General features: G+C 38.1%; 122 protein-coding genes and 14 pseudogenes (1 of these 136 only partly in view). 103 read left to right on the forward strand and 33 right to left on the reverse strand.

The features are described 5' to 3' along the window. The 6 genes in view from AACS92_RS11680 to AACS92_RS11705 are tightly spaced (at most 36 nt apart) and all read right to left on the reverse strand, a layout consistent with a single transcriptional unit that may run on beyond the window. Positions 1-298 carry the start of a hypothetical protein gene (locus tag AACS92_RS11680; RefSeq protein ID WP_153044727.1) on the reverse strand. 461 nt of this gene lie to the left of the window's left edge, so the window shows 298 of its 759 coding nt (coding positions 1-298); it begins with the start codon at positions 296-298; its stop codon lies beyond the left edge, outside the window. A 36-nt stretch (positions 299-334) separates the two neighbouring features. Beyond that, positions 335-829: a FlhC family transcriptional regulator gene (locus AACS92_RS11685; protein ID WP_099108531.1), complete on the reverse strand. Its 495-nt coding sequence runs from the start codon at positions 827-829 to the stop codon at positions 335-337. After that, complete coding sequence (locus AACS92_RS11690) at positions 826-1,347, reverse strand: hypothetical protein (protein ID WP_099108532.1); 522 nt, start codon at positions 1,345-1,347, stop codon at positions 826-828. The genes AACS92_RS11685 and AACS92_RS11690 overlap by 4 nt, the downstream gene beginning before the upstream one ends. Continuing rightward, positions 1,340-1,897 (reverse strand): transglycosylase SLT domain-containing protein, encoded by a 558-nt coding sequence (locus tag AACS92_RS11695; protein ID WP_099108533.1) that lies wholly within the window; start codon positions 1,895-1,897, stop codon positions 1,340-1,342. Before AACS92_RS11695 ends, AACS92_RS11690 begins: the two co-directional genes overlap by 8 nt. A 21-nt stretch (positions 1,898-1,918) precedes the next feature. Beyond that, positions 1,919-2,428: a hypothetical protein gene (locus AACS92_RS11700; protein WP_153044728.1), complete on the reverse strand. Its 510-nt coding sequence runs from the start codon at positions 2,426-2,428 to the stop codon at positions 1,919-1,921. 36 nt (positions 2,429-2,464) lie between these two features. Further along, positions 2,465-3,484 (reverse strand): ParM/StbA family protein, encoded by a 1,020-nt coding sequence (locus tag AACS92_RS11705; RefSeq protein ID WP_099108535.1) that lies wholly within the window; start codon positions 3,482-3,484, stop codon positions 2,465-2,467. A gap of 763 nt (positions 3,485-4,247) precedes the next feature. Here AACS92_RS11705 and mobI point away from each other — a divergent pair. From mobI to AACS92_RS11755, 10 genes are all read left to right on the forward strand, one after another. Beyond that, positions 4,248-4,676: a conjugative transfer protein MobI(A/C) gene (mobI, locus tag AACS92_RS11710; RefSeq protein ID WP_099108536.1), complete on the forward strand. Its 429-nt coding sequence runs from the start codon at positions 4,248-4,250 to the stop codon at positions 4,674-4,676. 57 nt (positions 4,677-4,733) lie between these two features. Beyond that, the gene (locus tag AACS92_RS11715) at positions 4,734-5,222 is read left to right on the forward strand and encodes a hypothetical protein (RefSeq protein ID WP_099108537.1); all 489 of its coding nucleotides are present in this window, start codon (positions 4,734-4,736) and stop codon (positions 5,220-5,222) included. A 552-nt stretch (positions 5,223-5,774) separates the two neighbouring features. Further along, entirely contained in the window at positions 5,775-6,683 is a 909-nt protein-coding gene (locus AACS92_RS11720) for an ATP-binding protein (protein WP_099108538.1), read from the forward strand. 594 nt (positions 6,684-7,277) lie between these two features. Further along, positions 7,278-7,658 (forward strand): hypothetical protein, encoded by a 381-nt coding sequence (locus AACS92_RS11725; RefSeq protein ID WP_099108540.1) that lies wholly within the window; start codon positions 7,278-7,280, stop codon positions 7,656-7,658. 687 nt (positions 7,659-8,345) lie between these two features. Then, the gene (locus AACS92_RS11730; RefSeq protein ID WP_153044729.1) at positions 8,346-8,588 is read left to right on the forward strand and encodes a hypothetical protein; all 243 of its coding nucleotides are present in this window, start codon (positions 8,346-8,348) and stop codon (positions 8,586-8,588) included. Between the two features lie 785 nt (positions 8,589-9,373). Beyond that, on the forward strand, positions 9,374-9,916 hold the full coding sequence (locus AACS92_RS11735) for a hypothetical protein (RefSeq protein ID WP_099108542.1): 543 nt from the start codon (positions 9,374-9,376) through the stop codon (positions 9,914-9,916). Positions 9,917-10,224: 308 nt separating this feature from the next. Continuing rightward, positions 10,225-10,488: a hypothetical protein gene (locus tag AACS92_RS11740; RefSeq protein WP_099108543.1), complete on the forward strand. Its 264-nt coding sequence runs from the start codon at positions 10,225-10,227 to the stop codon at positions 10,486-10,488. 102 nt (positions 10,489-10,590) lie between these two features. Continuing rightward, a complete protein-coding gene (locus tag AACS92_RS11745) occupies positions 10,591-10,866 on the forward strand; it encodes a transcriptional regulator (protein WP_099108544.1) in 276 nt (91 codons plus the stop codon). 264 nt (positions 10,867-11,130) lie between these two features. Then, complete coding sequence (locus AACS92_RS11750; protein WP_153044730.1) at positions 11,131-11,313, forward strand: hypothetical protein; 183 nt, start codon at positions 11,131-11,133, stop codon at positions 11,311-11,313. 80 nt (positions 11,314-11,393) lie between these two features. Continuing rightward, positions 11,394-12,017, forward strand: a complete 624-nt coding sequence (locus AACS92_RS11755) for a DNA-binding protein (protein WP_099108546.1) — start codon at positions 11,394-11,396, stop codon at positions 12,015-12,017. Positions 12,018-12,057: 40 nt separating this feature from the next. On the opposite strand, the gene AACS92_RS11760 is transcribed toward AACS92_RS11755, so the two are convergent. The 4 genes from AACS92_RS11760 to AACS92_RS11775 all read right to left on the reverse strand — a co-directional run bounded on the left by AACS92_RS11760 (position 12,058) and on the right by AACS92_RS11775 (position 14,324). After that, positions 12,058-12,741, reverse strand: a complete 684-nt coding sequence (locus AACS92_RS11760) for an RES family NAD+ phosphorylase (RefSeq protein WP_099108547.1) — start codon at positions 12,739-12,741, stop codon at positions 12,058-12,060. A 407-nt stretch (positions 12,742-13,148) separates the two neighbouring features. Continuing rightward, the gene (locus AACS92_RS11765) at positions 13,149-13,487 is read right to left on the reverse strand and encodes a hypothetical protein (protein ID WP_099108548.1); all 339 of its coding nucleotides are present in this window, start codon (positions 13,485-13,487) and stop codon (positions 13,149-13,151) included. Positions 13,488-13,761: 274 nt separating this feature from the next. Continuing rightward, positions 13,762-14,064 carry a type II toxin-antitoxin system RelE/ParE family toxin gene (locus AACS92_RS11770; RefSeq protein WP_099108549.1) on the reverse strand — a complete coding sequence of 101 codons (303 nt, stop codon included), beginning with the start codon at positions 14,062-14,064 and terminating at the stop codon, positions 13,762-13,764. Continuing rightward, on the reverse strand, positions 14,061-14,324 hold the full coding sequence (locus tag AACS92_RS11775) for a type II toxin-antitoxin system ParD family antitoxin (RefSeq protein ID WP_099108550.1): 264 nt from the start codon (positions 14,322-14,324) through the stop codon (positions 14,061-14,063). Before AACS92_RS11775 ends, AACS92_RS11770 begins: the two co-directional genes overlap by 4 nt. 346 nt (positions 14,325-14,670) lie before the next feature. On the opposite strand from AACS92_RS11775, the gene AACS92_RS11780 reads away from it, so the two are divergent. The 14 genes and pseudogenes from AACS92_RS11780 (at position 14,671) to AACS92_RS11845 (ending at position 24,238) form a co-directional block, all read left to right on the forward strand. Next, positions 14,671-14,916, forward strand: coding sequence for a hypothetical protein (locus AACS92_RS11780; protein WP_153044731.1), 246 nt, complete (start codon positions 14,671-14,673; stop codon positions 14,914-14,916). Between the two features lie 426 nt (positions 14,917-15,342). Next, positions 15,343-15,828 carry a hypothetical protein gene (locus AACS92_RS11785; protein WP_153044732.1) on the forward strand — a complete coding sequence of 162 codons (486 nt, stop codon included), beginning with the start codon at positions 15,343-15,345 and terminating at the stop codon, positions 15,826-15,828. Positions 15,829-16,103: 275 nt separating this feature from the next. After that, complete coding sequence (locus tag AACS92_RS11790) at positions 16,104-16,385, forward strand: hypothetical protein (RefSeq protein WP_099108553.1); 282 nt, start codon at positions 16,104-16,106, stop codon at positions 16,383-16,385. Positions 16,386-17,166: 781 nt separating this feature from the next. Next, on the forward strand, positions 17,167-17,463 hold the full coding sequence (locus AACS92_RS11795; RefSeq protein ID WP_099108555.1) for a hypothetical protein: 297 nt from the start codon (positions 17,167-17,169) through the stop codon (positions 17,461-17,463). Positions 17,464-17,516: 53 nt separating this feature from the next. Next, positions 17,517-18,080: a hypothetical protein gene (locus AACS92_RS11800; RefSeq protein WP_099108556.1), complete on the forward strand. Its 564-nt coding sequence runs from the start codon at positions 17,517-17,519 to the stop codon at positions 18,078-18,080. Positions 18,081-18,104: 24 nt separating this feature from the next. Beyond that, positions 18,105-18,317 carry a hypothetical protein gene (locus tag AACS92_RS11805; protein WP_099108557.1) on the forward strand — a complete coding sequence of 71 codons (213 nt, stop codon included), beginning with the start codon at positions 18,105-18,107 and terminating at the stop codon, positions 18,315-18,317. A gap of 136 nt (positions 18,318-18,453) precedes the next feature. Then, positions 18,454-19,014, forward strand: a complete 561-nt coding sequence (locus AACS92_RS11810) for a hypothetical protein (RefSeq protein ID WP_153044733.1) — start codon at positions 18,454-18,456, stop codon at positions 19,012-19,014. Positions 19,015-19,924: 910 nt separating this feature from the next. Then, positions 19,925-20,368 carry a competence protein CoiA family protein gene (locus AACS92_RS11815; RefSeq protein ID WP_099108559.1) on the forward strand — a complete coding sequence of 148 codons (444 nt, stop codon included), beginning with the start codon at positions 19,925-19,927 and terminating at the stop codon, positions 20,366-20,368. Positions 20,369-20,481: 113 nt separating this feature from the next. Continuing rightward, positions 20,482-20,685 (forward strand): annotated as a pseudogene (locus AACS92_RS11820) (hypothetical protein); the annotation flags it as partial. 189 nt (positions 20,686-20,874) lie between these two features. After that, positions 20,875-21,081 (forward strand): hypothetical protein, encoded by a 207-nt coding sequence (locus AACS92_RS11825; protein ID WP_099108560.1) that lies wholly within the window; start codon positions 20,875-20,877, stop codon positions 21,079-21,081. Between the two features lie 712 nt (positions 21,082-21,793). Next, entirely contained in the window at positions 21,794-22,168 is a 375-nt protein-coding gene (locus tag AACS92_RS11830; protein ID WP_099108561.1) for a hypothetical protein, read from the forward strand. A gap of 676 nt (positions 22,169-22,844) precedes the next feature. Continuing rightward, the gene (locus AACS92_RS11835) at positions 22,845-23,132 is read left to right on the forward strand and encodes a hypothetical protein (protein WP_099108562.1); all 288 of its coding nucleotides are present in this window, start codon (positions 22,845-22,847) and stop codon (positions 23,130-23,132) included. Beyond that, positions 23,133-23,786 (forward strand): hypothetical protein, encoded by a 654-nt coding sequence (locus AACS92_RS11840; RefSeq protein ID WP_206602232.1) that lies wholly within the window; start codon positions 23,133-23,135, stop codon positions 23,784-23,786. It begins immediately after the preceding gene. A gap of 92 nt (positions 23,787-23,878) precedes the next feature. After that, the gene (locus AACS92_RS11845) at positions 23,879-24,238 is read left to right on the forward strand and encodes a hypothetical protein (protein WP_099108563.1); all 360 of its coding nucleotides are present in this window, start codon (positions 23,879-23,881) and stop codon (positions 24,236-24,238) included. A gap of 874 nt (positions 24,239-25,112) precedes the next feature. Here the strand turns inward: AACS92_RS11845 and AACS92_RS11850 are convergent. Then, positions 25,113-25,367 (reverse strand): annotated as a pseudogene (locus tag AACS92_RS11850) (transposase); the annotation flags it as partial. Positions 25,368-25,622: 255 nt separating this feature from the next. Between AACS92_RS11850 and AACS92_RS11855 the strand changes: the two are divergent. The 3 genes from AACS92_RS11855 (at position 25,623) to AACS92_RS11865 (ending at position 29,379) form a co-directional block, all read left to right on the forward strand. Further along, a complete protein-coding gene (locus tag AACS92_RS11855; protein WP_099108564.1) occupies positions 25,623-26,828 on the forward strand; it encodes an AAA family ATPase in 1,206 nt (401 codons plus the stop codon). Next, positions 26,825-27,808 (forward strand): ParB family protein, encoded by a 984-nt coding sequence (locus AACS92_RS11860; RefSeq protein WP_099108565.1) that lies wholly within the window; start codon positions 26,825-26,827, stop codon positions 27,806-27,808. Before AACS92_RS11855 ends, AACS92_RS11860 begins: the two co-directional genes overlap by 4 nt. An 848-nt stretch (positions 27,809-28,656) precedes the next feature. Beyond that, complete coding sequence (locus AACS92_RS11865) at positions 28,657-29,379, forward strand: hypothetical protein (RefSeq protein ID WP_099108566.1); 723 nt, start codon at positions 28,657-28,659, stop codon at positions 29,377-29,379. Positions 29,380-29,439: 60 nt separating this feature from the next. On the opposite strand, the gene AACS92_RS11870 is transcribed toward AACS92_RS11865, so the two are convergent. Continuing rightward, entirely contained in the window at positions 29,440-30,678 is a 1,239-nt protein-coding gene (locus AACS92_RS11870; protein WP_099108567.1) for an RNA-guided endonuclease TnpB family protein, read from the reverse strand. Between the two features lie 62 nt (positions 30,679-30,740). Here AACS92_RS11870 and tnpA point away from each other — a divergent pair, with 62 nt between their 5' ends. The 6 genes from tnpA to AACS92_RS11900 all read left to right on the forward strand — a co-directional run bounded on the left by tnpA (position 30,741) and on the right by AACS92_RS11900 (position 34,221). Next, positions 30,741-31,160 carry an IS200/IS605 family transposase gene (tnpA, locus tag AACS92_RS11875; protein ID WP_369800368.1) on the forward strand — a complete coding sequence of 140 codons (420 nt, stop codon included), beginning with the start codon at positions 30,741-30,743 and terminating at the stop codon, positions 31,158-31,160. Positions 31,161-31,389: 229 nt separating this feature from the next. Continuing rightward, positions 31,390-31,758, forward strand: coding sequence for a hypothetical protein (locus tag AACS92_RS11880; RefSeq protein ID WP_099108569.1), 369 nt, complete (start codon positions 31,390-31,392; stop codon positions 31,756-31,758). 72 nt (positions 31,759-31,830) lie between these two features. Continuing rightward, positions 31,831-32,034 (forward strand): hypothetical protein, encoded by a 204-nt coding sequence (locus tag AACS92_RS11885; protein WP_099108570.1) that lies wholly within the window; start codon positions 31,831-31,833, stop codon positions 32,032-32,034. Between the two features lie 780 nt (positions 32,035-32,814). Further along, entirely contained in the window at positions 32,815-33,228 is a 414-nt protein-coding gene (locus tag AACS92_RS11890; RefSeq protein WP_099108571.1) for a hypothetical protein, read from the forward strand. Between the two features lie 350 nt (positions 33,229-33,578). Then, complete coding sequence (locus AACS92_RS11895; protein WP_153044734.1) at positions 33,579-33,950, forward strand: hypothetical protein; 372 nt, start codon at positions 33,579-33,581, stop codon at positions 33,948-33,950. Continuing rightward, positions 33,925-34,221: a lysis system i-spanin subunit Rz gene (locus tag AACS92_RS11900; protein WP_099108573.1), complete on the forward strand. Its 297-nt coding sequence runs from the start codon at positions 33,925-33,927 to the stop codon at positions 34,219-34,221. The genes AACS92_RS11895 and AACS92_RS11900 overlap by 26 nt, the downstream gene beginning before the upstream one ends. Before the next feature lie 26 nt (positions 34,222-34,247). On the opposite strand, the gene AACS92_RS11905 is transcribed toward AACS92_RS11900, so the two are convergent. Further along, entirely contained in the window at positions 34,248-34,664 is a 417-nt protein-coding gene (locus AACS92_RS11905; protein ID WP_099108574.1) for a type II toxin-antitoxin system HicB family antitoxin, read from the reverse strand. A 58-nt stretch (positions 34,665-34,722) separates the two neighbouring features. Beyond that, complete coding sequence (locus AACS92_RS11910; RefSeq protein ID WP_099108575.1) at positions 34,723-34,899, reverse strand: type II toxin-antitoxin system HicA family toxin; 177 nt, start codon at positions 34,897-34,899, stop codon at positions 34,723-34,725. 220 nt (positions 34,900-35,119) lie between these two features. Between AACS92_RS11910 and AACS92_RS21895 the strand changes: the two are divergent. The 5 genes and pseudogenes from AACS92_RS21895 to AACS92_RS11930 all read left to right on the forward strand — a co-directional run. After that, positions 35,120-35,397, forward strand: a pseudogene (locus tag AACS92_RS21895) (KilA-N domain-containing protein); the annotation flags it as partial. A 33-nt stretch (positions 35,398-35,430) separates the two neighbouring features. Further along, entirely contained in the window at positions 35,431-35,646 is a 216-nt protein-coding gene (locus AACS92_RS21900; RefSeq protein ID WP_099108577.1) for a hypothetical protein, read from the forward strand. Between the two features lie 54 nt (positions 35,647-35,700). Then, on the forward strand, positions 35,701-36,042 hold the full coding sequence (locus tag AACS92_RS11920; protein WP_241537872.1) for a hypothetical protein: 342 nt from the start codon (positions 35,701-35,703) through the stop codon (positions 36,040-36,042). Then, entirely contained in the window at positions 36,039-36,191 is a 153-nt protein-coding gene (locus AACS92_RS11925) for a hypothetical protein (protein ID WP_193756848.1), read from the forward strand. Before AACS92_RS11920 ends, AACS92_RS11925 begins: the two co-directional genes overlap by 4 nt. 37 nt (positions 36,192-36,228) lie before the next feature. Next, positions 36,229-36,441 (forward strand): hypothetical protein, encoded by a 213-nt coding sequence (locus AACS92_RS11930; RefSeq protein WP_099108578.1) that lies wholly within the window; start codon positions 36,229-36,231, stop codon positions 36,439-36,441. On the opposite strand, the gene AACS92_RS11935 is transcribed toward AACS92_RS11930, so the two are convergent. Then, complete coding sequence (locus AACS92_RS11935; RefSeq protein ID WP_193756849.1) at positions 36,438-36,581, reverse strand: hypothetical protein; 144 nt, start codon at positions 36,579-36,581, stop codon at positions 36,438-36,440. The genes AACS92_RS11930 and AACS92_RS11935 overlap by 4 nt on opposite strands. Before the next feature lie 127 nt (positions 36,582-36,708). Here AACS92_RS11935 and AACS92_RS11940 point away from each other — a divergent pair. Next, a pseudogene (locus tag AACS92_RS11940) lies at positions 36,709-37,072 on the forward strand (hypothetical protein); the annotation flags it as partial. A 20-nt stretch (positions 37,073-37,092) separates the two neighbouring features. After that, on the forward strand, positions 37,093-37,314 hold the full coding sequence (locus AACS92_RS11945; protein ID WP_099108579.1) for a hypothetical protein: 222 nt from the start codon (positions 37,093-37,095) through the stop codon (positions 37,312-37,314). Between the two features lie 104 nt (positions 37,315-37,418). Here the strand turns inward: AACS92_RS11945 and AACS92_RS11950 are convergent, their stop codons facing one another. The 3 genes from AACS92_RS11950 to AACS92_RS11955 all read right to left on the reverse strand — a co-directional run bounded on the left by AACS92_RS11950 (position 37,419) and on the right by AACS92_RS11955 (position 38,324). Then, a complete protein-coding gene (locus tag AACS92_RS11950; RefSeq protein WP_099108580.1) occupies positions 37,419-37,868 on the reverse strand; it encodes a hypothetical protein in 450 nt (149 codons plus the stop codon). A 118-nt stretch (positions 37,869-37,986) separates the two neighbouring features. Continuing rightward, positions 37,987-38,079, reverse strand: coding sequence for a hypothetical protein (locus AACS92_RS21905; RefSeq protein WP_099108713.1), 93 nt, complete (start codon positions 38,077-38,079; stop codon positions 37,987-37,989). Further along, entirely contained in the window at positions 38,076-38,324 is a 249-nt protein-coding gene (locus AACS92_RS11955) for a cell envelope integrity TolA C-terminal domain-containing protein (RefSeq protein WP_099108581.1), read from the reverse strand. Before AACS92_RS11955 ends, AACS92_RS21905 begins: the two co-directional genes overlap by 4 nt. Before the next feature lie 278 nt (positions 38,325-38,602). On the opposite strand from AACS92_RS11955, the gene AACS92_RS11960 reads away from it, so the two are divergent. Continuing rightward, positions 38,603-38,857 (forward strand): hypothetical protein, encoded by a 255-nt coding sequence (locus tag AACS92_RS11960; RefSeq protein WP_099108582.1) that lies wholly within the window; start codon positions 38,603-38,605, stop codon positions 38,855-38,857. A 65-nt stretch (positions 38,858-38,922) separates the two neighbouring features. Next, the gene (locus AACS92_RS11965) at positions 38,923-39,240 is read left to right on the forward strand and encodes a hypothetical protein (protein ID WP_099108583.1); all 318 of its coding nucleotides are present in this window, start codon (positions 38,923-38,925) and stop codon (positions 39,238-39,240) included. A gap of 132 nt (positions 39,241-39,372) precedes the next feature. Here AACS92_RS11965 and AACS92_RS11970 read toward each other — a convergent pair. Then, a pseudogene (locus AACS92_RS11970) lies at positions 39,373-39,575 on the reverse strand (transposase); the annotation flags it as partial. A 576-nt stretch (positions 39,576-40,151) separates the two neighbouring features. Between AACS92_RS11970 and AACS92_RS11975 the strand changes: the two are divergent. From AACS92_RS11975 to AACS92_RS11985, 3 genes are all read left to right on the forward strand, one after another. After that, on the forward strand, positions 40,152-40,754 hold the full coding sequence (locus AACS92_RS11975) for a hypothetical protein (protein ID WP_099108585.1): 603 nt from the start codon (positions 40,152-40,154) through the stop codon (positions 40,752-40,754). 97 nt (positions 40,755-40,851) lie between these two features. Next, complete coding sequence (locus tag AACS92_RS11980; RefSeq protein WP_153044735.1) at positions 40,852-41,034, forward strand: hypothetical protein; 183 nt, start codon at positions 40,852-40,854, stop codon at positions 41,032-41,034. A 1,560-nt stretch (positions 41,035-42,594) separates the two neighbouring features. Then, entirely contained in the window at positions 42,595-43,476 is an 882-nt protein-coding gene (locus AACS92_RS11985) for a RepB family plasmid replication initiator protein (protein WP_099108714.1), read from the forward strand. A gap of 926 nt (positions 43,477-44,402) precedes the next feature. Here AACS92_RS11985 and AACS92_RS11990 read toward each other — a convergent pair. After that, a protein-coding gene (locus AACS92_RS11990) for an IS3 family transposase (RefSeq protein WP_099108586.1) occupies positions 44,403-45,490 on the reverse strand; the annotation gives its coding sequence in 2 pieces (ribosomal slippage) (positions 44,403-45,238 and positions 45,238-45,490; 1,089 coding nt in all). A gap of 869 nt (positions 45,491-46,359) precedes the next feature. On the opposite strand from AACS92_RS11990, the gene AACS92_RS11995 reads away from it, so the two are divergent. The 4 genes and pseudogenes from AACS92_RS11995 to AACS92_RS12010 all read left to right on the forward strand — a co-directional run. Further along, the gene (locus AACS92_RS11995) at positions 46,360-46,872 is read left to right on the forward strand and encodes a hypothetical protein (protein ID WP_099108587.1); all 513 of its coding nucleotides are present in this window, start codon (positions 46,360-46,362) and stop codon (positions 46,870-46,872) included. Positions 46,873-46,930: 58 nt separating this feature from the next. Further along, complete coding sequence (locus AACS92_RS12000) at positions 46,931-47,203, forward strand: type II toxin-antitoxin system TacA family antitoxin (protein ID WP_099108588.1); 273 nt, start codon at positions 46,931-46,933, stop codon at positions 47,201-47,203. Then, a complete protein-coding gene (locus tag AACS92_RS12005) occupies positions 47,194-47,682 on the forward strand; it encodes a GNAT family N-acetyltransferase (protein WP_099108589.1) in 489 nt (162 codons plus the stop codon). Before AACS92_RS12000 ends, AACS92_RS12005 begins: the two co-directional genes overlap by 10 nt. Before the next feature lie 78 nt (positions 47,683-47,760). Further along, a pseudogene (locus AACS92_RS12010) lies at positions 47,761-48,026 on the forward strand (transposase); the annotation flags it as partial. 14 nt (positions 48,027-48,040) lie between these two features. Here AACS92_RS12010 and AACS92_RS12015 read toward each other — a convergent pair. Next, positions 48,041-48,271, reverse strand: a complete 231-nt coding sequence (locus AACS92_RS12015) for a hypothetical protein (protein ID WP_099108590.1) — start codon at positions 48,269-48,271, stop codon at positions 48,041-48,043. Positions 48,272-49,561: 1,290 nt separating this feature from the next. On the opposite strand from AACS92_RS12015, the gene AACS92_RS12020 reads away from it, so the two are divergent. Then, entirely contained in the window at positions 49,562-49,732 is a 171-nt protein-coding gene (locus tag AACS92_RS12020; RefSeq protein WP_193756850.1) for a hypothetical protein, read from the forward strand. A gap of 260 nt (positions 49,733-49,992) precedes the next feature. Beyond that, positions 49,993-50,856, forward strand: coding sequence for a helix-turn-helix domain-containing protein (locus tag AACS92_RS12025; RefSeq protein WP_193756863.1), 864 nt, complete (start codon positions 49,993-49,995; stop codon positions 50,854-50,856). A 206-nt stretch (positions 50,857-51,062) separates the two neighbouring features. On the opposite strand, the gene AACS92_RS12030 is transcribed toward AACS92_RS12025, so the two are convergent. From AACS92_RS12030 to AACS92_RS12045, 4 genes and pseudogenes are all read right to left on the reverse strand, one after another. Next, complete coding sequence (locus AACS92_RS12030) at positions 51,063-51,413, reverse strand: IS1 family transposase (RefSeq protein ID WP_099108592.1); 351 nt, start codon at positions 51,411-51,413, stop codon at positions 51,063-51,065. A 357-nt stretch (positions 51,414-51,770) separates the two neighbouring features. Continuing rightward, positions 51,771-52,487 (reverse strand): sulfite exporter TauE/SafE family protein, encoded by a 717-nt coding sequence (locus AACS92_RS12035; protein ID WP_099108593.1) that lies wholly within the window; start codon positions 52,485-52,487, stop codon positions 51,771-51,773. Next, the gene (locus AACS92_RS12040) at positions 52,480-53,244 is read right to left on the reverse strand and encodes a TauD/TfdA family dioxygenase (protein WP_193756851.1); all 765 of its coding nucleotides are present in this window, start codon (positions 53,242-53,244) and stop codon (positions 52,480-52,482) included. Before AACS92_RS12040 ends, AACS92_RS12035 begins: the two co-directional genes overlap by 8 nt. 176 nt (positions 53,245-53,420) lie before the next feature. Then, positions 53,421-54,361: pseudogene (locus tag AACS92_RS12045) on the reverse strand (IS630 family transposase). A gap of 177 nt (positions 54,362-54,538) precedes the next feature. On the opposite strand from AACS92_RS12045, the pseudogene AACS92_RS12050 reads away from it, so the two are divergent. The 3 genes and pseudogenes from AACS92_RS12050 to AACS92_RS12060 form a co-directional block, all read left to right on the forward strand. Next, positions 54,539-54,965: pseudogene (locus AACS92_RS12050) on the forward strand (ISKra4 family transposase); the annotation flags it as partial. 238 nt (positions 54,966-55,203) lie between these two features. Continuing rightward, entirely contained in the window at positions 55,204-56,091 is an 888-nt protein-coding gene (locus tag AACS92_RS12055; RefSeq protein WP_099108595.1) for a DNA replication terminus site-binding protein, read from the forward strand. 259 nt (positions 56,092-56,350) lie between these two features. Next, positions 56,351-56,779 (forward strand): ProQ/FINO family protein, encoded by a 429-nt coding sequence (locus tag AACS92_RS12060; RefSeq protein ID WP_099108596.1) that lies wholly within the window; start codon positions 56,351-56,353, stop codon positions 56,777-56,779. A 363-nt stretch (positions 56,780-57,142) separates the two neighbouring features. Here AACS92_RS12060 and AACS92_RS21910 read toward each other — a convergent pair. Further along, positions 57,143-57,280, reverse strand: a pseudogene (locus tag AACS92_RS21910) (IS1 family transposase); the annotation flags it as partial. A 442-nt stretch (positions 57,281-57,722) separates the two neighbouring features. Between AACS92_RS21910 and AACS92_RS12065 the strand changes: the two are divergent. From AACS92_RS12065 to AACS92_RS12145, 17 genes are all read left to right on the forward strand, one after another. Beyond that, the gene (locus tag AACS92_RS12065; RefSeq protein WP_193756852.1) at positions 57,723-59,375 is read left to right on the forward strand and encodes a GH3 family domain-containing protein; all 1,653 of its coding nucleotides are present in this window, start codon (positions 57,723-57,725) and stop codon (positions 59,373-59,375) included. Next, entirely contained in the window at positions 59,368-60,219 is an 852-nt protein-coding gene (locus AACS92_RS12070; RefSeq protein ID WP_099108599.1) for an alpha/beta hydrolase, read from the forward strand. The genes AACS92_RS12065 and AACS92_RS12070 overlap by 8 nt, the downstream gene beginning before the upstream one ends. Then, entirely contained in the window at positions 60,216-61,292 is a 1,077-nt protein-coding gene (locus AACS92_RS12075; RefSeq protein WP_099108600.1) for an enolase C-terminal domain-like protein, read from the forward strand. The genes AACS92_RS12070 and AACS92_RS12075 overlap by 4 nt, the downstream gene beginning before the upstream one ends. After that, entirely contained in the window at positions 61,285-63,003 is a 1,719-nt protein-coding gene (locus tag AACS92_RS12080; RefSeq protein ID WP_099108601.1) for a thiamine pyrophosphate-binding protein, read from the forward strand. Before AACS92_RS12075 ends, AACS92_RS12080 begins: the two co-directional genes overlap by 8 nt. Before the next feature lie 8 nt (positions 63,004-63,011). Further along, on the forward strand, positions 63,012-63,677 hold the full coding sequence (locus AACS92_RS12085; RefSeq protein WP_099108602.1) for a hypothetical protein: 666 nt from the start codon (positions 63,012-63,014) through the stop codon (positions 63,675-63,677). Positions 63,678-63,862: 185 nt separating this feature from the next. Continuing rightward, positions 63,863-64,540, forward strand: coding sequence for an SDR family oxidoreductase (locus AACS92_RS12090; RefSeq protein WP_099108603.1), 678 nt, complete (start codon positions 63,863-63,865; stop codon positions 64,538-64,540). Positions 64,541-64,863: 323 nt separating this feature from the next. Continuing rightward, entirely contained in the window at positions 64,864-66,051 is a 1,188-nt protein-coding gene (locus AACS92_RS12095; RefSeq protein WP_206602233.1) for an MFS transporter, read from the forward strand. 764 nt (positions 66,052-66,815) lie between these two features. Further along, positions 66,816-67,253 carry a hypothetical protein gene (locus AACS92_RS12100; protein WP_099108605.1) on the forward strand — a complete coding sequence of 146 codons (438 nt, stop codon included), beginning with the start codon at positions 66,816-66,818 and terminating at the stop codon, positions 67,251-67,253. Between the two features lie 52 nt (positions 67,254-67,305). Then, complete coding sequence (locus tag AACS92_RS12105) at positions 67,306-68,364, forward strand: hypothetical protein (protein WP_099108606.1); 1,059 nt, start codon at positions 67,306-67,308, stop codon at positions 68,362-68,364. Positions 68,365-68,588: 224 nt separating this feature from the next. Then, positions 68,589-69,629, forward strand: coding sequence for an IS481 family transposase (locus AACS92_RS12110; protein WP_099108607.1), 1,041 nt, complete (start codon positions 68,589-68,591; stop codon positions 69,627-69,629). Between the two features lie 827 nt (positions 69,630-70,456). Continuing rightward, entirely contained in the window at positions 70,457-71,008 is a 552-nt protein-coding gene (locus AACS92_RS12115; RefSeq protein WP_099108609.1) for a hypothetical protein, read from the forward strand. 176 nt (positions 71,009-71,184) lie between these two features. Beyond that, positions 71,185-71,553, forward strand: a complete 369-nt coding sequence (locus AACS92_RS12120; RefSeq protein ID WP_099108610.1) for a hypothetical protein — start codon at positions 71,185-71,187, stop codon at positions 71,551-71,553. Between the two features lie 196 nt (positions 71,554-71,749). Beyond that, the gene (locus AACS92_RS12125) at positions 71,750-72,028 is read left to right on the forward strand and encodes a hypothetical protein (protein WP_099108611.1); all 279 of its coding nucleotides are present in this window, start codon (positions 71,750-71,752) and stop codon (positions 72,026-72,028) included. A gap of 23 nt (positions 72,029-72,051) precedes the next feature. Then, positions 72,052-72,807: a hypothetical protein gene (locus AACS92_RS12130; RefSeq protein ID WP_193756853.1), complete on the forward strand. Its 756-nt coding sequence runs from the start codon at positions 72,052-72,054 to the stop codon at positions 72,805-72,807. Between the two features lie 305 nt (positions 72,808-73,112). Then, positions 73,113-73,679, forward strand: coding sequence for a single-stranded DNA-binding protein (locus AACS92_RS12135; protein WP_099108612.1), 567 nt, complete (start codon positions 73,113-73,115; stop codon positions 73,677-73,679). 134 nt (positions 73,680-73,813) lie between these two features. Beyond that, positions 73,814-74,161, forward strand: coding sequence for a hypothetical protein (locus tag AACS92_RS12140; RefSeq protein ID WP_099108613.1), 348 nt, complete (start codon positions 73,814-73,816; stop codon positions 74,159-74,161). A gap of 256 nt (positions 74,162-74,417) precedes the next feature. Then, positions 74,418-75,065, forward strand: a complete 648-nt coding sequence (locus AACS92_RS12145) for a hypothetical protein (RefSeq protein WP_099108614.1) — start codon at positions 74,418-74,420, stop codon at positions 75,063-75,065. Positions 75,066-75,190: 125 nt separating this feature from the next. Here the strand turns inward: AACS92_RS12145 and AACS92_RS12150 are convergent, their stop codons facing one another. Then, complete coding sequence (locus tag AACS92_RS12150) at positions 75,191-75,418, reverse strand: hypothetical protein (protein WP_193756854.1); 228 nt, start codon at positions 75,416-75,418, stop codon at positions 75,191-75,193. Positions 75,419-75,668: 250 nt separating this feature from the next. Here AACS92_RS12150 and AACS92_RS12155 point away from each other — a divergent pair, with 250 nt between their 5' ends. From AACS92_RS12155 to AACS92_RS12170, 4 genes are all read left to right on the forward strand, one after another. Beyond that, positions 75,669-76,139 (forward strand): hypothetical protein, encoded by a 471-nt coding sequence (locus AACS92_RS12155; RefSeq protein ID WP_099108616.1) that lies wholly within the window; start codon positions 75,669-75,671, stop codon positions 76,137-76,139. 108 nt (positions 76,140-76,247) lie between these two features. Continuing rightward, positions 76,248-76,523 carry a hypothetical protein gene (locus AACS92_RS12160; protein WP_099108617.1) on the forward strand — a complete coding sequence of 92 codons (276 nt, stop codon included), beginning with the start codon at positions 76,248-76,250 and terminating at the stop codon, positions 76,521-76,523. Positions 76,524-76,619: 96 nt separating this feature from the next. Then, positions 76,620-76,808 carry a hypothetical protein gene (locus tag AACS92_RS12165; protein WP_153044736.1) on the forward strand — a complete coding sequence of 63 codons (189 nt, stop codon included), beginning with the start codon at positions 76,620-76,622 and terminating at the stop codon, positions 76,806-76,808. Continuing rightward, positions 76,777-77,160 carry a hypothetical protein gene (locus tag AACS92_RS12170; RefSeq protein ID WP_099108618.1) on the forward strand — a complete coding sequence of 128 codons (384 nt, stop codon included), beginning with the start codon at positions 76,777-76,779 and terminating at the stop codon, positions 77,158-77,160. The genes AACS92_RS12165 and AACS92_RS12170 overlap by 32 nt, the downstream gene beginning before the upstream one ends. Positions 77,161-77,283: 123 nt before the next feature. Here the strand turns inward: AACS92_RS12170 and AACS92_RS12175 are convergent, their stop codons facing one another. Both AACS92_RS12175 and AACS92_RS12180 read right to left on the reverse strand, forming a co-directional pair. After that, entirely contained in the window at positions 77,284-78,492 is a 1,209-nt protein-coding gene (locus AACS92_RS12175) for an IS256 family transposase (RefSeq protein ID WP_099108619.1), read from the reverse strand. Between the two features lie 135 nt (positions 78,493-78,627). Continuing rightward, positions 78,628-79,425: a hypothetical protein gene (locus AACS92_RS12180; RefSeq protein ID WP_099108620.1), complete on the reverse strand. Its 798-nt coding sequence runs from the start codon at positions 79,423-79,425 to the stop codon at positions 78,628-78,630. 469 nt (positions 79,426-79,894) lie between these two features. On the opposite strand from AACS92_RS12180, the gene AACS92_RS12185 reads away from it, so the two are divergent. Next, entirely contained in the window at positions 79,895-80,368 is a 474-nt protein-coding gene (locus AACS92_RS12185) for a DUF1643 domain-containing protein (protein WP_099108621.1), read from the forward strand. Positions 80,369-80,493: 125 nt separating this feature from the next. Further along, entirely contained in the window at positions 80,494-82,563 is a 2,070-nt protein-coding gene (dinG, locus tag AACS92_RS12190; RefSeq protein WP_099108622.1) for an ATP-dependent DNA helicase DinG, read from the forward strand. Positions 82,564-83,059: 496 nt separating this feature from the next. On the opposite strand, the gene AACS92_RS12195 is transcribed toward dinG, so the two are convergent. Next, positions 83,060-83,671, reverse strand: a complete 612-nt coding sequence (locus AACS92_RS12195; RefSeq protein ID WP_241537876.1) for a TetR/AcrR family transcriptional regulator — start codon at positions 83,669-83,671, stop codon at positions 83,060-83,062. Positions 83,672-83,837: 166 nt separating this feature from the next. Here AACS92_RS12195 and AACS92_RS12200 point away from each other — a divergent pair, with 166 nt between their 5' ends. The 13 genes from AACS92_RS12200 to AACS92_RS12260 all read left to right on the forward strand — a co-directional run bounded on the left by AACS92_RS12200 (position 83,838) and on the right by AACS92_RS12260 (position 94,751). Beyond that, positions 83,838-85,079 (forward strand): Tm-1-like ATP-binding domain-containing protein, encoded by a 1,242-nt coding sequence (locus tag AACS92_RS12200; RefSeq protein ID WP_099108624.1) that lies wholly within the window; start codon positions 83,838-83,840, stop codon positions 85,077-85,079. Beyond that, positions 85,066-85,926: a phosphoenolpyruvate hydrolase family protein gene (locus AACS92_RS12205; protein WP_099108625.1), complete on the forward strand. Its 861-nt coding sequence runs from the start codon at positions 85,066-85,068 to the stop codon at positions 85,924-85,926. The genes AACS92_RS12200 and AACS92_RS12205 overlap by 14 nt, the downstream gene beginning before the upstream one ends. A gap of 480 nt (positions 85,927-86,406) precedes the next feature. Next, on the forward strand, positions 86,407-86,811 hold the full coding sequence (locus AACS92_RS12210) for a phage protein NinX family protein (protein WP_099108626.1): 405 nt from the start codon (positions 86,407-86,409) through the stop codon (positions 86,809-86,811). Between the two features lie 277 nt (positions 86,812-87,088). Then, a complete protein-coding gene (locus tag AACS92_RS12215) occupies positions 87,089-87,739 on the forward strand; it encodes a hypothetical protein (protein WP_099108627.1) in 651 nt (216 codons plus the stop codon). Between the two features lie 128 nt (positions 87,740-87,867). Then, positions 87,868-88,059, forward strand: a complete 192-nt coding sequence (locus AACS92_RS12220; RefSeq protein WP_099108628.1) for a hypothetical protein — start codon at positions 87,868-87,870, stop codon at positions 88,057-88,059. Positions 88,060-88,284: 225 nt separating this feature from the next. Beyond that, entirely contained in the window at positions 88,285-88,623 is a 339-nt protein-coding gene (locus tag AACS92_RS12225) for a hypothetical protein (protein ID WP_153044737.1), read from the forward strand. A gap of 2 nt (positions 88,624-88,625) precedes the next feature. Then, on the forward strand, positions 88,626-89,582 hold the full coding sequence (gene rdgC, locus AACS92_RS12230) for a recombination-associated protein RdgC (RefSeq protein ID WP_099108630.1): 957 nt from the start codon (positions 88,626-88,628) through the stop codon (positions 89,580-89,582). A 279-nt stretch (positions 89,583-89,861) separates the two neighbouring features. Beyond that, positions 89,862-90,200 (forward strand): hypothetical protein, encoded by a 339-nt coding sequence (locus tag AACS92_RS12235; RefSeq protein ID WP_099108631.1) that lies wholly within the window; start codon positions 89,862-89,864, stop codon positions 90,198-90,200. A gap of 236 nt (positions 90,201-90,436) precedes the next feature. Continuing rightward, positions 90,437-90,880, forward strand: coding sequence for a DUF2726 domain-containing protein (locus AACS92_RS12240; RefSeq protein WP_099108632.1), 444 nt, complete (start codon positions 90,437-90,439; stop codon positions 90,878-90,880). After that, positions 90,873-91,712, forward strand: coding sequence for a hypothetical protein (locus AACS92_RS12245; RefSeq protein WP_153044738.1), 840 nt, complete (start codon positions 90,873-90,875; stop codon positions 91,710-91,712). Before AACS92_RS12240 ends, AACS92_RS12245 begins: the two co-directional genes overlap by 8 nt. Before the next feature lie 290 nt (positions 91,713-92,002). Beyond that, complete coding sequence (locus AACS92_RS12250) at positions 92,003-92,437, forward strand: hypothetical protein (RefSeq protein ID WP_099108634.1); 435 nt, start codon at positions 92,003-92,005, stop codon at positions 92,435-92,437. Between the two features lie 110 nt (positions 92,438-92,547). Continuing rightward, entirely contained in the window at positions 92,548-94,344 is a 1,797-nt protein-coding gene (locus tag AACS92_RS12255) for a DUF4942 domain-containing protein (protein ID WP_099108635.1), read from the forward strand. 71 nt (positions 94,345-94,415) lie between these two features. Then, complete coding sequence (locus AACS92_RS12260; RefSeq protein ID WP_099108636.1) at positions 94,416-94,751, forward strand: hypothetical protein; 336 nt, start codon at positions 94,416-94,418, stop codon at positions 94,749-94,751. Between the two features lie 929 nt (positions 94,752-95,680). On the opposite strand, the gene AACS92_RS12265 is transcribed toward AACS92_RS12260, so the two are convergent. Next, on the reverse strand, positions 95,681-96,088 hold the full coding sequence (locus tag AACS92_RS12265; protein ID WP_099108638.1) for a hypothetical protein: 408 nt from the start codon (positions 96,086-96,088) through the stop codon (positions 95,681-95,683). Positions 96,089-96,125: 37 nt separating this feature from the next. Continuing rightward, positions 96,126-96,389, reverse strand: a complete 264-nt coding sequence (locus AACS92_RS12270; RefSeq protein ID WP_099108639.1) for a helix-turn-helix domain-containing protein — start codon at positions 96,387-96,389, stop codon at positions 96,126-96,128. 310 nt (positions 96,390-96,699) lie between these two features. On the opposite strand from AACS92_RS12270, the pseudogene AACS92_RS12275 reads away from it, so the two are divergent. Then, positions 96,700-96,828, forward strand: a pseudogene (locus AACS92_RS12275) (Rpn family recombination-promoting nuclease/putative transposase); the annotation flags it as partial. Here the strand turns inward: AACS92_RS12275 and AACS92_RS12280 are convergent. Further along, positions 96,820-97,159: pseudogene (locus tag AACS92_RS12280) on the reverse strand (transposase); the annotation flags it as partial. The pseudogenes AACS92_RS12275 and AACS92_RS12280 overlap by 9 nt on opposite strands. 399 nt (positions 97,160-97,558) lie before the next feature. Here AACS92_RS12280 and AACS92_RS12285 point away from each other — a divergent pair. The 12 genes and pseudogenes from AACS92_RS12285 to AACS92_RS12330 all read left to right on the forward strand — a co-directional run bounded on the left by AACS92_RS12285 (position 97,559) and on the right by AACS92_RS12330 (position 115,110). Further along, on the forward strand, positions 97,559-99,244 hold the full coding sequence (locus AACS92_RS12285; RefSeq protein WP_099108640.1) for a ShlB/FhaC/HecB family hemolysin secretion/activation protein: 1,686 nt from the start codon (positions 97,559-97,561) through the stop codon (positions 99,242-99,244). A gap of 55 nt (positions 99,245-99,299) precedes the next feature. Continuing rightward, positions 99,300-106,238, forward strand: a pseudogene (locus AACS92_RS12290) (two-partner secretion domain-containing protein); the annotation flags it as partial. A 57-nt stretch (positions 106,239-106,295) separates the two neighbouring features. Further along, positions 106,296-107,759: pseudogene (locus AACS92_RS21915) on the forward strand (DUF637 domain-containing protein); the annotation flags it as partial. Positions 107,760-108,383: 624 nt separating this feature from the next. After that, positions 108,384-108,776, forward strand: a pseudogene (locus AACS92_RS21920) (endonuclease toxin domain-containing protein); the annotation flags it as partial. Continuing rightward, positions 108,773-109,285: a contact-dependent growth inhibition system immunity protein gene (locus AACS92_RS12295; RefSeq protein WP_099108642.1), complete on the forward strand. Its 513-nt coding sequence runs from the start codon at positions 108,773-108,775 to the stop codon at positions 109,283-109,285. The pseudogene AACS92_RS21920 and the gene AACS92_RS12295, both read left to right, overlap by 4 nt. Positions 109,286-109,695: 410 nt before the next feature. After that, positions 109,696-110,181, forward strand: a complete 486-nt coding sequence (locus AACS92_RS12300) for a hypothetical protein (RefSeq protein WP_099108643.1) — start codon at positions 109,696-109,698, stop codon at positions 110,179-110,181. 539 nt (positions 110,182-110,720) lie between these two features. Continuing rightward, positions 110,721-111,035 carry a hypothetical protein gene (locus AACS92_RS12305; RefSeq protein ID WP_099108644.1) on the forward strand — a complete coding sequence of 105 codons (315 nt, stop codon included), beginning with the start codon at positions 110,721-110,723 and terminating at the stop codon, positions 111,033-111,035. Positions 111,036-111,056: 21 nt separating this feature from the next. After that, positions 111,057-111,704, forward strand: coding sequence for a PIN domain-containing protein (locus AACS92_RS12310; RefSeq protein WP_099108645.1), 648 nt, complete (start codon positions 111,057-111,059; stop codon positions 111,702-111,704). Between the two features lie 225 nt (positions 111,705-111,929). Next, entirely contained in the window at positions 111,930-112,220 is a 291-nt protein-coding gene (locus AACS92_RS12315; RefSeq protein ID WP_099108646.1) for a hypothetical protein, read from the forward strand. Positions 112,221-112,364: 144 nt separating this feature from the next. Then, a complete protein-coding gene (locus AACS92_RS12320) occupies positions 112,365-112,775 on the forward strand; it encodes a hypothetical protein (protein ID WP_153044739.1) in 411 nt (136 codons plus the stop codon). Between the two features lie 131 nt (positions 112,776-112,906). Next, a complete protein-coding gene (locus tag AACS92_RS12325) occupies positions 112,907-113,941 on the forward strand; it encodes a hypothetical protein (protein ID WP_099108648.1) in 1,035 nt (344 codons plus the stop codon). Positions 113,942-114,339: 398 nt separating this feature from the next. Continuing rightward, on the forward strand, positions 114,340-115,110 hold the full coding sequence (locus AACS92_RS12330) for a hypothetical protein (RefSeq protein ID WP_099108649.1): 771 nt from the start codon (positions 114,340-114,342) through the stop codon (positions 115,108-115,110). Positions 115,111-115,343 lie beyond the last annotated feature (233 nt).

Genomic DNA, 115,343 nt, shown 5'->3' on the forward strand with positions numbered 1-115,343 from the left:
CAGCAATGACATCAGCTGTTCCATTTCCAGATGATTTAACTTCACCTCGTTTCCCTACAACCACAGGTTCTTTTAAGGGGCGAATAGACTTCCCTGTATCTTCATTGAAGATAACATACTGCCCATCAGGGTAGTCGGTAATCAGGCGAAGATTCATAGCTCGCGCAAATTTCAATGCAGTTGAAGGATTTACATCAACCGGCATGGGAGGTATATCATTTTTATTACCGTTTGCACAGCCATTGAGCAGGAACGTTGTAGCCAGCAAGCTAAGTGTTAATGCTTTAATTTTCATCATAATTACCCTATGGATATTTAGTCTTGTCACAAACCATTATTCGCAGAATGGACACTTATGTTTTGGTCTAGTTTCGTATGGTGAAATGAAATACTGACCACAGTAATTACATATCACCATTCTGATCTCTTCTATTCTATAGTCACGGGCCAAAATCCATGCTGCATTTGCATCTATTGTCAGACCAGATGAATTCGAATGTTTGGGCCGGAATTTGTGATGCATATCTAGATAGATTTCATACGCTGTAATTATTTCTCTGATATCAGCTACCTTTTCCGGGTCTTTGGCAATGCGCAAATAAATAGACATGAAGCTTGTAGCTTCACTTTTTTCCGAACGCGTCATTAACAAAGACACTGCTAGTTTTAGCCGTCCACGCCCAATATCTTCCTTCCCATAGCTTTTCTTTAATGAATCAACCAAACGTTCCGATACCTTAAGAGTAGAGCAGATAATCACCTTCCTAAACCCTAAAGCAACCATCTTCAAAACAAGGTCACCCTCTTCTTTTTTTGTTATAGGATTCATGCGACCCTCCAGTATTTATAACGTAACTGCAAATAATGACTCAATAGATGAGAATAATTATGCTTTATTTCCCATCTTCCCTTCAGAATGTCATGAAGCTCACAAACAGGGCGGATTGAAATTTCTCCTTTAATTAAACAATCAACAATTCCGTCATAATCCGTGTTTGAAAGAAATGAAAACGTCTCTTCTGAGCCGGTCCACAGAAAACGCTCAGAGTCACCTTCTTCATTTATTTTAAGTCTTACGCTATAAATAATTACCGCAATCTTTAAAAGATACGAATCCATTCTTGCGAAATTAAGAACAGGGTTTGAAGATTTATAAGTATCGTGCTCAATAATAAACATAGGTAATGTTATACCTTCGATAATATTGAACAGCTCGGTTCTCTGCTCCCGATCATTCAGAATAATCTTGTCCTCTTCTGAAAAATTGAACGGGCTGTTATAAAATCGGCTATCACGAGTTTCAATAGACCCAGCACACTTCAAAAATGAAATATTTTCTTTAATCATTTTCAATTAACCTCTTCCAAACACGTAGAACATTACGAGCATAATTTATTGATTTATCTCGAAGTTTTGGATTTGGCGTATTGTAACTACCAATGGCTAATTCGATGTCATCCGGGTTATTTTTGATAGCAGCACAAAGAATTTTTACCTGAACCTTTATATTTGTCTCAATATCCAGAAGATCTTCTGGTTTTGATACGTAGTGGCCATTCCACTTATAGTTAACCTGTGCAATACCAATATCAGTGACTGGAGATGCCTTCATGTAGCGGATTAATGCCTGTTTAGCATCAGCATAGCTGGTAGGATAATAAGCTCCATAAACTGAGTTATTCAACGCCCAAGGACTCGGAGCAACCCAGTCACCACCAGCTCTTTGTTTGCTTTCCCAAAGAGCTATCGCATACATCAGATAAGGGTCAACACCACATTCACCCTTACTGTGCTTTTCCCAAATTGTTCCACGAAGATCGACAATAGCCGCATTCGCAGAACGTTCCCCTGCAAAAAAACCTGTGACCACACACAAGGTTAAGAGCATTTTTTTCATAAAACCCCACCAAGACTTAGATTATTTCAGTAAGCGGCGCTTTTTCCTTACAGGCTCTTGCGCAACCTTCTCTCCACTTCCTTCCCCGGCAGCATCAATCTGCTGACCAGAAGTGGAACCTTTCCATGTCTTTTGTTCTAACATATCCACACTATCTGTTTTAACTAGCATGTCCGTGCTATTACTTTGTGAGTCATTGCCCGACGATTTATCCTCCATTTGTTTAGCATAATCGTTCGAATAGGTCTGATGTTCAGGCTGGTCATTAGTCCCATCATTTTGGTTAGTCACAGTTGAAGACTGTTGAATATAAGCCTCCGGCTCAGTTTTTTGTGACTTCTTCCGAACTTGTTTTTTTTTCCTACCGCTGGAAGAGCGCCCTATTGGGGGCGCAGTAATACCGGAATTCATTAGTGCTGCGTTACTTAATAGGCAAGCTTTATAAGCAAGATTAGCAAGCACGCGTGCTCTCTTACTCATCGGCGTTGCTTCCATCAGCTCGTGTAACTCCGGGTAAATACTCTCGTCCACAGTCACATGCACTTTCATATCAGGTTACCGTAGCCGTTACTCTGAATCGCTATTGAACGCTTCTGCTCCATAATGCCAATAGCCAATAGCATTACTTGCTACAGGGTTTGGACTTTGGATAACTCGGGCATTTTTGAACGCTTCCTTGATAAATGAATCGTAAAAACGGATGCCCCCACCAGCAGAAACAATGATGTGAATCGGACCAATAGATCTTGTTCTATTGAGCAATTCAGCCACAACCGTACCCACGATTCGTGGAGTGACTTCATCAATTAGTGGTTTGATTTCTACGTTGCGGAATCCATTATTGAATGTTTTATCACCACGACGAAAAGCTGTTTCTATCCGTTCAGCTTCTTGCATTCCTTCTTCTGGGTGATTTGTTTCCAGTGTCCTGACAATTTCCTCAATGATTACACTGGTGGCATTTAATGATGAGCCACTGAATTCCCGCTTTCGGTCACCTCGGGAAAAAGTTACATAATCCGTTGAGAAATAACCCGGATCGATGACAAGAATATTTGAAAATTCGACTTCATCATCAGAAATCAAACCGTCACGGTTCAGAACGTCATTCATAATGCCAACGCCCTGAGACAATACAGCGACTTCTTTTACAGTGATAACGTGCCCGGGAGCAACTTCATGTTTGCCGATTAAAAGCTCAGAAAGCGTCTTACGTTCAGATTCAGAGTTTGCGATTCTCACTGGCAGGCCAGTAACAAGCACATCAATTACGTTGCTACGACCAATTGTTGCTTTGATTAGCGCACCGTAAAATAACGCCATATACATTTCACTGGTATGATATTTGTCATGTAGTTCTCGGTGCCCGACTCGGTTGGTAAAAACTCTCCATTCGTTTTTATGCCGGTAAACCTTCAACTCATTTTCATTTTTTTTTCCGAGTGCAACATCAGTTTCCGGTTCTATTGTTGCATAAGCCGGGTAGATTGATATCGATGGTTCAATAGCCTGAGATATCCCGCAGGCTATTTTTACGTTGCTATACCCGATATCCAATCCAACGATGAACTTCGAAGCTTGTGTCATCCTTTCTCCTTTGTTTAAAAATAAATCAATGCATTTTGCCTCAGCTTAATAAGCCACCACTCAGTCTCCTCAATAATTAGAGAATTCACGGTTTTTTGTTACAAATTTTGTGTCACTCATATCTATTTATATTATGGATAATACCGAACAAATGATTAATTTCAATAATAATAGATGCGCATTTGAGCTTCTTTTGACTGTTATTTGATAACTTAACAACAATAGAAAAACATTCATTTGACTGTCATTCAAATGTCATTTGACGAGTATTTTTTCTCTATTATCGTAGTGTCAAAATAATAATCTAATGACCTATGGTAGGATCGAATAGAAAGATAGAATCTCTTTTGGTATTTTTGAGAAAATTAAAAACCAAAATAAAAAAATGATATAAGAATAAGAAATAAAAATTGGTTTTTATGTGGTTTGCTCTTGATGATGGAAGACTATTTTCGGAAAAACCACACGAAAACGTACCTAAAAAACTGGTTTTTTCCTTCCTTCTAGATATTCTTCACCAACATGTATAGGCATAAGCTCTATGTTATGTCTAATACATAGGCATAAGTAATAATGCTTTGGGACTATATAGGCAGACAACATATGTTCTGCCTATGTATTTAAAGGCATACCACCGATAAAGATATTAGAGTTTGCTTACAAAACGACAGATATTGGCATTTTCTTTTAATAGGCAGAACAAATCACTTCTGCCTATTAATAATATATATACATTTTTAAATTATTTTTCGAGAGGTATGTCGTGAGATATGCAGAATATATTGATGCTTTAAAAAAAGTAGTTGCTGAGCTGGATGATGCTGTTCTTGTTCTGGTACAAGATGCAAATACGCTACTTGAAGAATTCTGGATTGATGTGAAAGCTCGTAATGAATTTGCACCATTTACCTTTAACATCCAAAAACAACAATCCACATACCGGATTCGTTGGGGGGAACTTTATAAACCTAAAACTCTGCCCGGCGGAGAACCCCGACGAGTACAAATAAAACATATTAACAAGGGAAAAGGTGACCAATATTTTGTGTCTCAATTAAAGGGTTGCCCGGCATGGTTTGAAGTGCTTTTTCATAAGTACGAAACCAAGCTTACTGAGATACGAAAAGCTATCCGTTCAAACCGTGCTGTAAGAATGCGTTTGTCGAAAATGATTGTGTATTATGAAAAGTAACTTTACGAAAAAAGAACAAATAAAAAAGGCAATTTTGCCTAATTAAAAGGTGCAAATATGTCAGACATTATCGTTGATAAAGAATCATTGCGTGTAGTAAACCGCCTCATGAAAAATTTCATAAAAAAAATCGGAGCTAAAGATGAGCCTCTGTTTTGGGGAATTAAGGCAAACGAAGATATACAAGTCTGTATAGGGAAATATCTTTCTGTGTCGGTAGATGGCAAAAAAGTACAAGCTGTGAAAATTCTTCCTGAGCCAGCTCCTATAGTTGGAGATAAAACTCCTCTTTTGAATGGACTTGATAAGAGAACGGTTGTGTATATACCTAATGCAGAAAATTGGAATCAAGATTCACTTCTTCGTGTAGTGTTCCAATCGTCAGCGTCTGGCTCAAAAGCATTGGTCGGATTTAATGATCCATCCCGGTTATCTCTAGGTATTTATCAGTTCCTCGTATCACAACAAATTGACAATGACTGGAATTTGTCCAACTGGGCAATAAACATGTCAATCCCGATTGGTGATATTAACAAACAATCATAATCTATCTATGTTTTTTTTATTTTCACTAACACCTCGCAAATTAGCGGGGTTTTTTTATTGCACTGAAGTTTAAATCTGGATCATGTGAGCCTTCAGGCGACCCCGCGCTTACAGACAAAACTTAGGTTTTCCTCAAAGGGAATTCTCCAAATTCAGCTTACTGAAATACCGCAGTCATAACAGATGGCAAATAAGATAAATACTTAACAACGGATTGTTTTGAAAAGAGTGGATATGCATTTTGGTGGTCAGAATTAACAATGAGAACAAGAAAATATGTTTTCTTTTCGGTTTGATTATCTACGAATAAAAAACTATTTCAGTTTTCTTTTAATGGTTTTAAACCTCTGCCTCATCCGCAAGAGATGAGGTATTAACATATATGTTTCTTCCATGATTATTTTTTGATTAGGTGTATCTATGGTTTGTAGCTTTGAAGCACATTTGTGTGATTGCACGAGCTGATTTGATCCGTTAGATTAGCGCACGACTATGTTAACAACATGAAGAGAGATCATATAAAAAAAGTAAAACTAGGGGGATCTACTCGAAATGAATGTCATCACAAAAAATGTTCGTATACCGGATGATTTAATAATTAGGCTTGATGCAGAATCATTACGTTCAGGAAGGACACGAAATGCAGAATTGGTATCCTTACTCGAAGAAGCAATTATTGAGTCGAAGTATTCACAGGGTTATTCGCTTGCAGATTCAGATAAAATATTTGGTGATAAAACAATCTCTCTTACAGGCGGAGACTCATATCAAATACGGATGCCTGATTCACTGAAAAAGGCAATCATGCTGAATGTTCCAAAGCTGGTTAATTTCGAGGGAAAAAAGTTACTATCACAAGACAATTTCAGTGAAAAAGTACGTTATCTGTTACTTCGTGGATTATCTTCCCGTGATTCGGTCATCCCAGTAGAACTGGAGTCGATAGAAGGCCATGTTTATCATGACAAAGAAATTGAGACAAAGTTTAGTGGTCTGAAAATGGGGGATTCAGGTAAGCTTGATCTTTTGCTAGAGTTGGGGCGAAATTTTGAAAATGTGATGCATTCTACAGAAGGTCATGTTCTGGTTTATGGCGCACAAGGAACGGGCAAAAGTTTTGCGGCAAGTTATTATAAAACAACCAATCCAGATTTGTGTCATTATTTAGATTTGATGCCTAAAGGCATGAGAAATCTGCTACCACGCCGAGTTATCCTACTTTGGTCAAACGACAAGAAATATAATAAAGAAAAAATCTTAGTAATTGATGAAGCTCAGGTTATAGATAACGATTACCTTTTGTTTTTTTACAAAAAAGCAAAAAAGAAAAATGTGCGTCTAGTTTTAATCACACAATTTCCTGATAATTTTGAGAAAAGTATCTTAAATCTGATTAGTCACAAGTTTGATTTTAACTTGGAACCTAGTGGTAAATCTATTTGGATGAAAAAGTTAGAATAAAAAAATTTTCTTGGTATTAATTATCTTCCCTTCTCTTCGACCCCTCATTGCTGCATGGGATAATTGAATAAATTATCAAATCGCAGTGGGGGAATCATGTTAGTTCACAAAGACGGTATTACCTTCATTGATGTTGTTCTACGTAATTACGAACCGGGAGATGCGTTTCTTCACGCTCAGAAATTACGCGATAAATACGGCAGAAATGTACTTGTTAGTTATTGCATAAAAAATCGCGTTCCTGAGTTTAAGTTCAAACTTACTCTAAAGAAAAGACGACAATACCGGATTATATAATTACCTCATGTCTTATTGTGTGTCTTTCGAGAACATTAATTCAGCACATCTGAGCAAGTGTAAAATATTACGCAATTCATCAAATCTAACACAGTAGATTTGGTGATTTTTATACCTCTGTTCTTCATTTATTTTCGCAAAGTAAAATGTATGCGTTAGCGTCATGTATGGCGAGTTGATGTCCACAGTCAGTAATAGCAACCGAAGTATTAAACGCTGAGTGTTCAGGGTTAGGGGTTACTATTGGTATGTCCGCTTGTCAGTTAAGTATGAGACTGTTATGGATTGGAGTATGTTTTGTCTGGGGATAACACATTGTACTGGCTTAATGTGTCATTACTGATCCTGTTTGTAGTGTCATTCTACACACTCACCTTTGAAGCATTTGCGCTCGGTTCACTCGGATTGTTAAGCCTTTTGGATACACTTCAACCTTATACTAATGCACAGAAAATTCTCAAATCAACGTTGGTGTATTTGGTTTATTCATTAGGATTACTTTTAATGTGTAATATTCTCGATCATGTTTTTCATAAACCGATTACCCCCGGAGTGATGATTGTGGTGTTTGCAGGAGTTGTTGGTTTTCAGCTTGGAAGATACACAAGCATTGGTCTTTTGGATCTGAAAAATCAAACTCCGCTATTAATAACGGTTGGTATTGAGAAACTTAAGTAATCAAGTAATCAAGTAATCAAGTAATCAATAAACTGTACTTTTACTAAACCGGCATTGGCCGATTTTTATTATTCCCTCTTCTGGCTTTATCTGTTCAGAATATATCCTAATTTTGTCCTATTGTTTACCAGATACGAAAATTGATTTTATATTATCACTGATTATCATTCCATTTATGAGTAAGATAAAATTATTTTTATAGAATCAATCTGTAATCATTGATTAATTCTTTTTTGAATTAAAGGAATTCAATAAGTTATATCTCCGTGTTAATCTATTTTTTGTGTGGTTATTTTAACCACGCTCATACAGTTAAATTAATGTGGTGTGGTATTTATGCTACTGGGGGCAGTAGCTTTTATGAGAGGAATTGATCAGGTTTATACAGGCGATGTTTGTCACACTGCTAGTCTTCAGGCTTTTTGTTTCAGCTCTGGGGAGAACTGAAACAACATGTAGATTATCAGTGTGGTAATTTCTATTCTGCTTGAGCGGATATTATTAAACGTTTCACTGCAATAAAATCTGTATAAAAATCAATCAATAAATTACGTTACAAAACCGGCCAGTGCGCCGGTTTTTTTGTTGGTTCTGATTTTTCTCTCTCTTACTGCGGCTTTCTCTTTTGGTTCATGTACGCCATAATTTTCATGGTAATATTTTTCGTCACAAAATGGAGACTTGCGAATGCCGCAAGACATAATCAAAAAAGTTCGCGCAGCGCTTAGCGCAAGAAACCTTACCTTGATAGGAAGTCTTACCCGCATAGTAATGCTGCTGCCTGAACGTGGGCGTGTAAACGTCATGGTTCACGGTGCCGACGGTCAGGAAGATGCTGCAACATTAACGCTCAATGAACATGGTGAGGTGGATGTACAGCTTTCGGATGAAGGCCGGAACGTAGTTATTTTGACTCGTAGAAAGGATTGAATAATTCATTGAAAAAAATAAAATAATTATACAGATAAGACTATTTTATTGTTTTTCAGTTAACCCGGTGTTTTCCGGGTTTTCTTCCTCTGCACTACTTAATCTTAGTCAGAGTATGTATGAAAGAAAATACACATAGAAAATTAGCGATGGTTGTTGCTCGCTCTATCTTTACATTGAGTGACTGTATTTTCCTCACCGCAAAAAAATTTCTGAAACTGATGCCTCTAACTTTGTTCTGATTTACTATCAGTATCAGCCTATATCTTAACATGTCAGTGATCGATCTTCTTTCCTCTCAGTCATTCATCAAGACTGCACTGTTGCTAAACACAGTTCTGTCTCTCACATTGTCTGTAAACGCCATTAGTAATTGTATTGATAGTTACTACGGCCTGAAAAAGACTATGGTAAATTTTGCATTTACCTCAAGCCACTCAGTCATCTCAAATGGTAGTCACAAATAGTAGCTGGTGATAATGTCTATGAGACCACAATCGATTGTTCAAGATATAGAAAACCAGAGTAAAAACTTTTCAGAAGCCGTATTCTCCAACCTGAAAAGCGAAATTTTGACTGCTCAGGATGCAAGCGGGATCGCTACGATATACATGTCTATGCATAAGGAAAATTGAGTTCCTCCGGAAAAATGGTAATTATATAATCTATCAACGGATTAAATGCGTGACAAAATCAGAAAGCAATAAATTAAGTATGTCTGGTGTCATGTCCACATTTTTCACTGTGAGTCTAATTTCATAATTTATTATTAATGAGGCGGGTCAATGGGAACATATATATCAACTTGTGTTGAAATTAAAAAAAACGATGGTTGGACGCTCAACACGGATAATATTTTTCTATCAAATGAAGATAACAAACAGTACGTTGATAATCCATTTGATTGGCAATCGTATAGCATGTATGGTTTTTTCGTGGGAATTAGAAATTCTAGCGAGTGTGTAGCTCTTTCAGAACCACGAGGATTTCCCGAAGATACCTCAAATGAGGCTATGGATATTTTCGCGCCGTTAGAAGTACCCGACTGGTATAACTATGGACACGGTAGTAATTATGAACCTGAAAAAATGTCTGTAATTGAACGATTAGAGTCAACCTATCGAGAAAGTTACTGCTATTCATGGCTATCAGTCGCTGAATTGTTATCTTTTGATTACGACCAAGAGTTCATTGATAAATGTGAAAATCCGCCAAAGGCAAAAACCTATAGAAGATTTTTAGGTAATCTCTATTTTGAACACCTTTCAATTCTTAAATCACTAGGTGATCCAAGTAAAGTTCGTATTTTATTTTGCTTTGATGGGTAGCTATAGTGATCTAAAAAAACCTACAATAAATTGTCGTTTTCAACCCACATTAGATGATTTTATCCATGTAATCGTCTTTTTAAAATGACATATGTAATCTGTTGTATAGTGACTTGGAAAGCTGAAGATTTTTTTGATTCCGAATATACGTAATTAATTTGTAGCCCACCAGCATAAGAACCCGATTATTCGGGTTCTTTTTTTGTCCCCCCTAAATGTCTGTTTTGGCTGATTTCAATGGCTACTTCGGGGTGATCAGATCTGATGTTAATCTTAATCATATACTTTATGATTAAGAGGAAGATACAATGGCAGCACTTACCAATAAACAGGTTCATGAGATAGAACGTATTATTCGGAGTCTGACTCGGGGAATTACTTTTATTAAACGCGATAACATCGGTATTGCATATCTACAAGATAGGCCAGCTACAGCAACCTCGGATTATCATTCTAATGACGGTAGCCGCTCTGCTATAATGCTTGAAAAAAGCTACGGTTCAGATCTGTGTGGCCTGTATGATGCATTGGAAAAAATGAAAGGTTTTTTGATTACACATAAACGTAAGTGATTTTTGGTCCACCAGCATAAGAACCCGATTATCTGGGTTCTTTTTTTGTTCACTCTTAATATCTATTTATCTATTCAAGCCAATTTTAATGAATACTTCGATATGGATCAGACATTTCCTTTACCCTCATCTGAACTTCAAGCTGAAGAAATGTGGGTTCACTTGCCTGATAGCGTGTATGCCAAAATTTTGCTCAATAATGATGAGCTTTTAAAAGCTAAAATCAGTAAAGCTGAGTTATCCCGTTTAACAGGTATCCGCCCTCCTGAAATCCAAAGGATACTCACACCACGTCATACAACTAAAATTGATACTATCAGCCGGGCGCTTGTTGCTATAGGTAAAAAGCTTTCACTTTTGCTTAATCTCTCACTGTAAGGGCTTTCATCTCAAGCATTCCACCCTAATATGTTTCTGCAACCCCCGGATCATTTACTCAGAGACTGCAATTGTTCTTTGAGTAAACAATAATTACACATACCTATTTAGTTTTGTCACATCTATTCGGGGTCAGTTTTGCGAATGTTATTTTATTCATACAATATATGAATAAGAGGATTTAATGTGAATTTACCAAAAATCATTTTTGTCAGCATGACATGTGGTGACGAAATACTGTTTGTCAACGGCAAACAAATTTACATGTCCAGCACTTCCGGCTCTGCTCTGGGCGCATACGAGCTAGCGACACGTCTAGCTAAGTCACTAGAAATACAGCTGGTGGAATATAACAACATTCCAGAACCTGAGCATGACGACTGGAATGCGGCAGATGTGCTCACCTCTCTCACTGAACTATCCGTTAGTAGCCTTAACAGTAAATAAATTTAGTTTTGTAAAATCGCCCTGATATTGACCAATAACTAAAACCAAGTTATAGTATTAGTCAAGCAAAAGGAGGTTCTATGAACATCACCGTAAAACAATCAAATAACTTAAATGAACTACAGTCGTTACTGCAACAGCGTTTTAACACAATGCTTGGTTCATTAATGCCAGAGTTTGCTGACAAGACGAAAGTCAGTAATGCTCTTGTTCTTCCAGATAACGAACTGTTTGAACTTTTGTATTCAACAGCGCTTGAAAGAGGAGCCAGAACCCCTGAAAGAGAACTTCTCAAGCTTAAGCGTCGAGCAGAGAACTTATCAGCTTTTTATAAGGAAATTGAACGTATTGGTGGCGTGATTAAAGTGGGGGATGTTGCTGAAATTCTTGGAATTACACGTCAGGCCGTAAATTTACGCGTACAAAAAAACAAATTGATCGCTTTCAAGAAAAACAGCGATCATGTTTTCCCGGCCTTTCAATTCAAAGATGGTCGTTTGTTACCTCACTTCGAAGACATTATGAAAACAATAAGTAGTGATATTGGGCCTGTCTCCAGAATATCGTTTTTAACGACTCCCTTGAGCGATAAAGATGGTAAAGGAAAAACGCCACTTGATATCATGAAAGAAGATAGTAGTACTGATGATATTGCAAAAATATTTCGTGCAGCTAAACAATTGGGTGAACAGATTGCTAGCTAAGAACGTACCCTGTAAACAGGGTACGTTTAACGATACAAACTTAAAGCTGCACGATTTTGAATTGCAATACACTTTCAAGAAGTTCTTCGCCAGTGATGTCGGGATATTCCCAATTTGCTGGCATATATTCTGAATCAGCGTACTCCGCAAGATTCATCATTCCTGCATCTTCAAATCTTTTTTCACCACTCAATTCCCAAACCGCGTAGCAATACCCATAAGGAAAGTGTCTAGAAACGTAACGCACGCCATCAGCGTTATCTTTTGCAAGATGATAGAGACACGTCATAACTCTCTGTGTCACCGTATAATCATCTCCAACAGAAATGTCTAATGTAATGTGCAGCATTCCTAAAAGTAATCCTATATCGACAAAATACAACGGTCGGAGTGAACGAATAAGGCACATCCGCGAGTTTTCGATAACAGACGCATCAATAAATACATTTTTGCTAATGTGCATTTGCCGTCCAAAACTTTCAGCAAGTGCTGATACTGCGTTGTCAGCCATGTAGCACACGCGAAAAGCATCATTCAAAGCATTATATCGCCCATCACCAAATGAAAAATTTATACCCGATGGATACTCTTTCTTTTGCCAACGCCTTAGACTTTCAGTACTAGGTGGGTATATTGGTAATGAACTATTTTTAAAAATAGTTGCTATTTTATCTTCCAAATTCTGGATTTCCAACTTAGAAGAATAGTTCTCCTTTTTTTCCATGTAACATCTCCAGAAATAAATATAAGTGTGCTCTAGGCTCACCTTAATATTTTATGGAATAAATTTATGTGTTTTACCACATGTTATGTTATATACATTTTCACTAGTTAATTATTAATGTTTTAATATCATTTTAAACAGCTCCTTACGTTAATTAATTTATTGATTAATAACAATTTAATAGCGTTACAATAATTAGATAACACTTTATTTAATATATTTAATTATTTTTTAGATAAGATTTAATTTATTACAAGGAATATACAATTTGTAATAAATTTTTTATTTACACAGTTTTAAATTTATTAATTATTTTATACATGACATCATTGGTTGAAAAAACCAGATGAAACATGAAGTTGCTTATATTAAAGCAAGGTACTAAATAACATAAATATTTTATCATATTATAAAAATAAAGCAAAAAGGTCTAAAATAGGGTTAGTGTAAATCTCTTCAGTAGGATAGCCAGCGTCTGATAAACAGTCATTTTTCTGAAAGAATATTAGTATGTTGTAAAGCCCATCCACCAGCATAGGTGGATATATATTCGATGAGGTAAAAATGAAAACTACCGATCCAAAAAGAATGCAGATCCAGTAGTGGAGTGCACCGCTTGCCGTGTTGCTATCGGTTGCTCTATTTTTTGTTTTGGATAGCTTTGGTGTATCTGATGAACTTAATGGCACTCTTCGGCCGTTTTTAAACGGTGCGACTACGGTTGCCTTATTTTTCGGAATAAACATTGTTGTCGCCAACCGAAGAGCACGGAAAAAACCATGAGTTGTATATAGCCTAATCAAGTTTTGTTGGGCTTTTGGAATAGCATCATCAGAAGGCTCTCACACGTATGTAGATATCAATCGATGAAGAACGGTGTTTAAGGCATCAAGTACCATACCCAGAGCCTTTCCTCATTTTATCTTTATGTTAAGACTTCAGAAACGCCAAAAAGCGACACAAAATAGTCACCTTCTTTTACCCGCTTTTTGAATAGCCAAATTACTTATGCATTCTGAGTTACAAGTCATCCAGTTGATTAAAAATACCAACAATATCCCGAGATCCATGCAGTATCCGTTCTATACGAACTTCTGTATCAAGAACCTGAAAAAAAATAACATAACGACCATAAGCGCTACTTCTGATCCCTTTCCCAAGTTCAGACCTTTCCCTATAAATTTCAGGTGTTTCCGCTAATAACAGGCATTGTTGGTATAACTCCTTGGTGAAACTGAGTGCTCTTACAGGATTATCTTGTGCAATCCAATCGCCAATTTCCTCAAGGTCGTGTTCTGCTAAAGGCGAGATGCTTAGTTTCATTTGTCCTGATGACCTTCGGCCATATTCCCGTATTTTTTCATCAGGCGGTCAAAAACATCTTTGACTTCTTTACCTTCACCGCTTTGGATGCCAGCCATTATAGCACTTTTGAGCGATTCAACTTTTACTTGCTGCTCTTGTTCTTCTAACGCACGAAGACCAGCACGAATTACTTCGCTTGTATTGTTATAGCGACCGCTATCAATCTGCTGGCGGATAAATTCTTCGAAATAAGGGCTAAGAGATACACTTGTTGGCATAGTCATTCCTCCGATGTCATTACTATCTATTAATAACTATCACTATAAACTAAGCGCATATTTTCGGCAATATTTTGATAAGTAATTGGACTTAGTAAGAGCATTCCGTTCATGCCATTTTCAGAAGATGACTGCACTGGTGGCCTTGTTCAAAACCGAGCGTCTGTTGAAAATCAGAAATAACCATTCTCATTATCAAATAATGTGGGTTGTAAAAGATCGTTTATTGCAGGTTCAGTATTTTTTGTTATCAGACCACCACATCTATTCGCCCTCCCCTACCTCTATGAGAAAATTAAAACATCAACAAAACGATGTTACCAACTCAACTCAGGAGATGATGATCATGACGAACGCGACCACTATCCAACAGGCAAGGCAGAAGCTTGTCGAACTACAAGAAGCTGAAGAGACACTGATAACTGCTTACGAGAAAGCAAATAAGGTCGGTATAGACAGAAGCTTAAATGCCCACTTCACTGATGTGATCAACGAAATGACTGAGCTACGTATCCAACAGCAGAACTATTGCAAACACCTAGAAAACAACGGAACTCTCAATGCCCGGTTATGTCCGGGCTTCATCTGTTAAACAGGTTACAAGGCGCTGATTATACTTCCATATGAACTACTTTTTATCATGTTCCATTACATTTCTATTTTAGTTACTTTCCCAACCGAATAAAGTCAATAAATCACTTATGGTTTTGCTAATGACGCAATTTTCGTTTCAAGTTAAAGTTTTAGGATTAATGCTTGCTTGAGCGTTCCTGAAAATAAAAAACAACTCTGCGTCACTGTGTTGAAAATAATTGACTGATACAATATTTGTTTTCCTCAAGATAACTAATTAATTTTAAGGTCTCTTATGTTGTATTTGTTGACTAGTAATGTTTTGATGATCTACATAATTTATCGAGTGTTTATCACACTAAAATATAAAACCAATAACGCTAACAATTCACAACATTTAGGGTTAAATGCCATAATTACGTCTTTGACTTACTTGACAATTAGTATGATATTAAGCCCATTTTTCGCAACCATATTCATTGACAATCCTACTCACACCATGTCGCTATTCCTACAGGGGTGCGGTTTTACTGGTGGACTGATTCTGACTGGGTATTATGGCTGGCAATTTCTGAAAAAACGAGGAATTGGTTCCTGTATTGTATCTATCGCCGGAACTATCATGATGTTTATCTACGCAAACAGTTTCTTATTCGTTTACCCAGAAAGTGTAGGTATCCTAGACAGCGGATATATCAGAGCTGCCAATATCAAAGATGTACCGTGTGAAAAAGGTATGATACTTATAAACCTCGCAGAGAAGAATGAACCTACAGAGTGGCGATGTCCTCAAAATTTTATATTGATGGGTAATACGAGTAAACCTTTACTGCCGTGGCCATCATACACAACAGGTGAAAGTATTGAACTGACAACTGCAATTCATACGATTATGGATAACGCCGTTAATACTGATGACATAAAAGAATAATACAAACGGAAATGAGTTGTACTTATATCAAAAAAATGGGGTCTGAGATGACTCTTCATCAGAGAATTAAGTTTACGATTTAGCAAAATCCGCCGTAAACCCTCGCCCAGTGCGGGCGAGGAGTGGTCAGTTTGACCTGACCGATGACCATTCAACTATTATCCACTTCTTGAAAATGAAGGCTCGTACCTGAACCCTACGTAAAATTTTGGCTTTTCCTATTATGTGAGAAAATTGTTTTAATAGTTAAAAATTAACAACACAGGAATTGCATAATGTTCACTATCAACAAAAAAACATTTGATATGGCAAAGAAACGCGGATTTGAGCTAACATTGGAAGAAGATCTGACTTCTGATGGCTCGCTGTTCCTGTGTTTCTGGGAGAAAGATCAGGATTCTGAATGGTTGTTCAGCTATGAATATAACGGCCATCAGCTTGTGTGGCATGGTAATGTCTATGCTTCTAAGCACGTCGTTGCTCAGTTGTCTAAAACCATTAATAACGAATACGAATTGCGTGACTTAATACGCAAGCTTAGTACACTTACAACGTAAAAATACCATCACTCCATTGCAACCAATAGTGTATCGGCTTCCTATTTTTCTTCGGAAAGAAGAACACAAACTTCTTTGAGTGACTATAAACGCTCCGGATATATTGAGAACGAGCACGACAGGTTTATAAGTGATGGACTTTCACATGAACATATTGATTTTAAATAATCAACACAATTATCCCCAAGATAAATATAAAAACTACTGACAAACTTGTAGAACTGCCCGTACCGTTAAGTGTAGAAGAAACTGCAAGCTCTTATGCAATAGTTTGAAGTTTGAAAAAATGGGGAGCATTGTCACATGTTATTTGTCAAAACTGGACCATTTGAAAAATGATACACATCCACCAGCGCTAAGCATTCAAGTGGGAATGGAGTCAATGAACCATTCCTTTTTATCTTTGGCATCGTCGCATAGCAATATTATATTCCGACTCGCAAAAATAAAACCCGGGTTCGGAGCGCAACCACATTCTATGAGGCTAACTAATTGCCCACGCCAATTCCAACCGTAATACATTGAAGTAGATATGTTTTTCATGACAATTTCGGGGCGAAATCCCGCTAATTTCATACTAATTTTTCAATGCCAAACTCTCCTTACGGAGAGATAATAATGTTTGTCCTTCCATACCTGTATAAACTTATCTAAGTAAAGAAAATTATATTTTCGCATTATTACCTTCGAAAAATTCTTTTTTACTGCCCTCCCCTCGCTTCGGCCCCCTTTTCCTATATGGGATAATGTGTTTAATCAAAACAATGTGTCGAGGTTAATTATGGTTACACCAGAGCAACATTACGAATTTCTCAAAAAACATTATCGCGAACAACATTTCGAAGGTCGTAACATTCAAGGCTGGGGTGAAAATTATTCCCGTATCATCGCCGAGTATCGCTATAAAGATTTGCAAAAATACGGTTTCGATATTATCGAGTATCACAAATCCGCCACGAATAAAGCAATCTGTTATGACATTAATCTCAACTTGATTACCTGCCTACCAAAAACAACTCTCAGTCAGCGACTAAAGCAAATAGCAGCCATAAGTACAAACGAAGCGCATGATGACTAGCAAGCTACGGGTATCAACAAATTTCAGAAAATTTATCTCAACAGGAAATTCAAATGAGAAATATTATCAAACAAAAAACAATCGAATTAGTCGCAGTACAAACACTCAAATTTACCTCGGAATATTCTCGAATTTGGTTTGAAGGATACGAGCGCTTAAAACAAGACATTCGAGATGGAAAGGAGCCTAGCTATTGCTCCATCAGAGATGAATTTAGTTTTTTAAGTTGGCCCGAAGTGATTACTCATATTGAACAAGAGGCAGAGGCAATTTGGAAATCACTTAAAGAAAAGCGACAGTCCACAAAAGAAGATGCTATTGACAAGTCTACAAGTAATGCAGAAGACAATGTAATGAGTATTGAGGACATCCTAAGCCTTAAAACTGAGTTAGCCTCACTACGTGAAAGCAATTCACAGCTTATCCAGTTACGCGATCACTATAAGCAAGTAGCCGACGAAAGTATCAAAAGCTTACAAGCTATGTGCGAAGAAGTTTTAAATACATTTACAAATTCTCCGGAGCGGATTACCGAGAAGTACTGCAAAAAGAAAGAGATCAGGACTGTTACGGAAGCGGAAATATACGCCGCACGAACCACCGAAAATATTCACTGAAAATGCTAAGTGAAGGAAAAAGTAATGACAAAGATTGATGCTGAAATTTCCTTAGAATTACTTAACAAATATTGGGATGAGCTGAGTAATATTATGGTAGAAAATTGTCATGAAACAGATGATCTATGTACAGTAGAACCTTTTTTACATTTTAGCAGAGGCACTAATGTAATAGATATTTGGCATTGGTTTGAAGATCAAACACCAGATTTCCATATTAGTAAGATGTTATATTAATATGTAATTCTCCTGTTCTGGTTAACGAATATTACAGGTATCGGGCCACATACTGTGGCCTTTTTTATGGTCTACTCGCTTCGGCCACCAAATGACTAATGATAATGTGATGGAACACAATAACGGAGATACCGAGATGATCAATAAATTACTAAAAAAAGAATTTCTAGAACGTAACAAAAACAAAACTACCTGCGGGAAAAATCGTTATGTTGTAGACAACAATACTGGTGGTTTTTTCCTTGTAGAATGTCAACGATGCAAGGAAGTTTACCCCAGCAATGAGTGCCTCGGTGGTGGATCGATTGCCGATAGTGATGATTACAATGATGTCTTCTGTCCTCACTGCAACCAAGTTGCCCCAGAAGAATGCCACAATACGGCACTGGCATGGAATCTACAACAAAAGCGAATACTTGAACTTGAATCAGCGCTCTCATCATTACTGGAAAGTAATATGCATATAATCCAATCATGCGATCACAATATCCCATCAATTGAGGAAGATATCAAAAATTTGAGCGCAAGAGTATTGACCGTAAAACTTATGGACTTTGATCTCGTAGCTATTCAACATATATCAGGCAGGAGTGATGACTACTGCAAAGGTTTTATGCATGGCACGCAGAACGTCGTTCGTCTAGTAACGAATGCCTGTATAAATAGTGGAATCAAATGCAATTTTGAAGCCCCCTAAAAAACGTTGACTAATGCACCAATCCATACACTACCCCGGTATAAGCTGAACAGGTATATATACTGTGCACACACCTGCACAGTTTAAGGCAATTAAATTACTAGTGGATACAGTGGTAAGAATGAATCTAAATTCACCTGAAAAAAATATCCACTTATCGAAGAACGCCACCAGCGAAATTTCTATATCGAAGAATACATCAATATTTCACGTAACGTTGAACCTCTAGAGTCTTAATTATCAATTCTATAAAATTATCGGTATTGATTTAGCAAAACCGCTCTGTTTGCTCGACGGTAATCAAGTTGTCTTTAATAAAAAAATGCCACAAATCTCATGTGTTGGTATATTTGAGACTAATATCGTAACGCTGTGATCTATTCATCATAAACCACAGCCAGAATTACACGATAAACTTCCTGATTAATATCGCAAGCTAATGTAAGCATATCGTGTCATTCAGTTGAACAATTCTTGCTGCTTTGGTCGAGAATGACTTCAAACAAAGAAGTCCCTAACCCCGCTCGATACATCGCCTGATCCAATTAGATAGCTCGCTTATGCTTTATATAACTCAATAATCTTGCCGTCAATGGTGCTGGTAAATGCTTCAGAAGAGCATGGTGAACCTCTTGATTGATATCACTTGCCAATAAAATCAGATTAATTAAATCTGTTGGACACTCATTTTTGCTGAAAAAAAGTACGGTTACAGGAATGTGATTTTCGCTCCGAAAAAATTTTTTTTGTGTTTTGCTATTCGACCTCTATCGACAGAGTGTTTTACTGGAACTGTAAAAAACTTATCTGCAAATTGTAGTTCTCCTCATAAAGCGCAATCTCGATATCAATCTATACATAACGCGGCTATGAGAATTTATTTACTTATAACGATATTTGGTGAGGTTATATGTATAATTTTGTGAAAATAGACCGGGCTATATTTAATGATGTAATAGTCAGTATTAATGATAAACGGGTTTTATCAGGAAAATCAGGATGTATTTGTCTTGGTTGTGGAAATCCTCTAATAGCCCGAAAAGGTAAAGTGGTAGTCTGGCATTTTGCACATGACCCTAGCAGCATTGATATGGAAACACTTTCGTTATCCTGTGGTTACGTTAAATCTCTGGAAAAAAAAGAAGCTGTTTCCAAAAAGAAAAATTCAGGCGTTATTTTTGAAAAGAAAAAAACTTTACCAAAATTCCATGCCAAACCTACATCCAAAAAGCTTCCGCCGTTGCCGATGGAATGCGTTCGTTGTACTTTCCAGTTTGTTTCAGATATTCGTTGTTGCCCACAATGTGGCGACCATCTTTTAACTCGATATCTTGTAGATGCTACTCGGTATTAGCAGATATCAATATTTCACACATCTTATGAACAACCTGATGTAAGGCTATTTTCATAATCCACCGATCTATTTATAAAAACACGAGAATAGATATGATTAATAACAATGATGTAATGACTGATCGTGAATTACTTGATGCTGCCATTGAACTAGCAGGTAAATTTTATCAAATGATGGGATATCAGCATAGAAAGGGGTTTAAGTATTGGGAATCATATAATCCACAAGAGCAATTAGTCTTTGAGATGGCTATTCAAGCATTTCATGATTTGCGGGGTATTGATATACATAACGCTATTGATAACTTAGAAGATGAAATACAGCCCCATATTAATTTATTTCCTTTGGCAATAGAAAAAAAATTGTCTAACAAGGGTAATTCGTCTGTATAAACTTGTTCGGGTATGTAGCTGGGTTCACTGACAACTAAATTCCTATGATTTTGACGAATGCAGTTACTGGGGATATCCTGAGTACGCCCATAAATTCGAAAAATAAGAAATATAATGAAAGTAGAACAAGAACCCACTATTGTCATCAACGGTATTTACCTTGATGAAGGTCAGGCAATGGCTATTCGCACCGCTGTTACCAGTTATCTGAGCTATCTACGAGAAAATAGGCATGGTGATGATGAGCACGGAAAGAAAATTTCTGAGCTTTACCGAGACAGGCTTAGCGAAGTACAAGACATTATGTTTTCGCATCTGTAGTGGTCTAAAAAATACAACATATAGTCGTTTTCAATCCACATTAGATGATTATCCAGTAACCGTCTTTTAAAAATGACATATGTGATCTGTATGATGCATTAGAGAGAAGAAAGAGTTTTTGGTTACCATAAGCGTAAATGATTTTTAATCCTCCAAGACAAGAACCCGATTATATTGTCTATTCTGGGGCGTGAGCACATTCTAAGTAGCCAACGAATTGCCCACGCCAATTTCACTCTTAACATAATGAATTAAAAATGTTTTCTTTGATAATTTCGGGGCGAAATCCCGCTAATTTCATACTAATATTCCAATGCATAAATTACCCTTGAGTTGTTTGAGCATTCTTATACATTGGCAATAATGATACAAGGTAGACGGATTAGAAAAAATAGGGATTAGATTTGTGGCTGGTAGATGCTTTTCCAGAGGTTACAGACAAGAAAGCCCTTGAGAAGATTGAGTTTCAATTAAACGAAATCTGTCATGCATAATGTACAGATTTTATTGTTCCTAAATACTTTGCGTCTTGCGGAAATACAATAACGTTATTTTTCCCACACCTATACAAACTTAGCGAAGTACAGAAAATAATATTCTCGTATTGTTAACCTCGATGAATACCCTTAGTTATTACCCTCTTCCTTGCTTCGGCCTCCTTTTTCCGTATGGGATAATATGTTTAATAAAAACAACACTCCGGGAGCTAATTATGATTACATCAAAACAGAATTACGAAATTGTAAGTAATGAAGAAGTTAGTGAAATGAGTATTGAAGACATCCTATTACTTGATGTGGAAAACAAGAATAAATTACTGGTTCAAATCATCAACCAAGCTGTAAATGAAGTAAATGATGAGGAGTGCAATATTGAACGAGAAAAATATTATATTCGTTCATATTCCGGGCGCGGGATGTACGGACGTTACTGCCTTGGTCTTAAGATTCCTGCTGGAAAAGATATAGTCCCCATCATCATAAAGATGGGAACGACATTTAATTTACTTGGAGATCAAATGACTGACAACATGGGACTAGGAACCATCATATATTGGCCTGAAGTTGAATACTCCCTAGATGATTAACAATCTATCTATACAGATCTAATAAGCTGGTAAAACAAATTTGGTGATGATGAGTGAGGAAAGATAATTTCTGATATTTATCAGAACAGATTTAGCGAAGTACAAGACATTATGTTTTCGCATCGTTCAACCTCGGTAAAATCTTCACATTATGGTTCGCGAATATTACAGGCATATCGCCTGTCTTTTCGACACAAATCTCTCAATTGAATTGAGGGATTTTTTTGAACCTTTTTTTGCCTGCTTGATCTCAACAATACATTCCAAGTTGAGGTCACGTATGATGTTTTCAACAGATACCGAACAATGGGCAAAAGAAACTGTCCAACACGCCGATTTAGGTGATAGCCGTCGCACTAAGCACCTAGCCTTTACTGGACGTATAGATGTGATCAAGAGATAGGCATATCACGGCCTTTTATGGCTTACTCACTTCGACCACCAGCTGCCAGATGTTAATGTGATAGAACACAATGACGGATATACTCTGAAATTGAGTTAAGAAGTTGACTAAATGAAACCGTATGGAAAGTATTTTTCAATTGATGGATGCATTTGTGCTGTTTGTCGTTCACATGGTTACCGGAAAGATAATTGCTATGGTGAGCAAGTTAGAAACAGTAAGCATCGTTCTCACCAAGCCAAGCGTCCAAACGTGAAACTAGGAGATTAATAAATGAAAACACTAAATAACGCACAAATCTACACTCTGCGTCGGTTATCTAGTGGTACTCTCTATATGCTACGCGGTGATAGGTGCAAAGCTTTTGAACGCCGTAATGAAGTATCCTATTCGTTAGAATTTGATGACATTAACGCCCCTTCCCTACCTGTGTTATTCCGCCTCGGGCTGGTGGAATTTTCGCTTGCCGGTAATAAAGTGCCAACCATGTTCTACCCAGTACGGTTGACTCAGGCTGGTCAGGAAACTGCGGCCACAATGCAGGTTATGCAGGAGGTTTAGGTGAAAGAACGTGGGATTATTTTTAATAGCGATATGGTTCGAGCTATTTTGTATGGCAAGAAAACACAGACAAGGCGTGTAGTTCCTAACTGGCAATTACCTAAATATACTCCAAATATTGAAGAGTGTGAATTTGACTGGTCAGCAGTAGCACAACGTGACCGTCGGTATGGTTTCTGTGTTTTTGGTGAAACAGAAGAGAGTTGCGCGGCAAAGCTGGCAAAAAGCAGGGTATGTCCTTACGGTCAGGTTGGAGATAAGATGTGGGTACGTGAAACGTGGAATAGAACAAACCCAAATGGAAATAACGGTACTTATTTCTATAGAGCTGATGGACGATTTCCCGAGTGTATAGGGGGCCATAGTTATGTTGGTGATGAACTATGGAAGCCATCAATTCATATGCCGCGCTTTGCATCACGTATCACACTAGAAATAATGGATGTTAGGATTGAGAAATTACAGGATATTAGTGAAGAAGATGCGATAGCTGAGGGATGCTGGTACGGAAAAGGCGATAATACGATTGATCCAGCAGTTCTTCCTGCAAATCATTTCCCTACTCTATGGGCCTCACTCTATGGCGAGGAAAACTGGAATGCTAATCCGTGGGTTTGGGTACTTGAATTTCGGAGAATTATTAACGAACAATGATATAATTGGGCTGTATCGGAAATGCCACGATCATACTGTTTCTATCCCGGTACAGCGTGTATATATTTGAATTTTTTATTCAAGGAAATAGTATGTTAGAACAGTTTTTAGATGGTATAACTTTTATTTCTTCATTGATATTTTCTGTAATTTTATGGGGTATTGGCATTACGACAATGCTGTACAGCTATTTCGGAAGAAGCGATTTCTTTGATTTAATATCTAAGTCAGTTATCAACACTATTTTCGCAATCTGGATGTTCATTGGCTCACTGCCGCTTCTGAACTATGCCGCAGACAAGGAGCAATATGGTTCAATTGTCGGACGTGCGCGTGAACTAGCAATGTTTGCAGATCGTCCTTGGTATGGCGTGGGTGGTTATCAATTTCTTATCGTTGTTCTTATCGCCATATTGGGTTTCTGCATCACTTACTATAAAAATCGACGTTGATATACGACACTATCGTAGTACTTAATAAGATCGCTCTCCATTCTAGTACTCATAACCAAATGACATGAGACTACAGTACACATCCACCAGCGCTGATCGTTCAAAGGTAATGGGAACAATACCCCCATTCCTTTTTGTATTTGACATTTTCATGCAGCCGCCTTAAATCGCGATTCGCTTAGAACCGACTCCAGTATTCCGGATAAAATTAAAACCATATATTACTGCCTGCTTTTCATTTTCACTTGTAAGGAAACCATAAAAATACGTGGGCATTTATGCGCCATCTGAGTCTAAATCTGTTTCGAGCAGAAACGACAAAAAAACCAAGATGCGCCGAAAACGAAGAATTGCCAGTATGGACATTGACTATTTGGATAAGGTATTAGCCGCAGGATTTCATGCGTTGGGCAAAAGGTAAACATTCACACTCTTGCCCTGAAGCGATAAGTTTATTTTCCCCCTGAAAAAGCAAGAAAAAGTCATACACAATCAGGGCATTTATTGATGAGTGCAAAAATTTATGTTTTCACTTTGCCGTGGCGTTATCCGATTTTACGCATTGCTTGATATCCGCTAGGACAGAGACATATAAGGAGACCATAAAAAACTGTAGAGCACAGTGTTAAACCGACGATAGAATGAACAATTAAGTGCACTTATTAGTTCGATTTTTTTCGGGCGCTTATATAGTGGAATGTGGCTGATGTATGCTGAGTGTGTTAGTTAGCAAAATCCGCCGTAAACTCTCGCCCAGTGCGAGCAGGGATATAAGGCAAAAGCCCAAAGGGCTTCAGACTGCTGACAAACCGCGTTGAAAATAACGCGGCTTGTTGCCTTCATTATAAATCCTCATCTTTCGATTTTTCCTGCCTCATCCCTGAACAATCCTTTTTTGGCACGTGATTGGGCTTCTGGCCCCGTTAAATACACGAAAGCACCGCAGATAACACCAACAAAAGGCTGCCACCAGTAAGGCTATCTTCTTGATATTTTGCGCTGTTGCCGCCAGCAAACACTGGATCTGGACTTTCAATAAACCCCGAAAATGCGCGTAACGATGCCCATGATGCTGTTTCGCATCCGCAAAACTGCGCTCTATCGTTTCTTTCCGGCGCTGATGCAGCTTTTACCCCCCAGGGTTATAGAGCTGCAACCTACCGTCGATGTCAACATGATTTTTGTCTTGCAAACGGGATGCGTTCATATAGTGACCATAGAATTTTTATGCTCTACTGTAAGTATCTTCTTTTTAGACTTCTAATGGCAGTCAGATAAATTTTATATGACGTATATTTGAATTTTTACTTAACGTTATCTAAATTATTACCATGTACTTAAAATTCTGCTATAGTTCAAAAAAACGATAACGCAAGGTGAAACCATGTCCGATAATTTTGACAGATTGCTCGAAACCGGAAATCGTGCAAACGTTATGCTTGAATGGCTGACAGAACAGATTCAGTCAAAGCGTGAAGAATTTGAACAAACCGAGTTTTATAAGACCTATTCGAAGTCTGCTGTTTCCAAACTTCCACATTTGAGCAAACGCGCTGTTGATACTGCCGTCGAAGAAATGGAAGCTAAGGGATATGTGTTTAATAAGCGTCATGGAGGAACTTCTACGCAGTTCGCTATGACCCTCCAGAACATCATTGATATCTACGCTCACCGTGGTATTAAAACGTACCGTGAGAAGCGCGGAAAAGCCTTTGTTATTTTCGTTGTGAATCTTAAAGGTGGTGTTTCTAAGACAGTATCAACTGTCACGATGGCACACGGTATGAGGGCACATCCTTCCTTATTGCATGAAGATCTGCGGATTCTGGTTATCGACCTTGACCCACAGGCATCTTCAACGATGTTCCTTAACCATCACCACAGCATTGGTCTTATCAATACTTCCAGCGCACAGGCCATGCTAAATAAAGACCTTACCCGAGAGGAAATTCTTGAAGAGTTTGTTCAACCTTCTATTGTGCCGGGCGTGGATATTATCCCTGCCTCCATTGAAGATGGCTTTATCGCTTCACGCTGGACTCAATTGTGTCAGGAGTATCTACCGGGTATTAACGAAAATAATGTTCTCCGCGAAAATATCATCGACAAAATCAGTGACGATTACGATTTCATTTTTGTCGATACCGGCCCACACCTTGATCCATTCCTGATCAATGCACTAGCAGCCAGCAATATGCTGATGACTCCGGTTCCACCACCGCAAGTAGATTTTCATTCGACGTTAAAATACCTGACCCGTCTGCCAGAGCTGGTACAACTCATTGAAGATTCTGGCCTGCAAAGCAACATTATTGCTAATGTTGGGTTCATGTCAAAAGTCATCAATAAACCTGACCATAAGCAAACACACAGCTATGCCAAAGACGTGTTTGGTGGTGATATGCTTGATGCCGTTCTTCCCCGACTCGAAGGTTACGAACGCTGCGGTGAGTCTTTTGATACAGTCATCAGTGCAAACCCGCAATCTTACGCGGGTAGCCCTGACGCACTGCGTAGTGCGAAAACTTCAGCCGAAGATTTTTCCCGCGCAGTTTTCGACCGAATTGAACTTCTAAGAGGTGCTGTATGACACAAAAAAAAGGAAGGCCAATTCTTGGACGCACCCTTACTGAATCACCATTAGCAGGTAAATCATCAAGCTTATCTGTTGAAAGTAGTCAGCGTTTCACACTTGCATCCGGTCACAAGGTTATGTTTCACATAGAGACTATTCCGGCTGAACAGGTTGTCACTCGCACTTACGTAGACCAGACCATTAACGGACGTGATCAGAATGCACTTAGCCCGGAATCTCTCGCAGATATAACGCGTACTCTGCCTTTGCAGCAGTTTTTTCCCGTTATTGGTCGCGAGATCAATGGACGTATCGAAATTTTGGACGGATCACGCCGTCGCGCCGCAGCCCTTATTTGCAATATAGGCCTTCGGATTATGTTCACCCGCAGTGAAATATCCCCGGAAGATGCCCGGCAGCTTGCAGTCGATATTCAGACCGCTAAAGAGCACAATATCCGCGAGGTAGGTATGCGTTTGTTAACTCTACGTGAGAGCGGCATGAACCAGAAAGAGATCGCAGAATTTACTCGCATTTCCCCGACGAAAGTTACAAGAGCAATTCAGGCGGCTTCAGTTCCTCATGAATTACTGTCTGTTTTCCCTATTCAGTCAGAGTTAACTTATCCTGACTATAAGAAGTTGTTCACTGTAGCAGAGATTGCCGGTAAAAAAGACTTATCGCTTAAAGATCTAGTAGCCGATGTGACGAAAGAGGTGGAAACATTACATTCAGAACAGAAGCTGCTCCCGGAAGATTTTAAAAACAAGGTCATTAAACTTTTTGATAAATCGATTTCGGAACTGACAGTGAAGTCTGCAACTAACAAGCCAGTAACCGAAGTCCTCAGAACGTTTGATGATCACCGAGTTTATGCGCGGAAAAAAATCCACACGAAAGAAAGAAAGGTTTCTTACGAATTTAGCCGGATCAGCAAAGAAGCACAGGACAAAATTGACGAGGCTATTCGAGCCATTATTGAGCAGTACGAATAAGTCCCTGTAAAGCCCAGTCAGTCTGGGCTTTTTTATGCCTGCATTTCACGATTTATATTCCGTAATGCCCACGCCAATTTCACGAATAACTATATGATTATAATATATAATTCATAATAATTTCGGGGCGAAATCCCGCTAATTCAGGCCTATACTTTGCCTGTAAAAAAATATCTTGTGTGCAGAGACAATAAAATTTGTTTTTCCATCGAAGGATTATTATTCGTTCTGAATGGTGACGTTATCAAATCTTAGCGGTGGAAAAAAGTAATATCAGCGGCAAAAACGCGTGCATCCACACAAGTTCGCATAGCCAGATAATTTACTAGCTGGCATAAGGCAACGGTACGCACCCATTGACGCTAAACGTTCAGAGAGAATGGAAGCCAATAAATCCATTCCCCTTTTTTCCTTCAACATAGTTCCACATCAGCTATATATCCCGGTTAGCCTTAACCTAAATCCAGTAATTGGGATGCGACCGCCACCCCTGTAGGGAACTTATTATCTAATGCTACAACAGTGATCTGTATTGCGCTTGATGACTCTCTTATTCCTAACACCAAGGCAGGTGTCTATAACCTCACCTGTCAGCCTCTGGGAGCAGGAATAGAAGGCATATAAAGATATTATACTTTGTATTTTATGGATTCAGAGTAAAAATTTCAGCATAAACCCCATAAAGTACAGGAAACAAAACTTGAGTTATTGAACAAATATTTACATTATTTTTTTTCATATGGCTAAAATAATTACGATGATAATCAAAATTACCGATTGTTATTATATAAGTTCATATAGATGATAATTATCTATTTAATGTTAACTACTTATATAGGGTTTTTATCATGTTGAAATTTCTTAAGTTCTTCCCAGAGGGGTTTCACGTTTATGAAGATAAAATGCCTGAATACCCCCATTATTTACGTCTGACTATATCAGGGCATGGAAATGATGATGGATTCCTAGCATCGATTTTGGATGGTGACAAATTTTTCGCTAACAACGAAAAGGAATATTCTCATATAGAACCAGAAAAATTAGTACGTATTTTGACGTCATTTTTTGGGACTTTCTTAAAAGAATATCGGGTTATTCGTTTGTTTTTTTGCCAGTCAGCGGGATTTGAATACGATGAAATCGAAAAATCTTTTGCAGCTGAATTTTCTCGAAAATTGAAAGATTACACTTGTTATAATGAGTATGTTATCGTTGAAGCTTTTATAACAAACATTGCTTCTAGGCCGTTTAATTATAAGAATTATAAAAAAGATTACAAAAAAGAAAGAAAAAATGATAGTGAAGAACATCCTTATTATCCTAATGAAAAGAAAAAAAGGATATTGAAAGCCAGCCATGAACCCACTACCGTTACTAAAATGTATTTTCATGGAAAAGAAAAAGAAAAAAATTTAATTGATAAAATCAACAGATCTTTTAATAAAAATATAATGAGTTCTGAACCTATTATGGATGATATGGATAAAAGAATATTTTTCCGCAATGGAGTAATCATGCATATTGGAACATCAATGTCTGATAGATATAAGAAATTTGGAAAAATAGACTAAACATAGATCTGCTTTCATACATAAAAAATTAAATTGTTAGTTATAATAAATTTTTCGGTTTTAGTGATTCAGATAAGGCATAGGTGACTGCTCCCCGTCCGATAGGGCGAGGCTTCCCACTTCACAGGCCGCTGCTTGTGCGTGACAAGTCTGACGCTGGCCTCCATGGGCAGAGACGACGAGACCCGCCGCCTTTAATTCAAATAAACCTTGCTGCTTGATATTCAACGCCGCATTGATATCTCTGTCATGCTCCGTATGGCACATTGGACACATCCAATATCGCTGGCTTAACGGCATTACCGATTCTTTGTGTCCGCAACAATGACAAGTTTTCGAGCTGGCATACCACTGGTCAAGCCTGACCAGATGTTTTCCCGCTTCTTGAGCTTTGTATTCGAGCTTCGTCACAAAACTGTGCCATCCTGCATCTACTATATGGCGGGCAAGCCTGCGGTTTTTTAGCATATTGCTCGTCTTCAGTGTCTCGACTATCACTGCTTGGTTTTCGTCAATAAGTTGTCGGGACAATTTGTGCTGGAAATCCCCGCGGGCATTCACCACTTTTTCATGGCATTTGGCTACCTGTAAACGCGCTTTATGCCGATTTTTACTGCCTTTTTGTTTTCGCGACAGGGATTTCTGCTTGCGCCGTAATTTGTTACCGGCACGGATTAAATAGCGCGGATTGGCCTGCTTCCTGCCATCTGAGCGAATAAGAAAGTGAGTTAACCCAAGGTCACATCCGGTGCTTTTATCGGCATCGATCATATCAGGCGGTACGGGGGGGTCTTTGCCATCGTCACAGAGAAGGGAAGCAAAGTATTTTCCGGTTGGCGTTCGTGACAGGGTAATACTTTTCACTTCACCGTTGATTTCTCGGTGGATACGGGCTTCTATCGGCGTCAGCTTGGGAATTTTTATGGCATCATTCAACACCTTCACGCCCATACAGTGATAACTGGATTGTTTTCCGTGTTTGCGTTTAAACGTGGGAAAACGGGCTTTTAACTTCGGATTAAAGAAGTTGGAAAAAGCGGTATCTAGGTTAATGATCGCCTGCTGTAACGCAATGGAATCATACGTTTTGAGCCACGCATATTTACGTGATTTCTTCGCTGTTGCCAGTAACGGCTTCAGATTTTTATGGGGGCTTAAACTTACCCCATGACGTTTATAGCGGTGTTTTTTAATATTCAGAGCCTTGTTATACGCAAAACGCACGGCACCGAACTGGCCATTAAGGTATTCAGCCTGTTCGGGAGTGGGGTAAATGCGGACTTTTGTGGCTCTTAACATTGTCAGCGCTCATTGATATAGTTCAGACATAATAACAGATAACAGGAATATTTCTATTGAGTATGTACAATGAATCGCTCGATGGTTTTCTTCGAAAGCGACACAGTGTCAGTAAACTCGTTGTCCACTTGATATTCACGACAAAGTATCGCCGAAAACTCTTCGATGGGTGCATGATTGAACAGCTACGGGAGGCTTTTAGTTCAGCAGCAACAAAACTCGAATGTGACATTATTGAGATGGATGGTGAGCAAGATCACGTCCATTTGTTGGTCGCTTATCCCCCGAAACTCGCGGTAAGCATCTTGGTGAATAATTTAAAATCCGTCTCTTCCCGATTGCTTCGCCAGCAAAATACGCATTTGCGGACGCAAAGTAAAACGGGACTTTTGTGGTCAAGATCGTACTTCGCCTGTAGCGCTGGAGGAGCAACGATAGAAACGCTTAAAGCCTACGTTGCCAGCCAAAATACACCAGAGTGACGTGTTTTAAATCCCTTTGGGCTTTTCGCCTTATATCCCCGCCCGCACTGGGCGAGGGTTTACGGCGGATTTTGCTAATTTCTGAGGCTTGTCAGGATAAACTTAGCAAAGTACAAGAAATTATATTTTCACATTGATCCTTCCAGCAACTCCCTTCATTCATTAGCCTCACTTCGGCCCCCTGTCACCAGATGTTAATGTAATCAAACACAATAACGGAGGTATTCTAATGAATAATGATTTACTTGAAAAACGCAACAACAATACCAACGAGAAAAATCGTTACATCGCGGACAACAATGCTGGTGGCTTTTTCCTTGTAGAATGCCAACGATGTGGGAAGGTTTACAAAGCACATGGTTACGATAGAATCACGGATACCTGTGATTACAATGACATTCTCTGCCCACACTGCGGATTGGGATGTAACACGCATCAAAAACGCATTCTCGCGCTTGAAGCTGAGTTAGCCTTACTACGTGAAAGCAATGCACAGGTTATCCAGTCACGCGATTACTATAAGCAACTAGCTAAGGAAGCTATCAAAAATTTGGAATCTGCGTGCAACAAGATTTTAAATGAGCTAGAAGATTTTTAGGAGTTGGTAGCCGAGTAATACAGCAAAAAAACACCTGAATTCAAACTAAAACATATTAAAAGAGGTTTATAAATGAATGATGATATAAAACAGTTGGCTCAACAAATTAGAGAGGCAAGTGAAACATTAATTAGGCGTTATACTCAAGCATTAAACGCAAAAGGTTCTCTTCAACATGGTTCCAACTTCATTTATTCCGACGCAAAGGAAAAATTTGAAAAAATTGCAACGCCCGAAAATTTAATTAAGCTTTGTGATGCGCTAGAGAATAAATAAAATCACCAACCCGCTTTTCTAGGCGGGTAAGAATCTTTATCAGGCTAACTGTCCCTAGCTTGTTTCAAATTCCCTAATATATCAGATAATTCAACAATAACTGTCGCTTCTGATAATGAAGACATAATTATATTATTTCCAATATCGATAAGAAGATCCCAACAATGTTCTATCCTATTCTGCTCGCTCAGCTTGCCCTAGAAGTTGTGGACACTATGCAGATTCAGGAACGATTTTTCACGTCCAGAAACCAATGAGGCTATTCTATGAAAATCACAAACAAGACTCATCAATTCATATAACTTTCTTTAGGAAAAACTGAATGTTCAGCAACACAGCATAAAGTTTTCAAGGTTGCTATCGTTAATATTTGCCCTCTAAAGTTTCATTCACAACACATTGAAATAAAGATATTTTTATTAAAAATTTCGGGGCGAAATCCCGCGAATTTTGGTCTTAAGAATGGGTGTGAAACAATAATTCAAGCAACGAAAAAACGAAAACACTCATCTCAGGATGGAATATGAAGAGCCACAAATTTTACATGGCCTACCTTCGGGAAACAGTGAGGAGTAACATAGGCTTTTCACTGTGTAGATAATGCTGGGTATACGACTGATATAAATGAAGCCCACGTTTACCCACAGGAAGAAGCTCAGCACTATTGGGAGTCAGGGAGTGAGAGTGATTTTCCTGTTTCTCAATACTGGGGCTTTCGCTGTGAGAGAATAAACTCAGTTAACACAATGGCGGGTGTCGGCCCGGTGGGAAGGAGAGATTATGAACGAGCTTATTGAAGTGGGTAATCTTGTTTTCGTGTATCAGTACTCAGATTGTCGTGGCCCTTGTATAGGACTCGACGCAGTAGCTGAAATCAGAGAAAACAAAGGAGTGACCTTATACCGCATGGTACGGGAAGATAGTGCGTGGTATGAAGCTGATCGTCTGCGTGTTGCTGAGCGTCCACCTGCGGGTATAGATCCAAAGTTTAACATTGGTGATCGTGTCCGTTGCTATGGCACTTACCGCATTTACTTCATGACTGCCGTAGTAGAACACATTGTTTGGTTTGAAAATAAAGCTGATTACTACGTATTCCCTACAGAAACGCCGTGGTACGGATATAACGAAAATTCACTCAGCCTTGCCGATGACTCGGTTAACACCCCTGAATGGAATAACATGATTTTTTAACCCCCTACCTATTCGACCTCCTTTCTCCCGGTGTGATAATTTTTTTACTCAATAGAATATGACATAGGGAGCATTATGATCACATAAAAAGAGCACTATCAGTTCCTGAAAAATCACTACCACGCACAGCGTTTTGAAGAATGCAATGGGAATGTGTGGGGAAAGAATTACTCACACAACATTGCATCGTATAACTACAAAAATTTGCAGGACTTTGGTTACAGCCTTATCAGCCGTCATGAGTTAGCTAGCGGTGAACCGATAATTTACGATGTTAATCACAGGCTGCTTGATCGCATTTTCAAAAATAATACGCAGCCTGCCAACAAATGAACAGGGAGCTTCCGACCGTGAACAATTCACTTAAAATGTTTTACCCGCAGCACTCCATTACGCTACGTTACCTTGAAGCTGTGAAGCTTCTTAAAACTGCTCCGTTCGGCGTATTCCTTTCATTTATCGATCCACGTACAGATACACTCGTTCAGAAGGTGTTCCCGTTTTTCTATGACCCATTGCATACCTACAGTCTGAAAGGACGCTGCTTTATTTCTGAGTGGGGCGGGCTTCAGTTATACATCCCGTCTGATCTCAACTGGTACATCAAAACACAGCGGGAATTAAAACTTGGCCTGCGCAAATTTCGTCAGTGTGTGAATTTTCTGTCTTGTGGCCGTTTCGTTACTAAAGATATCGATGAGGAAGTGGGAGTGGATAACTGAAATCCAGCAACTGACCGACACCATAAACTACCAGAACACGCACATTGACATGCTGCACACTGCTTCTCTTGCTCATCCTGAGCGGGTGTACATCAAAGCCCAGTGTCCAGTGCCCGAAACCCCTACCACCTCCGGCATGGATGATGCAGCCACCGCCCGACCTACAGACTCCGCTGTCCGAAATTATTGGTTACTCAGAGAGCGAGTTGCCACTTCAGAACAAATGATTCTGGGGTTGCAAGAGTATGTCAGGACACAGTGTGTGAGATGAAAGCCCCTGCAATGAGGGGCTAACTATTAGATAACTGAAAGTGATAGCTTTTTACCTACAGCGGCAAGTGCCCGGCTAATCGTATCAATTTTAGTTGTGTGGCGTGGTGCGAGTATTCGTTGGATTTCAGGAGGACGAATACCGGTTAAGCGCGATAATTCAGCTTTACTGACTTTAGCTGTTAGAAGCTCATTATTGAGTAAAATTTTGGCATACACGCTATCAGGTAAGTATACCCAATGTTCATCTTCTTGAAGCTCAGATGCGGGTGAAGGAAATGCCTTATCCATATCGAAGTAAGTTTCAACACTCGAAAGTAAAACATCTTCGGCCATTTCCATTGCTTCAGGGATATCTGCACCACAAGTGATAGCTTCGGGGATCCCTCTAAATGTTACTGTATATCCATTATCTTCTTTCGCAAATTTTGCAGGATAGTACATGTTGACCTCTTTAATAATCTATCGGTGCAGTGATAGCCCTCGCATTGAGGGCTAGAGTTTATTTTAAATCTAATTGTTTCTTGACTCCTTCGACCAACCCCTTTGTCAGTTCCTGACTTGGGTGTCTGGGGAGGTGGCTTATTTTACCTTTGTAGTAGAGTTTCAGATGCTTTTTGCCATTTTCTGCCTCGACTCCTTGAGCTTTTAGCCACTTTAAAAATTCACTTTGTTTCACTGCACCTCCGTTTCGTTAACTTGAAATCATTGTATGCAAAAATGCTAATTATGGCAAGTTGAAATTAGCATTTTTGCATACAAATGTTATCGCGCATTAGCACGCGCTTATCTAATCCAAGAACCTACAGAAAGTGAACCTGAGAAAACCGTTAATTATGTGGTGTTCTTGGGGCGGCTTTTCTGTGCTAACAGGTTCACTTTCTATAGGAAACCACATCATGAAATACCCAACAGTCACGATTAATGGTATCTCTGTCCGTGTCGATAACGAAGGACGTTATAACCTCAATGACTTACATACTGCTGCGGTTGCTAACGGAGAAGCAACCGAATCTCAAAAGCCGAGCAAATTTATTCGAAGTGCTCAGGTCAGGAGATTTATAGAGGCACTGACCAAAGGACAAAAAGTCCTCTGGAACAAAATCAACCCGTTAGGATTAACAATGGCGGTGATAATCCGGGGATATGGGGTGTTGAGTTATTAGTCATCAGATACGCGGCTTGGCTTAAACCCGAATTTGAAATCCGAGTGTATAACACCTTTCGTGATGCTGTCCGGAACGAGTTTGATGTTATGGCCCGCCTTAACCGCTTAGAGCTGACCATTGAAGCAGAGACAAAGGATATCAGTGCTTGTGCTCGCAAAATGAGTAAATGGGGTGCGGGAGGGAGAAAGCAGCTATTGCTTGCTGCCCGCGAACGAATGATTGAGCAGGTTCAGCCATTCTTACCGGGGGTTGAATAATGGATATGTCAGTAAAATCCCATGAGTTTTTTGGCTGGAGAGTAGCAGAAGCTTATGTGTATTACTTGGCGTTGTCCAATTTATCGCTATGAAACAGGTGATATAGAAGTTAGCCGCTGTTTTTTATTTGGTCTCCTTGATGGATATTTGGTTGATAGGAAGAATGCCGGATGGCGAGCCAGATTCTACGCAACATTGCTTGAGCCATTCGACGAAAAGCCCTCTCCCAATATTGTCATCTGTGGTGGAAAAGTCCCTGTTTTGAGTAAGAGAGGCGTTAGGTATATGAACGCTCTCGTTCATCAATATGGTGACATGTTGACTGATATCGGCATGCAAGATGAATACGGAACACTGATCCCGCCGGAGAATGACAAAGGAATAAGTTTGCAATGACCAAACAAGAACGACACGAATTAACCGTCCTACTCGCAAAAATAACTGAGGCCAGTGACTATCTACATACAGGTCGAGTCAATGACGGACGAACCAATGTGGATATCGTAGAGGCTGCACTGAAAGTGATACTGAGCCGAAAAAAGTAAAAATACAAAATTCTGTAAAGCATCCACATGAGGCAACATGATGATAATTCATATTAATGAAGATGGCAGTGCGTTATTGAGAACGGCTGGGTATACGGTATATTACGACAAAGAAGGTGTACGCACTGGAGCGTGTGGGCATCTCGAATCCGTACCTGAAAGCGTTATCATCCACAATGAATTCAAGTCAAAAGCCGATAAAGCGCAGGTAAGCAGAACTGTTGATGGATTTATTAAGGTCAGTGATTAGGAAGAGAAAGTCAGGCTGGTTACTGCGCCATTAACGCTATCGGTAGAAACAAAGAATAAGATTGGGTTTACTGCTGATACCTTCAAAACTTCTGCGGGACAAACTTTTATTAAATCAGCATCTATTGATTCAGCCGTCATTAGCTCACCCAAGATAAACAAAATCCCCACCGATGATCATATCCGTCGGATAGTCCGCAAAGAACTGCGTCAGTTTGTGACGCGTGAATTGATGCCGGGTGGATTGTTAGCAAAATAAGGAATAAAAATGGCTAAACCAGATTGGGAGGCTATCGAATCGGCTTACCGGGCTGGTTTGCTGTCTCTTCGGGAAATTGCCTCTCAGCATGGCATATCAGAAGGGGCTATCCGCAAAAGAGCCAATCGTGACGAATGGGACAAGAGACTTAGCCGCTAAAGTCAAATCCCGCTCTGATGATATGGTACGCAAAGAAGAGGTACGCAATCAGGTACGCAGTGAAGCAACCCTCTCTGAACGCGTACTGATTGAAGCCTCTGCGGAGGTCATTACTAAGGTTCGTATGGAGCATCGCGGTGATATCCGTCGAGCCAGAGATATTGCGAATGCGCTGTTTGATGAGCTGGGCGCGGAATGTGCCGATATTGATGCGACCGGCGCTGGAGTGATAGCATGTATGAATGGCTGAACGAAATTGATTATATGATTGAAACTTCTTCGTCTGCTGAGCTGACACTGTGCCGTGCTGCACTACCGTTGGCACTTCCTTTCTATGCAAAAATAAACAAAGGCAAGTTTCAAAATGAATATTTCAGATTGGGTGGGCATTATTATAGCCTCTACCATTTTTTATTTAAAATTAATAAAAAACATAGAGCCATGCTATCAATATAGGACTACAACAATAATAGATGTAACAACCTATCAAACACCCAAATCCACGCTGAAAATTTATAACGTTTTCTGTGCCATTCTGCGGATTTTGTTATTTTCAGGTTCTATTTTTTTATTAAATCATCATACATTTCTGGCTTTATTATTTGATCTATTAAATATAGATAATCTGCTATGTGCGATATTGTTTTCTTATTGTCTCCTGTTATGTATTTTTCTGGTATCCCGAATTTTCTTAAGTAATTTATTACTTTCTCATTAAAGTCTTTATACGTTTCACTTATATGAACGCTTTTTGGTGCAGCGCCTGTGTTAAGGTGGGCTATTGTTATATCAGTACAATTTCTTATCTCACCACGCTGGAATAATTCAGAGACCATCAAATCTCTTTGATTGTCTGCATATCTTCTTATTGTGTTATTTCTAAATATGTATGTGTATCTAAAAGCCAATTCGTCATTTCCATAAATATTTAGCCCCTCTCTATATAATATCGCGGTGAATTTTGCCGCAACTTTTACATTTCCACCTGTAATGTAGTCAAAAAATCCCATTTATATCTCCAAATCTATATAGATAGTATCCTAGTATAATAGAACCTTTATCTATGGATAGCCAGTTAGCACAATACTTCGTATTTAGGTCTCTAAAGCTACTTGGTCTATCTATCTATCAGGGCTTAAATTCAATTGTGGTATTCTTCACTGAACGCCACACTTCATCAGATGGCAGAGTCGGTATTTTTGCGCTTACAATAGCCGTTATTGCCTGCCTGCAAAGCTTTTCGTCATCGCCTTTGTGTTTTCCCCTCTAGAAAAACCCCGTAATGTTCCTTCTCTCGATATTTCTATTTTCAGAGTACAGGTTTTTCCCTCAAATTTATCTGCATCATAAAACTTGGTGTAGATGGCAGAATGCAACGATGTTAAGTACTCATTTATTTGAGTATTGATGTTTGCAAAAGCTGAACCAGCCAGTGTCAGCAACATAAAAATCAATGCTGGTTTCATATTTTTATCCTTATTTACAGTTGCATATTTAATCAACTACATAGTTGATCTCATCCCATTTTTTTCTGCTTTATTCTCTGAAAGCTATTCGACCCTTTCACTCACAGTGTCAGAATAAAATAACTAACACAACGAAATGAGTAGGGTGGTTCATGTCATACAGAATACTAACATCCTGACATCCGGGATAGTTAAATCCTCGATCAGTAGAAAACTAAACCAAAGAACTAAAGTACACAACATCGTCATCCATAGCTGGTTAACCAAAAGGAAATTATATGTACGGTACAGTAAAAGAAGTGATTCAATATCTGTCTGAAATTAACCCAGAACAGCCTATAGGTGCTATTTTTTGGGATTCTGATGATGTCAAAGACGCTCTGACTATGCAGCGTGATGAAAAAATCTCTGACGAACTGGCTGTAGAAGCATTATCCCTCGCTATAAGAAAACATGATGCAGATAATGGTATTTGCTGGGATACCTTCGTGAATGCTGTTGATGTCATTCGTCATGAGGAAGCTAATCTATAACTTTTCACACACTGAAGCAGCCCGTCAAATGTGGGGTTTTGAATATATTAAAATAAAGGTGTGTTATGGCAATTTTCGATTTGTTAAACTACTATCAAGACCTTTCTCCAGAGGCAAAAACAGTTGCTCGTGAGCGCGTACTTGCTTTCGAGGAAGAGCAATATAAAAGCGCTGTAACTCGGCTTAAAAGGATTGCAGTCAGCAATATCCATATCCTGATTAATAATCCTTACCATATTCGATCCATTACCAATCATTTGCAAACAATACGTAAATACCAGCAAGCTCCGCTGTATCAAGTAGAACGTTGGCTCATAGAAAATTTGTGTATGTTCGATGCTGCTGGACGGTATTACTTATTTAGTCAGCAGTCTTTTTATTGAAGATTTTTCACATCAAATGAACAACCCCCGCCGCAAGCTGCGGGGTGTTTCAAAAAAATGCTAACTAATGATCTGAATACAGTTTGTGGTACTCATCATCTTAATTTTTAACGTACCGCCAATCATCTGCTAGTCTCCGTGTTTACCGACCGTATTCGTAAAGTAACCGTCACGTCTCCACACAGCGCCTTTTTTACTTGTGGGTAATGTCTGAGTCTCTTCCTAGTAATTAAGCTTTTGATGATTGTAACGATTTTGGTCACACTGTACGTAGGCACTAACTGCACCAGAAAATGCATATGATCTTTGTTCGTCTTTACTTCCAGAAAACTAACTTAATAGGGAATTTGTGAGCATATTAATGCTAGTGAAAAATTGGATAAAATCATGGATGATTTTTTAAAATTTATTTGGCATAAACCTCAATCTCTCGATTACAGCAAATCCCTCGGATTTTGCAGAGCGCTCCCCACAAAAAGCGGCGCACTTGAGCCATTATGGTAAATAACAAAATTCATACCGAATTTTTGGCGTTACCCAATCACAACATAACCTGACAGGTAAAAGATTCACTTTATCGCAGCTATACTCTCTGACTTGCTCATTTGTCGGTGTTTCAATACATTCAGCTTACAATGCGTTGGCAGCGTTGATGCTCTTTTCTCTGATTTTCGGCTTAATTTTCATGTTACACCCTTACGTGTATACATTATATATACATACAAAAAAGCAAAGATATTGTGCTTACGTTTTGAACTTTAGGGCGAGAGCAGAAAGGCTAGCCACCAGCGTGTAGGAAATTACTCTTAAAGAGATTAAATTTCATATTTCTTCTTCGACACTAATGATACTCATGTTTAACTGGAAGGGTGAAAACGAACATAAATAACAAATCTATAAGGGGCATTATCATGAATAATTTAAAAGATTGGAGACATCACCGGAATTATTGGGGATTGGATAATGAAAATGACACTGCGCGAGGCCTCACTATTTTTCGCAAAAATGACGAACAAATCAATGTACACTGGGAGTGTTCAACACACACTAGCATGTTAGACTTTGTTGTAGTTGAAGTAATATTGTACTCCTTTATAGCAAATACATCCGTTAATAAGCCCCAAAAAACAGGTCAGTTATTATTGGATAATATCAAACTAGCAGACATGTACTATAATACGAGCTTTGATAAAAAAGCCGAAGCTGGTGATTTTTGCTGTCAAAATCCTTACTTAGATATAACTTATGGAAAAAGTTGTTTACACTGGAATGATGAAAGTGTACAGAAAGCGCGTAAAACTTTGGCGGAAAATCCATTAATAAACTTCATAGAGCTGGAATGCCTTATTACATTTGAAGAGGGTATAGATATTTCCTATGTCGGAGACTACCTGCGAGTCTTTCATACTAAAATTTATGCCGGATTCTACGATAAACACTCAAATTATCGTTTTGAGAAAAACGTGACACAGTTCGTTTTAGATGAAAATAAAATAGAACAAGCAAATAAATAAAATATTTTTAACATATTGATTTATATCAATAAAATGATATTTAATTATTATTAAATAATTAGAAAAAACATCTTATTAAATAAGTGAATTATTAACTATGAGAAAATCAAATAATAATCAATTTCTTTTTGACTCGTTTTATGGAAATGCTATTGCAGGTGTTTCATCTAGACAAATCGATAGTAGAGGTAGAGAATTATCTGCCATTGAAATAGCAAATATTTCTTACGAAATTGCAAAGGAAGCGGTGAGAATACGTAATTCAAAACCTATAGAATAAGAAAATAACTTTCACGTTTATCCGGTTATTTTTTATGGGAATTATAACCGGATTTGTTTATTTTTTACTATAAAATATATCCCACAAATAATATGATAATTATCTATAGGAGTCTTTGTGATTTTTTAATTATTGAGTGACCTTACTAAACCAGCAAAGCTACGGTGAATGGTCTAACTACCAGAAAAATTATTGAAGAACTTAACATTAAAGAATAAATATGAAATCTACTTTCACAGTTCCCCGTCTGGGGGACTAACAATGAGCAAAGGAGTGTATATTTAGTTCAATCTAAAAGAGTTAAAGTAGTTATGCTTCGCTGGAGATTCATAGGAAACGAGAGGTGTTATACTGAACTATCAAGAATTAAATTTTTCGATCATAACGCCACCTGACTTGATAAATAGCTAAGATTAGCTTTACACATTTCTGATGTATATTCCTCAAAAGCACAAGAAATGTACAGTATATAGTGGGAGCATTATGTCCTGATGCTTATCGAAATGGTTTTTTGGGAACTATTGGTTCATTTTGCCAATCATGATCGCTATATCTGTATTAGGTAGTCAGGCTATCATTCGAAGTGATGACCTCCGTGTTTACATTCTTGCCCGTGAAATATTCGGTATAACATGTATTGGATTAAACCCATTAGAATGAGTTGTAAACCCTATAAAACCATTTTTATGGTCAATGTCCTCAGAACTAACGATAAGTTTGATATACGCTCTATAGAATATATTACAGCTGATTTGGCTCTATGGGTAAAGATAAGCTTAAACGCTTTGTACAGAGCGATATAGAGGCTTTTATGAGGGGTGATCCAATTCATTGTGAATTGGTAAATGTTGATCGCAAAAAAGCTTTTTTATGACACGTAGTTTGACATGCTTATGTTTGGAATGACTCTATTTTCATTGCCAGAATTAGACTTTCTTATCATTGCTACTTTTATCACTAGATTCAAGCATCAAGCATATTGTCATAGGTAGGGGGAAAAAGGGGACTTGTGTTATTCACTTTCTGGTCGAAAATATCTTATTTCGTTTTTCTGTATGAGTATAGCTGTTTTGGTTATTTCTTTCCCTGTTATACCTACTTTGGTGAAATGGATTAGTAGAGTGTTTTAATTTGTTATTGATCAGGGTATGGAAAGAGTGTTAACTGAGCTTGGCATAGTATATGTTTTGTACAAATACTGGTGATAATAAACGAATAGACAACTTTATCTTTCGTTCATTATCACCAGTTGGACAAGGGTAGTGCATCAGTGAATATATGTTTTATTTCTTTTCTGAGTTATCCACATATTTACCAGATAGATCCAATAAAAAGATCCATACAGTCCCAACAAGATCCAAACAGATCCCCGATCTTACCAACCCTTGATATAACTGGTCTGAGAGGGTGTTACGATGTGCTATAGTGGGAAAATAATGTGCTGTAGTGGGATCTGAATGTTTTGTAGAGGGATTTTAATGTGCTATAGTGGGAAACATGATGTGCTGTAGTGGGAAGGTGCATCATTTTATCAACATAGCGTATGTGGGCGCGGATAACATGAAAAAAGACAGCAAAAACATAAGGTTGTTTAAAGATGCAATACCAGAACCTACTAACGATACACACAGAAAATTAACAGTTACTATGAATTCATCAGTTCAACCTGCTGTCCTTATGAAAATGGGTGTTTTCGTACCGACAAAGAAGAAAGGTTCAGAGGCGGCACCTATTGATGCAAGTGAATCTCTTTCTAAGCTTGAGCACGCTTCTCGTGAAGGATATTCAGACGTGCTCATTACTGGCCCAAGGCTAAATTTGTCTACAGATTTCAAGATATGGATGGGGATTATTCATTCTTTTAGCAGGAGTGAAGATGCTTTGAAAGGCAATAAAATACGTTTGAAATTCACAGAGTTCGCTCGTAATTGCCAATACCCAAATAAACGTTTTGATGCGAGACTGCGTAAAGAAATAGCTTACTCACTTGCAAGAATTCGTGGCAAGACTATTACTTTTTCTAAGCCCGGTAGCACAAAGGTTTACATTACTGGATTGCTTAAAACAGGTGAGTTCGATACTGAAACTAATACTGTTATCCTTGAGGCTGATGAAAACCTTTGGGAACTTTATAATGAAGATAACCTAACCCTATTACGTAAGAAGCCGCTTTCTGCTTTACCCCGTAAAGAAGCTGCTCAAGCTATTTATACTTATATAGCATCATTGCCAGCGAACCCTGTCCCACTGAGTTTTAAACGTTTACGAGAGCGTTTATTACTACCAAGTACAAAGGGTGAGCAAAATCGGATCATACGGAATGCGCTGGAAGATCTCAAAAAGATTGGTTATCTAGATTATCATCTCTATAAAGACAAAGAAGACAAGGAAAATATCGTTAAAATAATCAGTAGAAATCCAACTCTACATCCTGAAAGTTAAGTTATTCGATGTGCTGTAGTGGGAAAAATTGCAGCATATTGAGTTTATGCGGTATTTGAACTGTTTTAGTGGTTTTTTGATTTTTTACCCCCCGAAAGCGTCCTCTTTTTTCCAGTTTTTCCCGCTACAGCACATCGAGGTGTTATCCATCCCGCTACAGGACATCCGCTTTGGGAGGGCTATTCCTTGACTGGCGGGGGGGTGGAACGTCGGTCAGGTTTGTTGTGCTGTAGCGGGAAAGGGGATTGTGCTCAGGATGTGCTGTAGTGGGGGAGGGAAATTTTTAATGTGCTGTAGCGGGAAGAATCGCAGTATGTTGAGTTTATGCAGTATTTATTGAGTGGAATTTGAACTGTTTTAGTGGTTTTTTGATTTTTTACCCCCCGAAAGTGTCTTCTTTTTTCCAGTTTTTCCCGCTACAGCACATCGAGGTGTTATCCATCCCGCTACAGGACATCCGCTTTGGGAGGGCTATTCCTTGACTGGCGGGGGGGTGGAACGTCGGTCAGGTTTGTTGTGCTGTAGCGGGAAAGGGGATTGTGCTCAGGATGTGCTGTAGTGGGGGAGGGAAATTTTTAATGTGCTGTAGCGGGAAGAATCGCAGTATGTTGAGTTTACGCAGTATTTATTGAGTGGAATTTGAACTGTTTTAGTGGTTTTTTGATTTTTTACCCCCCGAAAGCGTCCTCTTTTTTCCAGTTTTTCCCGCTACAGCACATCGAGGTATTACCCATCCCGCTACAGGACATCCACTTTGGGAGGGCTATTCCTTGACTGGCGGGGTGGTGGAACGTCGGTCAGGTTTGTTGTGCTGTAGCGGGAAAGGGGATTGTGCTCAGGATGTGCTGTAGTGGGGGAGGGAAATTTTTAATGTGCTGTAGCGGGAAGGTAATCCTCCCATTTTTCATGGAGGTTAAAAGTAGAATTCACGCAGCGCGTAATAAATGCTGCTTCGGGGTATAACCCCCTAATGCCATATTGGGCCTTTCATGATTATAAAACCACTGCCATTTTGTCGCCGAATTTTGTAATTCACTCAAGGTAGAAAATAGATATTGTCCCAGCCAGTCATAACGCACCGTTCGATTGTAACGCTCAACATAGGCATTCTGTTGCGGCTTACCTGGTTGGATAAAATTCAGCTGGATTTTATGTTGCTTTGCCCACACCTGAAATTCAGTGCTGGTATATTCGGGACCGTTATCACAACGTATTGCAATCGGTTTGCCCCGCCACTCTATCAGCTGCTCCAACGTATGTATTACACGGTGACTGGGTAATGAAAAATCCACCTCTATCGTGAGTGCTTCGCGATTAAAATCATCAATGATATTGAGCAAACGAACCGAACGCCCATCTGACAACTGATCGTACATAAAGTCCATCGACCAACTTTCATTTGGGGTGTCAGGGACTTTCAACGGTTCAGGATGTTCGCGTTTTAAGCGATTTTTGGGCTTTATACGTTTATTCAGGGCCAGTTCACAATAAATCCGATAAACTCGTTTATGGTTCCAATGAAACCCTTTCACATTGCGTAAGTACAGGTAACAAAGCCCAAATCCCCAGTTTCGTTGTTGTTCCGTGATGTTGAGCAACCACTCTGCAATCTGCTGATTTTCTGAAGATAACCGGGCCTTATAGTGATAACTACTTTCACTGACCCTAAAGATCTGGCACGCACGGCGAATGCTAATGGATTTATGCTCAACTGCGTCTTTTGCCATCTGTCGACGCTGAGCAGGCTTTACCACTTTTTTGCCATGGCTTCCTGAATAATCTCGGCTTTTAGCCGTTCTTCAGCATACATCTTTTTAAGGCGACGGTTCTCTTCTTCCAGCTCTTTCAAACGAGCCATCAGAGAGGCATCCATTCCCCCATATTTAGTTCGCCATTTGTAAAAGCTGGCGTTGCTTATGCCGTGTTCACGACACAGTTCTGACACGGGCGTACCTGCTTCAGCCTGTTTCAGAATAGCTAAGATCTGGCTGTCAGTAAAACGTGACTTTTTCATAAGATTTCGATCTCCTCTGCTACATTAAGCGTATGAGAAAATTCTACTTATGGACACTCCGGCTTTTAGGGGGGATTACCGGAAGAATCGCAGTATGTTGAGTTTATGCAGTATTTATTGAGTGGAATTTGAACTGTTTTAGTGGTTTTTTGATTTTTTACCCCCCGAAAGTGTTCTCCTTTTTCCAGTTTTTCCCGCTACAGCACATCAAAATACTTAAAAATACTTACATCCCGCTACAGCACATCAGCACATCTAAATAATGCTACTTGCTTAGATGATAACGGTTTTTTTGCGAAAACAAGGATACTAGATCATTATTCCGTTCAAGTGTTATATACAAGATGTCCGGGTCTTGCTAGTTGCAGCGTAGATTGTTGAGTTGTATCCAGACAGGATACATATACTATCCACTTCAAGCAGCTGTGCGACCAGTTTCCGGTGATCATTTGAGGTCATTTCCTTTTCATATTTGTCGTTGACTCTGATTTCCGGGACATAAGGTGGATCGAGGTAAAACAGAGTGTTTTTCGGTCATGACGGGGCAATACTTCTTGGTAACACAGGTTTTCAACCTGAACTTTATGTATTTGTTCTTGCACCGCTGGAAGGCTTTAATTCCAGACGGCGTACCAATTCGCGAGTTTTATCTCGGTCGGAGAGTGCTAATAGTGGAGCCATTTTGTGATTAAAATCGCTGTAGGCCCCAATTTTAGACGGAACTTTACTTAGCAACCAAAGTGTTTTCTTTTTGAAAATTCAGTTGGAAGGGCGAGTGCATGTTATATGATGTAATTTCCTTGTATGATTGAGGACGGGATTAATTTTCAAAACGAGACAATAAAACAGTTTTACACTGAGGTAGGTATATGTCAGAAAGTAGATTCGAAGAGTCAGTTACATTTTATGCTGATCGCCAAAAGGACGAAAAAAAACGAACAGCGCTAAATATCCAGTACAGTGTGAGAGAAAAATCGAAAGAATTAACAGTTAATGTTGAAATGGCGAAAATACTTCAGTTTTCCAACGAGGCGGAATGGAGTAACAAAATTTATTTGCAATTATCTAAACATGAACTGACGGATTTTTGTGAGTTGTTATTTGGATTGAAAAAAAGTATAGAATTTAATTATCACGGGCCGAACAAAAATAAAGGTTTGACGGTGCATAACAATGATGCAAAAGGTGTCATGCTTGTTATTTCAGAAGCCGGTAACACCTTGCAGCATCTTCTCAGTCATCATCAGCGTATTGAGCTAGGTGTTTTCATTATTCGTCGTCAGGCAATGGCTTGGAAGATATCCGTTAGTGATGTTCTTGCTATACTCCGTCAGTCCTCCGTTATTAGCAGAACCGTGATAAATCCTAAGTTAAATGTATAGCTATTAGATATACGCCTGCTATAATGTCTGTATACTAATGTTGCTATACAGGTGATTTATGAGAACACAACCTAAAGAAACACCGATTAACATCAGGGCAAAAGCTTTCCAACGGGAGCTTATTGACCATGCAGCAAACCTGCACTCAAAGACTCGAACAGATTTCATTTTGGATGCTGCCTGCCGCGCAGCCGAAGAGGCCATACTTGATCAGCGCCACTTTTTCGTTAATGACGAGAAATATCAGGTATTCATGCAGATGTTAGAGAAGCCACTTTCTGAGAATGCGGGCTTTAAAAAACTGATGGAGTATAAAGCACCGTGGGAATAAGTGCTCCTGAAATATTAACGGTTGAACATAATGTAAATGATTTTTATTGTCAGCATGAAACATTAAACGAATGGCTTTCACGCCGGGCTTTAAAAAATAATAAGCTCGGTGCGAGCCGCACATTTGTTATTTGCAAGGAAGGTACAAAAGATGTTATCGGTTATTATTGTCTAAGCGCTGGTTCAATTAATCATATCGAATCTACACCATCACTTAAACGCAATATGCCAGACCCTATCCCAGTGGTGCTTCTCGGTCGTTTGGCTGTCGATGTGGAATATCAGGGGAAGAAGCTGGGAGCATTGCTTCTTCAGGATGCTTGGAAGCGTGTCTTCAGTACAGCTGAACAGGTTGGTATTTCAGCTATAATCGTCCATGCACTTGATGAGAATGCCCGGACGTTCTATATGCGACTTGGGTTTGTCCAATCACCGTTAGAGCCGTATACGCTGATGCTTCCATTAGTCCAAAGCTTCTGAGTATGAATGAGTAGAAACCTTCAAATTAACGTTCAGAATCTCTATAACGGGTTTATAGAGTCATTTTAAATGGAAACGGAAGGCGTTACGTTAATCACTCATGTCCGTAGCAACATGAAAGCTAAAACATTATCACTCTGGGATAGGCGATGTTAAGACGGCGATTTTTGATAGAAATGATCGTCGACCAGCTCAAAAATATTTCTCAGATAGAGCATTCAAGGCATCGCAGTCAGCTCGGTTTTCTGCTGGAAATTTCCGCAGGCCTCATTGCTTATACATTTCAATCTAAAAAACTGAGCTTGAATCTCCGGGATAATGAGATTGCTATCTTTAAACGATAGCTGAGGTTAATTAACTATCGTTTCCAATTTCCAAGCACGTATCTGATATATAAGGTAAAGCCAATCCCAACAAAACATACAATTGTACCGATATAGATTACCGGATAAAGATTTACTTTTGTAAAATAATTTATCAAAGCAGCTATTATCACTATAATAAAAGCTGTTAAAGTTATCAGCTCACCTTTTTTTATTATTTTTAATTCTAACTTTTCTATTTTTTCAATAATTGGATTTTTTTTCATTTTATTTCACCTATCAAAACCATTACTAGACACAAATATTATGAAATATAATAATATGCAAGAAAGATAGAACGCAAGAATTATACTTGAAATTGCTAGGATTGCAGCTAGTCTCACGATAAAAGCTCAACGTGATATCTGATAATGGCTAAATTAAAAAACTATGTAATTTCAATTTTTTTATGGCGGATTTTCTATCGAGAAATAGTGTTCACAGGTGAGATACTCAGATAGGAATGATAATAAGATAAAAATCTCACCCACTTTAAAATAACTCTTAACCAAAATTGAGTGGGTTTCATGTTAGTTAAATGAATAAATTGCACTTAAGTTGATATTTTGGTAGATTTATTCTGTGGGAATTATAGTTTTTTAACTAAATACTCACATTATAAAAATCGTCAAATTTTTATTTCAACCTAGTAGGCATAGTAATCTGCAATTGATGATTTTTTTGATTGCAGATTACTATAATGTAACTGCTTCCCTCCAACTGTAATTCTGTTACATCCTTACGCTGAATGTTAATTGCCATATTTCTGGTATTTTGTGACGGAAAAAATACCAAGTATTTTAACTGATAACTCATTGTTTAATTTTGACCAATTGAGTCTCTGTCTCATCTAACGTTTTCACAACCATCGCTGGATTTTTTCAACAATTGAACGAGAGAGTTTTGTTGGTTACTGAGGCAGCTAAAAAACTAAATTAGACCAACATGCAAGATAGGAGGGAAAGCCCCTTCGCTCCGCTCCGGGGCAGGGAGTTCTACCCGAACATCGTACTCGTTTGTAAGAATGACTGAAAAACTCTTTGATTTTTGACTCTTGTCCTGCTTGACGCTTTCTGAGATAAGGGGAGAAAAAAAGAAAAAAAAAGAAAAAATAAAAGATTGCTCGGATTTTTAATGTGGCAGGGAGGTTAAGGTTTAGGAAAGTCTTTCAGTAGGGTATGGTCAATACATTGCATGTTGGTCTAATTTATTGTTTCGGGTGTTTCCCAGAATGTGTGATAATAATACTGAATTTGTCCTTCTGATTGAAAGAAAAATTGAGATCAATATCTGTGAATAAATTGTGGCGATTACATGTTCTATGTGAAAAGTAATTAGGTCAGTCGCATAATGTAACACGCTAATTTTAATGTATAGTAATTATGAAAAATTTCAGGAAAATTTAAAATTAGGGAAAAGACAAAGTTAGTCTTTTATAAGATTGAATTTCACTACCATAAAAATTGGTTTATGAGTAAATGCGAACGATTTTTTATTATAGATAACTTGGAGTTAAAATGTATTGTCCAAATTGCGGTGAACATAATTGCGAAGAAATTGTGGCGAAAAATAGTGATGCGTATATCACCTGTGGTGAGTACAATGAAAGTAAAGCACATTATGAAATAGAGCTTGATGCAAAAGTACTTGAATGTACCGTTTGCAAACAGGAATTCATTGTTCTCTAATTTTCCATGCAAGTGACATCACTACCAGTTAATAAATTTTTTTATTCATCAGATCATTTGTTAGTATTGATTCAGAAACGAGACTGATGTAACCAATAAGACAGGGGGCACCTTTCTAGTTGAAAAAAAGAAATGTGACTTACTAACGAATTTTTCATGAATAATTTCACTCCATGATTTACACAGATATTATAGTGATATACATGTTGTATATGACGTGTAATTAGTTCAGTAATATCATTTAAAATGCAGGAAACAGAATAATGATGGACAACTTAGAGCACAAAGCACTTTTTACTATTCCCGAATCCAGTTATAGCACTGAACTCGCAACTGTAAAGCCGTTACCAGCTCAACGCAAGATCACTGGTAACAAACAGGTGGATGCTTACCTTTGGGTATTAGAGGTTATTCAAACCAACGAACCAGCTCACTTTGATGCAGCTGAAGCCGCTTTGAAAAAGCTCAAAATCACACCGAAAGAAGCACAGCAAAAATATTCTGACTATCTGATGAAAACAGGCGCTCACCCGCTTCAGGTTGCTTTTGGCTCTATAGGCATGGATAACCCGCAAGGTTACATAGATCGGGCGAAAGCACAAGTTGAGAAAGCCAGTCAGATTAGAAGTATTTTTGCTACTTATGAAGCGGCGTTGGAACTGACCAAGCCGGAAAAATTAATGCTGGTGGGGGAGTTAGCCGAGATTTATGAATCAGACTATTACTGGAATGAAAAGGAACTGGCGGAAGGGTGTATGAATGGTGATCGAATTATCGAAACTGAGAAACTACGTCAGGCCACAGCAAAAGGTTTTGCCGAACAGCTGCCTGAACCGCACACTTTATCTGATGTGATCCGTGAGTTCCTGTATTGGGATTGGCTATATCAGATGCGCTATGTGGCGGATAAAGAGTTGTATCCGGACGGATTCGGTGATGCTGATCGGTACTATATCTATGACCGGGAAAACTATATAGAAAAGAAACTGGCCACCATCCAGCCTGTGAGTCGTCAGGAAGCGATAGACGTTTGCAAGTGGGTACTGGGAGAAGAACGGTTCCATGATAATGTACTGACCGACAGTATTATCCTTAATCTGGTGGGGGAATGTACGAACGCGTAATATGCAAATTATCCTCCACCCATTGGAGCACATGGAGCAAATGATGAAAACAGTACGATTGATTGCCTATCCGTTGCTGTTGTATTCAAAAGTCTGATGCTTCCATTGTCATTTTTAGAGGAAGCAGGAGAGCTGGCGTAAATCTTCTAGAGGTTGACGTTTTACGCAAGCTCAGAGGCCGGTCATGCTCCCAACAGTTAGATCTGTTATGAAATAGAGTATTCACGCTCAATGAATGTACCGACCACTTTGTCATGTATCTCTTTGAATTTGAAATAACCAATTGTCTTTCTATTCAGCCTCTGTATCCGGATACGAAGCGTAAGATTTGTTCTCTCAATACGTTGGGTAAATTTCTTTCCCGTGAGGTGTTTTTTCTTAGGCAGGCAATCGTACACGGCATAATCATCTCTACAGTAAAACCGGATAGTAAAAGGAGACAGGAGTGCTAGCAGCTTTTTCAACGTTTTCCTACTGCGATCTCCAAAGAGACCATTTAGTACCGTACCTTGTTTGACATTATTCCCGTGGGGGTCAGTTTGGAGATCGGAAATTATTGTACGTTTAGCGCATTATTTAACCGTTTCAGCCCGTAATGGATTGAATACGGGAATAATTTTCACCCCAGCCTTGAATGTTACGAGCTTCTAAATGTTACAAGACACGATAAATGAGCTAGCAGGATCGTCCAATAAGTTTGATTGGCAAACACCAATTAATGCAAAAGATTGGATGTGATTTGATGAGAATTAGCTCCGACCGGCCAATCTAATTGTCGTCTAATAATCTTATATAGAGCAATAAAAATGGTGCTTTTATAGCACCATTTTTATTGCTCTATATCCTTAGAATTTAAGGAAAATCGATAGTATAACCACACAATGGTTAATGATTTCGCAAGAGCTTTCCAATAGTTAAAAAACTGCCTTGTAAAGCAAAAGCATTGCCAAGACCGTTATAATTAGCTTCAGAGCAGTCGCACCTATTTTCTCTGGAATCATTTTTTGCAAGTACCCCCCAATATAATTTCCCACCACCGATCCCAAAATCAAGGGAATTAGAATATTTGTGTACGCCGAAAACTGAAACCCGGCAATAAAAAAAGCCGCGACTCTGAAGACATTCAAAACACTCATTTGCATCGCGCTCGTCACAATTACTTGCTTGGTATTTAATTTCCTCTCCATTAACAGTGGGATTGATAATGTAGCGACACTACCAACAAATAAAGAAATAAAGCCCTGAAATGCGGAGACAATGTAATTATTATTGATGAGCGCGCCTATTTTCTTTAAAATTCCGGTCCATACGGATAGAAGAATAAAGATTGCCAGAATAATAGACAGAAGTTTTTCCGGCAAATATCCTATTAATGGGTATCCCAACGCTGTCCCAACAAGGCCACCAATAAAATACGCCGGCAGCCACTTCAATATGGCATGTTTGATGCCAAAAAGAAATCTACTAAAATTACTTGTTAAATTAACAACGCCTTGTATTGGGATGACCGCAGAAACCGGAACAAACATGGGTATCAACCCCAGCATTAATAACCCACCTCCTAAGCCAACGGCTGCCGAGAAAATTCCAGCACTCAGGCTTACGGCAAAAACCGTAATCAATTCATTCATATTCGAACCCAACGTCTATTGCTGTGTCGGTAATTTGCACGCGATTAATTAGTCGATGCGAATTAAATGAATAATTAGTTCTAGAGTGTAAATAAGCAGAATTATCAAGTAGAAGAATTTCATCTTCGCGCAGACCAAATTCTATATAACTTACATCATTATGAATAATTTTTGCTAAAGTGTTGTATGCACTCTCAACCTCTTTTGAAGGGAAAGTGATATCTCCAGCACTGTCCAAACGAAAAGATATTTTCCATTTATCATTTTCTTTTTTGAAAATTTTTCTGAAGGACTTTTGTGATTCTCTCGAGAAGCCGACAGAATTTTCAGAGAGAATCTCAATGATGCTTGTTTGCTTTATCTTTTTGAGATGATTAAAAATATCTGTACCAGACATGATTTTATTTAATCCTCCTCCATCTGGGCATGGCTTCACACAGTGAAGCGCAACAAGATCAATTGAATTACCTTCCTCCAAGTATGTTCCATCGGTATGAAATGGATGTTCTTCATTAGATTGACTCAGATAGGTTTTGTTCTCGCCAGATTTTATTTTAACAATTCCATCGAGACTTGATTTTGGATGCATAACAATTTTACCGAATTTCTTTGAGAATTGAGACAAATTGTAATCACTGGTATTTTTCCGAGTTCGTATCAAGCAAGCGCCACGCGCACTAATTGATTTTGTTACGTCTGAAATTCTAACGTCATCAAGAGTATTTAACTCCATAAACTCCAAATTAATTCCGGCCATGCTTAACACCTCTTTCTCTTTATTTGAATAAGTCATTGCACTGTTCTAATCCAGATAGCTTAACGGGGCTAAAAGAACCATCAAGGAAAACGGATAATCGGATAGGAATTGAGTGAAACATAAATTAACATAATTAAATAGATTTTCATAATAGTGATCTACTCATAAATAGGTTTTCATAATAGTGATCCACTCATATTTTTATTAGCTGAAATATTATTTTTGGCAATTATTTCAAAAAAAATTACATTTCGAATAAGTTGCCACATATACTGACAGCAATGATTACGTGTTACTGTTTCATGTAATTTGTGCCATACGAGTTCTATCTTGTTCAGCCAGAGCGAATAGACCGGAAGAAATAAAAGTTTAATAATGGGATTTTTAGTCGAATTTCAATGAATAATTGCGAATTTTTCTTTATCCCCCCGGTATAGAGAACTCTTTGAGTCTGAATATCCAGTGCCTCTGCCAAATAGTATTTTTGATTTTTTCCGGGCGTGACGATCCGTTTTTGCTGTCCTTTCATATACCAGTCAGCCCCAATTTTAGGATTAAAATGGATATCGACTTCATCTTCATAAACGACAGGATATTTTTCTGATACGTTGGCTAAGGCTTCGGTAATACGTGCCATTTTTTCATCATATTTGGGATCGGGAATATTCAATATTGGTGCGGCTCGCCGCCAGACAATCGAATTTTTTCGGAAGAATCGGTAAAGTGTGCTGATTGATGGCTGGGTATTAAATAATTTTTTGATTTTGAATATAAAAAAGGAAAGACTCCAGCGCGAGCGAGTATACCCAAATTGCTGAGGAGAATGTTTCAATAAATAAATCAGAACAGGTAAAAGTGGAGTGAGATCCCAGCGGGGATGACGTCCTGCCGGGAGGGTACATAGTTCAGGCCATCCATCTGCTTTAAATCGATCAATCCATCGCCATACTGACGAATGCACGGTGCAAAGAATTTTAGCCACCCGAGACACTGATTCGCCATGATGTAACAAGAGAATCGCCATGATTAGACGGGCATAGTTTTTATCGGGCGTTTTCTGAACAACTTTTTTCATCAGACGCCGTTCATTACGTGGAATAGGTGGTACGATACACATAACTCAGTCCTTCCTTTTTGCAGATTTTTGTCTTTTCAAACGAAAAGTTCGCAAAAATAGGACTGAGTGTCTTTGACTCGCCTATCATTTTGACAAGCTATTTACACCCTATTGCTACAGGCAAGTCTGTTCAAAAAATAGGCTTGCCGTACAATAATTCTCTATATCCAAACTGATCCCGTGGAGGGATTTCGGGTTTACCGGTGCGCTTGTGAGAAAAATTTAACCCAAACCGTTAGCTTGCTCAATCACTGGAGTGATACGCGTACTCACCCGGAACTCAGGTACATAGAAACCCGGGAGGCTTCACTGATGTGACCGCTAATCTGCTCAAAGATATTCTCCCGGCGGGAGAACACGTTAATGCTGCCACCGTCAGAAATCATCTTTGCCAGACAGCCAAGAGACCGAATTAGAGGGGTTACCTGATTTTCTCCTCGGAGATCCCAGAGAATGGGAAAACTTACCTAAACCGGGAAAACCGATGACGGTGGGCATTGATGGCGGCTACGTTAGAAATCGGGACGACAGAAAACATCATTTCGAAGTCATCGTCGGAAAATCATTCGCGGCTAATGTTCCGACCAAACGTTTTGGTTTTGTGTAATGTCTGGAAAATCATCCCCGAAGAAAACTCATTGCCCCGTTACCGTAGTATAACATTAGGCCAAATCGCAGTAAGGCATTCTCACTGAAGATTAAAATGTGATTTACCTCTACCACATTGTCAAAATAACTATTTGAATAAAATTTAATTAATTTTTTCAAAGCAGTTTTTTTTTGCTACAAATGTTCTTATTGACTACAGTAAATACTGTATAAAATATCAGGGGTATCAAGTAATGAATTTAAAAAAGACATTTAATAAGCTTCAAGACGAATTGCGAGAGCTGAAAAAATTAATCAGTACCAGTTCGCCTTTGTTTGCTTGTGTTTCCGATATTCCACCAATTTTGCGTGGTGCAGAGAACGAAGTGATAAAAAAAGTTGATCCGATTCAGTTATACGGCCATGAAGCGATACTGAAAGCGACTAATACTTGGCTTGATCTGCATATCAAAGATGCATATTCCCAGAAAGCTGCGCGTCGTGCTGCCGGGGTACTCTGGTTTCCTTCTGATGATAAGACTTTTGTTACCGAGTTAATTAGACTGCTTGAACAAATTAATGTACTAAAAGGGAATATTGAAAATCATATCATTAACAATTATCAAAGTAGGAGTGAAAGGTTTGAAGAGCTTCATAATCAATGTGCAGGTGTAATGACTCTGCATCTGTATCGACAAATCCGCTGGTGGAAAGATAAAAAAATTTCGGCTGTCAGATTCTGTTGGCAGAAAAAGGAGTCTTTGCTGGTGCCGGATAAAGCCGAGCTACTTATCAGGATGGGAAAAGATAGCCGGGACGATAAGAGCCAAACATTACCTATGCATCAGTTAATGCAGAAAGTCATGTCTGTACCAGAAGAGCTATTACGAATTCGCCGCAGTTTAAAAATTCAGCCTGTGGCTAATGTGACTTTTGCCAGTGATCTCAAGCCCTCTGGTTTGCTGAAGACTGTTACAGCGCCGATGCCCTATATAATTATTCAAAACGAAAGACCTGAGATAAAAATGTTGGGTAGCTTTGATGCTTTGGAACGTGAAAAACGTATGCCACGTAATGACCGTTTGAAGACCGAAATACTCGGAAATTTTCACGGTGAAAGAGTCGAAATGGTCATAAAATGAACTATCTTAATAGTGAACTACATAAGATCATACTTTCCTATAATGTGAAGTCGTCTTATGAAAATGATAGTAGTTCCTTGATATAATAAAAATCTTAATTTTTGGATATGGATAAGTAAAAACTGAAAGTTACCAATTATCGGTATTTAATGAAATTTTTCATTCTTCTTGGTTTTTTTGCGCAAAAAAATCAATTTATTCTTCATATTCAATGAAAGTTAACTTTTCTGAAAAACACATTTATTGAGCCTATAATTATATGAATAACGCACGACCTGTATTAACTTTAAAGCGGAAAAGCACATTATCAACTACTGAAGTACCAGATAATTCAGTGCCAAAATCACTACAACATGTATCAGAGCAACAAAAAAAAACAAAAAAACAAAAAAACATAGACCGAATAGCGAAGCATTGGGGGTTATTTAATGAGCCTAAAGCTTATCCACTTATGGTTGGTATTGATAAGCAGATAATAACAGATGCTGTAGTACGCGGATTAGATGTGACAGAATCTAATATTAAAAAAGGTTTATACGCTTATGTGAATCGCAAAATTTATTTAAAAGCGCTCATTGCGGGGGGTAGTCGATTTGATATGAATGGACAACCTAACGGAGAAGTCACGCCAGAGCAACAGGAAGGCGCAAAGCAGAAGCTAGTAGAATGGCAACAAGAAAGACAGTAATTGTTCGAATATAGTTGAGTCATTAAATTTAGTTAGAGAGCATAAAACTGTGATAAATGAGTCTATATATTAAATAGTTAGATTGAGCATTAAAGTTTGCAGGCTTGATAGGAGTGAGTTTGGAGATCGGAAATTTTTGTATGTTAAGCTCATTTTTAAACCAATTTAGGTACGTAATGGATTGATTTGACATCAGTGGCTATCGCTTTTAAGTTATCGCTCTTTCGGTATCGCATTTAAGTTATCCGATTAGACAAAATCCTCTGAAAACGCCGTATAGCGCGAGAGTACATCCTATTGCTATAGGTAAGTCTGTTAAAAAAACAGTTACCGTACAATAATTTTCTATATCCAAACTGACCCCTGATAGGTGTATACCAACTGAAAGACCTTACGGCACACATAACAGCGATAACGGTGATGACCACTGTTTCTTTTTCCATGCCCTTTGACATGTTCTGATTTGTGATAATAACAGCAATAGACGTCAACTTTAGCCATGCTTTATCTTCATCACTAAAAATCGGAAAGTCTGCCATAACTAGCTATTTAATACATGACCCTTTTCTTTTTGATAAATAGTTTATGAAAACATTTCTGATATCTTTTTTTATCCAACCAAAAAATATTTTCATAATTTATTGAAAATAATAAAAGTTATAATTTTTTTGAAAAAATATACCCGCTCAGCGTGATAACTTTTTTTCATTAGTATTTAAGAAATTTATTCATATAGTATCACTATTTGTTATTGGTATTTAAATATTCATTAAACTTTTCTGAAAGTTAATTCATTTGTAATGAAAAAATTAAAAAAATAATTGTCTATTTTTTATAATATGGAAGAAAGAAAGTTTTCTTAAAGAAATTCTATTCATTTTTAGAACCTCTGATGCGAAGTTATTTTTACATTATGTTATTTATTTTATATAAGGTAATTGTTATGAGAAGTTATAATGACGAAATGAAATATAAATTTAAGATAAAAACCGATTTTTTTAAAAGTGATTTTTTTGAGAAACTACAAAACCCGTTAGTTGCACAGAATGAAGTTTTACATGATATTTATGAAATAACTCGTTATGCCAATTTTTGGCAGGAGAATGGGGCTAATCTTTCAACTATCGAAAATATGAAAAAAACTGTCCCTATTTCTTCTTATAATTATTTTGAAGAACCAATTAAAAGAGAAATAATAACAAAAGGAGGAGTGCTAACTAACAGTCCAGTTATTCGTTGGTTAAAAACAAGTGGTACAACAGGAAAACCAAAATACATACCTTATACTTATCATTGGATGCAAAAATATCGCGTTCCAGCTATGTATACTATGTGGGATACTTTTATAAATTCTTGTCCACATATTTTATTACAGAAATATTCTGTGCTTGATACTCAAACAACTAGAGAAACAGTACTACCAAGCGTATACGGACTAACTCACCAATCAATAAGTAATAGACATCCACATATTAGTAATCACGATTGGACTCCGCCTTGGAATGATGAGCCTTGGTATGGTACTGATATACCAAGTGATCATGATGGGAGAAGTTATGTAAGGCTTCGCTATTTCTTAGAAAAGGATTTGCGAGCAATTACATCTATCAATCCCAGTATGATTCTTTCATTATATGATAAACTCCATATGTTTAAGGAATCCCTAGTTAAGGATGTTCATGATGGTACATTTAAAGGAGAAAGGAATAATCATTTTTTACCTAACCCACAAAGGGCAAAAAATATAGAACTCCAACTAGAAAAAAATCATTTTTCATTACGTGATATTTGGCCTAAACTAAGTTTTTACTCATGCTGGACTTCTGCCAGTGCATCTCATTATATATCTAAATTAAATGAAATTATTCCTGATGCTACTATTGTTCCATTCATGACATGTGGGACCGAAGGGGTTGTGACTATTCCTATTTCTCCAAGTATAGAATCTCAACCCTTAGCTATTAACCAAGCCATTTTTGAATTTATTCCAGCTGAAATAGAACCTGAACAGTGGCTAGGTAAATATGAGGAAAATACGCTTTCACCAATGGAGTTAAAACCGGGAAAACGTTATCATATTATTATGTCTCAAGCTCATGGGTTGCTACGTTTATGGACTGGAGATATCTTTGAAGTCACAGAAGTAACTCCCGAAGGAACGCCGTGGGTGTTTTTTGTCGAACGTTATGGCGTCTTCCACTCTTTTACAGGTGAGAAATTAACTCACCATGATCTCTCGACTGCATTTGAATACACGTTCAGGGCATTAGAAGGAAAGAAAATGCCCTATATTATAGCACCTAAATGGGAAACCATTCCTTATTATATTTGCGTTGTTGAATCATCAAAACGAATAGATGCAAATGTTTTTTCAGAGCAATTAGATAAAGAAATATCCGTTGTTAATATTGAGTATGCATCTAAAAGAAGTAGTGGCCGACTTGCTGCTCCTAGAGTATTTGTGTGTCCACCTGATACATTAAGGAAACATTTTGAAAGAGGAAGAAATGAAAAAAATGGAAATCAGCATAAATTCAAACATCATCAAATTGACAGCAAAATAGTTGAAAATTTTTGGGGAAATTCTTATGTATAGTAATATAGAAACTATAAAAAAAATAACTCACTTAAATAATGAGTTAGTAGTTCATAGTTGGATTCCTAATGCAATAGAATCAATCGTTATATATGTACATGGGCTACAGAGTCATGCTGCTTGGTCATGGGAATTTGCTTTAGACTTTACACAAAAAAATGCAGTATTTATTTGCATGGATCGTCCCGGAAGCGGAATCAGTCTCGAAAAACATGATGAATTTCCTTGTGCTGAATATGTTATATCGTCATACAGAAAACTATTTGAACATGTATTTACAATTTATCCTGATATACCTGTAATTGCAGTTGGTCACTGTCTAGGGGGATCTATATTAACTGCCACACTAGCGCAAAGCCCATCCATAGTTAAAAAATTGAAAGCGATATCTATCGTTTCATCATGGTTGGATAAAATGCATACATCTTTAGATATACAACAACAGAGAACAATATTAAATGATAAAAGTGATGATTTATGGGATGTCGGATTATTCCCAGAAGACTTTTCTTCCTTAAAGAAATATCAAGATTTTATATATCAAGATCCATTAACTATTCGCGCTATAAAATTAAAAACACGTAAAAATATTTTTATGTTAGAAGATAAATACATTTCTCTTCATGCTCCATTTTCTACCATAAGATCACAATATATTTCTTCCTATGGTGATCGTGTTATTGATGTTAAATCAGCAATCACAGCATACATGAAATATTATGGAGAAGAATGGACAATACATTTATTTGGTTCTAAAGATCATTACATACCTTTTACAAAGTATCGCCAACAGTTAGCTAACATAATTCTAAGTATGATTCATGATGTTGAGACTATAGTATGAGTAATGCAAAGGCTTATATTCATAAAGTAAAAGAAAAAATGGCAGTTCCATTTAAACATGCGAAATTTTCTCGTTGGTCAAGCGAATCTATTATTTTGGAGTTAAATGTTGATGGAGTAACAGGTTATGGTGAATGTGCACCACGCCTTTATGTTACTGGAGAATCAATTGATATAGTTCAAAAAAAATTGTCTTCTTGGATCAATGAACGGTTAATTAGTGTTGCAAATTCTTTGTTATCAGGAATTTCTTTTAATGAATTATTGGTTCATGAATTCAATATACTAAAAGGTGCTGGACCTAATACATTTTGCGCCATTGAACTTGCCATTATGGATTGGTTTGAAAAGCGAACAGAGATGTCTTTAAGCCCACCACCGATAGTAGATAGCGCTCCTTTTATTCCCGTACTCGATAGTTATGGGCGCTGGAATGTTTCTAGTAGTGTAATCTCTAGATCCCGGCTAGTTAAATTGAAATTAGCGGATACATTAGAAGAAACTTGTAAACGAATTATTGAAATTCGTCAGAATACATCTGCTGTCATTCTTCTTGATGTCAATAATGCTTGGTCGAAAAAAGAAATACCTACAGCTATACCATATTGTATGGATGCTGGTGCAGAATGGTTTGAAGAACCCTGTGGGGTACGAGACTATCAAACATTAAGAAACATTCGTGCTTATGGCGCAAAGATATTATTAGATGAATCCATACAAAACGAAAATGATGTAATAACAGCTTTTGAAGAGGAATCTGTTGATGGTGTCAATATTCGTATTGCGAAATGCGGAGGTATTTTTAGTGCCAGAAAACTCGCAAAATTAGCTAAGGAAAAAAATATATCTCGTTATTATGGTGTTCAAGTTGCTGAAATAGGTACATTGATCACTGCCGGACGGCTGCTTGCATTATCTGATCCTTATCCTTTAGGAATAGAAGCAGGGCAATCCGATATTTTTTTTAACTCAAATATTCTTTGGGTAACATCTTCCGCCTTATTACGTAATGAGGGAATAATTACCCGCACATTTAATGATCAACTAAACGGCAGGAATCCGGCATATGATTGATGATTTTACAGTACCTTCAACTTACATCAGTTTAGATTCGAATAAGAATGACTACTATTTTTCCGATTGGTTAAAAAAATATCTTAAGCAACATGGAATAAATACATTTATTTTTAATCCGGGTGCCTCATTTAGAGGATTGCATGATTCTCTTGTTAATGATGATGAGATAACAATAATAATGGCGTGTCATGAAGAAATAGCTGTCGCTTTTGCGCATGGTTATTACAAAGCCAGTGGGCGTTTAATCTGTGTCTTGATTCACGCGAATGTTGGTGTCTTGCATAGTGCAATGGCTCTATTCAATGCTTGGTGTGACCGAGTTCCTTTACTGTGTTTAGTTGGTAATGGACCGTTAGCTGCGGGGAAACGTCGTCCTTGGATAGACTGGATACATACAGCACATGATATTTTTGCTCCAGTTCGTGGTTATACCACATTGGCTGCTGTATCCGCCGATCAGTGGGGAACTGCGCATGATATAAGACGTGCTATCCGAACAGTGATGACAGAATCTCATCTTGGGCCTGCGGTGGTTGCTATAGATGCAGACCACCAAGAATCAATCGCAGAAAATAGGGTTTTGCGCCTTGGCCCGATAGATACAGAAAAATGTGTGCAACGAGTTGACCCATTTCATATAAAATGTGCGGCTAAATTTCTTTCTGTAGCACAGCGCCCACTTATCATTGTAGAAAGAACAGGGCGGCAGAAAGGGTTCATGCAGGCTTTAAGTAACTTATCTGATGCCTTAAATGTTAAGATACCAGTATTAGAATGCGGCTATTATGAAAATTCAATTACTCGAAATTTAGAAAATAATTGGCTGAGGTTAGAATCCGCAACACTAGATGTCGCTCCCGACATGATATTAGCGTTGGATACGATAGACCCTCTTGGCTACTTAGAAACATTAGTTGATACAGATGATCTGAAAGAATCAGTTTTTATTAGTGTAAATACACCGGGGGTTGCCCTGTCTGGGTGGTCTTCTGATACGGGGATCGAATCCCCGGGTGTTGTTTACAATGGGGATATTGTTGAATTTCTATTATCGACCGCTAAATATGTAGAGCCTCATAAGGCTCCCCTCCCTGTGTATATAAAAAGTAAAAATCTTCCTGAATCGGTATTAAAAAACGCAATGAAAACGATTTCGGATACATTTGATACAGCATCCATCAACATTCGGATAGTCAATGGCGGCAGTACTCAAATTGATCAGAGTATTCGTTCTGTATTTGTATTTAAACATGAAGCTAATTTTTTAGGGATGAATGGTGGTGGTGGACTTGGATATGGATTACCTGCATCACTCGGTGCGGCAATGGCTATGCGGGAAGACAATACGGGGGAGTTAGCAGTTTCTTTTCTCGGTGATGGAGATTTTCTCTATACACCCAGTAGCTTATGGACAGCAGCAGCTAAAAACATCCCTATCTTATTAATAATAATTAATAATGGACAATATTTTAATTCAGTAGAACACGCAAAAATAGTTTCCGAAGATCGTCAGCGTTCAACATCTCCTCGTATTGCGACAACATTTGATGAGTCTCCCATAGACTTTATCAGCCTAGCTCATGGATTTGATATTCAAGCTGCAAGCGTATCAATAGAAGATAATTATTTATTATCACAAACAATACTTGATGCCGTTTCATACATTAGTGGAAAATCACGTCCATTTATTATCAATATACAGGCTTAAATATAACTATGAATATCAAAAATATTCCATCATTTAGTGTTAGTGAAATAAAAGGTCGTATTGGTGTATATGGTTTTGCAAAAAGCTATATTAGTAATGGAGTAAACGATAATATATTACCCCCTTATTTTTTTAGAGGAGAGATTAATGATTTAGCTCTAGCTAATGAAAAATTAAATGTATCAATGAAATCTAAAATATTAAGTGAGGAAATGGAGTTAATTTGGTTAATTGATACTGACAAGGGGGAGAAATGTCGATTTAGTGGTTTCATGTTCGGAAATGATCTTACCGATTTAGGGGAATTCCGGTTGGATTCTGCTAGAATACTGCACGCAAAATTACCTCAAGCAAGTATCTCTGAAAATTATTGGCTAAGTTCGCAGCCCCCATCTTCGTTTGATATTACAGTCACTCGATATCGCAGTAATAATGTAAAAAATTACACATCTTCAATAGGAATGAACTACCTTTCAATACCATTAGATATGGCCTTAAAAGCTGTTTCTAATATGGTTGGATGGAAACACTTTGATAAGATTTTGCTTTTCACTGGAGCACCACGAGGCTTTGCTTGGAAAGATGATCCTGCATTACACAATGATCGATTTGAACTATTTGTTGAAGGAATAGGTAGTGTTCTTAACAATAAAATTCATTATTCTGACGAATAGGATTTTTAATTTCATATTAAATAAATAAATTTTTTATGATAAATAAAATATTTACGTTAAATTATTTTATTGTTATTTCAACAAAAATAACATGAATAATTTGATATTTTTTTATTGTTAATAGAAAATTGAATAGTATCATTGGATTAATTTTTATTAAAGTAATTTATTATTTAGGAGTAATTATGGAACGAGTTCTAGTTGTTGGCGGACTGTCAGGTATTGGGAAATCAGTGGTAGAGTATTTAAAAATGGATTTTATAGTTGAAACACTTTCTCGGAGTGAAAAAATTTCTGATTTAAATCAGATAAAGCATCACTCTATTGATGCAACAATTCCTCATGCTTTAAAAAATTATTTTTATTCGCTTCATCCATATGAACATGTAGTTGTCACTGCGGGCGATACCCCAATGGGTAGCCTACATTTATTATCTGATGAGGAAGCTAGGTATGCCATAACTAATAAATTTTGGCTTTCTTATGTGGTAGCGAGAGATATTCCTTGGAGAAAATCGCTAACATTTATAAGTGGATCTTTATCTGTACGTCCGGGAGAAAATTCGGCTTTACAATCAGCAATTAATGCAGGTATTGAAGGAATGACTAGAAGCATTGCTTTGGAATGTGCACCGGCTCGTGTAAATTGCATATCTCCGGGAGTTATTAATGCAGGACGATGGGATAGAGTAGCGCAGGATATTAGACAAAAATCAATGGAAAGTGCGTCAAGGCGCACATTAGTAGGCCATGTTGGGAATCCTCTACATATTGCACAAGCAGTTAAATTTATTATTGAATGTGATTATCTGACTGCCGAAATTATTTATGTTGATGGTGGTTCCCGTTTTGGTCAGACGTGAATTATTTAGTGCTTTATTTTTATTCAAGAAAGAGTATTTGATATAGGCATGGAAGCCTCTTATTCAGTCATTTTTAGGTGAATTAATAGTATATTATTTTTTTTAAAAAATTATGATGTGATTTATCACTTTAATAGATTATCTCGGTTACGCAAATCGAACTAGAATTAAGCACAACGTCATCATTAAACGATAATAACATTAAACTCATCCTTTTTATGTAAAAAGTATGTTTCAATTATTTATGATGACGTAATTGTTTGTTTTAAAGAAAAAAATAATTTACCTCAATCAATATGTCCATTATCGGAGATAAAATTTTCATGCAAAATAGCCAGATCAATACAGCGAGTTGGGGTGCTATGATGTTAATGGTTGTAACTGCTCTGCTAGTTATGACTCAACTCTATCTGGCGATCCCGTTACTGACATATGTTGATCATTATTTCAGCCCTACGAATTCAAAAACGGTTACGTTTGCCCTTGCAACCAGTTTTAGTCTGGCTTATGCGGGAGGCTTTCTGATTTGGGGGCCAATATCAGACCAGTATGGGCGACGTCCAGTGATGTTAATAGGAGTGACTGTATTATCACTTACTACATACGCCTGTGCGTTTGCACCATCATTGTCGTGGTTAATTGTATTACGGATGGTACAGGGAATGACAGCATCTAGTTTTGCGCCGACAGCACTGGCTTATCTTGCTGAAGCCGTTCCAGTACGCCATCGTGCAACAGCGATTGGTGCGATGTCTACCTCATTTCTTGTAGCCGGTATTTTTGGGCAGGTTCTAGCAGCTTCAGTAGCATTGAGATGGGACTGGTACTGGGTATTTCTGATAACAGGCACAATGTTGATCGTTACAGTTCCATTCATCGTATGGATGGTGAAAGAGCCTGTAAAAGCGGGTGTTGAAGGGCATCTTGGACATCGATTTATTGCGTTGGGCAAAACAGTTATGCGCCCTTCGGTATTATTACTATCCTGTGCGCACATCACATTATTGTTATCATTCGTTGCAATGTATACCGCACTGGGTCCACATCTGGGTTCTTTGGGACTGGACCCTACTAACGTTATCCTCTTACGTTTGGTTGGTTTGCCCGGCATGTTTGCGTCATTGCTGGTTGGAAAGCTTGCTGCTCGAATAAGAATATCCGGTGTAGCAATTGTTGGCTATGTAACCGCCGCTATAGGTTTAGTTCTAGAGGCTATATTTTCACAATTCCTTGCTGGAATTATCATCGGTAGTCTTTTTTTTGTAATTGGAGTTGCTCTCGCAATCCCTGCAATGATCACACAATTTGGAGAAGTGTCTATGCCAAACCGCGCTGGAGGTATGGCGCTTAACGGCTTTATCTTATTTATTGGTGCTAGTGTGGGACCACTCATTGTTTCCGATATAACTAATTTTTCCGTGCTGTTGATAAGTATTGCAAGTGTACTTTTTTTAGCGTCTGGCTTTGTTGCAGGAAGTGTGTCATTAGCTAAATGTGTAACAAGGCGATGAAGTTCATATCTTTTAATTGTCTGGAGTGATGACAAAATCTTGGACGATATGTAAAGTTCAGGAATATTTGGACTAGTGGGAGGATTATCCTCCCATTTTTCATTGAGGATAAAAAATATTAAAATTACGGCAATGTAGCGTATGAAAGATGAGTAAAATTGTTATGATTCATGGGTGATTACTTAAGTCGGGAGGATAACATCTTTGATGTTCCCGATTATATTTTTTTCAATCTTCTTCTTTTAAGAAGAAAAAACACTCTCACAAAACTACGAAGAACAATAATTCCTATTGCTGCTGATATAACAATTGTACTAAAAGACCAATCAATTGAATCTATTATTCGACTCAAATCACTTAAATTTACGAAAAATGGGCTAATAAACAAAATGATAAAACACAAAACAAAATCAAAAGTAAACTCCATTAATTTCATGCTGTTATATGACATTTCTATACTCCATTCTATCTACTTAGTGCATTATAACGGATTTTAACTGCGGAAAAAATAATTTACTGTATTTTTGCCATTACTTCGCAAACAAACTTATTGTAACCATATATGCATGATAAGAAATCGTGATCAACCTATGATGAGCGACTTTGAAAGGGAAAAATTCTCATGTGATGCTAAATTGTAGTCAACATAACTTCCGGCACATTTAACTGAGAAAAAGATAAAAAATATTCGTCCAACTATTCGGTTCTCTATATCTGCGTGAGATTATCTTTTCGTAATCAAAAATAACCATGCGGAACAAAATATGAAAATTTTTTCTGATATCACTTCTTACTTAAGTATTTCCAATCGCAAACCAATAATGGGTCGGGTACACAGCAATGTTAGTCGCTGGTGGGATAAAAAGACTCGTTCTTCACGTATTCGCGTCAAAATTGTTTTATGGCTTGATAGTGATCATAAAAATGACAGAGTGATTATTTCAAGTGAGGTTGTTTTGAATAGTGAAAAAACAGCTCCTGAACAAAATGTGGATATGGACCTCCAGATTCTTCACTACGTTTATGATCCCATTCAACGTTGCATGGTGGAAAGCCACCCAGAAGAGTCTAAATGCATCGACGGGCAATTAAGAGGCAATGGAGGTGAATCCATGTATGTGTCACTGTGTGAGCCAATTACGGCAATGAAACTGTATGTACGAGGTCCAATCACTGGTATCAAAGGTTATCTCAGATACTGATTTTTATGGGGTTACATCCACTTTTTTCTCTTACATTTTAGCCGGAGCCATAATGATGGCTATAACGACAATTCTCCGTGACGCTTCTTTACAGCATGAAATAGATCGCAATTTGAAAATCAGTTCACAGAAGATAACAATTCCAAAAATGGATATTATTCTGAAAGAGATCAACCACTATCCGCTTGTTGATAAAGAAAATTTTGAGTTTGATATTTCTTCTCATGGACTTAAAACAGACAAAGATGAATTCGGGAATTACATTTCTGAATTAACTCAGTCAGCTTGGCTGGGATTTTCATTATGCTATGACTATTTTTTGAATGGAAAAGAGAACGCTTCACTCATCAATACTGAAGAATCACCTGTTGTAGTAGATGAGGAGTCAGTATGTAAAGATATTGAACTTAATACCCAAACTCAAAATACAGAGCAAATACTTATTTTTTCTGAAGAAAATAACATTGATTATGAAGGTACTCTTGCTGATATAGAACCAATTAAACGCACTTTTAATAAATGCCTTTATGAAAATAAAAGTGATGCAACTAAAAGAGCGAAGTGTGTCAGTAAAAATAAAGGGATGCCTATGTGGATTCATCCGGGAAACGATGAGCATGGCTGGCATATCTCCAGCCACGGTTTTTCTGTCACTAAGCGACCTGATATACCGTTGACAATCCGCATGATTGACGAAAAACAAATCTTCTGCGGCTTTCCTCTGTCTCATGCAGCAGAGAAAATTCATCCGTCTGTTGTTGCTCGTATTGCCTATAGCGGCTCTGTGTTTACTCAGAACGGTGAATATTTTAACGAAAATGTGCTAATGGAATGGGTGGCTGCACAGGCAGATCCGGCGCTTGTTATCAGCATTAATCGCCGAAATAAATATGAGGGTTCAGAAAAGTTATCATATATTCAGGACGTGATCCGAAGGGTTCTAGGTTATACGTCTTACTACCGTTGGATAACACCTGATACTGTGGTTATCGCTATATCACGAGAACAGTACGATTATAGTGAAGCAAGAATGAGAGTTCAAAATCCTCACTGGATACTGAAAACGGTAAGCTGGCCGAACAGTTTTATCCTGAAAGAAAAAAACAAATGATGGAAATAATTTGAGTAAGGATTCCGTTCTAAAAAATGACGTATTATCCGGTTAAAAAAGATGATGGAGGTGCGGTTATGTTTTATGGGAAAGGAGGATTGCAAGTTGGTTCTGAGTTGTATTAGTTCAGATGAGATCTGACACTTCGATTTGAAAAGAAGAGAGTTACCCGCTTTGATTAAAGGTGCTGAATCTTAAATCAAAGAAACTAAGAGGTAACTCTCATGCTACATACTAGCAATCCCATCATTAAACACAAAGCAGGTCTTCTCAATCTTGCTAGGGAGCTGGGCAATGTTTCCCAAGCTTGCAAAGTCATGGGCGTATCACGAGACACGTTTTACCGTTATCAAGAATTGGTTGAAGCCGGTGGTATTGATGCCCTTATCAACCAGAGTAGAAGATCACCCAATCTCAAAAACAGGGTCGATCCAGAAACAGAGCAAGCGGTGGTCAAATATGCGATTGATTACCCAGCATACGGACAAGTGAGAACCAGTAACGAGCTGCGTAAAGTCGGGATATTTGTCTCTCCCAGCGGGGTGCGTTCTATTTGGCTCAGGCACGATCTTGAAAACTTTAAAAAGCGCTTACGGGCGCTCGAAAAGCACGTGGCTGAGACGGGGATTATCTTGACAGAAGCCCAAGTGGTGGCTCTGGAGAGAAAGAAACAGGATGATGAGGCCTGCGGTGAAATCGATACTGTCCATCCTGGCTATTTGGGGTCTCAAGATACGTTCTATGTGGGGACGTTGAAAGGCGTAGGTCGAATTTACCAGCAGACGTTTGTCGATACCTACAGTAAGGTGGCATTTGCCAAACTCTATACGACCAAGACACCGATTACGGCGGCAGATATACTGAATGACAAAGTGCTGCCGTTCTTTGAATCGCATCAATTACCGATGCTAAGAATTTTGACAGATAGGGGTACAGAATATTGCGGGCGTGTCGAATATCACGACTATCAGCTTTATTTAGCCGTCAATGATATCGACCACACAAAAACAAAGGCCCGCTCCCCCCAAACAAACGGCATCTGTGAACGTTTCCATAAGAGCATTTTGAACGAGTTTTACCAAATCACCTTCAGAAAGAAACTGTACATGTCACTCAATGAGTTGCAAACGGATCTGGATGAATGGATAGATAACTACAATTATCATCGCACTCATCAAGGGAAAATATGTTGTGGTCGCACACCAATAGAGACATTATTGGAAGGAAAAACAATTTGGGCTGAAAAAAATCTAACCCGAATTTAATCTGACAGGCACTAAATCAAAATGGGTGACTGTCAGATCAAGTTTGGACTACTACATCTGAGTATCACGAGTCCCTGATTTCTTTCATTAAGAAAGAAAATGAATTAGGACATATTTCCTTGAAAAAACACGAATATTTATATTTTTCAAATGGTATCTTTTGGCTCTCATTTTTCTCAATATATCCGCTTTTCCTGTCTTTTTTTACCTGTTTGATAGAGAACCCTATCTTTTCGATCTTTTTGGCATGATAGGGTTCAGTTTTATCATTACTCTGGTTCTATCAACCGTTAGTATCCTGCGCTTTGACTTGCAAAGTAAGATAGAAAGTATAAATGACCGTTTTGATGATAACAGTTTACTACGTCTCTATATTCTCGGTGTTTCCGATGACGTTATTGGCAGTATCATTCATGCACTCAGACGCACTGGTGACCTAAGTTACGTAGAAATTTACGATATCTTCTGGATGTGCAGTCGCATTAATGCTGGTATTAATGGTAAAAATCTTTTGGGGGAACGTTACAAACTAATTAAAAAGAGAATTCGAAGCCGTCACTTAATAAGAAGATCATGAATATTAAAGTGAGTACGTTCGAAAAAGTGTTTACCGAGAGGAATAATCTGATACCAGATAATGAGTTGGTTTTACTTTGACCTAATTTTTATTGATTAAGTCTATCTGTTATTGTGCTAGCGTAATTTAACCAACGTGTACAGATGACGTAAGGAATTATCAATTGATTATCTTTCAGGAATAAAGATGAAACTCCACCAGCAACTGTTATAAACCAATTGAGCGTGTAAGATTTAATTTGAGGAATGCAATGAATCGTACCTTTTCGGATAAAAGCGTCGTAAGAACATCTATCGCTGAAAAAGCGGATGTTGCACACAAAAAATGGTTCCAAACCACGCCCGACGGAAAAGGACTCCCAGAAGTTCCCGGCGTGTACCGCTTCCGTGTTCCAATGGAACACTCACCTGATGAAAAAATTGAATTTCTATCACTATTACGCTGGCGTAGGCATGGTATGAAAAACATTCTACTTCCGGTGTTCGAATATTTCGTTGATGACGAATTTATCACCATCCCTGAAGGTACTGAGTGGGCGCATCCTGAGCTGGATGATCCTCAGATACTATCGAATGATAGTTTTCCTATTGTCCAGCCGATTTCTAATATCATTTTGCCTTGCCCGTTCTGTAAAACGAAGCCAATACTAAGGGGTCGAAAAATAGATTTGGAAACCGGCGATAAGTTTACAACATCGCTTCCGTATCGTTTCAATCAGTTTTGGTTCGTCTGCTGCGAATGGATTGCTCCCGCACCGCGCCATACGATTAAACGTCTTATTGACGACTGGAATAACCGTTAAAGAATAAGATTATCGTTATATCTATGACTGGTATTTTTTTTGTCATTTTATAGTTTGGAAATTACGTAAAAGTGCTGTTGTTATAGTTGATCATTAAACAAACCATTTCTTATTAGGGGATTTACCGGCACCAACGGCAACTGATCTTAGATTTAATTATGACGGAAAATATCATTATGTTCATTTTTGATGAAAATACGTTCCGAATAGAACTGGGACTCACCTGTCCTGATAATGAATTTAACAGTGAATGCATTGAATTTATTATGAAAATAAGGCGGCATTACCCAGAGTTGGCTCATTGGAGTAATGCAGGTGTGTATTTTGCGTGGGGAGCATACTCACAGGATATCTACGCCATCAGCTGGGTAGACTGGATAACCGAACGCGACAATGGTTTTATCGCCTATTGCTATATTTCCCAGCTACGACCAACGTTTGATTTTGGCGGTACAGGGCTATATGACACAGACATTTGGGAACTAGGTGAACAGGAACCGTGGAAACATAAACAGTTACCAGTGCTACCCAATTGGGTGTCGTGACTGCTCCCCGCCCTATCGGGCGAGGGTTTACGGCAGATTTTGCTAAAATCCCCGTAAACTATGATAGTGAACTTATCAAGAAAGTGGGCGCAAATCCCCTATCAGGTTCACATGCAAAGTTTTCATGATTATTCATTCTCAGTGAAAAATCATAAAATCATCAGGATCACCTGCTGGAAGAATAAATGGAGAATGGATGAATAAATTAGCCATTATACCGCTACTGCTCCTGCTGGCATCCTGCTCAATGGGGCTTAGCTTTGATGAACGATATCAGCGAGCATATGACGATGTTGTTCAGGAACCAACCGCAGAGAACGTTGAGAGTTATATGGAGCTAAGTCAACAGCTCGCTGACCGGGATATGCGCAGGGCCAGCAGTGAGGCGGAAAAGGCCACAAGAGAGAGTGATAAAGGTTTCACTGAATATTTTAAAAAATATGGCAGTGAGGAATTCAAAAAGAGTAACCGGTAAAACCCGGGCGTGAGGTGTGATTAATGTACAGTAATGAAAAAGAGTTTTTCGCTGGGGCTATTTGGGCAGCTTCAGCTATGTATCGTATGCATACTGATAGCGTAGTTGTTAAGGATCTGCTTAATGAACTACCGAACGTTCACGAGGTAGCTAAGAACAGTGCTGAATATGATATTCAGCCACTGCGCCTGTTCGTGATGAACTCATTGCCGCTGGGCTACGACGCGACCTATCAGGCTATCAGTTATGGGCCTATCAATTCTCATGGTGAGTTAATTTGCGATCATAGTGATGCTAATCACCTGACAGAAAGTGATTATGAGTCTTACGGTGTTTTTGCTATCGAAGAAAACGACAGCAAAATAATGCTGGTGGTTGATATGGCTACCGGAGAAGAAGCTGAAGGACTGGCTGAAATCTTGAGCGCCCAATTGAGAGAAATTGCTGAGGTACGTGGCGAGGAAAAAATTTATCCATCATACGATAGTAAATTAGGTGATGCTTTATTTCCTAAAAAAGAAGACGAAAATTATTTTGAGTTGGAAGCTCGCAACTTTGCTTCTGAACTGCTGCATAAATACGATGGTAATATTAATTCAGCTAAAGAGTTCCTTGAATTACTTGAATGTTTCACCCCTGAGAGAATACAAGATGTAATAGATAACCCCATATGGTCTACTGAATCAGAAGTCAATCGTTGGAACAACATAATAAAACCAATGATTATAAATAAGGTAAAACAATTCTTTGATTCAGAATTAAAAAATAATATTCTATAATTATAACCCCAGTTTGTTATGAAAGAATCAGGTAATTTTTTCTTTATGGCATGTTTGATTGTTCAATAGCTCGGGACAAAAGCACTCTGTCTAGCTTGATGATGGTGAAGAGCTAATTATAAAGGCCATCACTATAAAAACTAAAGCTGTAGATTGGGCTGCTATCTATATATTGCAGCCTTTTTCTTTTGGTGTATCAGGCTAATTCTTTCTTTTTTGTTAAAAAGACTTTGGCATCAATTTGTGAATGGTAAAATTGGCATCATAAAACATCATTAATCACCATCAACGAAAAGGTACATATTATGGCTTCTAGAGGTGTAAATAAGGTTATTCTCATAGGTAATCTGGGACAAGACCCAGAAATTCGTTACTCACCTAATGGTGGGGCTGTCGCAAATATCACGCTGGCTACTTCCCAGTCATGGCGCGACAAGCAAACTGGTGACATGAGAGAGAAAACCGAATGGCATCGTGTAGTTATATTCGGCAAATTGGCAGAAGTTGCAGGTGAGTACCTGCGTAAAGGTTCTCAGGTTTATATTGAAGGTGCTTTACAGACACGAAAATGGCAAGACCAGACTGGTCAGGATCGTTACACGACAGAAGTAGCTGTTACGCCTATTGGTGGCACAATGCAGATGCTGGGTGGTCGCAGTAATGCAGCACAGGATGTACCTGCACAAAGCGGTTGGGGAAAACCACAACCACCACAGGCGTCTCAACAATTCAGTGGAAATGGCACTCAATCATCTCGTCCGGCACAGTCTCCGACTCCGCAAAGCAATGAGCCACCAATGGATTTTGATGATGATATCCCGTTTGCACCGATTGGAAAACAATATAAAAAACATGCCATTACGGTTATTTAGATAGTGAAATCCCTTCGGATATCCAGATAAAACGGCAAAGATAAATTTGAGCAAATGAGAGCGTTCAGAAATTAGGAACGCCCAAACGTTTACCGATGGTTAGCCTAGAAGAATAACTGATAGGAATAAACGTAATGGATGAGTTACAGACTGCTTTACAGTCATTGTCTAACAACGGTAGTTGGGTGGATGCCATAATTTATAGCGGAGCTGCTTTTATCGGGTTTTTAGTACTCTCAGCGTTGATGAGAAGTATGTTTTTAGTCATCCTTGGTGCGGTGGCTGCATTCTATGTTTTTTCATTGCAAGCACCGGACTATAAAACAGATCAACAGGGAATTGCTCCTGATAACGTGGTTTCAATGATGATCAAGAAAAGCAACTGTGCTGCTGACAGTGTGGATGAGATAAAGAATATTGGTCAAATTATCAGAAACGGAAATGTGCTTGATATCGCGAAGGAGTGCAAGTTAATACCATGATTCATATGGTATAAAAGGGTTTATTTCCATTGATTGAACGATACTGATATTCTCCGATTAAATAAAGTGCAGGTGGAGTAATTATATTAATGAGTGGCATAAGTAAAACAATTATCCATTTTTTTCGTAATTTCTTTTGTACTAAAAAAGAAAAACAAATTAATTCACGGCGCGAACATAATGACACTTTGTATTTTTTACGTCATGGGCGAGCACCAGTGTTTACCCATCCAGATGATTTACTGGAGCGAAATAAATGAATAAGTCACACTTTGACTTGTTAATTGAAGCAGAGCAAATGCGGACGATACTCTCGTCCGTAAAAGATTTATCGACGCAATCTGATGGTGTGATGATTAATGGAGAAGTTGTGTCTTGGGAGAAAGCTTTTCCACTGATAAGTGCCTTTCCTGATTTTCAGTCAACCCGGCAGCAAACTGATGAATGGATGGGGATCGCTGCGTCCACTTGGGAAGTGGACTTTCATAACCGCATTCAAAAGTTGGTGACACGAAAAATCTCAGAGAAAAGCACACTGGAAAATGACAATCTCTACCTGTGGAGTTTGCTTCATGTTACAGATAAAATTATCCGCCGTTTACTGAAATATACGGATCATAAAAGGCTACAGAACGCCGAACCTGAAACTTTGAGTGTAGCAAAAGACCTTTTGACCGCACTAAGCTCTGTTACCAGTGGAACCCAATCCACAGCCAGAATCCGAAATGAGTTATTTTTATCCGGAATAGACAACGTTTTCATGGAATTTCAGATGCTTTATACAAAAGCTAAGCAGGACGGTAGAAATGCAGACTCTGTTATGTACGCTGATATTTTGATAGTCATAAGGGAACTGAAAGAGCAGATTACTACAAAAATTAGATCTACAACTGAACCTTCATAATATGAATTAAAGGATAATGGAAAAACAAAACTTAGATAACAATGAAATATCAAATAAAATTAAAAGTATTTGTAAGTTAATTCAAGAAAATAAAGAATAAAAATACTGGGATTATCCCAGCATTTTTATGTAATTGTATTCATTCTCTTAACGTATTCCTTTTCTCCTTCCTCCATCCCTTTTTCGGTCAGCCGGTACGCCACGCGCAGTGTTATTTTGTCTCTGTATTTGAGCAGGTAACCCCTGTCTTTCAAAGTCTTGCATGACACTGAAAAATTGCTGATTTGCAAATCTACAGCGCGAGTTTTATTTAAAATTTTACGTAGGTCACTGACAGCTACAGGACTGTTCATTTTTTTATCCAGAAGAAATAACGAAAAAAGGATATCCCTTTGTATAGCTGACATTCGATGCTTCGATTTTATTTCTGACATATCACACACTCTTAATCATATTGTATATGAATAGCATACATTCAGCAGTAAACTGTGTCACGCATAAGTAATGGGGGGGATTTTGGACTTGAGATCAGGCGATGTATGATACATGTTATTTATTTCTGTTAGTTCTCCGCACATATTTTCAAAGTGAAAAGGTGATTTCATGAATAAATTAAAGTACCTCCGTTCTGGGATTGTTCTCGGCGGTGTTATAGCCATGTTTGTTAGTTCTGGAACAATGGCATCAATGTTTAACACTCAGGCAAAAACGGATAATTATTCTAAAGTACAGCCGACTCGAATTGCTGGTGAAACACCTGAAACACTGAGGGCCTATAAAGAAAGTTGTCCTGAGTGCGTGCTGGTGGCTAAAGACATCGCTAATATGCGTCAGCAATTCTGTGACGACCGTAATGCAAACATTGATACTGCCATTGCAGGTGATCCCGTGTATGCGTACCTGAATGGCGTGCGCATGGTGCTTTCTTCTCGCGGAGGTTATTACAGCTCAATGTATACATCGGCCCGCCAGATTGTCGAAGCTAACGTTGATTGCAACAATGCTCAGGATTGGATTGATCGCAGTCAGCATGTTCTCTCTCAGACATTTAATAACGGTCAGCCGCTAAATTAATTTCTTACTTTAAAAGGGTTATGCAATAGTTGCATTTTTTTCTTTTCAGCTGTTTGACCTAAAAAAATTATGATTAAATTTAATTAACGTAAAAAAGGAGTCAAAAGTATGATTGATTTGAAAGCACTTTTTGAAGCAGATGTGGCTGAACGTTACAAAGTTCCGCTCCTTGTAGTTCAAGAGCAGAGGGACGGTGAAAGTTATAACATTGACAGTAGATCTATATTCTCGCACCTTCATTGGGAATGGCAGGCATGGAAACGTTGTCATGAAAGTCTTACTCACGCTTCTATGGTAGAAGGGGAGTTGAATGCTGAACAGCAAAAAATTATCAAAAACATACGTGAATTGACTGATAAATTATTACCTCCAACAGAGTCATAGCTATAAAAAAGCAATATTTCAGCGCATTCATAACGATATTATCTACTGTTGGCAAAGGAAGGCCAGCTTTGGTTAGGTGATTGTGAAAAATGCGGTATGAAAAGCGCATTAGTTGAGACAGAAAAAGGGTACGAAGACTGGCTGTATGAAGGGGATAAAGTGATATGTAATGGTTGTTGGCGCATGGGCCATATTGTGATTTTACCTTGTGAACCCGTGCCTATGCTGAATGGGACGCATGATTGGAGGAAAAATGACAGACAAAATCGTTACTCTCAAATTTAATAACGATAATAAAATTAGCGCTAGCACCACAATCACTCATAAAACACCCGAACAATCCCGCTGTAAACATCCTGCGATAACAATCAATGAACAATATCGCATCGTCAAATGTAATCAGTGTGGCTGTAATATCGATGCATTTGATTATCTACTGGAATGTGCGCGTGAAGCTGAACACACAGTGAGGGAAATTAAAAAATTATTCAAACAACGAGATGATCTGAGAGCTTCGTGTGACAACCTGCAACGGGAAGAAAAAAACACAAAGGTTCGCCTGCGAGGCGCAAAAACACAATTGCAGTTCTTGGAAAACGATATCAAGAAAATTCAGGAGGCAGAAAGAAATACCTAATTCCAGCCACTATCACCCAAATTAGTAGGTTACCTATTAACTGGACTGGACTGCAAGTATTTATTTGCGGTTTTTTGTCACTCTTAGACCTTGTTTAGTATTTTGTGTAATCGCCATTTCCAATTAAACATGACCGTCTAAACGGTCACCAAATTCAATCATAAAACGACTCATCGCAAGACGCCAATCTTGGATAGGCATAGTCCATTTTTTAGACGCCGCTTGAATCGCCAACCAGATCACCTTTTTCACCGAATCATCCGACGGGAAGATTTTGCGTTTCTTGATAGCATGCCGAATGACACTGTTTAGCGATTCGATGGCATTCGTCGTATAAATCACCTTCCGGATTTCAGTTGGATAGGCAAAAAACGTGGACAAATTATCCCAGTTTTCTCGCCAGCTACGGCTAATTTGTGGATAACGCCCATCCCATTGTTCAGCAAAAGCGTCCAAAGCTTGTAACGCTATTTCTTCTGTCGGGGCCTGATAAATCTGCTTGAGATCTTTGACAACCGCTTTGGCATCTTTCCAGGATACATAGCGCAGGTTATTACGTATCATGTGGACAATACACAACTGCACCCGAGTCTGTGGATAAACGGTATTAATCGCTTCCGGAAACCCTTTTAACCCGTCCACACACGCGATAAAAATATCTTTCAGTCCCCGGTTATAGAGGTCTGTCAGTACGCCAAGCCAGAACTTCGCTCCTTCATTCTCGGCCAGCCATAAGCCCAGCAGTTCCTTGTGACCTTCGGTATTAATGCCTAACGCGATGAAGACCGATTTATTGATAATCCGGTTATCCTGACGCACTTTAACCACCAGGCAGTCCAGATAAACAATCGGATACAAGCTGTCCAGGGGGCGGCTTTGCCACTCAATGACCTGCTCTTTGACCGCATCGGTCACTTTGGCAATCAGTGACGGTGAAACTTCAGCATCATAGAGTTCTTTGAACGCGCTGGCGATATCGCGAGTGGTCATTCCTCTGGCGTACAGGGCCAGTATCTGGCTGTCCATGCCCGTAATCCGCGTTTGATTTTTCCTGATGATTTGGGGTTCAAAGGTACTTTCACGATCGCGGGGAATTTGCAGCGCCAGTTCGCCTTCTTCAGTCATTAGCGTTTTAGCAGAGTAGCCATTTCGGGTATTAGAACCCGTTTTGGGTTGGTGTTTTTCATGGCCCAGATGTGCGGCCAGTTCGGCTTGAAGGGCCGTTTCCACGGTCAGTTTTTTGAGGAAACGGGAGAGCTGACTTAAATCTTCGGGCGTTTTGAGATTTTTAGCCAGCTCAGTAGCCAGGGCTTGTAACTGTTTCTCGTCCATCTTTTCACCTGTTTTAGTTGATAAATTAAACATATCAAAAACAGGCAATTACACAAATTTAGAAACAGGGTCCACTCTTACGGTGATACTAAGAGTGACAAATCGCGTTCATTTCACAAATTTTTCCTTATGTGATTAGGCAGGAAAAGATTGTGTTACTTGACTTTTTTGGTGAATAATTTTCATTGCATCTTGAACCGTTCTAGGTCTAGCTGAGGTGCGCATAATGTCACAAAATTCCTCGTGCATATTATGATTGATGGCTTTCTCCATTAAGACATCAATATTCTTGATACTAATCGTTTCAGAAAGGATAATTTCTACCTTTTTTTTACGCATATTACGTGCCATAAATGTCATAAAACCCCCGAATGCGAATAAAGAGATACTGATAGCTAATTTCGTTCCGAGTAATGTTTGCTTATCTGTAATCAATAGCACCAGAGATACACCACCTAATAAAAAAGCAATCGTACTGATGAATTTGATAAATTTTATAGCTTTCATAGACAAAAAATAGATAAATTTGTCCCAATCTGATTCTCTTTTATTTTCAATTTGGTAGGCTTGGGCTAAAGCATGTCCAAGTCCGAAATTTGCTTGACGGATCGTGATGGGATTAGTTTGTTGGGCCACCCATTCGTTGAATTCAGTAGTGATACCGTTGTTCTTGACTATTACTGTGAATTTGTCATTTCCCGGCCATTTGAATACCTCATCGAGATATTTTTCATGTAATCTAGCCTGATTAATTACGCGACAGGTATAATGGAAAATAATTCCGGCGATCATACAGTTGATGCTTATAACTATTTGATTAATAGTCAGTTCATCGGTTACAAAAAAATTTATTATTATATTGAATAAAACGACAATACAGATGATTAATGAACCTAGAGAAAAAATAAATATTGTTTTTAATTTGTTATTCAAAGATCACTCCAATTATTAATGAGATATACATAGCCAGTTCAGTTCAATGCGGTATTGTTATTTTTTTAACCAAAATACGTCTTTTGTGACTTTTTAACACCTATTACCTCAAAAATATATTCTTTCATCGGTCAAAAAATTTTCCATAACGTGCCGCAAACGTTGAAACTAGCATCTTTTGATATTTTCACAGGATATGGCAGTATTAACAACATTATGATTTCTCTTCATATGTGACACAATGGTCACAAGATAATTCTCTATACCCAATGGATTTCAAGCTGCATCGCGGCGGTAAGGGAGCTAATCCCCGGGAGCATAAATAACTATGTGACCGGGGCGAGTGAGTGCAGCCAACAAAGAGGCAACTTGAAAGACGAAGGGTATATAACGACAAGATACGTCGTAAATCTTCGCCCAGCGCGTGCGGGAATATAATACTTTCTTTATCTTAAAAATAAGGACGCCAATGAAATCATCAGCGACTATCTCTAAGTGTGGTAAGTACAGGTATGATCTATGTAGAATTTGGGATAGTAGTAAGCCCTATCTCATGTTTATCGGACTAAACCCATCAACAGCAGACCATGAAACAGATGATCCGACGATAAAGAGATGCATAAGTTTCGCCAAAAAACTAGGTTTCGGTGGAATGTATATGTGCAATCTGTTTGCTTTCAGAGCTACACGACCTAGCGATCTATTTGCCGAAGATAATCCAATAGGGCCAGATAACGATCTATATATTAAAAAACATTCAGATGAAGCCGGTATGGTCATAGTTGCATGGGGCAATCAGGGTATCCATTTGGGTAGGTATAAGAATGTGTTGGATTTGATAGACAAAGAGTTGTTTGTCTTAGAAATAAATAAATCAGGACAACCAAAACATCCACTCTACATACACAACGAAAAAGAGCCTCAGCCATTCCATTTACCATAATATTCTTACAATTACTCGTCATTAGCGAGGGTTCCTATGTTAGCCCTTCAATAGTTAGTCAATCCCTTCGGCCCCCAGTCGGCAATGATAAAATCATTCTATCTTAACCATCGGGGCCAACTGAAATGACTGCTAAGCCAACGCAGACCACCAGCGAAATTATCGCAACCGCCTATGAGTCCTTTTTGAAGCACAAGGGGGTAACTGCTCGGATAGGGCAAAAGCGAATGATGAACTTATGCTATGACATCGTGAACAGTATTGAAGTGAACAATGAAGGCCAGCGTACTGGCGATCCCGCTGTGTGTGTCATTGAAGCTGGCACTGGCACTGGTAAAACGTTGGGTTATTCTATCCCGTTAATCCCTCTTGCAAAGGCCAAAAAGAAAACATTAATTTTGTCTACCGCGACTGTCGCATTACAGGAACAAGTTGTGTTCAAAGATTTGCCTGATATTCGTACCAATGCAGGTTTAGATTTTACGTTTGCAATGGTGAAAGGTCGTGGTCGCTATTTTTGTAAACTCCGTGCTGAACGTGAGTCTGATAAAAGAATGAGTATTTTTGGCTATGAAGATCAGAGCATTAAAATACTCAAAGACAAATTCGCCGATGGGCTGTGGGATGGTGATCGCGATACTTATTCCGTCGAGGTACGCGATGAAGTCTGGCAAAAAGTTAATGCTGTTGTGGGCCAATGTCCATCACACCTCTGCCCGTATTACGCAATCTGCCCATTCTTCAAGGCTCGTAAAGAGTTAGATAGTGTTGACGTTGTTATAGCAAACCACGATATCGTTTTGGCTGATTTGTCTCTGGGGGGAGGTGTAGTGCTGCCTGACCCAAAACAAAGCATTTTTGTCTTCGATGAAGGTCATCACCTGACCAGTAAAGCAATAAATCACTTCGCTTCTTCATGCTCCATCGATGCAACAGTGAAGTGGGTTGATGAGATTTTCGATATGATTATCCCGCTGGTGGATAATTACAATAATGAAATGGAGCAACTAGCAACTGAGCTACACTCTAAAACAACCAAACTGAAAAAAGAACTGGTGGAAACAAAAGACTTCTTGTTGAGAACACTACCTTTCAAATCTGAGTATGACAAACGTGAAACCTGTATTTTTCCTTCCGGAGAAACGCCAAAAGAGGTTATTAATTATGCCAAAATTGTCGGGAAGATCTTAGGCGATATGAACAAAATTAATGGCAAGATGTCATTAATAATTGATGGCAACTTGAAGAACAATCCTGATGCCGGAGAGCACAAAATGATTGTGGGGGAGCTGACTAATCGTTTCGAAACCCTAATAACGGCATGGAGTGATTTTGTTAACGTTAAACATCGCGACAAAAACGGTATTCCTTTTGCCCGCTGGGTTGACGTTAATCGTGAAAAGAAAAACGAAATAGTCATCAATAGCAGCCCTGTACATGCCGGGGATATGCTGATGAAAGATGTGTGGAGTGTGGTTTTTTCAGCTATAGTCACCTCTGCAACTATCCGTACTCTGGGTAAATTTGATGCCTATCTAGATCAAGCTGGCTTACCACCAACAACGCCTACCTTACTGGCTCAAAGTCCGTTCAATTACGAAGAAAATGGCGTTCTGTTTATTCCTAATATGAAGTTTTCCCCGAAGGACATTGAAGGGCATACACTGGAGGTCGGTACTATGTTACCTAAGCTGGTGAATCGCCTAAAAGGCTGTCTTGTTCTTTTCGCTTCTAAACGCCAGATGGCTGATGTTTTTGACATGATGCCTGATGAGCAAAAAGAGAGTATTTTGATGCAGACTACACTGCCTAAAAGCGAGATTGTTGCCCGTCATAAGTTGCGCATTGATCACGGCGAGCCAAGTGTAATTTTTGGTATGGCCAGCTTTTCAGAGGGCGTGGATTTACCGGGGGATTACTGTAATAACGTCATTATTGCTAAACTACCGTTTATGGTGCCAACTGATCCGGTCAGTCTGACGCTTGCTGAATGGATGGATTCAGTTGGGCGTAATACATTTGAAGAAATTTCTGTTCCTGATGCGTGTATTAAGCTGATTCAATCCGTGGGGCGGTTAATCCGCACAGAAAAAGATACCGGTGCAGTTACGATTCTTGATAACCGTCTTGTCACTAAGCGTTACGGAAAGGGTATTCTTGATTCTCTACCACCGTTCCGTCGCTACATTCGATAATGAAAATGAGGTAGTAGGGAAATAGAAATAAATGCAAGCATGATTGTTATTAAATGCTTGCACTTATAGTCAGGTCAATACGACATAGATTCGTTAATTGGACAAGCTATAAGGAGAATGAAATCAAGATGAACGAATCTAAATTATGCTGACATAAAACCCCCGTGAGGAATTTCAGCATATATCCATTATCCCATCCTGTTTTCTGAATCTTAGTTTTCACCTCTACCTTAACAGTTACCTCACATTATAATGTTTATTATTTATACTATTTTAGTAAAATAAAGATTAATATCAATTATTTATTATCACTTTACTGAAATTGTTAAATTTATTATTATCCTATTTCTAAGTGAAAAAACTACTACAAAATTATTATTCTACTTTTGTATTGAATATATCAATTATTGAAGTGGTTTCACTGGTTTCTAGGTTAAATTTAAAGTGTTACCGGGCTTTTGCCCGGTTTTTTTTCATTTATATACAATATTCTATTTTAGCTTTCAGCGATGGCTTGACGGATGATCATTTTTGCTGCCCAAGTAGTTAAATTTATAATTTCCTCGTTCTCTAAGTTAAAAGTATCTTTCAGTACAACCATAGCCTCTGTACCGTATAACACTGAAAGTAACATAACAATTTTATGTACAGTGTCATCACTAAGCTGATTTTTAAGAGGTTCTAGAGCAAGTGAAAGTGACTCTCTGCGGTTACTTTTTTTTATAAATGATAGCTGATTACAATTTTCTTCTTTAGATACCGTTTCTTGCCAACGAAGCTGTGCTATACGTAAAGCATCTCTCATCAATGCTTCATGCTCTTCTATTTGCCCATACCCCCATTTGAACAGTTTTTCAACATTTTCTTCCGCGTCAGAGCCTATTTTGGGTGCAACAAAAGAACCGATAACTTGTTTCACAACATATTCCACAAATTCATTATGGGTTTGAAAATAGCTGCGCAATGTAATCTTTGCATACTCTGCCTCATTGCTAATCTCTTTAGGGGATGGAAACATTTTTTTACTATATAGCTTCAAAGCTGCGTTAGTCATCCTTTCAAGAGTACGGCGTCGGATTGGAGATAGATTTTTTTCATCAAATAGCATTATTCAAATACCTTAAAAGGGTTGGTTGAACATCGATTAAAGCCAAAAATATCATTAATAATAAAAAATATCCTTAAGGATAAAAAATATCTTGCATGGTAGAAAATATTAGCATAGCTTTACATTCGATTTTTCAAAATTTTTCCATGTACACGGAGTTAGTGATATGAGTCGGTTTGTAGGGATCATTGGAACAGCAGACACAAAACTGGAAGAACTTCTTTGGTTGAAATCTTGTTTATGCCTTGCTGGTGTGGATTCAATGATTATAGATGTATCTACCTCAACGCCAGTAGATGATAAACAAAATGAAAAGGTCGATATATCTCCATTCCAGATCACTGGATACAACCCGGAAGGGAGTGACACAGTTTTTTGTGGTGAACGAGGTAAAGCGATCTCGGCAATGTCTGTTGCTTTGACGAATTTTTTACACAATTCAATCGACGATATCGCTGGCGTAATTGGTATAGGTGGTTCAGGTGGAACAGCATTAATTACGCCTGCTATGCAGAGTTTACCCGTTGGGTTACCAAAAATAATGGTATCAACGATGGCATCAGGAAACGTTGCTGGTTATATCGGTGCCAGTGATATTGCTATGCTCTATACAGTCACTGACCTTTGTGGATTAAACAATATTTCTCGCTCGATATTATCTAATGCTGCAAATATGATGGCTGGTTCTGTCAATTATATGATGCCATTAATCAAAGCAAGCAGACCTAGCTTAGGGTTAACCATGTTTGGTGTTACTACATCATGTATTAATCAGCTTACCGCAGAGCTAGATACCGAATATGACTGTCTGGCTTTCCATGCTACTGGTAACGGTGGAACAAGTATGGAGAAATTAGCCAGTGATGGTGAGTTACTTGGTGTCTTAGATATTACGCTAACAGAAATTGCGGATCTGCTATTTGATGGTGTTTTGAGTTGTCCTGATACTCGCTTAGATATCATTGCAGAAAAAAATATTCCGTGGGTAGGTAGTGCTGGTGCACTGGATATGATTAATTTTGGTTCAAAAGAAACAATACCAGAACGTTACAGAAATCGGACGTTTATCGAGCATAATGCGCAGGTAACGTTGATGCGAACCACACCTGAAGAAAACTATCAACTTGGAGTCTGGATAGGAAATAAGCTCAACAAATGTAATGGGCCAATTCGTTTCATTATTCCAGAAGGTGGATTTTCTGCGCTGGATTGCCCTGAACAGCCTTTCTATTTACCGGCTGCAACGCAGGCGTTCAGTGATGGGTTAGAAAAAACGGTGAATCAAACTGAACAGAGGAAAATCATAAAAACACCTTCCCATATTAATTCACCGCAGTTTTGCTCTCTTGTTAAACAGCATTTTGAAGAAGTAATGCAACATCAGGGAATTTTTAATGATGCAGTATGATCATATTATTAAAACAATTAAGAAAAAAATTGAATGTAGTGAACTTATTATCGGAGCAGGAGCAGGTACTGGTCTTTCTGCCCGTAGTGAGGAAATAGGAGGTGTAGACCTTATCATTGTTTATAATTCAGGGCGTTACAGAATGGCGGGCAGAGGCTCATTAGCCGGATTAATGCCATACGGTAATGCTAACCAAATTGTCAAAGAAATGGGAAACGAAATATTACCTGTAGTTAAAAAAACTCCTGTATTGGCTGGGGTTTGTGGAACTGACCCATTTTGTAATATTTCTCTTTTTCTTGATGAACTTAAAGCTCTGGGGTTTTCAGGTATTCAGAATTTTCCAACAGTGGGGCTTATTGACGGAAAATTTAGACAGCACTTGGAAGAAACAGATATGGGCTATGGACTGGAAGTTGAACTTATTCGTCTGGCACATGAAAAAGGGATGTTAACTACTCCTTATGTTTTTGGCCCGGACGATGCAGTTGCAATGACAAAAGCAGGTGCTGATATTATCGTTGTGCATTTGGGACTAACAATTGGTGGTGATATTGGTGCTTGTACTTCATGTGATTTAGAAACCAGTATATCTCTGATCAACACTTGTGCTTCGGCGGCTAAGGCTATCCGAGATGACATAATAGTTCTGTGTCATGGAGGGCCTATTTCGGAACCTAAAGATGTTGCCTATGTTTTGGACTCATGTCCTGACTGCCACGGATTTTATGGAGCTAGCTCTATAGAGCGATTGCCAACAGAAATGGCTATTAAAGATAGGGTGCAAAATCTTAAAAAGTTAAACAGAAGTAATAGAATTTCTGTTCAACAAAACCAAGAATATTGATGTTTTTTTGAACATTAAGAAATGATGTTCTGGGGAGAATATCATTATCTAATAGCTGCTATGTGGTGTGGGGAATTAAAATAATAGGCCGGACGTTAAGTCCGATCTATTGTTTTATCTCTATTAAATTAATAATTAGGAGTTTTTTAATTTAGATTCATCATATGAAATTAAAATATACTTATAAAGTATATGTTTTATTATTTAAATAATATCGATTGTTATAATTTTTGTGATACTTTAAAGCTATAACTATATGTCTTTAGACCATATACAATCTAGATTTATAAAGACTTTGAACGCCATCTGGTTAATAAAAAAATATTAGTTTTTAATATGGTTAATTATTTATCATAGTAGGATTTTATCGCCAAAGTTGATGATAATTTATCTTTTCTAAAGAATGGGATATGACAAATAGCCTCAAAAATGTTTTGAGTGGAAGGGGCATTTAGCTACTACATAAGTAGAAAGGACAATATGAAAATTAAAACATCAGAACTTACAGGTCGTGCATTGGACTGGGCTGTGGCTGTCGCAATTGGTGCTACAGAAAAAACTCTACCTAGTGGAAGGAAATGGATGAAATTATCTGATAGTGATTATTATGTTTCCAATCACGGCTTGTATAATTTTGATCCATCTACAGATTGGGCGCAATGTGGTCAATTGATTGAAAAATATGACATATATCCATCTAGATTCTACGAGTGTTCGGAAAACAATCTCAAAAAATATCAGGCAGGAACAGGCTTAGCTTGTATGCGTGGCGAAACCCAAAAAATCGCAGTTTGCCGTGCTGTGGTTGCCACTGAATTAGGTCGTGAGATTGATATTCCTGATGAACTGATAGAAAAAGATATAGCTAACTATGCAATAAATTAGCCGAATGCTGACTTGTAATCGGTGTGGGTATAATATTTTCGATATGGGTTTAAAAAACACTGTGATTACTTTATAAAAAAATAAAAAATATTTCAGGATGATTCTGAAGCCTTAGATATGAGAATTAGGATGGCTAGAAGATTTTTTCATTTTCATCAAAAGTTCGTTCAAAGGTATTCGGCTATTTAAATGTCATGATAGAATTTAAGTACATTTAAATAACCTGTGTTTTTGGATTAACACCATTTAAACGGCATGTACTAACTAAGGCGTAGGTATGATAGAAAATAATATTCTTCTAGATGAAAGAATGATTAACCTTGCTTTAAATGAAAATCACATAGAAAAATTCGTTTTGTTTAGTAATAAACAAAATAATTACTATGATGGTTTTTCAATGGATAAAAAAGGTGAATTTTATCCTTTCGTTTACATCGGAAATGGAAAAAGATTGATTTTATCAAATCAGTATCGCTGCCCATATGGTCAAATAGGTGATTTGTTGTGGGTTCGTGAAAATTGGAGTCCAGTTATTTCGCGTAATTGCATATTGAATGTACATGACTACAAAAAAATCCATATTGAATACCAAGCTGGTGGGGGGGAATATTATCCCAATTCTAAAGATATTCCTGAAAATTGGACATTTGATGAGTCATCTCACAGTGAGTATCTTTCTGCCAGTGATATGCCATACTGGGCATCTCGTATAACATTAGAGATTATAAGTATTAAACTTATACGATTAAAAGATATCATGACTATAAAAGAGGCTTTTTATCGTGGGCTAATTAACAACGAAACTTTGTGCCTTATTAAAGAAAAGTATAAATCATGTGATTTAAATAACTTATCTGAATTTTGGAAGGTAGTGATTGAAAATATAAATCCATTTGTTTGGCATGTTAAATTTCAGAGGGTTAGGTAATAATTTTAACACATAGATTATCTTTGAGTAAGTTTAGCTAAAAATAAAATTATTTATATGTGTGCTTTATAAAAATCCAAATTGTGATTTTTTTACATTTATGTAATCAACTTTAAAAAGGTAAAATCATGGATACATCAGTTAATATAGTAATGAACAGAGAAAAAGCACTGGAAATTGAGTTAAAAGAACTGCCAGATGGCACATCACCAGAAGAGATCACTAATGATTTATTAGAAGGATGGCTTACTGATCGAGTAGTAAAATCTCTTGAACTAGTCGGATTCGACGAGGCCACTGTAACAGTTAGCTTAATTTAGTAAACTATAAATAAAGTCAAGGGCAACAAGGAAGTTGCCTTTTAGTTATTGAATAAATATATATTGATTCTGTTTAAAAAACTCAATTATTTTCCCCTTACTGACTTCGGGCCACCTTATCTCGATCTTAAAATTTTTATATTAGTAGTTAAGGTGTTCTGGTTATGGGTATCCGTTGAAGTAAACCATAACATAAAACAAGAAAACTCGGAGGCGATAATAATCATGAAAAACGACACATATTTTAAACGACAGAGGGCTTTATATAAAAAACATAGTTTGATGGCAACGGTTTGTTTACCGCTGATTATATTGGCTGCTTTATTCCCTTGTACCAAGAATATTGCATATTTAACCTCACCGGGGTTTTCTACTGCTCTTTTTATGGCCTCTACTCTGGGTATATTTTACCTTGCCATTTTATTTAGAACGGTTAAGACCGATGATATTAAGAAAATATTTATTAATTATCATGATGATGAGAATATTTTTGATTATATCAGCAGTAATATCACCAGACTAGCTACTCGATACCCAGATAAATTTACAACATATAGGGACTAATCATGAGAACACATTTCTCCGTAAAAAACCTGATCGTCTTCCGTTTATCTCGGAATATTGATCTCTCTAAACTGGATGAACAGGCAGGGCATTTTAAATTTACTTCATGCGGAGCACAGGATATAGCGAAAAGTGGGTGGATTTCACCTATGGGAGATGAGTTCGAAAGTCTGACTCATCGGGCTGCTGGTACAATCCTGCTTTGTATGAAAAGCGAGAAAAAAAATATCCCGTCATCAATTATCAAAGAAAAGTTGAATGAAAAAGTTGTCAAACTGGAGGCAGAACAACTACGCAAACTAAAGCGCACTGAAATAGCAACTCTAAAAGACGACATTTTGTATGAGCTTCTGCCAATTACCCTGCCGAAAGCGAACCGAACCTATATTTGGATCGATACGCAGGCCAGCCTCATCATCATTGATGCCAGCAGCACCCGTAAGGCTGAAGACGTTACTGCATTACTGCGTAAAACCATCGGCTCTTTACCTATCGTTCCACTGACAATGAAAAAACCGGTTGAACTGACACTTACTGAGTGGGTCCGCTCCGGAAACCTACCAGCCAATTTTATGTTCGGTAATGATGTTACTCTGAAAACGCTTCTTGAAGAAGGTGGTACAGTGTCAGTTCGCAATCAAGAATTAATTTGTGATGAGATTGTGGGTCATATTGAAACAGGTAAAGTCGTGACAAAATTGGCGTTGAATTGGCAGGAGCGTATCAGTTTCATACTTAATGATGACGTCACCATTGGGCGTATTCGCTTCAGTGAGACTCTGAAAGAGCAAAACGACGATATTGATAACGACGATTTTCCGCAGCGTTTCGATGCAGATTTTGTTCTCTATACCGGCGAGTTAATGGCTCTTATCAATACGATGATTATGGATCTCGGTGGCGAAGCTGAACTCAAGTCAGACCATGACGGAGAGGGGACAGGAGAAGCAAAAGCATAAATATGATGGTCACCGGGCGGATACGATTGCTGAAGATATAGACCGTATTAGCCCATTATTAATTAATGGCAGCATTTGATCTGATGTCATTATTACGGTGCTGAGCGGACAATAATACAAAAATTATTTTATTGTCTGCTTTGTTTTTTTATTGGTAGTGCTACCGCAAAACAAAATTTCCGAGATTGAACGATAGTCACCGAAAACAGTTTCTTTATTCACTATCCATATACTATATGAATAAATTTAGAGGTATTTTAAATTGAGAGGGCCATACCTATGCTCAGATGGACACCTGAACAGGCTGAAGAATATGCAAAACATATCGGTATTTCCGTAGTAGTTGATCCTGTTGTATCTAATCTTGTGCCCAAAACCGTATTCCAAGAGCAACCTGCTAAGTTAACACCTCAACAGCGTGCGCAGGCACTTGGACGTATGAAAGATGGCATGATGAATTTTAGGATGTCTGGAAAAAAAAGGTATATGTTGCCCAGCTGGTTACATATGATGGTGTTGCTTTATGACATAGCAAGCAGACACAAGAAGTGCATCAAATATTACTTTGGCATTTACGGACTGACAGGCTATGGGGTCTTCTCATTTTCATGCAGATAATCAACGAAGCTATATCAATGAGGTAGGTATGCCATTAAAGTTAATAGCTTTTGTGACTTTGATAATAGGGGTTTTATTGCTAGTGTTTTTTTTTTGTTTACGAGGGTAAGAAGCGGGACAAAGAAAAGAATAATGGCATAGTACCCGAGCCAGATAAGCCAAAAGATAAAGGAAACGCTGAAGTTCACCAACCCTCTATTCATGATCTATTCAACGATGATAGGGATGGTTTGTCTATGGAATCTGAACTTTCGCAGAGCCACTATGAGGGATATGTAGCAGATAAGTACCTCATTAACCGAAAACAAAACGAGATATATAAGAGGCTTGAAAATATCCTTTCAGGAGATTTTCGTATTTCACCGAAGATTCGCATTACCGACCTTATCCGGCCTGACAAAGAAATTATTGAATTTGATCCCGAACGGGCCAAACACCTTAACCACAAGCTCAACAATGCACGTTTCGATTTTGTGGTGACAGATCTGAACAGCGGAAAAATTCGTGGTGTGATTATGTCACGAAGCACACTGACTGATATCAGAGCGGGAGACTTCATTGTTGAACTTCTAAATAAAATAAAGATACCTTTATTTCAATATGATGAAGACAGTAAAATAAGTGATGATAAGTTATCGAGCTTGCTTTATGAGAAATTTGAAAAGAGTAACTTTGAGTGATGGAAGAACTAAGGTAGATGAGATGAATAGTACAAATGCGCATAAAAAAGCTCAAGAAAGACTTGAAAAAAAATATCAAATTTACATGAAAAATAGTTCTAGAAAAAATGAAATTGCTCTGATCGCTGCTGAGTTTTCATTGTTTTTCACACAGAGCGTCTATAAAGACAGCAAGTATTATGAAATAAAAAGACGATCGAAATATGCGATCACAGGAGGGAGCGCCCATTGGAAAAAGAAGAAACTATCCATACTTATAAGATTGTTTTTTTTGGGAGAATTATTGTTAAGGAAAAAACTTTATTACGCCCGTTTTTTTGTAAACAATGAGAAAAGCCTTGATTTACACGACAGGCCGGATGGGATTTTGAGCGCAAGATTCATTATTAGAAATTATAAAACTCTAAAAAAATCAGAAAATAGAAAGCAAACTGCTTTTTATCTTTATATTATAAGTATAATACCTTTGTTTTTAATGGAAATGGACAGTGTAAGTAGCGATATTCAATTGTATATAAAAATAATCAGTTTTTTTTCATTAACCATATGTTATATAGCATATGTTTTCTCTGAAAATAAATTGGTTGAGATTAATAAGGTTGTTAATGAGCAAAATGAAAAAGCAAGCAAAGAAGGTATTGGTTATTTAATAAAAAATGCAATTGATGATAAAAAAGAAAATTTAATACGTGATTATATTAGAGAGATAAAATTTCAACATGGTGTTGAAAATGTGAAAGTGGGTCACGTTATTCTTGGGTATAAAATATTGAATGGCAGTTTTGATTATAAAAAAGGTGATAAAATTGTCAGTTTTTCAGGAAAAGATTAAATTTGGAAATCTCAAGGTTTCGGGAACAATGGCACCATCAAAAATGGTTGGTGGCGTTCAGAAAAAATTTGGTCGTGGCTGAACATTCTAAATAGCTTTTCAAAATGATAGGAGTACTCCTTATCCCGAGTGATACGCGGGGTAAGGAACACCGCATGTTGATACTCTCACTATTATGAAAAGGTATATAGAAATGTGGAACTTGGTAGATTTTGGAGTGCTATTCTATACAAAAGTTTATATTTTTACCATCTTAAATCTGGCTGAAAAATCAAAATGAGTATATTGAAATGAAAACCACGCGGCAGTATGTAATGACAAATAAGAACAAACCGTCTGGAACGCACACAATAAAACAATCTTCCTCTGTTTCTCGGAAGTCGATCAAATATTTTCGTAGTATGGACTATCTTTATGCCGCAATTTTTTTTAGTTTCATCTTTTTTTCAGTCATACGTTTTAATTACAAACAAAAAGAGATTGAAGAAACCTATAACATAGGCACCATTCAGTCGATTTCAGTTAGTAACAGGGCTTTTGGTGAAATATCTGTGAAAACAGACAAAACGTCTTTTTTGATCAGCCGAAGGGCAGGGTTAGTTGAGGGAAATGAAGTGAAAATTCTGAAATTAGTGTCCGGGAAATATTTAATCTGTGCTGATAGCGAAGAAAAATGCTTCGAGATTGATAAAAACTCAGCTTTAACTATTCGACCCCATATCTGACCAGATTAAGATCATCTTTCAAACTACATCGGCATTAAGACAACAGAGGTGACAATCTCTCTTGTTTTTTCGCCGGGTGATACTCTCTTGAGTTATTGAAGGATGTTACCGTGACTAAATCAGTAGCTTCAATTTTAGCAATTCATAAAAAAGAACCCAACGTACATACCATCACCCAAAAAATTGAAGATGAATGTTTATCGTCTGGCTTCGATGCTGCCCCCGATTACATCATGATGGATTTCATTGAAAACAACAAAACAGATTGCACAACTTATTCAGGTTTTGGTTGCATCAATGACGTTCATAAGCTGCTTGAAGAATACACAATAATTAAAAAGCAGATGATCGAACTTAACTGTAAGGTTATGGGTAATCGTTACGGTGATGCATTTTCATATTTTGTTACCGCTGCGGGCCAGAACAGCTTACATGCCACGCTACGTATTGAACGATTCTTCGATTTAGAGCGAGCGATATGCGCTCTTGATCAGGATTTTTGGAACCGATTGATAGGTGTCATCAATGTCAAAAATTTCATGCCCACAGAGAAGCGCGAAAAATGGTTTGATGACCTTGATCGCTGGAGAAAAGCCGATCGTTTTTCTCTTCCATCAGTAAGACCGCAGCCGTTTGAAATAGAAACCGTACTGATTACAGCTAAAACTCTTTGTGATGAACGAAAAGATTTTTTCAGTGAAATGGTAGATGGTGTTTTTAAAAAATTATCGCCTACACATTTCACCAATAAATCAGAAGGTTTTTCGGTCAGGATGATTGTGGCTAACGCTATGCCTTCGGCAAACCGTCACTATGATAATCAGAAATACATTAACGATCTGCGTAAGGTTATCGGTCTGATGTTTAACCGTGAAGGTGCAGAAACAATTAACAGCTACAACTTGTTTCATGATCTAACAAAATATTACGGAGAATGGGTCGCTATTGATGGTGACACTATATTACTTAAACCGCACAAGAACGGTACTGTACACGTACAGATAAGTCAAAAGATAGCTGATGCTTTGAATGTCGTTCTTGCCTACCGTTATCCTAATGTTATTCCGTTGAAGAAAAAGCGCGGAATGAAGCATAAAAACAATAATTTCATCAATGACAAAAGATACTCTCTTTACTCAGACATTTTGGCAATCAATGTGACTGAGCATTTTGGAGAGTTAGCTCGTGAGGGCTATGGAAGATCCAGCGTGATTGTAGATGGAGAGGCAGTATACGACTATTCATTGCCTAGTTTGTACAATAACTCGCAATCGAGTATCAATATGGTTGAAAAAATATACATCATGATCGGTGGTCAGAAGGATGAAAAACAAAATGGATACTACCGTTTTGCTTTCGACCCAAAGCCTGTTTTTGAATACTTGTTCATTAATGGCACATTACCAGATCAGGACTCTCACCAATTCTATCCAACAAAAGGTGAAGTGCGCCGGCGTGCCGTTGACTTTGCTGAAGTACGTGAAGGACATTCTGTCCTTGAACCCAGTGCCGGATTTGGAGATCTTCTTTATACGCTGCCTGACGGGGTTGATATTCTAGCAGTAGAAATTCACCCGGTTGCAGCGGCAACGCTTAGATTTAAGGGCTATGACGCTGTTCAGGGCGATTTCCTGACATTGAAGCTAACTGAACTAGGCCTGTTTGACCGCATACTGATGAACCCTCCATATTCCAACTATCGTTGGGTTTACCACGTATTACATGCGCTTAGCTTTCTTAAACCGGGCGGAAAGCTGGTGGCTATTTTACCTGCTTCTGCACCGACTCATCAGAAAATACAGGCTATTGGAGATGGCTATGATGTTTCTTTCTCTAATGAATACTCACGAGCTTTTGAAGGGATAATGACAAATGTCATCATTATGACGGTAGACCGCCACGAGTAACAATTTCTAGGGAATTAACTGAACATTATATTCTTAAACAGAAAACCAATCTCGATTACCGGGGAAATAAGATGAACACTGCGATTTACGCAGCGACCAATAACGGTATACAGTCTCATATTATTATAGGAGAAAAAGCCTACTATTTCTTTACATTGCACGATAGTGAAGCTGCTTCTGATTATGGAGGATATGTATTCCCGCCTCTGTGTACCTACATTTTCACAGACAAAAATCGCCAGCCAATTGCCACTATCATAATCCATTCGTGCAAAGAGCCGGAAATGATGGATGTTGACTGGAACGGAAAGAGCAAAACACCGATCATTAAACCAATGTTCACCCGTGAATCGTTACTGGGAGTCCCTCCGGCAATCTCTATGCGTGAGCTGACGCTGAGTTATTAAAGTCGTGTAAGCAGGCCCACCAGCTTTGGTCAGCCAGTTTTGCTGAAATTCAGCCATTCTTCGATAATATAAGGCGTTATGTAACCCTTTTTAATAAAACATATTTCGTTACTAAAGGAAGGAAGATCCCAAAAGACATGGATGGGCTGGTTTATCATGACCCGATTGAAGGATTCATTTTTATCAATTAAAAACACGCGCCACCCTTTGCTCTGATTAGGTTTGCTAATCAGCATTACTTTTGCTCTATCGCAGTGCTTGAGAACCGTGTGATCTCTATGTTTACCCTGAACGATTCAGACATTGATAAACTGGGTGGTAAAGTGTTCTATGACCTTCATTGCTCAACGGTGGCCCCGCGTCTTTTCTCTATCCTTAGCGATGAACTAAGTGAACAATATGATACCTACATAAACTACCAAATCTAATCACTCTGGCTTAATACTTTTTTATTACAATAGATTCTCCATGAGCCAATTTTTATTCATTATGTCAGAGTGGTCAATATTCTTTGGTGCACTAATCAGTTATCAAGAAAAATTAATTGCAACTTTATCGCTATAATCATCCTGTAAAGGATCAGCTCATACTCCATTTTATCCTAAATCAAAATGATAAAACGTTGCGTCTGGCAAGCATGAAAAATTCTGTTATTCGCGTTCGAATATTCCGGTGTGGGTGATTGAAAGCAAGTTGTTACAGTGTAATTCGTTCAGATTCAGAAAAAGTGTTATCTACGATTTCATAAAAACAGGAGAAAAATCTGGTTTTAGTTTTATCGATTATAGCAATAATATAATTAATTAAAGGATATTGTTTTTTTATAGACATAAATTCCACAACAAGGAAAATAAAAATAATTCGTTACTGTATTAATATTAACTTAATGAATTGACATACCTTTCCCCAAACTCCTAAGAGATATTATTTTAAGGGGTATCTTTATAAACCTCAGCCAGAAGTGCATGATAAACTTCCTGATTGATATCACAGGCCAACGAAATCAAATCATGTAATTCCACTGAGCAGTTATTACTGGTTTTATCGAGAATAACTTCAAATAAAGAAGTTCCTAAACCCGCTAAATACATCGCTTGATCTAATGGAATAGAGTGTCGATGTTTTACGTAACTCAGTAGTTTTTGTGTCAATGGTTGTGGTGAATGTTTCAAAAGGGAGTGGTGAACGTCCCGATTAATATCACACACCAGTGCAAGCAGATTATTTAAATCTACTGAACATTCCTTTTTCGCTTTTTCGAAAATGAATGCAAATAGAGACGTTGCTAAACCTGCACGATACACTGCTTGTTTGAGTGGGATAGGGTTATTACACACAACTCACCTCTACGATTACTACTGAGCTTGGATAATTTTATTCTTGAGAATTGCTGCGAGGCTTACGCTCAATCAGTTGACCATCCATATCAGTGTATCGGCTAGGCCAGATTTCTGAGGGATGTAATTTGAGGTAATTAGCTATAATCCATTCGCCTTTAGGCCAAGGTCGGGCCAGAGTATTTGCTAGTGTAGATGAACTAAGTCCTGCTTCACGGGAAATTGCTGCTAAGGTTGTACCGCGTTTACGTAATGCAGCAATAATATCGGCTGGATGCCAGTCATTTTTGGTATTGAACATTCCTGCAACCCCTTCCATTAATTAATATTGATGGTGGCGATTCAAGACAGGGTTCGCAGTACCGGAGTTCCCACCCGGCGAGACCGAAGCCTCCCCTATCTGAACCGCCATTGAAAGGGCGAGCGCAGACACACTGGTAGAAACATCCTACCAGTGGGGAACTTACAAGGCTGCGAAACCTTGACCACTGGATTTTGCCAATGGCAGGGCTACTTTAACTGATTGGTTTATCTGACTCAATAAGCGAATCAGTATAATCCTGATATTTTTATATGTAGCCGGTTAAACACATTATCCGTTCCAGTAGATCTGGACACAATGTCTCTCATTGTAGAAACTAGCAGAAGAAATGTATTCCAATTCATTTCCGTTGGTTGATGTGACCGTGATTGATGATAACGAACTGGTCAACCATCGTAAAATCGCCGTAACTCGGCTTTTTGGATTGGAATGTATAAGCAATAAGCCCTGATTCAATCCCCAGTAAAAAACCGACTACACACCGGTGTCTTGACTGTTCTATCTGAGAAATATTTTTTAATTGGTCATTGACTGTCTCTATAACAACCGCTTTCTTAGCATAATTTTGTCCCAAAGTGATAAAAATTTGTCTTTCATATTACGACGAACATGGGTGATCAGCCTGATCTCCTCAGTTTTCAGCTCATCGCATAATGCTTGCGATAAGTACCCTTTGATGCTCCATCTCCATAGAGAGGCCCAATTAAGTCTTTTACCCATTCCTTAACCGGTTGGAGACCGTCAATATTTTCTAGTGTAGAAATTCTGCTCAGGTTAATGGAGTTGAATATAAGACTACCTACTATCTATATTTTCATTATGAAATAAAAAATCCAAAAAACACTTTTAAAAAAACAAATATTGCGATCATAATAAAATCTACATATGGTAGGTTTGATATATTTATTCGGGAAAATATTTTTCATAAGATATAAGTAAATTATTAAACCAATTCTCTGTTTAAATAATCTTGCAACGATCACCATTTTAATTGAAAAACAATTTTTGATACAAATAAACCGTGATGTTGACGACATATGAAAATAGTTCACAGATGACTTAAGAATATTTTTATCACGTTATATTGACCCTCTTGTTATTCTGCATTATTCTCGATTAAATTTTGATCAACAAAATTTGATATAACAATGAAAAATAAAAAAGTGATTGATATAGTTACATACCTTTCTTTAATGTTTTCAGGTGGAGCATTTGCATTAAACTCGACTCCTGAAAATATTAGCCCATTAGATCAAGAGATTATAAATCAAAAGCAAAAAACAATATTGGAAGAAGCTCAAAGAAAAGAAAATATGGGGGAAAAGATTATTATCCCTCAAGCTACTAGAAACAAAGAAATGTCTGATGGTGAATCTACCTGTCAGTTAATTAATCATATTGATATTGAGGGTGCAGAAAACATACCTTTTAAAAAACAGGCATCTTTAATTCAGCCTTATCTCTCAAAATGCTTAACCATTAACGACCTGAATGCTTTAACTAAAGACATCACCAATTATTATCTTAAAAAAGGATATATTACTTCTGCGGCATTAATTAAACCACAGAGTGTGATTCAGGGCGATCTCACTATCAGTGTTGTGGAAGGAAAAATTAACAGTATTACGATTGATGACGAACATTTATTAGCCCTGAAATTAGCCTTTCCCAATATGACAGGAAAAATACTTAACCTGCGGGATATCGAACAGGGTTTCGATCAGATAAATCGCTTATCTTCATATCAGGTGAATATTGATATTCAACCAACACAAAAAGTGGGCTATTTTGATGTGGTGTTAAAACGGATATCATCCCAAAATCCACTCCGTGCCAGTTTATCACTGGATAATAATGGTCAGAAAAACTATGGCACAAATCAACTGAGCACGACGGTAGATATCGATAACCCCTTACGCTTAGCCGACCTATGGACTTTTTCAGTTAACAGGAACAGTGATTTCCGCAATGGACATAAAACGTGGTATGTCACATCCGGGGTCAGTATACCTTATGGTTATTGGTTGTTCGGTTATCAGTATTCATGGAATAAATCCTTTCAGGACATGTTAATAGACAATGCTAAATTTCGTTATGAGGGAAAAGGGCAATCACATAATCTCAAAGCTGTCAGGACATTATACCGGGATGGAAAACAAAAACTGGCTTTAAATATGAACTTTACCCGACGGAATACTGAAAATGGGATCGGTGATGTGAAGTTTTCCATTAACAGCCCGACATTAAGTACGATGAACATAGGACTGAATTACAGTTCAACACTGTTTGGGGGCTATTTCACTTTTAATCCCACCATAACAAAAGGTTTAAAAATATTAGGAGCAACGGAAGATAATTCCTTCCCGGACACCCCAAAAAGTCGTTTTCACAAAGTGAGTATGAGTGCTAATTATTTCAAACCTCTCAAGTCTGACATTTATTATTTAACGTCTGTGTATGGTCAGTACAGCCCGGACCATCTTTATGCCAGTGAAAAAATTTCATTAGGCGGGCAATATTCTGTCAGAGGATTTAAAGAGCAGAATATTATTGGGAATAAGGGCGGATACTGGCGAAATGAGATTAACTGGAAAATAAAAAGACTCCCTGTATTGGGTGAGATTTCTGTAACAGGATCACTGGATACGGGCTGGATAAAAAATGAAAAAAACCGCGCTTCAGAAGGAGGCAATATCACCGGAACATCACTTGGCATTTTTTTAAATAGCGGTAACAGTCACCATTCATTCGTTGTCGGAAAACCATTAAATCATCCTAAACACCTCAAACCGGATAATTGGGTGATTTATTGGTCCACTTCACTCAATTTTTAAATGAACGTTGCTTTATCTTAAAAATTGAGATTATAAGATGAAGGAAAATAAAAACATGAATGTATCTCATAATCCGGGCCTTTTTATAAGATTGACATCCTATTCATTGATTTATTTAGTCGGAATATATCCAGTCAGTACTTCTTTTGCCAATGCCTTAGTACCTGATAACAACCAAACTCAAGTGCACTCATCCAATGGCGTACCGGTGATTAATATTGCCACGCCAAACGGAGCTGGCGTGTCCCATAATACCTACCATGATTTTAATATCGGTGAGAAAGGTGCCGTATTAAACAATGCGACAGCTGCGGCACAGTCCCAGTTGGCCGGGCAATTGCAAAAAAACAGTAATTTCACCGACAAGGCGGCAAACCTCATTGTCAATGAAGTGACCGGAAATAACGCATCCCATTTACAGGGCATGTTGGAAGTGGCAGGCAATAAGGCTAGTGTGATAGTAGCCAACCCAAATGGCATAACGTGTGCTGATTGTGGGTTTATTAATATGGCCGATGCCACGCTGACGACCGGTAAACCGGTATTTGATACCCAAGGGGCATTAGATGCGTTACAGGTGACGACAGATAAAATATTAAAAATAGAAAATTTAAAAGGGAAAGGGGCCGATGCGCTTAAGCTCGTCAGTAGGGGATCGAGCGAGATGAATAACCTTGAAGCCAATGATCTTTCAATTATTTTGGGTGCGAATAAAATTTCGTATAAAGATGGTTCTATCGTTGCCATACCGGGCATGGATATCCCTGATAGGAACATCAGGGAGGCGTTCAATATCGGCGGCAACGTTTACCAAGGCATGTATGCTAACCGAATTCGTATCGTTTCAACTGAAATACCGGGATTACAATTAGAAAATTTAGAAAGTACGACAGATGATATTTCGATAGATTCAATCGGAAAAATTGCTCTTATAAAGAGTATTAAAGCCAAAAGAGATTTAAATGTGAAATCATCTTGGATTAGGACGCAGCATATGTTTGGAGGAAGTTATCCAAATCTTACCAATTTAGAGGCAGGCAGGGATATTAACTTAAACGGAGATGTACAAAACCATGCTAAAACAATCATAGCGAATAGAAACATAAATATTACAGGTTCCTTTAGGGGGGTTGTTTATGGTAAACATGACGTTAATCCATTAATGCAAGCAGGTGATAATATTACTATACAAAAAAACCCACAAGGAGATAAAGTTAACTTCGTATCTAATAGAGGAATAAATATAAAAACCCTAAAAGGGGATGTCACCATTAACGCTGAAAAGTTTTCTAATAGCAGTAATCTTGACAATCCTTACCCTTTTAATATTAAAATAGATATGTATGGAAATATAGAGTCTGGTAAAAGCATTTACATTAACAGTGATGAAATAGTAAATAACTTTGCCAGAATAAAGGCAATGAATGATTTAATCTTGACGGGTGACACATTAGATTTCATTTGGAGTGTACCTGAACCATTTTTAACTGAAGCAAAATCTGATGTCAATTTAATACGCCCCGCTTTGATCGCCGGAAATAATCTGGTTGCTAATCTTAATGATCGAATTAACATCAACATCGATAAGGATTTAAAATTAACACCGAAGGTCAGTGAAGATCCCATCGTAAGTGGTAATACTGTTTTACTATCTGCTGGTGATATTAGCCTTTCCAATAAAATAATTGCCAATAAAGATCTTGTCGTCACGGCAAAGCATAATATTAATTTGATGGATGAAGATTTAAAGTCACAACAAGGAAATGTCTTAATAAAAAAAGAGCATGACACACTTATTGTGTCAGACAGCGCTAAAACGAAAATAAAAACCATTAATAACATCCCTGTTGTTAATATCGCTACTCCTAATTCATCGGGAATTTCTCATAACACATATAAGAATTTTTATGTCAGCAGTGAAGGAGCCGTATTAAATAATGCATTAAACGATACTCATTCCCAGTTAGTTGGGAAATTAGAGAAAAACCCCAATCTCAGTGATCGGTCTTCACGTTTAATTATTAATGAAGTAACAAGTGGAAACGAGTCTAAACTCACGGGACAGTTGGAAATTGCAGGAGGGAAAGCCAGTGTTATGATTGCGAATCCCAATGGGATTACGTGTGATGGATGTGGATTTATTAATGCCGACCAAGCGGTTATTACTACCGGAAAACCAATTTTTGATGAAAAAGGTGCACTGGAATCTTTAAGTGTTACCACGGGTATTGTTAATGTTTTGTTGAAAGGATTGAGCGGTCGGGAAACGAATACTCTTGATATTATAAGTCGTTCATTATCATCAGGTGGAAACATAACAGCCAATAATATTTCTTTAATACAAGGTAATAATAAAATAAGTTATAAAGATAGTTCTATTACGATGCAAGAGCCTTCCTTTTCACACAATGACAATAACAATGATAGGAAGATTAATGTTTACAATGGTGGTATACAGGCCAATAAAATACGAGTACTCTCGACAGGAAAAGGTAAAGTAGCATTAAAAGATTTAGAAAGTACTAAAGAAGATATTGCAATAAATGTAAATGACTCTATATATCTTGACGGTGAAATTAAATCCAATGGAGATATTAATATAACCTCTGATATAGGCATTCAAAACGGAGGTAATATTTACAGTGTGAATGGTGATGTGAATTTATCTGCAAAAGAAGAAAAAATATGGAACTCTGGTGGTAAAATAAAGTCTGAAGGAAATATGCGAATATTTACTTCTGAGCTTAATAATACTGGTATCATTCAAGCAAAAAATAACATGTGGATTCAGAAAAACGATAAAGGAGATAAAACAAATGAATTTATTAATACAGGAAATAAAATAAAAACGCTTCTGGGTGATTTGATCATCCGCACGAAAAAATTGACTAATGGATATATATTGACATCAAACTCAACTGAATTATCGCACGGTAATATTGAATCTGGTAGTAATTTATATATTGACAGTGATAAGTTGATCAATCAAAAATCTCATATAAAAGCGAATAACAATGCGATTCTGTCTGGACAAAAATTAGAACATCATCAACAACTCATAGTGGAAAATGGTTGGCACCTTCCCCATAAAGAAAAGGTAGGTTCTATCACGGCAGGAAATACATTAGAAGCGGATTTTATAAACACCATCAATATTAAGACTGGAAAACCAGAAAACAATACATCCGGGATTAGTGCAGAGAAAATAATATTAAAATCCAATAAAATAAATATATCTGATTTTAATGGAATTAAGGCAAAAAAAGAATCGACATTTATTGAAAATGGCATTGTTAAGTTACCAAAGGATTTAGTTAACGAAGATGATGATAATGCACCTATTTTGCCTGATAACACTCAAACGAAAGTGAAAGTAATTAATAATATTCCTGTCATTAATATTTCCCCACCAACTCCATTAGGTATTTCCCATAACACGTATAAAAACTTCAATATTAATAGTGAAGGTGTTGTATTAAATAACGCATTAATGGATACAAACTCCCTGTTAGTTGGGAGGCTCGAAAAAAATCCTAATTTTAGTAACCAATCTTCACGACTGATTATTAATGAAGTAACAAGCAGAAATCGTTCCCATCTGATGGGGCAACTGGAAGTTGCCGGAGATAAAGCGAGTATCCTTATTGCTAACCCAAATGGAATTACATGTGATGGATGTGGATTTATTAATACAGAGCAAGGGATTATTGCTACGGGCAAACCAACTTTTGACGAAAAAGGTGCTTTGGAATCTTTAAAGGTTAATGTAGGTGATATTGATATATTGTCAGGCGGTTTAAACGGCAAAGAAGTCAGCACTCTTGATATTATCAGCGCATCATTATTACTTAACGGAATGATTATAGCTAAGGATATTTCGTTGATACAAGGTTCCAATGATATCAATTACAAAAATGGCACTATAGAAAAAACAAAATCCCCCTATAATGTGTTTTTCGGACGTATACTCAGTGATAAGGCAGGGGGAATACATGCAGATAAAATCAGCATACTTTCCAATGGAAGCCATGATATTACTCTAGGGAGCTTAGAAGCGACTAAAGGAGGTATTGAAATAAAATCAAGTGATTCGATAAAAATAAATAACAACATTAAATCAAACGGTAATGTTAATGTAGTAGCCAATGGTTCTATTTCTATTGGTGATAACACAACCATTCACAGTGTTAATGGTGATGTCAATTTATTTAGCACAATGCTTGGAATGGTTGAAACATATATCGATGGAAAAAAATTGTTCAAAGAGGGTGGGATACATAATAAGGGAAGTATAAAATCAGAAGGCGACGTTCGATTATTTTCACAGGATTTCATTAACGCCGAAAAAGGAACAGTTCAAGCCAAAAATAACATGTGGATTCAGAAAAATATCAAAGATGATGAGAGTGATAAAATAAAAAATGAAGGGGGGGAGATTAAAACATTATTAGGTAATTTAATTATTCGTGCTAAAAGCCTACATAATATGATTGTTTTAGATAAAATTAATGAAAAACTCACGACCAGAGAAAACCTCAACATCAGCAGTGAAGAAATTAAAACTACCGCCAAAAGCAATATTCAGGCAGGAAAAGATATAACATTGGCGGCTGATACACTCAGTAATAGCGGTAAAATTAGCGCAGAAAAAGATATGAATTTGTTCGTTGTTAATCGTTTGGATAATCTGAACAATGCACTCATTCAGGCAGGGAAATCTGTGACGTTAGCGACTGATATACTCAATAATATCGGTAACATTAGCGCAGAAGAGGATATGCATCTGTTCGTTAATCGTTTGTATAATCATAACAATGCACTCATTCAGGCAAACAATAACTTATGGCTGCAAAAAGACGCTCAGGGAAATGTGGCTGAGTACCTTGAAAACCTATCAGCCACCTTGAAAACCCATCATGGTGATATATTTATTCGCACTAAAGTATTAAATAATAACGAAAACGCCATTCTTAGCTCAGGTGTACATGCTTATATTAATGCAACTGACTTAAATAATATTAATGGTAAACTCACGGCCAGAGAAAATCTCAACATCAGCAGTGAAGAAATTAAAATTTCCCCCAAAAGTAATATTCAGGCAGGAGAAGATATGACGTTGGCGGCTGATAAACTCTTTAATCGAGGTAACATTAGCGCAGAAAAGGATATGCGTTTGTTCGTTAATCGGTTATATAATCAGCCCAATGCACTCATTCAGGCAAACAATAACTTATGGCTGCAAAAAGACGCTCAGGGAAATGCGACCGAGTACATTGATAACCATTCAGCTGATTTGAAAACCCATCATGGTGATATGTTTATTCGCACTAAGGTGTTAGATAATAAGCAAAACGCCATTCTTAGCTCAGGTGCACATGCTTATATTAATGCAACTGACTTAAATCATTTTATTGCGAAAATCACTTCGGGAAAAAATCTTATTTTGACAGGGGAAAATTATGAGAGTACCGGCGGAATGCATTCTGCCGGGTTGAATATTCTCGCTGATTTCGGGAAGCACTTCAATTTAGTGGATCATGTCAATTTAAATATGCGATCTGGAAATGCATCAATATCGGCACAGAATATTTTATTAAAATCTCCAAAGATCTTGATCAAGCATTATGATTCCAATCAAAAAGGTGAGCGTCTCCTCTTAAATGCAGAAAAGGATTTTTCAGCCATTTCGGATGAAGAACTTATAATAAAGCGCGGTGAGTTATCAGTAAAAGGCAATGTCATGCTGGCAGGAAAAAAGACCTTACACCTTGAGGAAACAACCATTTCAGGTGAAAATGTTGATTTGACCACAAACCAGTTTTTTAGTGGGTCGAGCAATAATATCCAAGCAAGAAATCATTTGGGAGCAATAGCACTCAATGGAATTGACATAGACTCAAAAACAGTACTAAAAGGGAAGGATATAACACTTTTTTCACCGAATAGTTTTATTTCAATATCTAACAATCAATCGATTATTGCAGATAACAATTTACAACTTAGAGCAAAAGATGAAATAAATTCTCCTAATGGAGAATTAAAGGGAAATAACATTGAACTTTTTTCCAAAGAAAACTTAATTTCTTTTCATGGTGCCAATATCTTTGCTAAAAACAATCTAAAAATGTTTGCAAATAAAGGGATGGTTGCCCGTACGCTTCAAGCTAATAATATTAGCTTAAATACAGATAGTTTCATTAATATTATCAGGGCAGATGCAACAAAAAATTTATCTGTAACCGCAGATGAATTGTATACCGGCAGTCAATGGAAGGGAGAAAATGTTGAGTTTTATTTTCCAAAAAATGATTTTGTTTTACGGCCTTCTAGCATACCCATTTCGGCCAAAAACCTGACTATTTCTGCGGGAAATAATCTCACGGTACCAGAAAAATTACCTAATGATTATCATAATATTACGTTAATCGCGGGCAGATCTATTTATGCTGAACCTAGCAAATACTCTGTTTTCCTTGCTTATGGTGAACCACTTTTGGTGACCTCTGGCAATATTAAGCTATTGGCAGGACAGGATATTTTTGCAAGCAATCTAAATCTTAATGCGGGTCAAGAAATCACATTGAGCGCTGGCCGCGATATTGTCATGGATGCCTATGTGGACAACGAATTTAATATCCTCAGAGACGAAGAAGGCGCTTATATTAGAGCCGGCGCTGCAAAATTTATTGCCGGTGACCATCTGCAACTCAGTGCAGGAGGAGATATCCTTGCCAGAAGTGCCTCACTCACATCGAAAGCAGGAAATATATTAATTAATACCGGCCGTAATTTGGAGTTAACAGCTTTTGGTTATGGCGATAAGAATGGAGATCGAGACAGTATACATCATTTACACCTGCCCAGCCGACTCAATGCTGCCCAGAACCTGACATTAGTTGCCAATGGTGATTTATCAACATCTGGCGTAAATCTGACTTCGGGTCGTGATATGACAATTACCACTGGTGGAAATATTCGTTTTGAATCAACACAAGAGTTTTATAAAGCGGGAAAAGTGGAGAATGTGACACAACATCCCAGCCAGCTAAAAAGTGGCGGTACGCTAACAATGAATTCTCAGGGTAGTATTTTATTCCAAGCTACCTCATTAATCGCCAAAGGCGTGATGGATATTGCAGCAAAAGGGGGATTCCTTTATGCACAAGCCATGAATGAATCTTACCGATGGGAAGAAACAAAGAAAGAATGTAAACGGGTGTTAGGCATTAAATCCTGCCGGATTTTTGGCTCTAAAACAGAAACCCGGAGAAAAGAGAGTTCTACCCATAAACCCACGGAATTTATCGCTGGAGGTGAGATTAATCTGATGGCGAAAGATGATGTGACATTGGAAGCCAGCCGGATTGAAACCAACAAAAACGCCAAAATTACTAGTCAGACAGGGCGTGTGAACTTTAAAGCCATGCCCAATACCTTTTTTGAACAAACCCTCTCAACGTCAAAAGGTTTTTTTATTACTCATCGTGATAAAGGTAACGATGAAAAAATCTGGGTTATTCCCTCGGTACGGGTCGGCGGCACCCTGACGATAGATGCCGCAAAAGGCATCAGTGCGGATGCCAAAATAAAAGAAGGGCAGACACTGGAAAACGTGTTGGTCACGCTGGGCAGCACACCCGGAACGGAATGGCTGAAGGATTTGAATCAGCGTCAAGATGTCCAATGGAATCTGGTGAAAGATGCCTACAGTCACTGGGACAAGACAAGTGAGCAGTTAAATCCTGTGGCTGGCGCAGTCATTGCCATCGCGGTGGCCGCAGTGACCGCAGGCTCAGGTCTGGCTGCGTGGGCAGGAAATGCCGCCGCAGGCGCAACAGGGGCCACCGGAGCCACGGCCAGTGCAGTGTATGGGGCCGCTTATGGCGGTATGATAGGCTTGACAAGTCAGGCAGCAGTGGCGCTGGTCGAAAATAAAGGTAACCTGAGTAATACACTGAAAGCGCTGGCAAAAAGTGATTCGGTGAAATCACTGGTGACCAGAATGGCAGTAGGGGGTGCTTTGGGAGGCTTAGACCATGTGATGGGATGGGGTAAAGTCGTGGAAGAGACGGGATTTGTGGACCCCGTAGAAGTCCAGCTTCCCTTACTGAATCATGGCTGGGGAGAAGCGGCTAGGCGTGTCGCCGCGCACTCTATCGTCAGTTCAACACTGGGCACCACGATTAATGGTGGCAGTTTTGCCGATAATCTGAGGGCTGAATTATTGAACAATCTAGGCAGCCAAGTCCACGCTTATGGTGCCGGGCTGATTGGTGATAATGGCCAAATTCTCACGCATACAGGTAAGGCCGTCAGTCATGCGGTGCTCAGTGGGCTGGTCGCCGAAATTACGGGCGGGGATGCGAAAGGGGCTGCCGCTGGCGCACTGGCGGCTGAACTGGCCGCCATTTCGCTGGGTGAAAACACCATCAAAGCGGAAGAATGGGGGCGAGCGGCCAATACGCAGGCCCAAATTGCCCGCGTTTTAGGCGGCGTTGCCGGTGCGGTATTTACCGGAGAAGCGGGCGGCGTCTATAGCGGGGCTACCGCAGCGGAGAATACTTTCCGCTATAATTATTTAGCCCATCACCAGAAGGCACTGCGGGATAAAGAACTGGCGGCAGAATCTGATGCGTTGAAGAAAGGCCTGATACACATCAAGTGGGGATTAACCAGTGCCAATCAGGATGGTGCCGCTCTGGCGGGATTTGTGGCCGGTGTTCCGGTTGAACTTTATGACACCGCAGTTGCCATTGTGGGGGCGGCAGTCAATTATCAAGAAACCCTTCAGGCGTTAAAACACCTGATTAGCAGCGACAGCATCCTGAATACGGTCTATCAGGCAGAAAAAGCCGATATTATTAAACGGCTGGATCTCATTGAACGCGATTATGAAAAAGCCGGTGTGGATGGTGCGTTTAATGCGGGGGTAGAAGCCGGAAAATTAACCACGAAAGTGATTGGTTATCTGGCCGTGGCGAAAGGCGGGGCCTCCGTGGTCGGCAATGTTGGCAGCAAATTTAAGGGACTGAAAAATACGCAGGGTATAGTGGATATCAGGAATGTTGTCCGTCTTGAGAAAGACGGCAGTAAGACCGCGATGTCATGGACTGAAGGAAATTACAGACAGGGTTACCCGTTTGAGGATTTTGTGGGGAAAGAGTTAAAACTGCCCGAAAGTGCACGCTTGCCTTATGGTTCTGAGACATTTGATTATTTTAACCGAGCAACAGGGCAGGCAATCAGTGTCAAAACGTTAAATACGACGACTGTTTCCAGATTACAAAATCCTTCGCAGATAAGCAACCAACTAAACGGCTATATCAATGAGGTGGCTAAATTTGAAAGAACAACTAAAGGAGCAGACGAATTGAGAATCACCAATAATATGATTCAGCAAAAAACCATTCATCTCGCTGTACCTGAGAAAACTACACCCACGCAATGGGCTGAAATCAACAAATCCATTAGTTATGCTGCCGATAATAACATTGATATCAAAGTAACAGTCGTAAGGGGAGATGTTCCATGATTGATAACTTCGGACAAGGTTTAAATGCATCTATTAGTTTTAATGGGGATTTTTATTATGTAAGAACATTGTCAGGTTATCGCTTATTGGTGGCAGACCACGAGGCAGACACTCTTTACTTGGCTAAAGATGCTTCTGATAAAGACTTAGGTTTTACTGTTCGACAGGCATTATCTAAAAGTCGATTGGTTGATCCTGAAGATGATGATTTTTTTCATCGTGATAGAATTGAAATTCGCTCTAAAAAATGGATTGCAGAGGTAATGGAAAAATGGGGATACAAGACTAAACGAGCACTGTTTAAGAAAATGAATAAGTGCTTTGTTAAACGGTTAGAGGATGAAATAACAATTACGCCAGAGGCTCATGAAAAACTTGATACGTGGGGAGCAAAAGGTATGTCTGCTGATTGTAATATCACCCTCCCGGATAATGTCACGGATGAAGAATTGGGTAAAGCAATAAAAGAAGCCTTTACCCGTTGCAAAAGCTTTGTCTATTTACCCTAAAATACATTGCGTTACTAAAGTGGTGCGATTTGCACCACTTTTCTGCTCAGTCCTATCAACGGGTCATTTGAGGGTTTGGAGAGTTGTCCCTTTGCAGTAATTTTTCTATGCCAACATTTTACACATATTATGAACAGACCCGTAGTTTGAAAGTAACCGCCCAATTAACCCCACATACCCCGCTAATTAATCTTATGTGACAAATTTCATCAACAATATTGGAAAAAATCCTGATAAAATTGTTCCCGTATATTTAGTGGACAAGATCCGGGAGGTAGTCGAGGGCCTATATTCTTCAGAATAAAAGGAAACTATGTCGTTGTTGTGAAGCCCGATGGTACTTTCGTTTCTATCCTTAAAGATGGTATAAACAATCCATCAGTACAAAATGCTTTAAAAGGAAATCCAAAATGATATCACTTTCAGATGCAGACAAAGAGCTACTAAAAAAGTGTATTGGAGAAAAGCTATTAAAAATAAATGGATTAATCCATTATTTTGACAAGGAACCAAGATTCGATAGTCCTCAAAAATTAGAGTTGTTTTTTTCCGGCTTGAAAAGGAGTATTATTTTTCGGTGCAGTAGTGATGGGGAATCTATTACTATTTCAGAAAATCCGATGGAAGAAATAGACCTTGGTGAATATGGTGAAGATAAAATAGTGGATTTATCTTTTCTTTCATCAATTAATGATTGTTACAATAATATTGTATCAGATGTGTTTTTAATTTATTCTGATTTAGAAAAAACTTATATCGGCGTTAAATTTAGTTTTATCGAAGACTCGAATTTAATTATTGCTAATGTCGGAGATGATTTATACATGTTTGAAACAGCTACATTACCTCATGAAAAAGAGGAATGTATTAGCCATATTAGCATGAAAAATAATTAATTTTTCTTTAAGTGAAAAGCCATCTGCATAGCAGATGGCTTTGACACGTAAACCTAAAGGTCAAGATTGCTCATTAAAGCCGAGCTGTTTTTCAGGTTAATCAGGCGTGGAACTCATCGAGGAGCAGGCATCTTTGCCTATAGAGACGTCGGAGAGATTTAAGCAAGCCCAAAATTCATCAGAAATGAGTGTTGCAAAAAGGAGAGGAACCATAGATTTAACCTTTAATATGAAAAAATAAAATTAACTCATCATAACTATTATGAACATTCATTTTCCATAAGCTCAAAAACAACTCCTTGAACCGATGCATGATACGTCCCCGGATATTAACAGTGTGCTTATAAGCGAGAAATTAAATATATTTTATGGGCAGTACCTGTAACCGATGACATTGTTAGTGGAGAAGATCGCTATGAATTTTATCATTTATTTTGCGAGAAAATCCGGACAATTGTCCTTAACGCGATTGTTATCTAGCTTCGGCCTCAGTTTTTACATGAGATAATGAATGAAACTAGATTAACGGAGTTGTATTTATGGGAAAGTTTCGTTTATGGCTAGAATTGCTTGTTTATCGTTTTACGGTAAGTAACAAAGAACTAAGTATGGTTCGTAATGACCGAAAATTAATGGGTAGTGTACGGCGTAAATTTAATGAAATCGAACGATGTATGCGCGTGTATGAGTCGGAGGGCGGGAACTGCTCAGAAGTCGGTGGTAGTGGTGTATCACTGATGTTCATGGGCTTCAAAATTTATGCTTTCCGTCCTTTAGACAAAAAGAATAAAGATAAAACGGATCACTCTGGGGGGAGTACCGTTGTTCAGTTTGATAAGTATCGCACGAAATAGTTGCCATCAATGGGGGGGATTATGAGCAACAACAGTCTGAGTCGGAGCCGTATCTATGTTATGGTTGACTATGAGAATGTTCAACCATCGATTAATAGTTTCACTAAACAACCTGAAACATACTTCATCATCTTTTTAGGACATCAGCAGGTTCGCGTGAATTTCAACCTTGCTTCAATCTTACAACCTCTGGGTTCACGCGCTGAATACGTAAAAATTAACGGAACAGGCGCAAACGCTTTGGATTTTCATATCGTGTTATTCGTCGGAAAAATTACTGAACGTGACCCTAGTGCGACCTTTGTCATTATATCGAATGATAAGGGGTACGATCCTGTTATTGACTACCTTAATCGCAATGGCACCAAAATTAAGCGTCAGTGCGTCTCTGAAAGATGCAAATCACACTCTTCACAATTTTCCGTCAAAAAGCGTATAAATAAACGTGAAAAACATATTAAACGTATCATCCGTGTGCTCAAAGTAATGCCAGAACACGCTCTTAAAGATCGCACCGCGCTAGAAAGGCTAGTTCGGACAACAAGCGCAGGTGAAAGTGTTATTAGCAATAAGGAAGTAAAACGAGTCATTCATCAACTGACCACCCTTGGGTTGGTCAATACACAGGGAAAACGGTTCATTTGTCACACCGGAAACACTAAAATTTAAAAAGTCGGCCTAAGAGGGGCTATGCAAAGTTATCCACGTAGATTGATAATGCTAGTGGTGGCCGTTGTGTTTGGTGGGGGGATATGGGGCAGGTAACAATACAGAGTAGGATATTTCATCGCTCAACCGGCGATATTCACTATCTACTTTGTATGTCTGCTGGCCCGATACCATTCTGGTAAGCCCCTAAGCAAAGAGATCCGTAATACCATCATCAATAGCCTGATGGGTATCGCTGCTACTGTGCTGCTGCTCTTTATCCTTTGGTCAATCCGTATCTACATCCCCTTAGCAAATGCAGCTGAGGGGCAATCGGTGATGAACAATCCATCAGTAGGGTTATCACCGCAACCTTTCCAACTAGAATATGTAAGTTTTATGGATATATTTCCGGTGATATTCAACATATTTAGTATCGAGATTTTTACTATTTTCATTATTATCCTGTTTGTTGGTGTAGTAATCGGTGCTTTTCTCTATAGTTTTGATGATTCTCTGGTCATTTGGTGCGCTTAAACATGAGTCAATTATCTTCCTGTCTGCGATCCCACTGGTCTTTTTATCAGTATTCTCCTATGTACTCGCTGAACAAATCTACATACCTGAAAAGTGTTTATTTAGATGTGGTAGTTTTCATGGCGACTTTTTGAGGAATAATAAATGAAAATAATTCGATTAACTGGAGTCTTAATGCTGTTATCCATATCTGCTATAACCCGTGCTGAGCCTCTTACGAAAGAAGATACGCATCCGGTTATCAAGGCCCATACCTCTGCAATCGTCGCAACTTATGCCTGCCGGACAACGTTAGAGGGAGGCAACGATCAATATCATCAGACCAGAAATACCGCAGAAGAAGCCTTCACGAAAGTCACTAACGACAGTGATAAGGCAAAAATGATGATTAAGGTGTTGGAATATCGTATTGAAAATGAAGATCCTGCCGCCCAACTGATGCGCCAGTTCGACGAGGTAAGTGCCAGTCCAGAACTACGCAAACAGTCCTGCGATCAAATGGTCAGTGGCAGCGTACAACGGGCAAACTATGCCAGTGAGCAATACAAGCTATAGTGTTAAAAACAGGGCCACTTCAGTAGTGGCTTTTTTCCCTACACTACCTTGGAAGGTCCGAAATTTTTTATGTGGTTTTTTCTTGATGTCAAGTAAAAAAACAAACTGTAATCGATTTGGATAAATTTGAAATGAAATATATTATTTGGGTTTATAAAAAAACACTTCCTATTATCTATTTGATTAGGCTGAAAGATTTTTTATTACTTATTGTTACTTTTGCTTTAGTAAACAATGGAGAAATACCAAAAAATGAATTAGGTAAGATGGTTTATGATTTGTTTCATTTTTCAGGTCAGATTGCTATTGTGTTAAGTATATTAAATATATTTTATAAGGGGGGGGTATCATTAATATTTAGTAAGGCAAATCCTATTTTTTATGGGATTTGTAATTATTATATATTTCTTTCTCTCATAGGTATAATGGCGGATAGTGCCATAGATAATTATAAAGAAACGTTATCTTATTTGGTTGCTATTTCTCTAAGTTATTATATTTATAAAGTTTGTGTTAAAGAACCAAATCACTTATCATCTATGGAATCACCATTTACCAAAATTCCAAAAATTGGAGATTTCTTTAGACCAAAAAAAATTACTGAGCAAGATAAAAAATATATTTCTGCACATGAGGCTGGTCACGCACTTATATATGCTTCACTTGATTTTTTGCCAGAAAATTTCCATATCATAATAAAACAACAGCAAGATAACACGCATTCACTAGGTTATGTTACTGGTATTGAAGATAATAACCTTATAATGGATAAAAACTTCAGTGAGTGGCGTATGCTTGTTTTATTGGCAGGAAAAAAAGGAGAGCTAGTTCATTTAAACAAAGAATCATTAGGAGGAGCAGATGATATGAACAAATGGATGTTTATTGCTAAAATTTATCTACAAAATCATAACAATGGTGTTTTTTATTGTAATCCTAGTACAAAATTGGAATTGGACAGCAATATATCTGCTTTAAATGAACTAAAAAGTCAATTAAATCTAATTTTAGATGATTTTTTCTCTTTGAATAAAGATGTGCATGAAGAGTTAACTTTTTACCTGTTAGATAATAATAAAATAAATAAAGATGAAATAATCCCATTTTTAAATCGTGTGGTATTCCCTGAAAAATTCCCCAAAATATCTAATTTATATAACCATTAGTTCATAGTTTGAGCCACCCGCATAGCGGGTGGTTTTTTACAATTATCCACAACCAGTTGCCCTCAAGAGGGTTTGTTACTTCCACTTGCTAAACCACTTATTAGTGGTCTAGCTATACTGTCTGTTTTTTACATGGGTTTATGGATAATTGCGACCTTTACAACTCGTATTCAATGCTCAATTATAAGAGGGTACGAGGATACTGATAGCAGGATACAGTAGTTAGGAATTTCAGTTCTGAGAAGGGTATATTCGATAAAAATATTAAGCTTAAAAATTCATTTCTGATTATGACAAAACTGTAATATTTTTACCCTAAAATTTGTCGTGTAAAAAAATTTTAATGAAATTACATATCCATTAACTTGAGGTTAATCTGACTCAGGAGGGATTTTTCAGTGGGATATACCGAAAGCGATATTGATGATAAAAATCTGAAAGTCGTCCTTGATACTGCCATAGGAATGTTGATGGCAGGGGAGGATCTATTCGTAAACAGGAATGACTACACTCCGCCTAAAATTAATGCTAGGGAAAGCAGTAATTTCTCCAGTGATGATGTTTTGCTTGAGCAGCCGGTTGATCTGAGCTGGATATCAAAGAAAGGGTTTAGAGTAGGTGTCATATTTTACGGTTCAGGTAGAATTATAAAGATGGTTGAGTCGTTCCCACTAGATACAAACACCTTCATAGCAAGATTTGATCTTGCCGGGATATACAAATCCATTACAAGCATTCAAGGTATTGTCGAGCCTGATAATATCCGGGCTGTTCTGAGCGCTAAAAATAGTTTTTCTTCATGGCTGTTCTGGCCCAACTTTCCTGCCAAATACGTCCAGCCATTTATACAGGAGACACAAGAACTGGTAGAAACCTATTATGGGCAGCAGATTCAACAAAGTGAGCCTACATGGGGTGAAACCATCATACCATCGAAATCAGAGACAATTGCGGTTAATGCCACATACAAAGGCTGTAAACGCAGCAAAAACACTGGAGATATTTTCTACAGGTTCAGTGTCACATATGATGGTAAAACAGAGCGATACCATTTGATTTACTATGATAACGAATTATATTTGTTCGATTACATATACGATTCAGTACCAGTTAATAACCCTATGTACAAAAACGTGCTTATAGCTTGCAAATCAAAAATACCACATTGATGGTAGCTGTGATTTGGTATAGTTATCGTCAATAATCACATGAGATAATGGGGATAAAAATGTTAGATGATCAGGTTGTATCAGCAATTGATATATTAATACAGTATAAAAACTACTTTATCGTTGGCATAGTCGTTTTCTATCTGATTTTGTTGCGAAACGTGTTCAATTCATTCATGACATATCGCTCAATGAATTTTCTAGAAGTTGCGCATAAAAATGCTCAGTATTAT

The sequence above is a fragment of the Xenorhabdus sp. KJ12.1 genome (assembly GCF_963876495.1).
GTDB classification, from domain to species: Bacteria; Pseudomonadota; Gammaproteobacteria; order Enterobacterales; family Enterobacteriaceae; genus Xenorhabdus; species Xenorhabdus stockiae.

What these genes read in the sequence shown, in the direction of transcription:
- AACS92_RS12325 (WP_099108648.1), top strand. Translation starts at nt 112,907, where the DNA reads ATGAAATATATTATTTGGGTTTATAAAAAAACACTTCCTATTATCTAT.
- AACS92_RS12090 (WP_099108603.1), top strand. Translation starts at nt 63,863, where the DNA reads ATGGAACGAGTTCTAGTTGTTGGCGGACTGTCAGGTATTGGGAAATCA.
- AACS92_RS11715 (WP_099108537.1), top strand. Translation starts at nt 4,734, where the DNA reads ATGTCAGACATTATCGTTGATAAAGAATCATTGCGTGTAGTAAACCGC.
- AACS92_RS11845 (WP_099108563.1), top strand. Translation starts at nt 23,879, where the DNA reads ATGTTAGAACAGTTTTTAGATGGTATAACTTTTATTTCTTCATTGATA.
- AACS92_RS11740 (WP_099108543.1), top strand. Translation starts at nt 10,225, where the DNA reads ATGGCAGCACTTACCAATAAACAGGTTCATGAGATAGAACGTATTATT.
- AACS92_RS11835 (WP_099108562.1), top strand. Translation starts at nt 22,845, where the DNA reads ATGAAAACACTAAATAACGCACAAATCTACACTCTGCGTCGGTTATCT.
- AACS92_RS11810 (WP_153044733.1), top strand. Translation starts at nt 18,454, where the DNA reads ATGATCAATAAATTACTAAAAAAAGAATTTCTAGAACGTAACAAAAAC.
- AACS92_RS12065 (WP_193756852.1), top strand. Translation starts at nt 57,723, where the DNA reads ATGAGAAGTTATAATGACGAAATGAAATATAAATTTAAGATAAAAACC.
- AACS92_RS12015 (WP_099108590.1), bottom strand. Translation starts at nt 48,271, where the DNA reads ATGAAAAAAAATCCAATTATTGAAAAAATAGAAAAGTTAGAATTAAAA.
- AACS92_RS12260 (WP_099108636.1), top strand. Translation starts at nt 94,416, where the DNA reads ATGAACACTGCGATTTACGCAGCGACCAATAACGGTATACAGTCTCAT.
- AACS92_RS11775 (WP_099108550.1), bottom strand. Translation starts at nt 14,324, where the DNA reads ATGCCAACAAGTGTATCTCTTAGCCCTTATTTCGAAGAATTTATCCGC.
- AACS92_RS11695 (WP_099108533.1), bottom strand. Translation starts at nt 1,897, where the DNA reads ATGAAAAAAATGCTCTTAACCTTGTGTGTGGTCACAGGTTTTTTTGCA.
- AACS92_RS12295 (WP_099108642.1), top strand. Translation starts at nt 108,773, where the DNA reads ATGATTGATAACTTCGGACAAGGTTTAAATGCATCTATTAGTTTTAAT.
- AACS92_RS12285 (WP_099108640.1), top strand. Translation starts at nt 97,559, where the DNA reads ATGAAAAATAAAAAAGTGATTGATATAGTTACATACCTTTCTTTAATG.
- AACS92_RS11960 (WP_099108582.1), top strand. Translation starts at nt 38,603, where the DNA reads ATGTACGGTACAGTAAAAGAAGTGATTCAATATCTGTCTGAAATTAAC.
- AACS92_RS11865 (WP_099108566.1), top strand. Translation starts at nt 28,657, where the DNA reads ATGTTGAAATTTCTTAAGTTCTTCCCAGAGGGGTTTCACGTTTATGAA.
- AACS92_RS12270 (WP_099108639.1), bottom strand. Translation starts at nt 96,389, where the DNA reads ATGTTCAATACCAAAAATGACTGGCATCCAGCCGATATTATTGCTGCA.
- AACS92_RS12130 (WP_193756853.1), top strand. Translation starts at nt 72,052, where the DNA reads ATGTACAGTAATGAAAAAGAGTTTTTCGCTGGGGCTATTTGGGCAGCT.
- AACS92_RS12135 (WP_099108612.1), top strand. Translation starts at nt 73,113, where the DNA reads ATGGCTTCTAGAGGTGTAAATAAGGTTATTCTCATAGGTAATCTGGGA.
- AACS92_RS11780 (WP_153044731.1), top strand. Translation starts at nt 14,671, where the DNA reads ATGACGAACGCGACCACTATCCAACAGGCAAGGCAGAAGCTTGTCGAA.
- AACS92_RS12105 (WP_099108606.1), top strand. Translation starts at nt 67,306, where the DNA reads ATGATGGCTATAACGACAATTCTCCGTGACGCTTCTTTACAGCATGAA.
- dinG (WP_099108622.1), top strand. Translation starts at nt 80,494, where the DNA reads ATGACTGCTAAGCCAACGCAGACCACCAGCGAAATTATCGCAACCGCC.
- AACS92_RS11980 (WP_153044735.1), top strand. Translation starts at nt 40,852, where the DNA reads ATGAGAAAATCAAATAATAATCAATTTCTTTTTGACTCGTTTTATGGA.
- AACS92_RS11815 (WP_099108559.1), top strand. Translation starts at nt 19,925, where the DNA reads ATGTATAATTTTGTGAAAATAGACCGGGCTATATTTAATGATGTAATA.
- AACS92_RS11950 (WP_099108580.1), bottom strand. Translation starts at nt 37,868, where the DNA reads ATGGGATTTTTTGACTACATTACAGGTGGAAATGTAAAAGTTGCGGCA.
- AACS92_RS12165 (WP_153044736.1), top strand. Translation starts at nt 76,620, where the DNA reads ATGAAAAGCGCATTAGTTGAGACAGAAAAAGGGTACGAAGACTGGCTG.
- AACS92_RS12155 (WP_099108616.1), top strand. Translation starts at nt 75,669, where the DNA reads ATGAATAAATTAAAGTACCTCCGTTCTGGGATTGTTCTCGGCGGTGTT.
- AACS92_RS11965 (WP_099108583.1), top strand. Translation starts at nt 38,923, where the DNA reads ATGGCAATTTTCGATTTGTTAAACTACTATCAAGACCTTTCTCCAGAG.
- AACS92_RS11825 (WP_099108560.1), top strand. Translation starts at nt 20,875, where the DNA reads ATGAAAGTAGAACAAGAACCCACTATTGTCATCAACGGTATTTACCTT.
- AACS92_RS11790 (WP_099108553.1), top strand. Translation starts at nt 16,104, where the DNA reads ATGTTCACTATCAACAAAAAAACATTTGATATGGCAAAGAAACGCGGA.
- AACS92_RS11765 (WP_099108548.1), bottom strand. Translation starts at nt 13,487, where the DNA reads ATGTTTATTCCGAAAAATAAGGCAACCGTAGTCGCACCGTTTAAAAAC.
- AACS92_RS12110 (WP_099108607.1), top strand. Translation starts at nt 68,589, where the DNA reads ATGCTACATACTAGCAATCCCATCATTAAACACAAAGCAGGTCTTCTC.
- AACS92_RS12225 (WP_153044737.1), top strand. Translation starts at nt 88,285, where the DNA reads ATGAAAAACGACACATATTTTAAACGACAGAGGGCTTTATATAAAAAA.
- AACS92_RS12115 (WP_099108609.1), top strand. Translation starts at nt 70,457, where the DNA reads ATGAATCGTACCTTTTCGGATAAAAGCGTCGTAAGAACATCTATCGCT.
- AACS92_RS12305 (WP_099108644.1), top strand. Translation starts at nt 110,721, where the DNA reads ATGGGAAAGTTTCGTTTATGGCTAGAATTGCTTGTTTATCGTTTTACG.
- AACS92_RS12200 (WP_099108624.1), top strand. Translation starts at nt 83,838, where the DNA reads ATGAGTCGGTTTGTAGGGATCATTGGAACAGCAGACACAAAACTGGAA.
- AACS92_RS12195 (WP_241537876.1), bottom strand. Translation starts at nt 83,671, where the DNA reads ATGCTATTTGATGAAAAAAATCTATCTCCAATCCGACGCCGTACTCTT.
- AACS92_RS11750 (WP_153044730.1), top strand. Translation starts at nt 11,131, where the DNA reads ATGTCCAGCACTTCCGGCTCTGCTCTGGGCGCATACGAGCTAGCGACA.
- AACS92_RS12210 (WP_099108626.1), top strand. Translation starts at nt 86,407, where the DNA reads ATGAAAATTAAAACATCAGAACTTACAGGTCGTGCATTGGACTGGGCT.
- AACS92_RS11720 (WP_099108538.1), top strand. Translation starts at nt 5,775, where the DNA reads ATGAATGTCATCACAAAAAATGTTCGTATACCGGATGATTTAATAATT.
- AACS92_RS12145 (WP_099108614.1), top strand. Translation starts at nt 74,418, where the DNA reads ATGAATAAGTCACACTTTGACTTGTTAATTGAAGCAGAGCAAATGCGG.
- AACS92_RS12300 (WP_099108643.1), top strand. Translation starts at nt 109,696, where the DNA reads ATGATATCACTTTCAGATGCAGACAAAGAGCTACTAAAAAAGTGTATT.
- AACS92_RS11885 (WP_099108570.1), top strand. Translation starts at nt 31,831, where the DNA reads ATGAATGATGATATAAAACAGTTGGCTCAACAAATTAGAGAGGCAAGT.
- AACS92_RS12100 (WP_099108605.1), top strand. Translation starts at nt 66,816, where the DNA reads ATGAAAATTTTTTCTGATATCACTTCTTACTTAAGTATTTCCAATCGC.
- AACS92_RS12140 (WP_099108613.1), top strand. Translation starts at nt 73,814, where the DNA reads ATGGATGAGTTACAGACTGCTTTACAGTCATTGTCTAACAACGGTAGT.
- AACS92_RS11745 (WP_099108544.1), top strand. Translation starts at nt 10,591, where the DNA reads ATGGATCAGACATTTCCTTTACCCTCATCTGAACTTCAAGCTGAAGAA.
- AACS92_RS11945 (WP_099108579.1), top strand. Translation starts at nt 37,093, where the DNA reads ATGTATGAATGGCTGAACGAAATTGATTATATGATTGAAACTTCTTCG.
- AACS92_RS12170 (WP_099108618.1), top strand. Translation starts at nt 76,777, where the DNA reads ATGACAGACAAAATCGTTACTCTCAAATTTAATAACGATAATAAAATT.
- AACS92_RS12120 (WP_099108610.1), top strand. Translation starts at nt 71,185, where the DNA reads ATGTTCATTTTTGATGAAAATACGTTCCGAATAGAACTGGGACTCACC.
- AACS92_RS12240 (WP_099108632.1), top strand. Translation starts at nt 90,437, where the DNA reads ATGGAATCTGAACTTTCGCAGAGCCACTATGAGGGATATGTAGCAGAT.
- AACS92_RS11685 (WP_099108531.1), bottom strand. Translation starts at nt 829, where the DNA reads ATGAATCCTATAACAAAAAAAGAAGAGGGTGACCTTGTTTTGAAGATG.
- AACS92_RS12080 (WP_099108601.1), top strand. Translation starts at nt 61,285, where the DNA reads ATGATTGATGATTTTACAGTACCTTCAACTTACATCAGTTTAGATTCG.
- AACS92_RS11735 (WP_099108542.1), top strand. Translation starts at nt 9,374, where the DNA reads ATGGGAACATATATATCAACTTGTGTTGAAATTAAAAAAAACGATGGT.
- AACS92_RS12095 (WP_206602233.1), top strand. Translation starts at nt 64,864, where the DNA reads ATGCAAAATAGCCAGATCAATACAGCGAGTTGGGGTGCTATGATGTTA.
- AACS92_RS11705 (WP_099108535.1), bottom strand. Translation starts at nt 3,484, where the DNA reads ATGACACAAGCTTCGAAGTTCATCGTTGGATTGGATATCGGGTATAGC.
- AACS92_RS11935 (WP_193756849.1), bottom strand. Translation starts at nt 36,581, where the DNA reads ATGACGGCTGAATCAATAGATGCTGATTTAATAAAAGTTTGTCCCGCA.
- AACS92_RS12125 (WP_099108611.1), top strand. Translation starts at nt 71,750, where the DNA reads ATGAATAAATTAGCCATTATACCGCTACTGCTCCTGCTGGCATCCTGC.
- AACS92_RS11975 (WP_099108585.1), top strand. Translation starts at nt 40,152, where the DNA reads ATGAATAATTTAAAAGATTGGAGACATCACCGGAATTATTGGGGATTG.
- AACS92_RS11805 (WP_099108557.1), top strand. Translation starts at nt 18,105, where the DNA reads ATGACAAAGATTGATGCTGAAATTTCCTTAGAATTACTTAACAAATAT.
- AACS92_RS11760 (WP_099108547.1), bottom strand. Translation starts at nt 12,741, where the DNA reads ATGGAAAAAAAGGAGAACTATTCTTCTAAGTTGGAAATCCAGAATTTG.
- AACS92_RS12235 (WP_099108631.1), top strand. Translation starts at nt 89,862, where the DNA reads ATGCTCAGATGGACACCTGAACAGGCTGAAGAATATGCAAAACATATC.
- AACS92_RS11930 (WP_099108578.1), top strand. Translation starts at nt 36,229, where the DNA reads ATGATGATAATTCATATTAATGAAGATGGCAGTGCGTTATTGAGAACG.
- AACS92_RS11880 (WP_099108569.1), top strand. Translation starts at nt 31,390, where the DNA reads ATGAATAATGATTTACTTGAAAAACGCAACAACAATACCAACGAGAAA.
- AACS92_RS11755 (WP_099108546.1), top strand. Translation starts at nt 11,394, where the DNA reads ATGAACATCACCGTAAAACAATCAAATAACTTAAATGAACTACAGTCG.
- AACS92_RS12085 (WP_099108602.1), top strand. Translation starts at nt 63,012, where the DNA reads ATGAATATCAAAAATATTCCATCATTTAGTGTTAGTGAAATAAAAGGT.
- AACS92_RS11995 (WP_099108587.1), top strand. Translation starts at nt 46,360, where the DNA reads ATGTCAGAAAGTAGATTCGAAGAGTCAGTTACATTTTATGCTGATCGC.
- AACS92_RS11830 (WP_099108561.1), top strand. Translation starts at nt 21,794, where the DNA reads ATGATTACATCAAAACAGAATTACGAAATTGTAAGTAATGAAGAAGTT.
- AACS92_RS12060 (WP_099108596.1), top strand. Translation starts at nt 56,351, where the DNA reads ATGAATAACGCACGACCTGTATTAACTTTAAAGCGGAAAAGCACATTA.
- AACS92_RS12315 (WP_099108646.1), top strand. Translation starts at nt 111,930, where the DNA reads ATGGGTATCGCTGCTACTGTGCTGCTGCTCTTTATCCTTTGGTCAATC.
- AACS92_RS12040 (WP_193756851.1), bottom strand. Translation starts at nt 53,244, where the DNA reads ATGGCCGGAATTAATTTGGAGTTTATGGAGTTAAATACTCTTGATGAC.
- AACS92_RS11770 (WP_099108549.1), bottom strand. Translation starts at nt 14,064, where the DNA reads ATGAAACTAAGCATCTCGCCTTTAGCAGAACACGACCTTGAGGAAATT.
- AACS92_RS11800 (WP_099108556.1), top strand. Translation starts at nt 17,517, where the DNA reads ATGAGAAATATTATCAAACAAAAAACAATCGAATTAGTCGCAGTACAA.
- AACS92_RS12150 (WP_193756854.1), bottom strand. Translation starts at nt 75,418, where the DNA reads ATGAACAGTCCTGTAGCTGTCAGTGACCTACGTAAAATTTTAAATAAA.
- AACS92_RS12035 (WP_099108593.1), bottom strand. Translation starts at nt 52,487, where the DNA reads ATGAATGAATTGATTACGGTTTTTGCCGTAAGCCTGAGTGCTGGAATT.
- AACS92_RS12205 (WP_099108625.1), top strand. Translation starts at nt 85,066, where the DNA reads ATGATGCAGTATGATCATATTATTAAAACAATTAAGAAAAAAATTGAA.
- AACS92_RS12070 (WP_099108599.1), top strand. Translation starts at nt 59,368, where the DNA reads ATGTATAGTAATATAGAAACTATAAAAAAAATAACTCACTTAAATAAT.
- AACS92_RS11690 (WP_099108532.1), bottom strand. Translation starts at nt 1,347, where the DNA reads ATGATTAAAGAAAATATTTCATTTTTGAAGTGTGCTGGGTCTATTGAA.
- AACS92_RS12185 (WP_099108621.1), top strand. Translation starts at nt 79,895, where the DNA reads ATGAAATCATCAGCGACTATCTCTAAGTGTGGTAAGTACAGGTATGAT.
- AACS92_RS11785 (WP_153044732.1), top strand. Translation starts at nt 15,343, where the DNA reads ATGATATTAAGCCCATTTTTCGCAACCATATTCATTGACAATCCTACT.
- AACS92_RS11985 (WP_099108714.1), top strand. Translation starts at nt 42,595, where the DNA reads ATGAAAAAAGACAGCAAAAACATAAGGTTGTTTAAAGATGCAATACCA.
- AACS92_RS11920 (WP_241537872.1), top strand. Translation starts at nt 35,701, where the DNA reads ATGTGTATTACTTGGCGTTGTCCAATTTATCGCTATGAAACAGGTGAT.
- AACS92_RS11855 (WP_099108564.1), top strand. Translation starts at nt 25,623, where the DNA reads ATGTCCGATAATTTTGACAGATTGCTCGAAACCGGAAATCGTGCAAAC.
- AACS92_RS11925 (WP_193756848.1), top strand. Translation starts at nt 36,039, where the DNA reads ATGACCAAACAAGAACGACACGAATTAACCGTCCTACTCGCAAAAATA.
- rdgC (WP_099108630.1), top strand. Translation starts at nt 88,626, where the DNA reads ATGAGAACACATTTCTCCGTAAAAAACCTGATCGTCTTCCGTTTATCT.
- AACS92_RS12020 (WP_193756850.1), top strand. Translation starts at nt 49,562, where the DNA reads ATGTATTGTCCAAATTGCGGTGAACATAATTGCGAAGAAATTGTGGCG.
- AACS92_RS11955 (WP_099108581.1), bottom strand. Translation starts at nt 38,324, where the DNA reads ATGAAACCAGCATTGATTTTTATGTTGCTGACACTGGCTGGTTCAGCT.
- AACS92_RS11905 (WP_099108574.1), bottom strand. Translation starts at nt 34,664, where the DNA reads ATGTACTATCCTGCAAAATTTGCGAAAGAAGATAATGGATATACAGTA.
- AACS92_RS11795 (WP_099108555.1), top strand. Translation starts at nt 17,167, where the DNA reads ATGGTTACACCAGAGCAACATTACGAATTTCTCAAAAAACATTATCGC.
- tnpA (WP_369800368.1), top strand. Translation starts at nt 30,741, where the DNA reads ATGTACAATGAATCGCTCGATGGTTTTCTTCGAAAGCGACACAGTGTC.
- AACS92_RS12075 (WP_099108600.1), top strand. Translation starts at nt 60,216, where the DNA reads ATGAGTAATGCAAAGGCTTATATTCATAAAGTAAAAGAAAAAATGGCA.
- AACS92_RS12175 (WP_099108619.1), bottom strand. Translation starts at nt 78,492, where the DNA reads ATGGACGAGAAACAGTTACAAGCCCTGGCTACTGAGCTGGCTAAAAAT.
- AACS92_RS12215 (WP_099108627.1), top strand. Translation starts at nt 87,089, where the DNA reads ATGATAGAAAATAATATTCTTCTAGATGAAAGAATGATTAACCTTGCT.
- AACS92_RS11860 (WP_099108565.1), top strand. Translation starts at nt 26,825, where the DNA reads ATGACACAAAAAAAAGGAAGGCCAATTCTTGGACGCACCCTTACTGAA.
- AACS92_RS11870 (WP_099108567.1), bottom strand. Translation starts at nt 30,678, where the DNA reads ATGTTAAGAGCCACAAAAGTCCGCATTTACCCCACTCCCGAACAGGCT.
- AACS92_RS11890 (WP_099108571.1), top strand. Translation starts at nt 32,815, where the DNA reads ATGAACGAGCTTATTGAAGTGGGTAATCTTGTTTTCGTGTATCAGTAC.
- AACS92_RS11730 (WP_153044729.1), top strand. Translation starts at nt 8,346, where the DNA reads ATGCCGCAAGACATAATCAAAAAAGTTCGCGCAGCGCTTAGCGCAAGA.
- AACS92_RS12320 (WP_153044739.1), top strand. Translation starts at nt 112,365, where the DNA reads ATGAAAATAATTCGATTAACTGGAGTCTTAATGCTGTTATCCATATCT.
- AACS92_RS12160 (WP_099108617.1), top strand. Translation starts at nt 76,248, where the DNA reads ATGATTGATTTGAAAGCACTTTTTGAAGCAGATGTGGCTGAACGTTAC.
- AACS92_RS12055 (WP_099108595.1), top strand. Translation starts at nt 55,204, where the DNA reads ATGAATTTAAAAAAGACATTTAATAAGCTTCAAGACGAATTGCGAGAG.
- AACS92_RS12250 (WP_099108634.1), top strand. Translation starts at nt 92,003, where the DNA reads ATGAAAACCACGCGGCAGTATGTAATGACAAATAAGAACAAACCGTCT.
- AACS92_RS12220 (WP_099108628.1), top strand. Translation starts at nt 87,868, where the DNA reads ATGGATACATCAGTTAATATAGTAATGAACAGAGAAAAAGCACTGGAA.
- AACS92_RS12310 (WP_099108645.1), top strand. Translation starts at nt 111,057, where the DNA reads ATGAGCAACAACAGTCTGAGTCGGAGCCGTATCTATGTTATGGTTGAC.
- AACS92_RS11900 (WP_099108573.1), top strand. Translation starts at nt 33,925, where the DNA reads ATGAGGAAGTGGGAGTGGATAACTGAAATCCAGCAACTGACCGACACC.
- AACS92_RS12000 (WP_099108588.1), top strand. Translation starts at nt 46,931, where the DNA reads ATGAGAACACAACCTAAAGAAACACCGATTAACATCAGGGCAAAAGCT.